Annotated in this window: 109 protein-coding genes, 2 tRNA genes and 2 pseudogenes (2 of these 113 cut by a window edge); 52 read left to right on the top strand and 61 right to left on the bottom strand. The window is 73.8% G+C overall.

From position 1 onward, the window contains the following. Positions 1-613, bottom strand: the 5' portion of a protein-coding gene (gene ligD, locus ACF1ED_RS01095) for a non-homologous end-joining DNA ligase (protein ID WP_391756263.1). It extends 440 nt beyond the left edge of the window; the window shows 613 of its 1,053 coding nt (coding positions 1-613); the start codon lies at positions 611-613; its stop codon lies beyond the left edge, outside the window. Positions 614-665: 52 nt separating this feature from the next. Here ligD and ACF1ED_RS01090 point away from each other — a divergent pair, with 52 nt between their 5' ends. The 3 genes from ACF1ED_RS01090 to ACF1ED_RS01080 all read left to right on the top strand — a co-directional run bounded on the left by ACF1ED_RS01090 (position 666) and on the right by ACF1ED_RS01080 (position 4,614). Continuing rightward, on the top strand, positions 666-1,724 hold the full coding sequence (locus ACF1ED_RS01090) for an ATP-dependent DNA ligase (protein WP_391756262.1): 1,059 nt from the start codon (positions 666-668) through the stop codon (positions 1,722-1,724). A 369-nt stretch (positions 1,725-2,093) separates the two neighbouring features. Continuing rightward, a complete protein-coding gene (locus ACF1ED_RS01085) occupies positions 2,094-2,342 on the top strand; it encodes a hypothetical protein (protein ID WP_386483009.1) in 249 nt (82 codons plus the stop codon). Positions 2,343-2,520: 178 nt separating this feature from the next. After that, on the top strand, positions 2,521-4,614 hold the full coding sequence (locus tag ACF1ED_RS01080; RefSeq protein WP_391756261.1) for an MDR family MFS transporter: 2,094 nt from the start codon (positions 2,521-2,523) through the stop codon (positions 4,612-4,614). 73 nt (positions 4,615-4,687) lie between these two features. Here the strand turns inward: ACF1ED_RS01080 and ACF1ED_RS01075 are convergent, their stop codons facing one another. After that, positions 4,688-5,128: a YchJ family protein gene (locus ACF1ED_RS01075; RefSeq protein ID WP_391756260.1), complete on the bottom strand. Its 441-nt coding sequence runs from the start codon at positions 5,126-5,128 to the stop codon at positions 4,688-4,690. 105 nt (positions 5,129-5,233) lie between these two features. Here ACF1ED_RS01075 and ACF1ED_RS01070 point away from each other — a divergent pair, with 105 nt between their 5' ends. Next, complete coding sequence (locus ACF1ED_RS01070) at positions 5,234-6,577, top strand: 6-phospho-beta-glucosidase (protein WP_391756259.1); 1,344 nt, start codon at positions 5,234-5,236, stop codon at positions 6,575-6,577. Positions 6,578-6,632: 55 nt separating this feature from the next. Here ACF1ED_RS01070 and ACF1ED_RS01065 read toward each other — a convergent pair whose 3' ends face one another. From ACF1ED_RS01065 to ACF1ED_RS01055, 3 genes are all read right to left on the bottom strand, one after another. Next, positions 6,633-7,451 (bottom strand): SAM-dependent methyltransferase, encoded by an 819-nt coding sequence (locus ACF1ED_RS01065; RefSeq protein WP_391756258.1) that lies wholly within the window; start codon positions 7,449-7,451, stop codon positions 6,633-6,635. 74 nt (positions 7,452-7,525) lie between these two features. Beyond that, positions 7,526-7,762, bottom strand: a complete 237-nt coding sequence (locus tag ACF1ED_RS01060; RefSeq protein ID WP_030495614.1) for a DUF397 domain-containing protein — start codon at positions 7,760-7,762, stop codon at positions 7,526-7,528. Then, positions 7,763-8,638 (bottom strand): helix-turn-helix domain-containing protein, encoded by an 876-nt coding sequence (locus tag ACF1ED_RS01055; RefSeq protein WP_391756257.1) that lies wholly within the window; start codon positions 8,636-8,638, stop codon positions 7,763-7,765. It lies immediately after the preceding gene. Between the two features lie 248 nt (positions 8,639-8,886). Between ACF1ED_RS01055 and ACF1ED_RS01050 the strand changes: the two genes are divergently transcribed. The 8 genes from ACF1ED_RS01050 to ACF1ED_RS01015 all read left to right on the top strand — a co-directional run bounded on the left by ACF1ED_RS01050 (position 8,887) and on the right by ACF1ED_RS01015 (position 13,397). Beyond that, the gene (locus ACF1ED_RS01050) at positions 8,887-9,402 is read left to right on the top strand and encodes an ATP-binding protein (RefSeq protein ID WP_391756256.1); all 516 of its coding nucleotides are present in this window, start codon (positions 8,887-8,889) and stop codon (positions 9,400-9,402) included. Then, positions 9,396-9,836 carry a hypothetical protein gene (locus ACF1ED_RS01045; protein ID WP_391756255.1) on the top strand — a complete coding sequence of 147 codons (441 nt, stop codon included), beginning with the start codon at positions 9,396-9,398 and terminating at the stop codon, positions 9,834-9,836. Before ACF1ED_RS01050 ends, ACF1ED_RS01045 begins: the two co-directional genes overlap by 7 nt. Positions 9,837-9,870: 34 nt before the next feature. Next, positions 9,871-10,581: a class I SAM-dependent methyltransferase gene (locus tag ACF1ED_RS01040; protein WP_391756254.1), complete on the top strand. Its 711-nt coding sequence runs from the start codon at positions 9,871-9,873 to the stop codon at positions 10,579-10,581. Between the two features lie 383 nt (positions 10,582-10,964). Beyond that, a complete protein-coding gene (locus ACF1ED_RS01035; protein ID WP_391756253.1) occupies positions 10,965-11,174 on the top strand; it encodes a hypothetical protein in 210 nt (69 codons plus the stop codon). Next, positions 11,158-11,679: a DUF6879 family protein gene (locus ACF1ED_RS01030; RefSeq protein ID WP_391756252.1), complete on the top strand. Its 522-nt coding sequence runs from the start codon at positions 11,158-11,160 to the stop codon at positions 11,677-11,679. Before ACF1ED_RS01035 ends, ACF1ED_RS01030 begins: the two co-directional genes overlap by 17 nt. Further along, entirely contained in the window at positions 11,676-12,509 is an 834-nt protein-coding gene (locus ACF1ED_RS01025; protein ID WP_391756251.1) for a helix-turn-helix domain-containing protein, read from the top strand. The genes ACF1ED_RS01030 and ACF1ED_RS01025 overlap by 4 nt, the downstream gene beginning before the upstream one ends. 278 nt (positions 12,510-12,787) lie before the next feature. Continuing rightward, positions 12,788-12,991, top strand: coding sequence for a hypothetical protein (locus tag ACF1ED_RS01020; protein WP_391756250.1), 204 nt, complete (start codon positions 12,788-12,790; stop codon positions 12,989-12,991). Between the two features lie 196 nt (positions 12,992-13,187). Next, positions 13,188-13,397, top strand: a complete 210-nt coding sequence (locus tag ACF1ED_RS01015) for a DUF397 domain-containing protein (protein WP_391756249.1) — start codon at positions 13,188-13,190, stop codon at positions 13,395-13,397. Positions 13,398-13,650: 253 nt separating this feature from the next. On the opposite strand, the gene ACF1ED_RS01010 is transcribed toward ACF1ED_RS01015, so the two are convergent. From ACF1ED_RS01010 to ACF1ED_RS00980, 7 genes are all read right to left on the bottom strand, one after another. Next, entirely contained in the window at positions 13,651-15,054 is a 1,404-nt protein-coding gene (locus ACF1ED_RS01010) for a DUF3987 domain-containing protein (protein WP_391756248.1), read from the bottom strand. Positions 15,055-15,457: 403 nt separating this feature from the next. Further along, positions 15,458-16,219 carry a hypothetical protein gene (locus tag ACF1ED_RS01005; protein WP_391756247.1) on the bottom strand — a complete coding sequence of 254 codons (762 nt, stop codon included), beginning with the start codon at positions 16,217-16,219 and terminating at the stop codon, positions 15,458-15,460. 433 nt (positions 16,220-16,652) lie between these two features. Next, the gene (locus tag ACF1ED_RS01000) at positions 16,653-17,000 is read right to left on the bottom strand and encodes a hypothetical protein (RefSeq protein ID WP_391756246.1); all 348 of its coding nucleotides are present in this window, start codon (positions 16,998-17,000) and stop codon (positions 16,653-16,655) included. Between the two features lie 104 nt (positions 17,001-17,104). Further along, positions 17,105-18,019, bottom strand: a complete 915-nt coding sequence (locus tag ACF1ED_RS00995) for a hypothetical protein (protein WP_391756245.1) — start codon at positions 18,017-18,019, stop codon at positions 17,105-17,107. A gap of 14 nt (positions 18,020-18,033) precedes the next feature. Then, on the bottom strand, positions 18,034-18,387 hold the full coding sequence (locus tag ACF1ED_RS00990; protein ID WP_391756244.1) for a hypothetical protein: 354 nt from the start codon (positions 18,385-18,387) through the stop codon (positions 18,034-18,036). Positions 18,388-18,733: 346 nt separating this feature from the next. Next, positions 18,734-19,351, bottom strand: coding sequence for a hypothetical protein (locus tag ACF1ED_RS00985; protein ID WP_391756243.1), 618 nt, complete (start codon positions 19,349-19,351; stop codon positions 18,734-18,736). A 61-nt stretch (positions 19,352-19,412) separates the two neighbouring features. Beyond that, positions 19,413-19,580 carry a helix-turn-helix domain-containing protein gene (locus tag ACF1ED_RS00980; RefSeq protein ID WP_391756242.1) on the bottom strand — a complete coding sequence of 56 codons (168 nt, stop codon included), beginning with the start codon at positions 19,578-19,580 and terminating at the stop codon, positions 19,413-19,415. 131 nt (positions 19,581-19,711) lie between these two features. Here ACF1ED_RS00980 and ACF1ED_RS00975 point away from each other — a divergent pair, with 131 nt between their 5' ends. Together ACF1ED_RS00975 and ACF1ED_RS00970 are read left to right on the top strand one after the other, a co-directional pair. Continuing rightward, entirely contained in the window at positions 19,712-20,266 is a 555-nt protein-coding gene (locus tag ACF1ED_RS00975; protein WP_391756241.1) for a hypothetical protein, read from the top strand. A 45-nt stretch (positions 20,267-20,311) separates the two neighbouring features. Then, positions 20,312-21,547 (top strand): tyrosine-type recombinase/integrase, encoded by a 1,236-nt coding sequence (locus tag ACF1ED_RS00970; RefSeq protein ID WP_391756240.1) that lies wholly within the window; start codon positions 20,312-20,314, stop codon positions 21,545-21,547. Positions 21,548-21,635: 88 nt separating this feature from the next. Here the strand turns inward: ACF1ED_RS00970 and ACF1ED_RS00965 are convergent. The 4 genes from ACF1ED_RS00965 to ACF1ED_RS00950 all read right to left on the bottom strand — a co-directional run bounded on the left by ACF1ED_RS00965 (position 21,636) and on the right by ACF1ED_RS00950 (position 24,460). Then, positions 21,636-21,723, bottom strand: a tRNA-Leu gene (locus ACF1ED_RS00965). Positions 21,724-22,005: 282 nt separating this feature from the next. Next, positions 22,006-22,638: a class F sortase gene (locus ACF1ED_RS00960; protein ID WP_391756239.1), complete on the bottom strand. Its 633-nt coding sequence runs from the start codon at positions 22,636-22,638 to the stop codon at positions 22,006-22,008. 82 nt (positions 22,639-22,720) lie between these two features. Further along, entirely contained in the window at positions 22,721-23,287 is a 567-nt protein-coding gene (locus ACF1ED_RS00955) for a hypothetical protein (RefSeq protein WP_391756238.1), read from the bottom strand. A gap of 228 nt (positions 23,288-23,515) precedes the next feature. Further along, positions 23,516-24,460, bottom strand: coding sequence for a beta-ketoacyl-ACP synthase III (locus ACF1ED_RS00950; protein ID WP_351845301.1), 945 nt, complete (start codon positions 24,458-24,460; stop codon positions 23,516-23,518). A gap of 219 nt (positions 24,461-24,679) precedes the next feature. Between ACF1ED_RS00950 and fdhD the strand changes: the two genes are divergently transcribed. Continuing rightward, complete coding sequence (gene fdhD, locus ACF1ED_RS00945) at positions 24,680-25,516, top strand: formate dehydrogenase accessory sulfurtransferase FdhD (RefSeq protein ID WP_391756237.1); 837 nt, start codon at positions 24,680-24,682, stop codon at positions 25,514-25,516. Between the two features lie 360 nt (positions 25,517-25,876). Next, the gene (locus ACF1ED_RS00940; RefSeq protein ID WP_391756236.1) at positions 25,877-27,448 is read left to right on the top strand and encodes a PP2C family protein-serine/threonine phosphatase; all 1,572 of its coding nucleotides are present in this window, start codon (positions 25,877-25,879) and stop codon (positions 27,446-27,448) included. A 435-nt stretch (positions 27,449-27,883) separates the two neighbouring features. On the opposite strand, the gene ACF1ED_RS00935 is transcribed toward ACF1ED_RS00940, so the two are convergent. Both ACF1ED_RS00935 and ACF1ED_RS00930 read right to left on the bottom strand, forming a co-directional pair. Continuing rightward, entirely contained in the window at positions 27,884-28,297 is a 414-nt protein-coding gene (locus ACF1ED_RS00935; protein ID WP_391756235.1) for a (2Fe-2S) ferredoxin domain-containing protein, read from the bottom strand. 25 nt (positions 28,298-28,322) lie between these two features. Beyond that, positions 28,323-29,348, bottom strand: a complete 1,026-nt coding sequence (locus ACF1ED_RS00930; RefSeq protein ID WP_391756234.1) for a bile acid:sodium symporter family protein — start codon at positions 29,346-29,348, stop codon at positions 28,323-28,325. A gap of 172 nt (positions 29,349-29,520) precedes the next feature. On the opposite strand from ACF1ED_RS00930, the gene ACF1ED_RS00925 reads away from it, so the two are divergent. The 4 genes from ACF1ED_RS00925 (at position 29,521) to ACF1ED_RS00910 (ending at position 33,949) form a co-directional block, all read left to right on the top strand. Beyond that, a complete protein-coding gene (locus tag ACF1ED_RS00925) occupies positions 29,521-30,399 on the top strand; it encodes a LysR family transcriptional regulator (RefSeq protein ID WP_391756233.1) in 879 nt (292 codons plus the stop codon). A gap of 263 nt (positions 30,400-30,662) precedes the next feature. Further along, positions 30,663-32,504 (top strand): AMP-dependent synthetase/ligase, encoded by a 1,842-nt coding sequence (locus ACF1ED_RS00920; protein WP_391756232.1) that lies wholly within the window; start codon positions 30,663-30,665, stop codon positions 32,502-32,504. Positions 32,505-32,666: 162 nt separating this feature from the next. Beyond that, the gene (locus ACF1ED_RS00915) at positions 32,667-33,461 is read left to right on the top strand and encodes an aldo/keto reductase (protein WP_391756789.1); all 795 of its coding nucleotides are present in this window, start codon (positions 32,667-32,669) and stop codon (positions 33,459-33,461) included. A gap of 8 nt (positions 33,462-33,469) precedes the next feature. After that, positions 33,470-33,949 carry an RICIN domain-containing protein gene (locus ACF1ED_RS00910; protein WP_391756231.1) on the top strand — a complete coding sequence of 160 codons (480 nt, stop codon included), beginning with the start codon at positions 33,470-33,472 and terminating at the stop codon, positions 33,947-33,949. Positions 33,950-33,968: 19 nt separating this feature from the next. Here ACF1ED_RS00910 and ACF1ED_RS00905 read toward each other — a convergent pair whose 3' ends face one another. Further along, positions 33,969-34,910 carry a class I SAM-dependent methyltransferase gene (locus ACF1ED_RS00905; protein ID WP_391756230.1) on the bottom strand — a complete coding sequence of 314 codons (942 nt, stop codon included), beginning with the start codon at positions 34,908-34,910 and terminating at the stop codon, positions 33,969-33,971. 91 nt (positions 34,911-35,001) lie between these two features. Further along, entirely contained in the window at positions 35,002-35,934 is a 933-nt protein-coding gene (locus ACF1ED_RS00900; protein ID WP_391756229.1) for an AraC family transcriptional regulator, read from the bottom strand. A 120-nt stretch (positions 35,935-36,054) separates the two neighbouring features. Here ACF1ED_RS00900 and ACF1ED_RS00895 point away from each other — a divergent pair, with 120 nt between their 5' ends. Both ACF1ED_RS00895 and ACF1ED_RS00890 read left to right on the top strand, forming a co-directional pair. Beyond that, positions 36,055-36,861 carry an NmrA family NAD(P)-binding protein gene (locus ACF1ED_RS00895; RefSeq protein ID WP_391756228.1) on the top strand — a complete coding sequence of 269 codons (807 nt, stop codon included), beginning with the start codon at positions 36,055-36,057 and terminating at the stop codon, positions 36,859-36,861. Positions 36,862-37,217: 356 nt separating this feature from the next. Continuing rightward, a complete protein-coding gene (locus ACF1ED_RS00890; RefSeq protein WP_391756227.1) occupies positions 37,218-38,843 on the top strand; it encodes an ABC-F family ATP-binding cassette domain-containing protein in 1,626 nt (541 codons plus the stop codon). A gap of 199 nt (positions 38,844-39,042) precedes the next feature. On the opposite strand, the gene ACF1ED_RS00885 is transcribed toward ACF1ED_RS00890, so the two are convergent. Together ACF1ED_RS00885 and ACF1ED_RS00880 are read right to left on the bottom strand one after the other, a co-directional pair. Next, positions 39,043-39,783, bottom strand: a complete 741-nt coding sequence (locus ACF1ED_RS00885) for a class I SAM-dependent methyltransferase (protein WP_391756788.1) — start codon at positions 39,781-39,783, stop codon at positions 39,043-39,045. A gap of 50 nt (positions 39,784-39,833) precedes the next feature. Continuing rightward, a complete protein-coding gene (locus ACF1ED_RS00880; RefSeq protein WP_391756226.1) occupies positions 39,834-40,139 on the bottom strand; it encodes a 4a-hydroxytetrahydrobiopterin dehydratase in 306 nt (101 codons plus the stop codon). Positions 40,140-40,246: 107 nt separating this feature from the next. On the opposite strand from ACF1ED_RS00880, the gene ACF1ED_RS00875 reads away from it, so the two are divergent. Next, positions 40,247-41,053 carry a helix-turn-helix domain-containing protein gene (locus tag ACF1ED_RS00875; protein ID WP_391756225.1) on the top strand — a complete coding sequence of 269 codons (807 nt, stop codon included), beginning with the start codon at positions 40,247-40,249 and terminating at the stop codon, positions 41,051-41,053. Positions 41,054-41,060: 7 nt separating this feature from the next. Here ACF1ED_RS00875 and ACF1ED_RS00870 read toward each other — a convergent pair whose 3' ends face one another. The 6 genes from ACF1ED_RS00870 to ACF1ED_RS00845 all read right to left on the bottom strand — a co-directional run bounded on the left by ACF1ED_RS00870 (position 41,061) and on the right by ACF1ED_RS00845 (position 47,058). Further along, entirely contained in the window at positions 41,061-41,477 is a 417-nt protein-coding gene (locus ACF1ED_RS00870; protein ID WP_391756224.1) for a hypothetical protein, read from the bottom strand. A 217-nt stretch (positions 41,478-41,694) separates the two neighbouring features. After that, positions 41,695-43,590, bottom strand: a complete 1,896-nt coding sequence (locus ACF1ED_RS00865; RefSeq protein ID WP_391756223.1) for an alpha/beta hydrolase — start codon at positions 43,588-43,590, stop codon at positions 41,695-41,697. A gap of 117 nt (positions 43,591-43,707) precedes the next feature. Next, a complete protein-coding gene (locus ACF1ED_RS00860; RefSeq protein ID WP_391756222.1) occupies positions 43,708-43,872 on the bottom strand; it encodes a hypothetical protein in 165 nt (54 codons plus the stop codon). A 55-nt stretch (positions 43,873-43,927) separates the two neighbouring features. Continuing rightward, positions 43,928-44,302 (bottom strand): hypothetical protein, encoded by a 375-nt coding sequence (locus tag ACF1ED_RS00855; protein WP_391756221.1) that lies wholly within the window; start codon positions 44,300-44,302, stop codon positions 43,928-43,930. A 92-nt stretch (positions 44,303-44,394) separates the two neighbouring features. Then, a complete protein-coding gene (locus ACF1ED_RS00850) occupies positions 44,395-46,545 on the bottom strand; it encodes a phage holin family protein (protein WP_391756220.1) in 2,151 nt (716 codons plus the stop codon). 108 nt (positions 46,546-46,653) lie between these two features. Next, positions 46,654-47,058, bottom strand: a complete 405-nt coding sequence (locus ACF1ED_RS00845; RefSeq protein WP_391756219.1) for a hypothetical protein — start codon at positions 47,056-47,058, stop codon at positions 46,654-46,656. 90 nt (positions 47,059-47,148) lie between these two features. Between ACF1ED_RS00845 and ACF1ED_RS00840 the strand changes: the two genes are divergently transcribed. Both ACF1ED_RS00840 and ACF1ED_RS00835 read left to right on the top strand, forming a co-directional pair. Further along, positions 47,149-47,928 carry an MBL fold metallo-hydrolase gene (locus ACF1ED_RS00840; protein ID WP_391756218.1) on the top strand — a complete coding sequence of 260 codons (780 nt, stop codon included), beginning with the start codon at positions 47,149-47,151 and terminating at the stop codon, positions 47,926-47,928. Continuing rightward, positions 47,925-48,575, top strand: coding sequence for a DedA family protein (locus ACF1ED_RS00835; protein ID WP_391756217.1), 651 nt, complete (start codon positions 47,925-47,927; stop codon positions 48,573-48,575). Before ACF1ED_RS00840 ends, ACF1ED_RS00835 begins: the two co-directional genes overlap by 4 nt. On the opposite strand, the gene ACF1ED_RS00830 is transcribed toward ACF1ED_RS00835, so the two are convergent. Beyond that, a complete protein-coding gene (locus ACF1ED_RS00830) occupies positions 48,555-49,595 on the bottom strand; it encodes an MBL fold metallo-hydrolase (protein ID WP_391756216.1) in 1,041 nt (346 codons plus the stop codon). The two genes, ACF1ED_RS00835 and ACF1ED_RS00830, sit on opposite strands and share 21 nt — an antisense overlap. Further along, positions 49,592-50,857, bottom strand: a complete 1,266-nt coding sequence (locus tag ACF1ED_RS00825; RefSeq protein ID WP_391756215.1) for an aminotransferase class I/II-fold pyridoxal phosphate-dependent enzyme — start codon at positions 50,855-50,857, stop codon at positions 49,592-49,594. Before ACF1ED_RS00825 ends, ACF1ED_RS00830 begins: the two co-directional genes overlap by 4 nt. A 714-nt stretch (positions 50,858-51,571) precedes the next feature. Between ACF1ED_RS00825 and ACF1ED_RS00820 the strand changes: the two genes are divergently transcribed. Beyond that, a complete protein-coding gene (locus ACF1ED_RS00820) occupies positions 51,572-52,405 on the top strand; it encodes a methyltransferase domain-containing protein (protein WP_391756214.1) in 834 nt (277 codons plus the stop codon). Positions 52,406-52,418: 13 nt separating this feature from the next. Here the strand turns inward: ACF1ED_RS00820 and ACF1ED_RS00815 are convergent, their stop codons facing one another. Beyond that, positions 52,419-54,380, bottom strand: a complete 1,962-nt coding sequence (locus tag ACF1ED_RS00815) for a DUF5107 domain-containing protein (protein WP_391756213.1) — start codon at positions 54,378-54,380, stop codon at positions 52,419-52,421. A 157-nt stretch (positions 54,381-54,537) separates the two neighbouring features. On the opposite strand from ACF1ED_RS00815, the gene ACF1ED_RS00810 reads away from it, so the two are divergent. Next, on the top strand, positions 54,538-54,873 hold the full coding sequence (locus ACF1ED_RS00810) for a DUF6204 family protein (protein ID WP_391756212.1): 336 nt from the start codon (positions 54,538-54,540) through the stop codon (positions 54,871-54,873). Here ACF1ED_RS00810 and ACF1ED_RS00805 read toward each other — a convergent pair. The 3 genes from ACF1ED_RS00805 to ACF1ED_RS00795 all read right to left on the bottom strand — a co-directional run bounded on the left by ACF1ED_RS00805 (position 54,854) and on the right by ACF1ED_RS00795 (position 56,251). Then, positions 54,854-55,399, bottom strand: coding sequence for a GNAT family N-acetyltransferase (locus tag ACF1ED_RS00805; protein ID WP_391756211.1), 546 nt, complete (start codon positions 55,397-55,399; stop codon positions 54,854-54,856). The two genes, ACF1ED_RS00810 and ACF1ED_RS00805, sit on opposite strands and share 20 nt — an antisense overlap. 241 nt (positions 55,400-55,640) lie before the next feature. Then, entirely contained in the window at positions 55,641-56,003 is a 363-nt protein-coding gene (locus ACF1ED_RS00800; protein WP_391756210.1) for a hypothetical protein, read from the bottom strand. After that, a complete protein-coding gene (locus tag ACF1ED_RS00795) occupies positions 56,000-56,251 on the bottom strand; it encodes a LapA family protein (RefSeq protein WP_391756209.1) in 252 nt (83 codons plus the stop codon). Before ACF1ED_RS00795 ends, ACF1ED_RS00800 begins: the two co-directional genes overlap by 4 nt. 168 nt (positions 56,252-56,419) lie before the next feature. Here ACF1ED_RS00795 and ACF1ED_RS00790 point away from each other — a divergent pair, with 168 nt between their 5' ends. The 3 genes from ACF1ED_RS00790 (at position 56,420) to ACF1ED_RS00780 (ending at position 59,158) form a co-directional block, all read left to right on the top strand. Then, positions 56,420-57,178: a GntR family transcriptional regulator gene (locus ACF1ED_RS00790; RefSeq protein WP_391756208.1), complete on the top strand. Its 759-nt coding sequence runs from the start codon at positions 56,420-56,422 to the stop codon at positions 57,176-57,178. A gap of 176 nt (positions 57,179-57,354) precedes the next feature. Beyond that, positions 57,355-58,452, top strand: a complete 1,098-nt coding sequence (locus tag ACF1ED_RS00785) for an adenosine deaminase (protein WP_391756207.1) — start codon at positions 57,355-57,357, stop codon at positions 58,450-58,452. Positions 58,453-58,504: 52 nt separating this feature from the next. Beyond that, complete coding sequence (locus ACF1ED_RS00780) at positions 58,505-59,158, top strand: GntR family transcriptional regulator (protein WP_391756206.1); 654 nt, start codon at positions 58,505-58,507, stop codon at positions 59,156-59,158. Between the two features lie 193 nt (positions 59,159-59,351). Here the strand turns inward: ACF1ED_RS00780 and ACF1ED_RS00775 are convergent, their stop codons facing one another. The 5 genes from ACF1ED_RS00775 to ACF1ED_RS00755 form a co-directional block, all read right to left on the bottom strand. Further along, the gene (locus ACF1ED_RS00775) at positions 59,352-60,290 is read right to left on the bottom strand and encodes an LD-carboxypeptidase (protein WP_391756205.1); all 939 of its coding nucleotides are present in this window, start codon (positions 60,288-60,290) and stop codon (positions 59,352-59,354) included. After that, a complete protein-coding gene (locus ACF1ED_RS00770) occupies positions 60,287-62,284 on the bottom strand; it encodes a S9 family peptidase (protein ID WP_391756204.1) in 1,998 nt (665 codons plus the stop codon). The genes ACF1ED_RS00775 and ACF1ED_RS00770 overlap by 4 nt, the downstream gene beginning before the upstream one ends. A 28-nt stretch (positions 62,285-62,312) precedes the next feature. Next, positions 62,313-63,683: a M20/M25/M40 family metallo-hydrolase gene (locus ACF1ED_RS00765; protein WP_391756203.1), complete on the bottom strand. Its 1,371-nt coding sequence runs from the start codon at positions 63,681-63,683 to the stop codon at positions 62,313-62,315. Beyond that, positions 63,676-64,509: a M55 family metallopeptidase gene (locus tag ACF1ED_RS00760; RefSeq protein ID WP_200427276.1), complete on the bottom strand. Its 834-nt coding sequence runs from the start codon at positions 64,507-64,509 to the stop codon at positions 63,676-63,678. The genes ACF1ED_RS00765 and ACF1ED_RS00760 overlap by 8 nt, the downstream gene beginning before the upstream one ends. 99 nt (positions 64,510-64,608) lie before the next feature. After that, the gene (locus ACF1ED_RS00755) at positions 64,609-66,324 is read right to left on the bottom strand and encodes a hypothetical protein (protein WP_391756202.1); all 1,716 of its coding nucleotides are present in this window, start codon (positions 66,322-66,324) and stop codon (positions 64,609-64,611) included. A 173-nt stretch (positions 66,325-66,497) separates the two neighbouring features. Between ACF1ED_RS00755 and ACF1ED_RS00750 the strand changes: the two genes are divergently transcribed. Then, the gene (locus tag ACF1ED_RS00750; RefSeq protein ID WP_391756201.1) at positions 66,498-67,685 is read left to right on the top strand and encodes a hypothetical protein; all 1,188 of its coding nucleotides are present in this window, start codon (positions 66,498-66,500) and stop codon (positions 67,683-67,685) included. Positions 67,686-67,697: 12 nt separating this feature from the next. On the opposite strand, the gene ACF1ED_RS00745 is transcribed toward ACF1ED_RS00750, so the two are convergent. Both ACF1ED_RS00745 and ACF1ED_RS00740 read right to left on the bottom strand, forming a co-directional pair. After that, positions 67,698-70,166 carry an MFS transporter gene (locus ACF1ED_RS00745; protein WP_391756200.1) on the bottom strand — a complete coding sequence of 823 codons (2,469 nt, stop codon included), beginning with the start codon at positions 70,164-70,166 and terminating at the stop codon, positions 67,698-67,700. Between the two features lie 270 nt (positions 70,167-70,436). Further along, positions 70,437-70,880 (bottom strand): SRPBCC family protein, encoded by a 444-nt coding sequence (locus tag ACF1ED_RS00740; RefSeq protein ID WP_391756199.1) that lies wholly within the window; start codon positions 70,878-70,880, stop codon positions 70,437-70,439. A 170-nt stretch (positions 70,881-71,050) separates the two neighbouring features. Between ACF1ED_RS00740 and ACF1ED_RS00735 the strand changes: the two genes are divergently transcribed. Then, positions 71,051-72,106, top strand: coding sequence for an Rv2578c family radical SAM protein (locus ACF1ED_RS00735; protein ID WP_391756198.1), 1,056 nt, complete (start codon positions 71,051-71,053; stop codon positions 72,104-72,106). A gap of 112 nt (positions 72,107-72,218) precedes the next feature. Further along, complete coding sequence (locus tag ACF1ED_RS00730) at positions 72,219-73,889, top strand: alpha/beta hydrolase (protein ID WP_391756197.1); 1,671 nt, start codon at positions 72,219-72,221, stop codon at positions 73,887-73,889. A 75-nt stretch (positions 73,890-73,964) separates the two neighbouring features. Here the strand turns inward: ACF1ED_RS00730 and ACF1ED_RS00725 are convergent, their stop codons facing one another. Beyond that, positions 73,965-74,582, bottom strand: a complete 618-nt coding sequence (locus ACF1ED_RS00725; protein WP_391756196.1) for a HEAT repeat domain-containing protein — start codon at positions 74,580-74,582, stop codon at positions 73,965-73,967. 360 nt (positions 74,583-74,942) lie between these two features. Here ACF1ED_RS00725 and ACF1ED_RS00720 point away from each other — a divergent pair, with 360 nt between their 5' ends. The 9 genes from ACF1ED_RS00720 (at position 74,943) to pssA (ending at position 85,899) form a co-directional block, all read left to right on the top strand. Continuing rightward, positions 74,943-76,724 (top strand): 3-hydroxyacyl-CoA dehydrogenase family protein, encoded by a 1,782-nt coding sequence (locus ACF1ED_RS00720; protein ID WP_391756195.1) that lies wholly within the window; start codon positions 74,943-74,945, stop codon positions 76,722-76,724. A gap of 82 nt (positions 76,725-76,806) precedes the next feature. Beyond that, complete coding sequence (locus ACF1ED_RS00715) at positions 76,807-77,673, top strand: TetR family transcriptional regulator (protein ID WP_391756194.1); 867 nt, start codon at positions 76,807-76,809, stop codon at positions 77,671-77,673. A 419-nt stretch (positions 77,674-78,092) separates the two neighbouring features. Then, complete coding sequence (gene ccrA / locus ACF1ED_RS00710; protein WP_043224039.1) at positions 78,093-79,430, top strand: crotonyl-CoA carboxylase/reductase; 1,338 nt, start codon at positions 78,093-78,095, stop codon at positions 79,428-79,430. Positions 79,431-79,445: 15 nt separating this feature from the next. Next, a complete protein-coding gene (locus ACF1ED_RS00705; protein WP_391756193.1) occupies positions 79,446-81,506 on the top strand; it encodes a protein meaA in 2,061 nt (686 codons plus the stop codon). Further along, the gene (locus ACF1ED_RS00700) at positions 81,503-82,468 is read left to right on the top strand and encodes an HpcH/HpaI aldolase/citrate lyase family protein (RefSeq protein ID WP_391756192.1); all 966 of its coding nucleotides are present in this window, start codon (positions 81,503-81,505) and stop codon (positions 82,466-82,468) included. The genes ACF1ED_RS00705 and ACF1ED_RS00700 overlap by 4 nt, the downstream gene beginning before the upstream one ends. A 4-nt stretch (positions 82,469-82,472) precedes the next feature. Then, positions 82,473-82,997, top strand: a complete 525-nt coding sequence (locus tag ACF1ED_RS00695) for a MaoC family dehydratase (protein WP_319013327.1) — start codon at positions 82,473-82,475, stop codon at positions 82,995-82,997. A 2-nt stretch (positions 82,998-82,999) separates the two neighbouring features. After that, a complete protein-coding gene (locus ACF1ED_RS00690) occupies positions 83,000-84,205 on the top strand; it encodes an acyl-CoA dehydrogenase family protein (RefSeq protein ID WP_391756191.1) in 1,206 nt (401 codons plus the stop codon). A gap of 169 nt (positions 84,206-84,374) precedes the next feature. After that, positions 84,375-85,031: a phosphatidylserine decarboxylase gene (locus ACF1ED_RS00685; RefSeq protein WP_043224033.1), complete on the top strand. Its 657-nt coding sequence runs from the start codon at positions 84,375-84,377 to the stop codon at positions 85,029-85,031. Further along, entirely contained in the window at positions 85,024-85,899 is an 876-nt protein-coding gene (gene pssA / locus ACF1ED_RS00680; RefSeq protein WP_391756787.1) for a CDP-diacylglycerol--serine O-phosphatidyltransferase, read from the top strand. The genes ACF1ED_RS00685 and pssA overlap by 8 nt, the downstream gene beginning before the upstream one ends. Before the next feature lie 72 nt (positions 85,900-85,971). Here pssA and ACF1ED_RS00675 read toward each other — a convergent pair whose 3' ends face one another. From ACF1ED_RS00675 to ACF1ED_RS00645, 7 genes and pseudogenes are all read right to left on the bottom strand, one after another. Beyond that, positions 85,972-86,445, bottom strand: coding sequence for a GNAT family N-acetyltransferase (locus tag ACF1ED_RS00675; RefSeq protein ID WP_391756786.1), 474 nt, complete (start codon positions 86,443-86,445; stop codon positions 85,972-85,974). A 93-nt stretch (positions 86,446-86,538) separates the two neighbouring features. Then, positions 86,539-86,946 (bottom strand): annotated as a pseudogene (locus ACF1ED_RS00670) (GNAT family N-acetyltransferase); the annotation flags it as partial. A gap of 118 nt (positions 86,947-87,064) precedes the next feature. Next, positions 87,065-88,330, bottom strand: coding sequence for an ABC transporter substrate-binding protein (locus tag ACF1ED_RS00665; RefSeq protein ID WP_391756190.1), 1,266 nt, complete (start codon positions 88,328-88,330; stop codon positions 87,065-87,067). Further along, entirely contained in the window at positions 88,327-89,403 is a 1,077-nt protein-coding gene (locus ACF1ED_RS00660) for a branched-chain amino acid ABC transporter permease (protein ID WP_391756189.1), read from the bottom strand. The genes ACF1ED_RS00665 and ACF1ED_RS00660 overlap by 4 nt, the downstream gene beginning before the upstream one ends. After that, the gene (locus ACF1ED_RS00655) at positions 89,396-90,286 is read right to left on the bottom strand and encodes a branched-chain amino acid ABC transporter permease (protein ID WP_391756188.1); all 891 of its coding nucleotides are present in this window, start codon (positions 90,284-90,286) and stop codon (positions 89,396-89,398) included. The genes ACF1ED_RS00660 and ACF1ED_RS00655 overlap by 8 nt, the downstream gene beginning before the upstream one ends. Continuing rightward, the gene (locus ACF1ED_RS00650) at positions 90,283-91,128 is read right to left on the bottom strand and encodes an ABC transporter ATP-binding protein (protein WP_391756187.1); all 846 of its coding nucleotides are present in this window, start codon (positions 91,126-91,128) and stop codon (positions 90,283-90,285) included. The genes ACF1ED_RS00655 and ACF1ED_RS00650 overlap by 4 nt, the downstream gene beginning before the upstream one ends. Beyond that, positions 91,125-91,985 carry an ABC transporter ATP-binding protein gene (locus ACF1ED_RS00645; RefSeq protein ID WP_391756186.1) on the bottom strand — a complete coding sequence of 287 codons (861 nt, stop codon included), beginning with the start codon at positions 91,983-91,985 and terminating at the stop codon, positions 91,125-91,127. The genes ACF1ED_RS00650 and ACF1ED_RS00645 overlap by 4 nt, the downstream gene beginning before the upstream one ends. 196 nt (positions 91,986-92,181) lie before the next feature. On the opposite strand from ACF1ED_RS00645, the gene ACF1ED_RS00640 reads away from it, so the two are divergent. From ACF1ED_RS00640 to ACF1ED_RS00625, 4 genes are all read left to right on the top strand, one after another. Then, a complete protein-coding gene (locus ACF1ED_RS00640) occupies positions 92,182-93,381 on the top strand; it encodes a PucR family transcriptional regulator (protein ID WP_391756185.1) in 1,200 nt (399 codons plus the stop codon). A gap of 66 nt (positions 93,382-93,447) precedes the next feature. Continuing rightward, entirely contained in the window at positions 93,448-93,849 is a 402-nt protein-coding gene (locus tag ACF1ED_RS00635) for a hypothetical protein (RefSeq protein ID WP_391756184.1), read from the top strand. A gap of 241 nt (positions 93,850-94,090) precedes the next feature. Continuing rightward, positions 94,091-94,276: a hypothetical protein gene (locus tag ACF1ED_RS00630; RefSeq protein WP_391756183.1), complete on the top strand. Its 186-nt coding sequence runs from the start codon at positions 94,091-94,093 to the stop codon at positions 94,274-94,276. Beyond that, positions 94,273-94,473, top strand: coding sequence for a hypothetical protein (locus ACF1ED_RS00625; RefSeq protein ID WP_391756182.1), 201 nt, complete (start codon positions 94,273-94,275; stop codon positions 94,471-94,473). Before ACF1ED_RS00630 ends, ACF1ED_RS00625 begins: the two co-directional genes overlap by 4 nt. A 36-nt stretch (positions 94,474-94,509) precedes the next feature. Here the strand turns inward: ACF1ED_RS00625 and ACF1ED_RS00620 are convergent, their stop codons facing one another. After that, positions 94,510-95,661 (bottom strand): glycerate kinase, encoded by a 1,152-nt coding sequence (locus tag ACF1ED_RS00620; protein ID WP_391756181.1) that lies wholly within the window; start codon positions 95,659-95,661, stop codon positions 94,510-94,512. Positions 95,662-95,773: 112 nt separating this feature from the next. On the opposite strand from ACF1ED_RS00620, the gene ACF1ED_RS00615 reads away from it, so the two are divergent. Both ACF1ED_RS00615 and ACF1ED_RS00610 read left to right on the top strand, forming a co-directional pair. After that, complete coding sequence (locus tag ACF1ED_RS00615) at positions 95,774-97,489, top strand: BCCT family transporter (RefSeq protein WP_391756180.1); 1,716 nt, start codon at positions 95,774-95,776, stop codon at positions 97,487-97,489. Between the two features lie 102 nt (positions 97,490-97,591). Further along, entirely contained in the window at positions 97,592-98,083 is a 492-nt protein-coding gene (locus tag ACF1ED_RS00610) for an NUDIX domain-containing protein (protein WP_391756179.1), read from the top strand. A 14-nt stretch (positions 98,084-98,097) separates the two neighbouring features. Here the strand turns inward: ACF1ED_RS00610 and ACF1ED_RS00605 are convergent, their stop codons facing one another. Further along, entirely contained in the window at positions 98,098-98,301 is a 204-nt protein-coding gene (locus tag ACF1ED_RS00605; protein ID WP_360313700.1) for a type II toxin-antitoxin system VapB family antitoxin, read from the bottom strand. 65 nt (positions 98,302-98,366) lie between these two features. Here ACF1ED_RS00605 and ACF1ED_RS00600 point away from each other — a divergent pair, with 65 nt between their 5' ends. Then, entirely contained in the window at positions 98,367-99,083 is a 717-nt protein-coding gene (locus ACF1ED_RS00600) for an NAD-dependent deacetylase (RefSeq protein WP_391756178.1), read from the top strand. Here the strand turns inward: ACF1ED_RS00600 and ACF1ED_RS00595 are convergent. The 6 genes from ACF1ED_RS00595 to ACF1ED_RS00570 all read right to left on the bottom strand — a co-directional run bounded on the left by ACF1ED_RS00595 (position 99,080) and on the right by ACF1ED_RS00570 (position 105,067). Continuing rightward, positions 99,080-99,601 carry a methylated-DNA--[protein]-cysteine S-methyltransferase gene (locus ACF1ED_RS00595; RefSeq protein WP_391756177.1) on the bottom strand — a complete coding sequence of 174 codons (522 nt, stop codon included), beginning with the start codon at positions 99,599-99,601 and terminating at the stop codon, positions 99,080-99,082. The genes ACF1ED_RS00600 and ACF1ED_RS00595 overlap by 4 nt on opposite strands. Before the next feature lie 12 nt (positions 99,602-99,613). Further along, positions 99,614-101,083, bottom strand: coding sequence for an AlkA N-terminal domain-containing protein (locus ACF1ED_RS00590; RefSeq protein WP_391756176.1), 1,470 nt, complete (start codon positions 101,081-101,083; stop codon positions 99,614-99,616). Between the two features lie 68 nt (positions 101,084-101,151). After that, the gene (locus ACF1ED_RS00585; RefSeq protein WP_391756175.1) at positions 101,152-101,928 is read right to left on the bottom strand and encodes a metallophosphoesterase; all 777 of its coding nucleotides are present in this window, start codon (positions 101,926-101,928) and stop codon (positions 101,152-101,154) included. Positions 101,929-102,033: 105 nt separating this feature from the next. Then, a complete protein-coding gene (locus tag ACF1ED_RS00580; protein ID WP_391756174.1) occupies positions 102,034-102,654 on the bottom strand; it encodes an L-threonylcarbamoyladenylate synthase in 621 nt (206 codons plus the stop codon). 9 nt (positions 102,655-102,663) lie between these two features. Further along, positions 102,664-104,097, bottom strand: a complete 1,434-nt coding sequence (locus ACF1ED_RS00575; RefSeq protein WP_391756173.1) for a phytoene desaturase family protein — start codon at positions 104,095-104,097, stop codon at positions 102,664-102,666. Positions 104,098-104,218: 121 nt separating this feature from the next. Next, entirely contained in the window at positions 104,219-105,067 is an 849-nt protein-coding gene (locus ACF1ED_RS00570; protein WP_391756172.1) for an inositol monophosphatase family protein, read from the bottom strand. 146 nt (positions 105,068-105,213) lie between these two features. Between ACF1ED_RS00570 and ACF1ED_RS00565 the strand changes: the two genes are divergently transcribed. Together ACF1ED_RS00565 and ACF1ED_RS00560 are read left to right on the top strand one after the other, a co-directional pair. Further along, on the top strand, positions 105,214-106,269 hold the full coding sequence (locus ACF1ED_RS00565) for a biotin/lipoate A/B protein ligase family protein (RefSeq protein WP_391756171.1): 1,056 nt from the start codon (positions 105,214-105,216) through the stop codon (positions 106,267-106,269). 157 nt (positions 106,270-106,426) lie between these two features. After that, positions 106,427-107,233: a S1 family serine peptidase gene (locus ACF1ED_RS00560; RefSeq protein ID WP_391756170.1), complete on the top strand. Its 807-nt coding sequence runs from the start codon at positions 106,427-106,429 to the stop codon at positions 107,231-107,233. Between the two features lie 88 nt (positions 107,234-107,321). Here the strand turns inward: ACF1ED_RS00560 and ACF1ED_RS00555 are convergent. The 3 genes from ACF1ED_RS00555 to ACF1ED_RS00545 form a co-directional block, all read right to left on the bottom strand. Continuing rightward, positions 107,322-107,406 (bottom strand) — tRNA-Leu (locus tag ACF1ED_RS00555). A gap of 41 nt (positions 107,407-107,447) precedes the next feature. After that, positions 107,448-107,681 carry a hypothetical protein gene (locus ACF1ED_RS00550; RefSeq protein ID WP_391756169.1) on the bottom strand — a complete coding sequence of 78 codons (234 nt, stop codon included), beginning with the start codon at positions 107,679-107,681 and terminating at the stop codon, positions 107,448-107,450. Positions 107,682-107,869: 188 nt separating this feature from the next. Further along, a complete protein-coding gene (locus tag ACF1ED_RS00545) occupies positions 107,870-109,198 on the bottom strand; it encodes a UDP-glucose dehydrogenase family protein (RefSeq protein WP_391756168.1) in 1,329 nt (442 codons plus the stop codon). Between the two features lie 262 nt (positions 109,199-109,460). Here ACF1ED_RS00545 and ACF1ED_RS00540 point away from each other — a divergent pair. After that, positions 109,461-109,880, top strand: a pseudogene (locus ACF1ED_RS00540) (Rieske 2Fe-2S domain-containing protein); the annotation flags it as partial. On the opposite strand, the gene ACF1ED_RS00535 reads toward ACF1ED_RS00540, so the two are convergent. Further along, positions 109,852-110,727: the end of a tetratricopeptide repeat protein gene (locus ACF1ED_RS00535; protein ID WP_391756167.1), read on the bottom strand. Its footprint extends 2,361 nt past the window's final position; 876 of the gene's 3,237 nt are visible here — the last part of the coding sequence; its start codon lies off the right edge, out of view; its stop codon occupies positions 109,852-109,854. The pseudogene ACF1ED_RS00540 and the gene ACF1ED_RS00535 sit on opposite strands and share 29 nt — an antisense overlap.

The raw sequence follows: 110,727 nt of genomic DNA, 5'->3' as shown, positions 1-110,727 counted from the left end.
CCAGCTCCCGCCCGCAGGCGATGGCGGCCCGCCGGACCTCGACGAAGGTCCAGTCGGGGCGGATCGGGACGAAGACGTGCAGGCCCCGCCCGCCGGAGGTCTTGGGCCAGCCGCGCAGCCCGTGCTCGCCGAGGACGGCCCGCAGCTCGTGGGCGGCCCGGACGGCGTCCGCGTAGCCGGTGCCGGGCTGCGGGTCGAGGTCGAGGCGGAGCTCGTCGGGACGGTCGGTGTCCGCGCGCCGCACCGGCCAGGGGTGGAAGGTGACGGCGCCGAGGTTGGCGGCCCAGAGCACGGCGGCCGGCTCGGTGGGGCACAGCTCGTCGGCCGGGCGCCCGCCGGGGAAGGTGACGCGCGCGGTGGGGATCCAGTCCGGCAGGTGCTTCGGGGCCCGCTTCTGGAAGAAGGACTCCCCCGTCACCCCGTCGGGGTACCGCTCCAGGGTCGTGGGCCGGTCCCGCAGGGCGCGGGTGATGCCCTCGCCCACGGCGAGGTAGTAGCTCACCACGTCGAGCTTGGTGTAGCCGGGCTCCGGGAAGTAGACCTTGTCCGGGCTGGAGACGCGGACGGTGCGGCCGCCCGCGTCGAGTTCCACCGCTGCCGTCCTGCCTGCCATGAGCGCCACCCTAGGGCTCGCCCGCGGATGCCGCATACCGGACAATCGACCCATGGATCTGCCGGTGATGCCGCCCGTGAAGCCGATGCTGGCCAGGGCCGTGAAGAAGATCCCGCCCGGGATGCAGTACGAGGCCAAGTGGGACGGCTTCCGGGCGGTCGTCCACCGCGACGGCCCCGAGCTGGTCATCGGCAGCCGCACCGGCAAGCCCCTCACCCGCTACTTCCCCGAACTCGTCGCGGCGCTCGGAGAGCGGCTGCCCCACCGGTGCGTGGTCGACGGCGAGATCGTCGTCGAGCACGGCGGGCGGCTCGACTTCGACCGGCTCGCCGAGCGGATCCATCCGGCCGGCTCCCGGGTCCGGATGCTCGCGGAGACCACCCCGGCCCGCTTCGTCGCCTTCGACCTGCTCGCCCTCGGCGACGACTCCCTCCTCGACGTCCCGCTGTCCGAGCGGCGCGCGGCCCTGGAGCAGGCGCTGGCCGGCGCCGGCGCCCCGCTGCACCTCGCCTCCGCGACCCGGGACCCGGAGCTGGCCGCGCGCTGGTTCGAGCGGTACGAGGGGGCCGGGCTCGACGGGGTGGTCGCCAAACCGCTCGACCTGCCCTACCGGCCGGACGCCCGGCTGATGTACAAGATCAAGCACGAGCGCACCGCCGACGTCGTCGTGGCCGGATACCGCCTCCACAAGAGCGGCCCCGTCGTCGGCTCGCTCCTCCTCGGCCTGTACGACGACCGGGGCGCCCTCCAGCACGTCGGCGTCTGCGCCGCCTTCACCGCCGGACGCCGGGCCGAGCTGGTCGGGGAGCTGGAGCCGCTGCGGACGGACCCGGCCGACGGACACCCGTGGGCGGCCTGGGCCGAGGAGGCCGCCCACGCGGAGGCCCGGCTGCCGGGCGCGCCCAACCGCTGGTCGGGCGGGAAGGACCGGTCGTGGGTGGCACTGCGGCCGGAGCGGGTGTGCGAGGTCGGCTACGACCACATGGAGGGCGACCGCTTCCGGCACACCGCGCGGTTCAAGCGCTGGCGCCCGGACCGCACCCCGGAGTCGTGCGGTTACGCCCAGCTCGACGAGCCCGTCTCGTACGACCTGGCGGACGTGCTGGGCTGACCGGACGGGCCGACGATCTTCCCGGTCCCGGCGCCTTGGCGCCACGTGATTTCCTTCACACCGGGAGTGCCGTCCAGGGGCTTGCGCGGCGCCCGCCCGGCCCCGCCGCCGCCCGTCCGCGGCGGCGGCGCGCGGGCACCGGGCGCGCCCCCGGACCGCCGCCACGCCCCGTACCTGCGAGAACGCCGGTGCGCGCGATCACCGGGGCGGGGCGGCCCGGGAGAGGTGCGCCCGCGCGTCCGGGGCCGGCCGGGCGCCCCCGTGACGCACCGGCGCCGGAACCGTGCCGGAACCGCTCCCGCCATCCGGTACGTATGGAGGTGAGAGCCCTTCCCGTCCGCCCCCACGAACCGCTAGGACTGACCCGTGATCGCCTCGCCCTCTCCCCTCGTGCCCGTCCCGATCCCCGACCGCGTGGCCGCCCTCATCGGCTCCTGTCTGCCCGCGCACGTCCTCCAGGCGGAGATCGAGGCGGACTGCGCGGCGCGCGAGGTCTACCGCTTCCGCGGGCCGCTCTGCGCGGAGGACCGGGCCGACCGCGAGCACGCGCTGTCCGCGCTCGCCCGGGCCAACAAGATCCTGGCCAGGCACCACCCGACCCTGCCGGTGCGCCCCTGAGGCCCTCGCCGGCAGGGCGCCGGGACCGGCCGGCGGCGGGCCTCCGGGGCCGTCGTCGACGGCACCCCGGGACCCGACCGGCACGCCCCCGGGACCGCCGCCGGCACACCCCCGGGGCCCTCGCCCGTTCGGCCGCATCCCACGGGCAGCGGGGGCGGCGCGGTGTGACGCTGCGAGGGTGACCACGACCACCGACGCAAGCCCGGCGGCCCCGGCCGCGCCCGCTCCGCTCGACGGCCGCCGCCGCAACATCGTCTTCGGCACGATCATGCTCGGTGTGCTCCTGGCCGCGCTCGACCAGACGATCGTGGGCACCGCCCTGCCCACGATCGTCTCGGACCTCGGCGGCGCCGCCCACATGTCGTGGGTCGTCACCTCCTACCTGCTCGCGGAGACCGTGGCGACGGTCCTGGTCGGCAAGTTCGGCGACCTCTTCGGCCGCAAGCTGATCTTCCAGATCTCCGCGATCGTCTTCATCACCGGCTCCTTCCTCTGCGGCCTCGCCACCAACATGACGCTGCTGATCGTCTGGCGCGGCCTCCAGGGCGTCGGCGCCGGCGGGCTCATGGTCACCTCGATGGCGCTGATCGCCGACGTGATCCCGCTGCGCGAACGCGGCAAGTACCAGGGCGCGATCGGCGCCGTGTTCGGCGTCTCGACGGTCATCGGGCCGCTGCTCGGCGGCCTGTTCACCGACCACGCCAGCTGGCGCTGGGCGTTCTACGTCAACGTGCCGATCGCGATCCTCGTGGTCATCGCCGCCGCCCGGACGATCCCCTCGGTCCGCTCGGCCAGCCGGCCCGTCATCGACTACCTGGGCATCGCGCTGGTCGCGATCGGCTCCAGCGCCCTGATCCTGGCCACCAGCTGGGGCGGCAACGAGTACGCGTGGGGCTCCGGCGTCATCATCGGGCTCTTCGCCGGCGGCCTCGTCGCCCTCGGCCTCTTCTGCTGGGTGGAGGCCCGGGCGGCCGAACCCATGCTGCCCATGCGGCTGTTCCGCAATCCGGTCTTCACGGTCTGCTCGGTGCTGAGCTTCGTCGTCGGCTTCGCGATGCTCGGCGCGATGACCTTCCTGCCGACGTACCTCCAGTACGTGGACGGCGACTCGGCCACGGTCTCCGGCATCCGGACGCTGCCGATGGTCGTCGGCCTCCTCATCGCCTCGATCTACAGCGGCAACGTGGTCAGCAAGACCGGGCACTACCGGATCTTCCCCATCATCGGCTGCGCCGTCATGGGCCTCGGCCTCTATCTGCTCTCGCTGATGGACGAGAACACCGGCACCTGGCTGGAGTCGCTGTACATGTTCGTGCTCGGCGTCGGCATCGGCCTGTGCATGCAGGTCCTGACGATCGCCGTGCAGAACACCGTCGACTACGCCGACCTCGGCACCGCCACCTCCGGCGTCACCTTCTTCCGTACGCTGGGCAGCTCCTTCGGCACCGCCGTCTTCGGCACCATCTACGCCAACTCCCTGAAGCCCAACCTCACCACCGGGGTCGCCGAGGCGTCCGTCCTCGGCGGGCCGGTCGGCATCCCCCCGGAGACGGTCGCGAAGGCCGCGCAGAGCCCGGCCGGCCTCCACGCCCTGCCCGGCGGCGTCGCCGACCCGATCGTGCGGGCCTACGCCGAGACCCTGCACACCGTCTTCCTGTGGACCGTGCCGGTCGCCGTCGTCGGCTTCGTCGTCGCCCTGTTCCTCAAGCAGGTGAAGCTGCGCGACTCGGTCCGGGAGGCCGCCCCCGACATGGGCGAGGGCTTCGCCTCCCCCACCGGCAGCGGCGACTCGGCGAAGCTCCTCGAACTCGCCGTGGGACGTCTGCTGCGCCGGATGGACATGGACACCGCCCGCCGGATCGTCGCCGACTCCGACACCCGCCTCGACACGGCCGGCGCCTGGGCGGTCATGCAGGTGGAGCTGCACACCCGGACGGTCGGGCACGCGAGCCTCGGACTGATCGCGGCGAGCCGGCGGCTGCCGCCCGAGGTGATCTTCCCGACCTTCGACCGGATGGTCGACGAGGGCTTCCTCACCCGGGACGGCAACCTGCTCTCCCACACGCCGGCCGGCGCCCGCGAGGCGGAGGTCATCACCCGCGCCTGGGGCGACTGGCTCGCCGACCGCCTGGAGCGGGAGCGCGGCCGGCCCAGCGGCCCCGAGCTCCGCGCCGCCGCCGACGCCATCGCGAAGAAGGCCGTGGCGGAGGACCTCTCCGCGGGCCTGCCGACGGGCGGCGCGAAGAAGAGCCCGGTGCCGGCCGGCCGCTGAACGGGGCGGCGCCGGGGCCGGGACGGGCGCCGGGAGTCAGGCGCCGGGTCGGCGCCCGGTCGGGCGCCGGGGGTCAGGCGTCGGGGAAGTCACCGTCGACGTAGACCCAGGCGCCGTCGTGGCGGGTGAAGCGGCTGTGCTCGTGGAGCGAGCCGGGTTCGCCGGCGTGGACGTAGCGGGCGGTGAAGGTGACGGTGCCCTGCTGGTGGAAGGCGGTGCCGTCGGTGGCGGCCTCGATCTCCAGCCCCGTCCACCGCGTGCCCGGGTCCAGGTCGAGGGTGCCGGGACGGGTCCCGGGGGCCCAGGTGCGCAGCAGGTAGGACGTGTCCCCGACGACGAAGGCGGCGTAGCGGGAGCGCATCAGGAGCGCGGCGGTGGGAGCGGCGGCCGTACCGGCGTGGAAGCGCCCGCAGCAGACGCCGTACGCGGCGTCGAGCCCGCAGGGGCAGGGCGTGTCGGCGGTGACGGCCGGGGCGGGCACGGGCTTGCGGGGGCGGGGCTTGCGTCGGGACATGCGGCCATTCTCTCCCGGCGCCGCCCGCCCGGGATGCGGACGGCGGCGTGGACACCGGGGCCGGTCCGGGCCGTCCGGCGGGGGCGGCCGAGTAGCGTACGGGACATGCGACTGACGATTCTCGGAGGCGGCGGATTCCGGGTGCCGCTGGTGTACGGCGCGCTGCTCGGCGACCACGCCGAGGGGCGGATCACCCACGTCACCCTGCACGACCTGGACTCCGGCCGGCTGACGGCCGTCGCCCGGGTCCTCGCCGAACAGGCCGAGGGGGTGCCCGACGCGCCCGCCGTGACGGCCACCACCGACCTCGACGAGGCCCTGCGCGGGGCGGACTTCGTCTTCTCCGCGATCCGGGTCGGCGGCCTGGAGGGCCGGGCCGCCGACGAGCGGGTGGCGCTGGCCGAGGGGGTGCTCGGCCAGGAGACGGTGGGCGCGGGCGGGATCGCGTACGGCCTGCGGACCGTGCCGGTCGCCGTCGCCCTCGCCCGCCGGATCGCCGCGCTCGCCCCCGACGCCTGGGTCATCAACTTCACCAACCCGGCCGGGTTGGTGACGGAGGCGATGTCCCGGATCCTCGGCGACCGGGTCGTCGGCATCTGCGACTCCCCGGTGGGCCTCGGCCGCCGGGTCGCCCGGGTCCTCGGCGCGGACCCGGGCCGGGTGTGGATCGACTACGCGGGCCTCAACCACCTGGGCTGGCTGCGCGGGCTGCGGGTGGACGGCCGGGACGAGCTGCCGCGGCTCCTGGCGGACGAGTCCCTGCTGGGCTCCTTCGAGGAGGGCAGGCTCTTCGGCACCGAGTGGCTGCGGTCGCTGGGCGCGGTCCCCAACGAGTACCTGCACTATTACTACTTCAACCGGGAGGCGGTCGCCTCCTACCGGGGCGCCGCGAAGACCCGGGGCGCGTACCTCCTGGACCAGCAGGCCGGCTTCTACGCGGAGGCGGCGAAGCCGGGGACCCGCGCCCTGGACGCCTGGCACCGCACGCTCGCCGACCGCGAGGCGACGTACATGGCGCACAACCGGGAGGCGGCCGGGGCCGGGGAGCGGTCGGTGGAGGACCTGGAGCCCGGCGGCTACGAGAGGGTGGCGCTCGCGCTGATGCGGGCGATCGCGCGCGGCGAGCGGGCCACGCTCATCCTGAACGTCCGCAACGGCACCACGCTGCCGGGCCTCGACGCGGACGCGGTGGTCGAGGTGCCGTGCCTGGTGGACGCGGGCGGCGCCCGTCCGGTGGCGGTGGACCCGCTGCCGTACCACGCCATGGGGCTGGTGTCGGCGGTGAAGGCGGTGGAGCGGGAGGTGCTGGCGGCGGCGGAGAGCGGTGCGCGGGCGACGGCGGTGAAGGCCTTCGCGCTGCACCCGCTGGTGGACTCGGTGGGCGTGGCCCGCCGGCTGCTCGACGGCTACGCGGCCGCGCACCCGGGGCTCGCGTACCTGCGGGCGTGAAACGTCGACGGGGGGAGGGCCCGCCGGCCCTCCCCCCGTCGACGGGTGCGTGCGGTCAGGGCTTGCGGGCCACGGCGGCCCAGCCCGGGATGGGGCCGTCGCCCTGGACCGGCACCGGCTCGCCCAGTTCGGGGTGCCACTCGGCGGTGAGCGTCACCCCGGGCTCGACGAGCTCCAGACCGTCGAAGAAGGCGGCGAGCTCGTCGCGGGTGCGGGGCCGCAGGGTCAGGCCGCGGGCCTTGTACATGCCGACGGCCTTCGCCGCGCCCTCGGGGTCGAAGTCCCCGGTGACGTGCGAGAGGACCAGGTAGCTGCCGGGCGCGAGCTGGTCGACGAGCCGGGAGACGATGGACTGCGCGCCGTCCTCGTCCCCCAGGAAGTGGAGCAGGGCCAGCATCGACAGCGCGATGGGCTGGTCGAAGTCAAGGACCTTTCCGGCCCTTTCGAGGATGGTCTCCGGGTCGCGGGCGTCCGCCTGGATGTACTCGGTGGCCCCCTCGGGGGTCGAGCGCAGCAGGGCGGCCGCGTGCGCGAGCACGATCGGGTCGTTGTCGCAGTAGACGATCCGGGAGTCCGGCGCCGCCGCCTGCGCGATCTGGTGCAGGTTGGGCTCGGTCGGGATCCCGGTGCCGACGTCCAGGTACTGGCGGACGCCCTGGGCGCTGAGCCAGCGGATGGCGCGGTGCATGAAGGCGCGGTTGACCCGGGCCATGTCCCGGCCGCGGGCGTCGACGGTGAGGAGCTGGCGGGCCATCTCCTCGTCGACGGGGTAGTTGTCCTTGCCGCCCAGGAACCAGTCGTACATCCGCGCCGGGTGCGGCTTGCTGGTGTCGATCCGCGTCTCGCTCCGCGGGGAAGCGGGTTCCTGGGTCATCGGCTCTCCTGGTAGGGACGAACGGGTGGCACTGCTACAAGAGTTACGTGACGGTAGTGGTGCGGCGGAAGGGGTCAGGTGAGGAGAAAGTCAGCCTGACCGGATTTGGCCCCCGCGATGAACGCGGCGATCTCCCCGTGGGTGTAGATGAGGGCGGGTCCTTCAGGGTCTGCGGACTGTCGCACGGCGACCCTGCCGTCGGCCAGCTTCATGGCCTCCACGCAGTTGCCCCCGTTCCCGCCGCTCCAGGGCTTGTGCCATCCCTCGGCACCGAGCTCCGCGGCGGGCATGCCGTTGTATATGCGATCCATTCACAGCTCCTTGCGGAGGTCCCGGAGGATCTCCTTCGTGCGTTGTGCAGTCGCGGCCTGCGCCGCCATACGGTCCATGACCTCCAGGTGGGACGCCACCTCGGGGCGCGCGTCGAGGTAGACGGCGCCGGTCAGGTACTCGCTGTAGACCATGTCCGGGAGTTCGGGCACGGCGAAGCGGAAGAGGACGAACGGACCGTACGTGCCGGGGTGGTGGCCGGACGCGAACTCCGCGATCTGCAGGGTGACGTTCGGCAGCTCGGACGCTTCGAGCAGCCGGTCGAGCTGGTCGCGCATCACCTCGGGCCCGTCGCCGACCGGCCGGCGGAAGACCGTCTCGTCCATGATCACCCAGAACTTCGGGGCGTCCTCCCTGGTCAGCAGGGACTGGCGCTCCATCCGCAGGGCTACATGCCGATCGATGTCCTCTTCCCTGGCGGCTTCGTCGCCACCGCCGACCGCTCCGCTGCGCAGAATGGCGCGGGCGTACTCCTCGGTCTGGAGCAGACCGGGGACGAACTGGGGTTCGTAGGCCCGGATGAGGCTCGCGGCCCCCTCCAGGCTGACGTACATGGAGAACCAGCCGGGCAGCACGTCGTGGAACCGCTGCCACCAGCCGGGCAGGTTGGCCTCCTCGGCGAGGGCGACGAAGGCCTCCGCCTCGGGGTCGGTGATGCCGTACGCGCGCAGCAGCAGCTGGACGTACGGGATCTTCAGCGCGACCTCGGCGGTCTCCATGCGGCGGATGGTGGCCGGCGCGACGTGGAGGACCTTGGCGGCCTCCTCGCGCTTGAGACCCGCGCGCTCGCGCAGATCCTGCAGACGCCGGCCCAGGACGACCTGTCCCACCGTCGGGGCGGACCGCGGCTCGCTCACTCTCAGACCTCCCCGACGCGCTGTTTCGATGAGTGTGCCACGAAGCCCGGCCAGAGAGAACACGGCACTCTGCAATTTTCAGAGTGCCACTTGCCAAGTGTCCGAGTCAGGAGGACAGTGTTCCGGTGAACCAGTACAGACTGCCGCCGGTGCGCCCCCGCGCCCCGGCGACAGTGACGTACGGCAGTCCTGCCCACTGTTGTGAGGAACCGGTCGTGGCTTCTGGTAACGCGCAGCCCTCAGGTCTCATGAGCTCCCGAGTCATGGCCCAGCGCCCCCAGCCACACCACGACCCCCTGCACCGGGACGCCCACCGCGATCCGTACCGGGACCCCCACCACCGCGAGCCCCACCACCGCGAGGCCCTCCACCGCTTCGCCTTCGAGCTGCCCGCCCGCACCGAGTCCGTGGGCCGCGCCCGCCGCCTCACCGAGGAGCGGCTGATCCTCTGGGGCCGCGGACCGGAGATACGCGACACGGCCGCCCTGGTCGTCTCGGAACTGGTCACCAACGCGGTGCTGCACACCGCGAGCAGCCGGATCGTCTGCGAACTCCGCCAGGGCGCCGACGCCCTCCGCATCGCCGTGCGGGACGAGGGCGGCCCCGCCGGCCCCCGGATACGCGACTGCGGCGCGGACGAACGCGGCCGCGGCCTCCTCATCGTCGACGCGCTGTGCGAGGCCTGGGGCGCCGAGCGCACCGGCCACGGCACGGCGCAGATCGTCTGGGCGGAACTCCCGCACCACCTGGGGGAGCCATGCTGAAGTCGATGGCGACCCTGCTCGCCCCCCGCGCCCGCCGCTCCCCCTCGGGCGACCCCGGCCGCGGCGCCGCCCTCACCGCCACCCGCCTCGCGGTCCCCGTCGGCCTGAACACCGGGCTCGGCTGCGACGCCGTCGGCGTCCCCGCCCGCTTCGGCTTCAAGATCCTCTCCCGGCTCCCCGCCAAGGGCTGCGTGTACGCCGACACCGACTGGTGGTGGTGGCTCGTCCCGGCCGGCTCCGACCTCGACCTCGTCTGGCCGCTGCCCGCCTGCTACGCCCCCGGCGCGGAGATCCCCGACCGCTCCCCCCGGCTGGTCCACCACCCGGACGGCACCTCGCCCTACACCCCGCCGATCCCCCTCTACCTGCTGACCTGCCAGCTCACCGGCATCGCCCCGGCGTGGCCGGCGCCGCAGGTGCGCAGCGCCCTGTGACGGTCCGGGCCCCCGGCTGCGTAGAGTCGGCCCCATGTTCACCCCGCAGGGCCCGACCCTCCGCGAACTGACCGTCCAGGCGCTCTCCTCCGTCGAGCACGGTTACGACCTGCTCGCCCCGAAGTTCGACGCGACGCCCTTCCGCACCTCCGACCGGATCCTCGCCTCGGTGGCCCGCGCCCTGGAGGAGCTGGGCCCCTTCGACGCGGGCCTGGACGTCTGCTGCGGCACCGGCGCGGGCCTGGACGTGCTCCGCGCGGTCTGCGCGGGCCGGGTCACGGGCGTCGACTTCAGCACGAACATGCTGGCCGGGGCCCGTCGCCGCCATCCCGCCGCGACCCTGGTCCGCGCCGACGCCCTCGCCCTCCCCTTCACCGCCTCCTTCGACCTGGCGGTCAGCTTCGGCGCCTTCGGCCACTTCCTCCCCGACGCCCAGCGCACCCTCTTCGCCCAGGTCCACGCCGCCCTCCGCCCCGGCGGCCTCCTCGCCTTCCCGCTCCCGGCCCCGCCCCCGGTCGGCTCCCGCGCCTACTGGACCCTCTGGGCCTTCGACGCGGCCATGCGCGTCCGCAACGCCGTCCGGCGCCCCCCGTTCGTCATGTACTACCGCACCTTCCGCCTCCCCGACGTCCGCACCCGCCTGGAGGAGACCGGCTACGAGGTCACCCACCGCCCCCTCCCCGAGTTCGGCACCCGCGAGGACGGCAGCCCGCACTGCCGGCTGGTGGTGGCGCGGAAGGGGTGACGGCGGGATCCCGGGTGCGGGGTCCGGGAGAGCCGCGGCATGCGGAAAGCGCCGGTCGACGAGAGATCGACCGGCGCTTCCGTGTGGTGTCCGAGGGGGGACTTGAACTCTCCTCTCGGGCACCAGCCCACTGGTCTTGTGACCTGCGAGGATACCAGGGACACGCCGCACGTTTGACAGGCTCGGTTGGTCATGCGTTCCCCCTGTTTCCGGCTGTTTCGGACCGCTGTTGGTCATGCGTTGGTCACGTTGCCAACCCTCAGCATCAAAGATCGTTTATGCCGGATCGGGAATAGTCCGGAGTCGGCATAGACGAGGAGCGATGCCCTGCATAGCGTCGTCAGGCAGCGGCCCGACCGGGGCCGACGACGGGAGGGGAACCAGTGGCACGCAGCGACCTGACGCGTCTTACCGGCAAGCTCAACGGCCCGAACTGTGATGACGACGACTGCCCGAACGTGTACCGCACGGAGAGCGGCGCCATCGTCGTCCAGGGCAACGTGTCGAGCGCCTTCCAGCCGCCGGAGGGCGAGGCCCTGGTGGAGATCCCGGAAGCGGTGCTGAGGGAGGCTGTCCGTGCTCTTGGATGGTGACGAGTGGCGGCGGACGTTCGACGCCTACGAGCGCGCTGCGTGGCGGTTCGAAGCGCAGCCCACGTACACCATGCCCAAGGAAGCCGAGAACGTCGCCCGCTTCCTCCGGGGCGAGCACAAGCCGGAGGGGCACAACGAGCGGTGGCATGAGCGCGTCCGTGGCTTCGTGGCGACGGGGCGGACCATCGGGCGCGTGCGGATCGTGCGCCAGCCGCTGACCGACTACCAGCGGTACCAGTTCGCCTGGGGCATCCCCGGCAACATCCGGGCCGGGGAGGACATCCGCGTCCTGGACGTTACGCACGACGACTACGGGCTACCCCTGTCGGGAACCGACTGGTGGATGTTCGATGCCGCACGCGTTGTGCACCTGAACTTCCGGCCGGACGGTACGCAGATCAACCGAGAACTGGTGACGGGTGACGTCGCTCCCTACCTGGAGTGGCAGCGCATCGCCCTGGCCCACGCCGTGCCGTTCTCCGAGTACGTGAAAGACAACGTGTGACGTTTGAGCCTGAGCAGCTTGGCCAGTCCAGGACCGACCTTGCGGAGAAACTGCGCGACCTCCGCAAGGCGGCCGGCCTGACCGGGGAACGGCTCGGCCGACGCTGCAATATGTCGCAGAGCCAGATTAGTAAGTTCGAGACGGGCCGGAAGACGCCGACCCTGATGGATGTCGAGCGCATCTTGCGGGCGCTCGACGCACCATCCGATGTGATCACGGAAATAACCTCCCTCGCACGGATCGCCAATACGGAATGGCAGGACAAGCGGTCCTCTTGGCGCCGGGGCGTGGAGAAACGACAGGCGGAGCTGGCAGCCCTGGAGTCAGAGGCAACAGAACTCCGGTACTTCCTCCCTTCGATGATTACCGGTCTCCTGGCAACACCCGAGTACATTCGAGCCAGTCTGAGCCACACTCCCGGAGACTCATCGAAGACGGTGACCCGCAAGCTGGAACGGCAAGCGGTCCTCTTCAACACGGCGAAGCACTTCACCTTCCTGCTCACGGAGCAGGCGGCGCGCTGGTCCATCGTCCCCGGCCCCGCCCTGGCCGTGCAGATCGATCGCCTGGTCTCGCTGTCCCACCTGCCCAATGTGCGGATCGGGGTCGTCCCCCTGGGCACGCTTATGAGCCGTGGCCCCATGAACACATTCACGGTTTATGACAATCGCCTGGCCACGGTGGAGAACTTCACAGGCCGCATGGTCTTCCGTGACGCACGGGATATCTCCGAATACCTCGCCGTGTTCTCTCAGTTCGAACGGCACGCCTGTTTTGGCGATGACGCTAGAAGCCTGCTCCGCCAATGGGCTGAAAGCTGCCGAGGATGATCTTTATTCCGGGACGCGAATGATCGGCCTACCCAACCGTCTACTCGTGAAGGATGACGTACCGAACGACAGGTAACGTCATCGAGAGGCGTGGGCATGGCCGCAAACATCACGGACGAATACGGCACGCACGCCCCGGCGGGGCACAAGTGCCACCGGTGTGGACAGCCGATTCGGCGGGACGAGCGTGTACGGCGCGGATTCATCACCGGTACCGACTCCGGCGTTCTGGCCAACGTCGTCTATCGGCACTCGGGCACCACGTGTCCGCAGCTGTCGTGATCACCAAGAAGGATGTCGGGAAGCTCGTCCAGGACGCACACGGACGCACAGGCATCCTCCGCGACGTGATCCCCGACTACGAGGACCCGGCCGCTATGCCTTTCGAGCGCCGCCCCCAGCGCATGGCGTTCCTCATCCCTGAGAACGGCGGTAGGGAGTGGCTGGTGGCCCCAAGCGTGGTCACTCGCGTGGAAGCGTGATCACCACGCATCACTGCGCCCGGTGCGGATGCAAGGTTCGCGGCGTGAACGGCCGGTACTTCTGCACCAGGTGCGAGTACGCCAACCCATCGAGCGAGGGAACGTCCCCGCTCCTCAAAGCCCCGCCCCTTCCGTGACTGACGCCGACCGGCACGGCGGGGGCGGTCACCACCACAACAGCGAACGGAGATCACCCGTGGCCAAGACGCCCGCATACGAGTTCCGTACGTCCAGCACGTGCCAGTACAACAACAACGACCCCCGGTGCGTGGCGGTCGCGACCAACGTTCCCGGCAAGGTGGCGGTCCGCAGCACCGCGACCGGACGGACGGTCGAGTTCACGGCCGAGGAGTGGACCGACTTCCTCGGCGGTGCCAAGCTGGGAGAGTTCGACGTGACCGCGTAGGGAGTCGTCATGGAGCAGTGTCCCCGGTGCGGCGGCAGCGTGGAGAACGACCCGGAGCACCTTGGGGTCATGCGCTGCATGGTGTGCTGGGAAGTGCTGGCACTGCCCCCGGAAAGGCTCTGCCCCGGCTACCGGCCGACGCTCAACTCTGGGCTGCGGGTACTGGAAGAGTTCCGGGACCTACGACGGTGAACCAACAAACGAACGCCCCTGCCGTTCTCGGCAGGGGCGTTCTTTGGTTTGTTCGATCGGTTCAGAGTAGGGCGCGGAACGGGTTGTCAGTCGTGGCGGGAACGGGAGTGGGCGACTGCCTCACGGGGGCCGAAGTGGGGGCCGGGCGGTAGGCGTCGAGCCGAACGACCGTGGCGCGGTTCTCCTCACGCTCCGCGCTGGCCGGCTGCGGCTGTGCGTAATGGGAAGCGTCCCGGTTCTGGTCACGCTCCGCGCTGGCCGGCTGGTGTTCAGGGTGACGAGAACTGTCACCGCGGAGTGTGAAAACGGTCTTCGGGCGCCCGGTCTTCCCTGCCCGTTCGACGGTGACGACGATTCCGGGCAGTGCCTTGACCTCTTCGGCGGTGGCCCCGACGTATGGGAGCACCTGGGACGACGTGGCTCGACCGCCGTTCATTTCAATGCGCGCCCGGACCTTGTCCGCGAGGCTGAGCGGCTGTCGCTTCACCTTCGGAGCGTCGGCCCCCTTGCTGATTCGGACGGCGTCCTGGACGGAGCGGCGTACGAGGGTGAGCGCGGCCCACAGCATTTCCTCTGTGATGGTCTCTGAGCACTCGGCGGCTGCGAGGCAGGCGGCGACCCTGAGCGTCTGTTCTGCGGTGCGTTCGATGAACACGGCCTGAGCTTCGGGCAGGGTCTCGCCCAGGATGCGGGCGTAGCGGCGAACGATCCGCCACAGCGGCCGGGCGTTCTCGGAGAGGGTGATCACACGGGGGCGGGCGGTGGCCCATCCGTAGGCGTCGGAGAGTTCGGAGCCGTCCACCTTCGGCAGGCTCACGCGGTCGTCGTCCAGCATCGGGACCGACCCGAGGAGGAACGGCAGGATGCGGTTGTACGAGCCTCCCGCCGCTTCGGACTCGCCCACGTACTTGGCCCAGTCGGACGGCGTGATGTGAGAGTGCAGCACCATGGCCGGGTCGCGGACTTCCTGGGCCTCTTCCTTGGTGGTGTTGCGCAGGGTCGTTCCGTCCCATGCTGCCCGGAGTTTGGTCGTGAACGACGGGTCCCGCTTGACCCGCTTCAAGACCTCCGTCCATTCCTCCTCGACCACCAGGGCCCGCACATCCCGCCCGTGCTCGGTCTCCGCCGTCGCTTCCTGCTGCTCCCACAGGTGATTGACCAGACTCGCCCCGGACGTGATGCCGGATGTGGTGTGGGTAGCGAGGAACCGTCCCAGGGACTTGTCGAGCACGTGATGGGCGGCTCGGAGCGCGGTTCCCTTTCCTCTGCCCGTTCCCGCCACCAGGGCCGACCACAGCAGCACGGGGCGGGCACTGCCACGGGATGACACCTTGACCGTGCCGCCGATCGCGGCCGACCACATCGACAGAACGGCGACGTAGATACCGAGCGGGTCGGTTTCCGCGAACGGGGCGATCGTGCGGACGGCTCGACCGATCGGGCCGTAGAAAACGGGGGCGCTCATGCTGCCTTTTCTTCCTTTGAGTTGGTCTGCCTGTGATGGGGACGGACGGGCCGCCATCGGCCGCCGTCCTTGATCACGGCGTGAGGGTGATTGCTGGTCTTCGAGCACAGCGGTAGGGCGTCGCCCCCGTCGGCCGGAATGACCACGGCCTTGCATCGGGATTCTTTCGCCTGCCCGACCTGAGCCGACCGCTTCACAGAGGCCAGGGCGAACAGGTCATCGCTGACGATTCCCATACGCCGCCGGCCGTTGGGAGTGGTCCACAGGACCCAGGAACCGGGGCCGTAGTCGCGGCGGGTGGGCTTGCTTCCGGCTCCGTAGCCCTTGGCGTTCTTCCACAGGCTCAGGTCATGGGGCCGGGGGTGACGGCCGCACTCGGCGGCCGTCACCGTGGGCGCGGCACTCAGGCCGCTGCCGCTTTTCCCTCCACCGCCTCACGGTGGGCCAGCTCGTAGGCGTGGCGGACGTTCATCGGGACACGCCCCTGGGCAGGGAGCTTCGGCCACCCGTTCTCACGGGCCCATGTCCGGATCAGCCGGTTGCGCTCACGCTCGCTCATCCCCGCCCGGTCCAGCTTGGCAGGCTCGGGCAGCGGGTCACCGCCGACCAACTCGGCGGACTGAATGGCCGACTTGAACCGTCCCGGTTCCCGCACGTCCATACACGGGATGCCACGCTCGGCCGCGTCCCGCAGTTTCGTCCCGTTGCGGTCGCCACCCTCACCCAGGATCAGCAGGACCGTGCTGTCATCGGCACGGCCGACCACGTCATAGCCCAGGTTCCGCACCGCTTCCCGTGCGGTGTCCCAGTCGTAACCGGGCACCTCACCCGCGATCATCACGGTTCGCACGGGTTCAGGCTCGTTCACTTCCTCGCTCGCGTCCGTCGCTTCGGTCTCCGCCACAACGGGCGACGGTTTGGCCACGGGCTCCGGGGCAGGCTCAGCGACCGGCACACTCTCAGGCTCCGACTGCGGCTCACCTTGGGCCGGGGCGCCCAGCGCATCGCACAGGTAACGGCCGAAGGTGACGTTGTGTTCCAGGCACAGATCCCAGGAATGCCGTCCCAGCGTCAGAGTATCCGTCGCCTCTACCTCGGAACCGTCACGCGCTATGTGGGCGTCACACAGAACCTTTTCCACGGGCAGGAGAACGGTCTTACGCATAGCGTTGCATTCCTTTGTTAGGGCGGAAGTTTCAGGCGGTGGCCGGAGCATCGCTCTGACGGCCTCCCCGCTTAAGAACTATTCTTCCGCACCCCTATCACGGAACGGTAACTAACGCATTTCTGAACCATTACTCAATATGGGGGTAATGGTATTTAGATAAGGAATAGGACCCACCGGGGGTGCCTTCCTTTCGTTGTTTGTTTGTCAATCAATTTTGCGGCACTCGAAACACGACTCCAGGTCGTGCCTCTGCCCATCTCCCCACAGTTCTCCCATTCCGTCCGTGGCGAACCAGGCGACATGGAGACACCAGACCAACCAGCACTCTGAACAGGGGTTATGGCACTCCACGCCAGCTCGGTGTTCCTGTTGCCGCTCGGCCTCGCGTGACGTGCTGACGTTCTGCTGAGCCCGGCGACGGGCGAGCTTCCTATTCATCTCCCATCACCCATCCGAGCGCCCGCATTCCTTCCGGAGTGAGCCCCAGGGCCTTGGTCAGATGCCGGTATTCCATGAGCTGTGTACTCGTTGCGGTCCCGGCAAGGATTTCAGACCAGTGCACGACCAGTGTTGCCACGATTCCAGCCGTGGCGTCGTCCCACTGGGAGGCTTGCGGGGTCTCCCACAATTCAATCCAATAGGCCCGCTCGTGTTCTGACCATTCCCGGCCGTTCGGGACTTCCGGGACGGGTAGGCCGTGGTCGAGTGGCAGTACGGTGAGCTTCTGCGCCTCGCGGTATCGGGAGTGCGGGGAGATTGGATTTCGGGGCTTGGGCATGAGTCCTCCGCTTTCGGTTACAGGGGGTCGATGGCCGGCACTGCGGTGCGTGAACGGAACAGGGCCCCTGCCTGTTCTGGCAGGGGCCCCGCTAGTTGCGTCGGTCAGGCCGCGGTGACCCATTCGACGGCGGCCTTGACGATGCCCTTGGTCGGCTTGGACTCGTCAAAGGTGTTGTCCGTCTTCTTGGTGTCCAGCTCCGGGTACCGCACGATCTTGCCGCCGTACAGGTGGAGGGTGTCGATGTAGTCGGCGCGGTACTTCTCCGACTGGCCCTCGCGGAAGCCGGTGAACTGACTCGCGTAGGTGGCGAACTCCTTGTGTCCGGCCACGATGTCCACGCCCGTGGGCATGGCCGTGGTGGTCAGGATCGTGAACCCGGCGAGCTTGGCCACGACGCCGTTGGCGGTGACGCCGCCCTCGCCGTACGCGGCGGCGTTGGCTACGGCTGGGTGCTCGATGAGATACCGCTTCACGCGAGGCGAGACGACCACGTAGCGACCGGCCGGGATGTCGTTGTCGTCCAGGGCCAGCATCATGTCCAGGATGGCGCTATAGAACGCCTGCGGGGCGGTCTCCGGCGTCGCCTTGACCGTGGGCAGGGCCGTGGCGCTGTTCGCGATCACGCCGCCCATGAAGGAATCGGCCTCACGGGCAAGGGAACGGATCATCTGCTGATTGATGGGCGAGCCGAGGTCCCCGTCAGCGAGCTGGACGCGCTCCGCGTCCTCGATGAGGACCTGGAGGTACTTGGCCTCAGTGATCGGGAGCTTCTGGTCAACAGTCTCGGGCCGCTGGGCGGTCATGCCGTCCGGCAGCTTGTAGTCACCGACCGTGGGACGCAGAAGCGAGTTGATGTGAACAACGTCGCCCTGCTTCCGAATGTCGCCCTCGTACTTGTTGTTCGAGACGATCGGGGAAGCCCAGACCAGCAGTGGATCGAAGGCGACGAGAAGTTCGGCATCCCAGATCTCCGGGACGAAGGTGTGGGTGGCAGCGTTCTGGTAGGCAAAGGTCATACGGATACTCCTGGTTAGCGCTTGCGGACGTCGAGGGACACACGGCGGGCGGGGACGGGGGCGCTGTCACGGTGGAAGCCTGCGCCGACGAGGTGGGGGTACTCCGGCTGCCGGACCGCTGCGAACGGGGCCAGGGCCTTGCCGATGGCCTCCGCCGAAGGGTTGCCGTCCGCGCCGACGAGCTTGGAAGCGTCCAGGTAGTCCGTGAATCCGTCGCTCAGCTTGATACCGGCCTGGGCAGCCTGGGCCCTGAGTTCGGCATGGGCTAGCTTCGCCGCGTACTCGCGCCGCACCTCAGCCCGAACGGAGTCGGAACCGTCGGCCGGCACCGGGGCCGGAGAATGGGAACCGGTCTGGGGGTCGCTCACAGGCGACACCTCCTCAAACTAACTATCAAATACAGGAAGTGGTGAAGGGGCCGCTCTAAAGGCGGCCTCTCAAACCCTCACAAGAGGACAACGTAAGAGAGACATTGCCCCCCTTACCCCCCACTGTGAACGATGCAAGCAGAGAGCAAGGGGAGGAGTGTTTCTCTACGCTGCCCCTCACAGGGAGGTATCCGCAGAGCCTCATGACGACTTAGGAACTGCCCGGCCCGTAGGCCGTGCCAGAGGCACACCGCCGAGTGTGCATGGCCCCAGAGGATCACTCCTCCACTAGCTCTGAATTAATGCGACACAGGCGAGAGGGCTGCTTGAAGGCGGACCCTTTCGATCACATCCGAGCCACGTTGACCCTCGCCCAGATCTGCCGATAGCCCGTAAGGTCTTGCTCCTTCAAACCGTTGAAGCCGTAGACCAGGTTCCTGTTCATCCCTACATGGACACCGGCGTACCTGCGCCGCCGCGTATGGGCCCTGGCCGCCTTCTTGTGGAGCCCGCAGTATTTGCTTGGCCTGCCAGGCTTGCGGGCGGCTCCAGGGGCGTACAGCGGCTCAGCGCATCCGCCCCATTGGCACCCCTCTGGAGGGGAGTTGCGACGTTCCACCGTGAAGCCTGAGCCGTAGGCGGTTCCGTCCATCGTGCCGTCAAGAATCTCCGAAATGGCATCCGGCCGTTCCAATCCGGGCCGCTCCTGCATCAGACCTTGAATCGCTCGCCCCTCCGCTGCTGGGTCGAAGTCGGGCAGTGATGCGCAGAGTGATGTCACTACCAAAGGAACCATTCCGGTATGTGCAGCCGATATGCACTCGAACTCTGATTCCTTTCGATGCGGCCAGGGATTGGGCCAGTCGTCCCACGCTTCATCTCCTGCCGCTTCCAGGAGTGCATCCGCGTTCTGCTCCAGCTTGGCCCGGCGCCTGTCGTCGGTCGGCGGGATGGTCTCGTACACGTAGGCCCCCAAAAAACAAGAAAGCCCCCGGTTCCCTCGGGGGCGTCGTTGGTCATGCTGTTCAGTTCTGCCGGTCTAGCCATTTCTCCAGGTCACCCGGGCGGCACCGGAGGGACTGGCCCACCTTGCGGAATGGGATCTCCTCGCGCTTCCAGTTCGAGTAGACCCACTTCTTCGGGACGGCCATGTACTCCGCCACGTCGTCCACGGTCATCAGCTTGGGCTGCATCGCCCTCCTCTGGTCCTGGCCGGTGGGCGGCTACTCCGCCCGGTTCCCGCCCGGCTCATCTCCAGTTGTACACGCGAACACCCACACTGACAAACCTAGGTATGACAAGCATGGGTGGTACCGTGGGCGTCATGAGCGAAGAACACATCGAGATCACCCAGGACGTAGGGCCGTGGCGCATCCTCATGCGCTGGGCTGCCGACGCCGACCCAGCCAGCGGGCCCACCCTTGTCCTCGTCACCCCGCACCCCGACGCCGACCCCGCTGCCACGCAGGGTGGCGTGGCCTCCACGGTGCTGCGGCAGATCGATTTCAAGAAGGCGGGCGACCAATTCCGCTCCGTGAGGCCGGCCAGCACGGAGCGCGACGTTGCCCAGGATGCCGAAGGGGAAGTTCTGCGGTGGCTGCTGGACTCTGAGGGCATCTCGGACGCGTACCTGGCCTTCCTCGCCGAGTCCTACGTTCGCGCCGTCGCACAGGCCGTGCCCAACGTCACGGCACATCTGGCCGAACTAACCAACAAGCGGCCGGAGACGATCCGGGGCCATCTCAAGGAAGCCCGGAAGCGGGACCTGCTGACCACCGTGCCAGGAAAGGCCGGGGGGCAACTCACCGCCAAGGGGAGGGAGGTCGCGACCGGCGAACACCTCGACAAGGTGACCGACTACCTGATGGGCAACAACTGAAAGGCGACCGTGGCAAAGCGCGGTAATGGGCTCGGGGGGACTCCAGTGGAGATCCCGCGCAAGGGCCGACCGAACACCTGGGGTGTCCGTACGCCCCTCCACTTCAACAAGGCGACTGGCACGAAGGAGCGCTACTGGATAGGCCGCGACTACAAGACCAAGACCGAGGCGGAGAAGGCGCTTCGGCAGTGGCACAACGACCACGAGGCCGGGAAGATCGCGACCCGCTCGGACATGAAGCTGGGTGACTGGCTGGACAAGTGGCTGGCGAACCACAGGAAGGAGGGGACGACCGTGGCCGGATACGAGACGAAGATCCGTTTGCACATCAAGCCGCACATCGGCGGCGTGAAGCTATGCGAGGTCACGGACGACACGCTTGATGATCTGTATCGGCTGCTGGAGACGGCCCCGTGTCCCACGAACAAGGGCAAGCCGCTGGGGGCCAAGTCGGTCCGGCACGTTCACAACATCCTGTCCGGCGCTCTCGGCGCGGCAGTGCCCAAGCTGATACCCGCCAACCCGGCCGCGACCGCGCACCCTCCCACCGCTCGCCAGATCCGCGCCCAGGAGCAGAAGTACCCGACCCTGGACGACGGGCAGACAGCACGGTTCCTGGGGACTGTGTGGGAGCCGTGCGGCAACCGGGCTTGTGACGGTGGCCTGACCCATCACTGCCTTCGGGACGCGCCGCTGTGGACCGTTTACGCCGCCACCGGCGTCCGGCGCAGTGAGGCCCTGGGTATGAAGTGGTCCCTTATCCGCTGGGACGAGGGGGCCATCGAACTGGGCTGGGTCGTGGTTGAGGAGGGCAACGCCTACCGGCTGCGGAAGCTGACCAAGGACGGCGACGACAACGCAGTCATCTACGTGGATCAGTCCGTGATGAACGTCCTCAAGTGGCAGAAGCAGCGCCAGGACGCGGAGCGGGAACGACTCGGCTCCGCGTGGGTGGATCATGACCTGGTGTTCGCCCGGGACGGCTTCAAGCTGTATCGGGGTGAGGCCGGGGGCCCGCAGGACCCCGAGAAGGTCTCGGCTCGGTGGCGCACGCTGCGGAACCGGCTGCACCTTCCCGAGGACTTCCGGATCCACGACTGGCGGCACAGCAAGGTCACGAACGATCTGGAGGCCGGGGAGAACCCTGTAGAGGTCTCCGCGAACGTCCGGCACCACTCGCCGGGCTACACCATGGCCCGGTACGGGCACTCACGTAAGGACGGAGCGCGCCGACTGGCCGCCTCCGGCGCGGGCCGACTCGGCCTGTCGTCCCTGGTCTGACCTGGGGATTCGCTGGGCCGTTGGTCACGTGGTTGGTCACGCCACTGCCCAGAAATGCAAAAAACCCCAGATGAACTGGGGTCTCTGCTGGTGTCCGAGGGGGGACTTGAACCCCCACGCCCGATAAAGGGCACTAGCACCTCAAGCTAGCGCGTCTGCCATTCCGCCACCCGGACAGGGTGTGTGTTCGCGGGTGTTCCCCGCAGCGACATGGATAACTCTACCAGGGGTTCGCGGGGGCTTTCACCGGCGTTTTCCGTGGTCAGTCACGGGGTGGCGGGAGGGGGCGGTCCCGTGCGCCGGTGGACCCCGGGTCGTGACCGGACGCACGGGGACCGCCCGTCCCCGGGGATGCCGCCGTGGCGGCCGGAAGCCCGGCGCCCCCCGACGCCTGCTCCGGGTACCACGATGGCCCCGGGGAGTTGGTCCAGGCCAGCCGGTGTCCGGAATCCGTCAGGTCAGCGGACGGCGGTGAGGCGGGCGGAGACGACGACGTTGCCGGTGTAGCCGGTGGCGCGGGTGTAGGGGCCGCCGCAGGTGATCACCCGGAGTTCGGGGGCGCGCGTGGAGGCGTAGACGCGGTCGGCGGGGAAGTCGTCCTTGGGGACGACTTCGACGGCGTGGACGGTGAAGACGGCGGTGCGGCCGTCGGCGCGGCGGACCTCGACGGTGCGGCCGCGGGTCAGGGCGCCGAGGGCGTGGAAGACGGCGGGCCCGGCGGGGGTGTCGACGTGGCCGGCGAGGACGGCGGTGCCGGGTTCGCCGGGGGTGACCGAGCCCGCGTACCAGCCGGCCCGGCCGGGGTGCTCCGGCGGCGGGGCCTCCAGCCAGCCGTCCGCGTCCAGGCCGACCCGGGTGAGGGGGGCGTCCACGCCGAGGGCCGGGATGGCGACGGAGAGCGGGGCCGAGGCCGGGAGCGGCGCGCGCGCCGGGGGCGGGGGCACGGCCGGGGCCGGGGCGTCCGCCGCGAGGGGCTGGGGCGGGCCGGCGGCGGTGAGCTCCTGCGCACCGCCCCGGACGAGGTGGACGCCGACGAGGAGGAGGATCGCGACGACGCCCCAGGCGCCGCGCCGGCCGTGCGCGCTCTCCACCGCCTCGGGCCTCCTCCGCTCGGATGGGTCGCTGGTCGCCCCTCCGTCCCGGACCTCGTCACACCGGGACGGAGGGGCCGTCTCAGGGGCGGCCACCGGCCCGGCCGTGGCGGCGGGTGAGGGCGACGGCGGCACCGGCCGCGCCGGCGATGAGGACGGCGCCGGCGGCCAGTTCGGCCGCGCCGAGCGCGTCGGAGCCGGTGGAGCCGCCGAAGCCCGCCTTGACGCCCTTGTGCGGGGGCCGCGGGGGGTGCGGGGTGACCGGGGCCGGCGGCGGGGCGGTGCCGTGGCCGACGGTCAGGGTGGTGGTGCCGCGTTCGCCCTTGCAGTCGAAGGCGATCTCGTACTCGGTGCCGGCCTTCGCGTCGATGTCGACGGTCGCGCTGCCGGGGCGGCCCTCGGTGAGGGTCACGGTGTCGAAGATCCCCGAGGTGACGGTCACGGACGGCACCTCGCAGCCCTCGGAGGTCAGGGTGACGGTGCCGCCGGGGGCGACGGTCCGGGGCGTGACGGAGAAGCCGAAGGAGGTGATGTCCCGGCCGGTTCCGGTGCCGGTGCCGGTGCCGTCGTCGGCGGAGGCCGCGGGGGCGGACAGGACCACGGCCGCGGTGGTGAGCAGGGCGGCGGAAGCGGTACGTATCGCGCGCATGCGGTCCTCCGGTTCGCGGCGAGGGCGGGGACGCCCCCACCGCGATCGAAGCTAGGTGCGCCCGGGAGGCGCCGCCACCGGGCCGCCCCTCCCGCTCCGCCGAACGGGGCGGAGGGCCCGGACGGGGCGGAGGGCCCGGACGTCCGGGGGACGCGGGCGGTCGGGGGACCCGGGCGGTCGAGGGACCCGCACGGTCGGAGGACGCGGGCGGTCAGGGGATGCGGGCGGTCAGGGGATGCGGACGACCTGGCCGGCGTAGGAGAGGTTGCCGCCGAAGCCGAAGAGGAGGACGGGGGCGCCGGAGGGGAGCTCGCCGCGCTCGACGAGCTTGGCGAGGGCGAGCGGCACGGAGGCGGCGGAGGTGTTGCCGGAGTCGACGACGTCCCGGGCGACGACGGCGTTGACGGCGCCGATCTTCGCGGCGAGGGGCTCGATGATCCGCAGGTTGGCCTGGTGGAGGACGACGCCGGCGAGGTCCTCGGGGGCGATGCCGGAGCGGGCGCACGCCTCGCGGGCGAGGGCGGGGAGCTTGGTGGTGGCCCAGCGGTAGACGCTCTGGCCCTCCTGGGCGAAGCGGGGCGGGGTGCCCTCGATGCGGACGGCGTGGCCCATCTCGGGGACCGAGCCCCACAGGACGGGGCCGATGGCGCCGGTGTCGGTCTCCGTAGCCTCGACGATCACGGCGCCGGCGCCGTCGCCGGTGAGCACGCAGGTGGTGCGGTCGGACCAGTCGGTGATCTCGGTCATCTTGTCGGCGCCGATGACCAGGGCGCGACGGGCGGCGCCCGCGCGGACCGCGTGGTCGGCGGTGGCGAGCGCGTGGGTGAAGCCGGCGCAGACCACGTTGAGGTCGAGGGTGGCGGGCGAGCCCATGCCGAGGCGGGCGGCGACCCGGGCGGCGGTGTTGGGCGAGCGGTCGATCGCGGTGGAGGTGGCGACGATGACGTAGTCGATGTCGCCGGGGGCGAGCCCGGCGGCGGCGAGCGCCTTGCCGGCCGCGTGCGCGGCGAGCTCGTCGACCGGCTCCTCGGGCCCGGCGACGTGCCGCGTGCGGATGCCGACCCGGCTGAGGATCCACTCGTCGCTCGTGTCGACCAGCTCGGCCAGGTCGTGGTTGGTCAGTACCTTGGCGGGCTGGTAGTGCCCGAGCGCGGCGATGCGAGTGCCCGTCATCCCGGGACCCCCTCGATGGTTCGTTCAGCGGCAGGAACCACCCAGTCTTGCCAGCGACTGATGGGTAACCGGTGACGTAAACCACCAAGATTCCCCCGAGTCGCTTGGCCGACCGTGACAAGGGCTCAGGCGGCGCACCGGTTCGGGCGCGGAATCCGGGGGTGGCGGAGAATGGCGGGGTCAGGGGCAGGAACACCGGAAGAATCGAAGGCGGCGGGGATGGGACGGGTCACCGAGCGACGGCGGGTCACGCGGATCCGGGGCGGGGCGGTGAGCGCGCGTCCGGACACGCTGGTGGCGGAGGAGCCGCTGGAGATCCGGCTGAACGGCCGGCCGATCGCGATCACGATGCGCACGCCGGGCGACGACTTCGCGCTGGCGGCGGGCTTCCTGGTCAGCGAGGGGGTGCTCGCCTCGGCCGCGGACGTGCGGTCCATCGTCTACTGCGCGGGGGCGAAGGAGGACGGCACGAACACGTACAACGTGGTGGACGTGAAGCTCGCGCCCGAGGTCGTCGTCCCGGACATCACGCTGGAGCGGAACGTCTACACGACCTCGTCGTGCGGGCTGTGCGGCAAGGCGAGCCTCGACGCGGTGCGGACCACGGCCCGCTTCCCGATCGCCGACGCTCCCCCGGTACGGATCTCCCCGGCGCTCCTCTCCGAGCTGCCGGACCGGCTGCGGGCGGCGCAGAAGGTCTTCGACACGACGGGCGGGCTGCACGCGGCGGCGCTCTTCGCGGAGGACGGCGAGCTGCTCGACGTACGCGAGGACGTGGGCCGGCACAACGCGGTGGACAAGCTGGTGGGGCGGGCGCTGCGCGAGGACCTGCTGCCGCTGGACCGGGCGGTGCTGCTGGTCTCGGGGCGGGCCTCCTTCGAACTGGCGCAGAAGGCCGTGATGGCGGGGATCCCGGTGCTCGCCGCGGTGTCCGCGCCGTCCTCGCTCGCGGTCGACCTGGCGGCGGAGACGGGCCTGACGCTCGTCGGCTTCCTGCGCGGGCCGGACATGAACGTGTACGCGGGCGAGCACCGGATCGTGCTGGAGGGCTGGTGACCTGAGTCGGAGTTTTCTCGTCGGATCCCACGCCTTCGACGGGCCTTCGCTTCTCCGGCGGTCCCGACGCCACTTGCGGCAGGCCCACCGCGTCGAAGTCGGCGGCCCGGAGGGAACTGCCGAAAGATCTCCGACTCGGGACACCAGGCGGCTCGGCAACTCGTAGGCCGCGACGGGCCCGACGGCACTGAGCCGGAGCCGCCCCGGGAAAGTCCTGTCGATGGCTCCGGCCGTTCCGGCCGTCTCTGCGTCAGCCGCTTTCCCGTCAGCCGTCCCCGCGCCCCTCACCTGCGTTGCCGCCAGGTGGCGACGGGCGTGGTGCCCCGGGGTTGGTGTGGGGCGATCGGTACTGTCGATCACATGCTGTCACTACACGGCCTGAAGAGAGTGAGGCTCCTGCTCGCCGCCCTGATCGGCGCGGCGACGCTGCTCGCGGCCGGCGTCGCGGTGATGGGTTTCGTTCTGAACGCGCGGCACGAGCGGGCCGCGCAGCGGATCGAGAGCCTCTGGCATCCGGCCGTCGCCGAAGTCGGCTTCGTGCGGGCGGCGGTGGGGGACTTGCGGGCGGCGTCGCTGGCCGGTGCGGCGGGGGAGGACCTGCGCGGGAAGAGCCGGCTGGCGCTCGAGGAACACCTGGAGGAGCTGAGGCAGATGACCGCCGGTACGGACGACGAGGTGGACGCGGGCATCGTGGTGCTCGACCGCAGCGTGGCCCTGTGGCTGGAGAACGGCCGTCCCGGCACGCACGTGGACCGGATACAGGTGTACGGGCTGCCGGCGTCCGCCGTCGGGGCGGACCCCGCGGAGGGCACCTACGCGGCGGTGGACGCGCACACGAAGGAACTCGCGGTGCTGCTGGAGCGGCGCGGTGCGCGGGAGGCGCAGCTGGCCATGTGGCACATGCACAGCGTGATGTTCTACATCCTGAGCCTCGCCGTGTCCGTGCTCGTCGCGGCAGTGGTGGGGGCCGTGGTGCTGCAGCGTCGCTACCTCGCCCCGGCAGGGGTGCTTGCCCAGCGTCTGCGGCGCGCGGCCAGTGGTGACGCGAAGGGTGCGGGGCCGCCGTCGGGGAGTTCCCGCAGCTGGATCGGACTGCTGTCCCGGGAGGCCGAAGGGGTGCGCGAGCGCCTGGTGGTGTCCCAGCACGAGTCTCGCCGCAACCGGGAGGCTCTCGTTCAGGTCGGACCGGCGGTGCAGGGCCTGCACGAGATCCTGGTCTCCCGCGAGGAGCCGGGGCCCGGGGTCGTGGTGGCCGGCGACGTGCGTGCGGCCGAGGGCCTGATCGCGGGTGACTACCTCGGCGCCGTGCGGCTTTCCGATGGATCCACCGCCGTCTTCCTCGGCGATGTCTGCGGGCACGGTGTCGCTGCCGGGCTGCTGGCCGTGCAGCTGAAGAGCGTGGTGACGGTGGGTTTGCGTCTGGACACGGACCTGGACTCGTTGGTGCGCGCGGTGCACCATGCGCTGGCCGGCGAGGAGTGCTTCACCACGCTGGCCGTTGCCGTGCTGTCCTCGGAGCGCTCGCTCCTCACCTGGGTGAACGCCGGTCATGAGGAACCGTTCCTGCGGCGGGCGGACGGGACGCTCGAACGGTTGGAGGCCACCGGCCCCCTCGTCCATCCGTTCCTGGAGGCGCCGCCCGGCAACTGGCGGACGCGCACCGTCCGGTTCGATCCCGGTGATCTGCTGGTGCTGTCCACCGACGGTCTCACCGAGGGCCGCCGCGACGACGGGGAGGAGTTCGGCGAGCAGCGGATCTCCCGTGTTCTGACAACTCTGGACGATCCGGTTCCCCCGGTGGCGGTCACGGCCCTCTACTCGGCCGCCGAACGCTTCGGCGTCGACCGGGGAAGAGACGACATGAGCCTCCTCGCGGCTGCCACCCTGCGGGACGCGCCTGAAAGCAGCGTGTCCGAATCCCACGGCCGATGACACCGTTCCGGCCTCAGCCCTCCGGCCCCCTTGCCGAGAGCCGCGGGCGGCCCGCCCGCCGACCGGACAGCGAACCGCAAACGGCTCGGCAGCCGTGAGGGGCGTCCTCCAACTTTCGAGCGCGAAGCGTACAGACAGCGGAACACCGTCGAACGGTGCATCGACAAGATCAGGCAATGGCGTGGCCTGGCCATCCGCTACGACAAGACTGCCACCGTCCACCTCGCCGCCCTCCACCTCGCGGGCATCTTCATCCGGTCCGCAAGGTGATCCGGAAGAAACGCCCCGGTGTGCCGAGTCGGAGATCGTTCGGCAGTTCCCTCCGGGCCGCCGGCTTCGACGCGGTGGGCCTGCCGCAGGTGGCCTCGGGGTCGCCGGAGAAGCGAAGGCCCGTCGAAGGCGTGGCATCCGACGAGGAGTCTCTGACCCAGGTCACTAGTTCTTCGGCGGGTCGATCATCTGGAGGGCCAGGGTCGCCGGGGGCGGGGCGAGGCCGGGGCCGCCGGCCTCGGTCCAGGCGAGGATGTCGTCGAGGCAGTCGTCGTCGAGGGTGAAGCCGATCCAGGCGGCCCGGCCGCCGCGTCTGCGGCCCTCGGTGGAGGGCTGGACGACCACGACGTTCGCCTGGGCGCAGGGGCCGAGGCAGTCGCTGGTGCGGACGGCGAGCCGCCCGCCGGAGGCCGCCGCGGCGGCCCGGAGCCGGTCGAGCTGGGCGGCGTGGTCGGTGCCGGGGTTCTTGCGGGGGTCTCCGCAACAGCACCCCCGGCAGACGACGAGGGAGCAGGGGCGGGCCCCGTACCGTATCGGGGCGCGGTTCGCGCGGGTGCGGCCGGGATCGAGGGAGGGCATGGGAGCACCGTAGCGGCCCCGGTGGTCACCTCGGGGCGGCGGCCGGGGCGGCGGGGGCGGGCTCCCGGGGAGCGGCGGCCTCCCGGTCGCGGGCGCGGCGCTTGGCGAGGACGGCGCAGACCATGAGCTGCATCTGGTGGAAGAGCATCAGGGGGAGCACCGCGAGCGAGGCGTGGGCGCCGAAGAGGACGCTCGCCATGGGCAGGCCGGCGGCCAGGCTCTTCTTGGAGCCGGCGAACTGGATGGCGATCCGGTCGGCCCGGCCGAAGCCGAGCCGGGCCGCCCCGTACCAGGTCAGGGCCAGCATCACGGCGAGCAGCACGGCCTCGGCGGCGAGCAACAGGGCGAGCCGGCCGGGGGTCACCAGGTGCCAGATGCCGGCGACCATGCCCTGGCTGAAGGCGGTGTAGACGACGAGGAGGATCGAGCCCCGGTCCACGTACCCGAGCACCTTCCTGTGGCGGACCAGGAAGCCGGCGACCCAGCGGCGCAGGGCCTGGCCGAGGAGGAAGGGCGCCAGGAGCTGGAGGACGATCCGCAGGACGCCGTCGGCGGAGGGGCCGCCGGTGGTGCCGCCGAGCAGGGCGGCCGCGAGCAGCGGGGTCAGCACGATCCCGGCGAGCGAGGAGAAGGAGCCGGCGCAGATCGCGGCCGGGACGTTGCCCCGGGCGATCGAGGTGAAGGCGATCGAGGACTGGATGGTCGAGGGGACCAGGCAGAGGAAGAGGAAGCCGCCGTACAGCTGCGGGGTGAGGACCCCCGGCACGAGGCCGCGGGCGGCGAGCCCGAGCAGCGGGAAGACGAGGAAGGTCGCGCCGAGAACGGTGAGGTGGAGCCGCCAGTGCCGCAGGCCGTCGAGCGCCTCGCGGGTGGAGAGCCGGGCGCCGTAGAGGAAGAAGAGCAGGGCGACGACGCCCGTGGCGGCGGACTCGGCGGCGGTGGCGGCCGTGCCCGACGCGGGCAGCAGGGCGGCCAGGCCGACGGTGCCGAGCAGGGCGAGGACGTAGCCGTCGACCGGCAGCCAGGAGGGCAGGAGGGGGCGTCGGTTCATGGCTCCACTCGGGGGCGGGTCGGGGGCGGGGCCGCTCCGGAGTCCGCCGGCGGGCGGGCCCCGGGCCGCCGGCGGGCGGCGGTGCTCGCTCCCCATACTGGTCCACGGCACGGTCATCGGGAATCCCGCACAGCGCACTGACTGTCATCACGTTCCGCGATAACGTCGGGGCGTGTACGAGCCCGCGCAGCTGCGCACCTTCCTCGCCGTCGCCCAGACGCTGTCCTTCACCCGGGCGGCCCGGCGGCTCGGGGTGCGCCAGTCGACCGTCAGCCAGCACGTGCGGCGCCTGGAGGAGGCGACCGGGCGGCCGCTCTTCGTCCGGGACACCCACAGCGTGGAGCTGACCGGGGACGGGGAGGCGATGCTGGGCTTCGCCCGCACGATCCTCCGGGCGCACGAGCGGGCGGCGGCCTTCTTCACCGGGACGCGGCTGCGCGGCCGGCTGCGGTTCGGCGCCTCGGAGGACTTCGTGGCGACCCGGCTGCCGGAGATCCTGGAGTCCTTCCGGCGCGCGCACCCCGAGGTCGACCTGGAGCTGACCGTCGAGCTGTCGGGGACGCTCCAGGCGCGGCTCGCCGCCGGCCGGCTCGACCTGATCCTCGCCAAGCGGGGCACCGGGGCGGACGGGGACGCCGGGGACGGGGTGCCGGTGTGGAGCGACGCGCTGGTGTGGATCGGGGCGCCGGGGCTGCGGCTCGACCCGGAGCGGCCGGTGCCGCTGATCCTCTACCCGCCGCCGGGCATCACCCGGGCGCGGGCGCTCGCGGCCCTGGAGGCGGAGGGCCGGGCGTGGCGGATCGCGTGTACGAGTTCCAGCCTGAGCGCCAACGTGGCGGCGGCCCGCGCGGGGCTCGGCGTGATGGCCCACACGCGCGGCCTGGTGCCGCCCGGGCTCGTGCCCGTACCGCCCCGGTCGGGGCTGCCGGAGCTGGGCGCGGTCGACTTCGTCCTGCGCAAGGGGCGGCGCGGCGGGGCGACGCAGGAGGCGGCGGACGCGCTGGCCGGGGCGATCCTGGAGGGCGGCGACGGGCTGCGGCGCCAGGACTGACGGATACCGGCCGGGCGCGGGGGCGTGCGCGGGCCGTACAGATTCCGTGGAGACTTGGGGAGGCACGGACCTACCGGACGGTACGCAACGGCCCCCTGTCGGCCGTCCTTTCCCTTCTCACCTGCCCTGACCTGTGCGAACGGCGAATGTCGCGGCTTGGTGAAGGTCCTGCCGCAGCCGCTCCCGGTGGGGTACGGTCACGGCGCCGCAGCCCACTCAGCGGCCCCTTTCAGCCACCGAGCCGTCGAGGGAGGAGCTGGTCCGTGCGCGAGTTCACCGTGCCGCCCGTCGAGGCGGCCCCGCTCAGCGGCGGGCTGGCCGACGCCGTCTTCGCCCGTGCCGCCGAGGCGCCCGACGCGATCGCCTTCGGGCGCCGGACGGCGGACGGGTCCTGGGAGGACGTGAGCCGCGCCCGCTTCCGCGACGAGGTGCTGGCGCTGGCGAAGGGGCTCGTCGCGCACGGGGTGCGGTTCGGCGACCGGGTCGCGATCATGTCCCGCACCCGCTACGAGTGGACGCTCTTCGACTTCGCGCTGTGGACGCTCGGCGCCCAGCCCGTGCCGGTCTACCCGACCTCCTCCGCCGACCAGGTCCACTGGATGCTGTACGACGCCGAGGTCACCGCCTGCGTGGTGGAGCACGAGGACCACGCCATGACCATCGGGTCGGTGGTGGACCGGCTGCCGAGGCTCCAGCGGCTGTGGCAGCTCGACCCCGGCGAGGACGCCGGGCCGGGCGCGGTCGCCGAGCTGACCGCCGCCGGGGAGGGCATCGACGAGGACGTGGTGCAGCGGCACCGGCGGGCGGTGACCCCCGAGTCGGTGGCCACGGTCATCTACACCTCGGGCACCACCGGCCGCCCCAAGGGCTGCGTGATCACCCACGCCCACTTCATGTTCGAGACCGACGCCCTGCTCACCGGCTGGGAGCCGGTCTTCCGCTCCCGGCCCGGCGACCAGGCGTCCACCCTGCTCTTCCTGCCCCTCGCCCACGTCTTCGGACGGATGGTGGAGGTCGCGGCCGTGCGGGGCGGGGTGAAGCTCGGGCACCAGCCGTCGATGACCGCGTCGGCGCTGCTGCCCGACCTGGTGTCGTTCCGGCCGAGCTTCGTCCTCGCCGTGCCGTACGTCTTCGAGAAGATCTTCCACGCGGCGCGCCGCAGGGCCGAGGGCGACGGCCGGGCCGCCGTCTTCGACAAGGCGGTGGACGTGGCCGTGAAGTACGCCGAGGCACTGGAGCAGAAGGCCTTCGGCCAGGGCCCCGGCCCGTCGGCGGCGCTGCGGGTGCAGCACCAGTTCTTCGACAAGACCGTCTACGGCCGGGTCCGCGAGGTGCTGGGCGGGCGGATCAGGTACGCGATGTCGGGCGGCTCGGCGATGGACCGCAGGACCGGGCTGTTCTTCGCGGGCGCCGGCGTCACCGTCTTCGAGGGGTACGGCCTGACGGAGTCGACGGCCGCCGCCACCGCGAACCCGCCCGGCCGGGTGCGGTACGGCACGGTGGGCCGGCCGGTGCCGGGCACCACCGTGCACATCGCGGAGGACGGCGAGGTGTGGCTCCACGGCGGGCAGGTCTTCTCCGGCTACCTGGGCGACCCGGCGGCCACGGCGGCGGTGCTCAACGACGGCTGGCTCGCCACCGGCGACCTGGGCGCGCTCGACGCCGAGGGCTATCTGACGATCACCGGGCGGAAGAAGGAGATCCTGGTGACCTCCGGCGGCAAGAGCGTGGCGCCGACCGGTCTGGAGGAGCGGGTGCGGGCGCACCCGCTGATCGCCCAGTGCCTCGTCGTCGGCAACGACCGGCCGTACGTCGCGGCCCTGGTCACCCTGGACCAGGAGGCGGTGGACCACTGGCTCGCCATCCAGGGCCGGCCGCCGCTCTTCCCCGCGGAGCTGGTCCGCGACCCGGACCTGGAGACGGAGATCCGGCGCGGAGTGGTGGCCGCGAACACCCTGGTGTCGCAGGCCGAGTCGATCCGCACCTTCCGGATCCTCGCCCACCCCTTCAGCGAGGAGCACGGGCTGCTCACCCCCTCGCTGAAACTCAAGCGGAAGGCGATCGAGCGGGCGTACGCGGCGGAGGTCGAGGCGCTGTACGGCTGACGGGGCGCCCGGGCGGCGGAATGTTGCGGGGCCGGTGATCGTTGGAGTCGAGGGGGCGGGCGCCCGCGCGCCCGTCCGCGTACGACACGACGACGTAAGGATCCATCCCACGTGAGCACGGACAGCAAGGTCCCCACGGTCATCCTGAACAACGGCGTGGCGATGCCGCAGCTCGGCTTCGGCGTCTGGCAGGTGCCGGACGACGAGGCGGCGAGGACCGTGGCCACCGCCCTGGAGGCCGGCTACCGCTCCATCGACACGGCGGCGATCTACGAGAACGAGCGGGGCACCGGCCAGGCCGTGGCCGCCTCCGGGATCCCCCGCGAGGAGCTCTTCGTCACCACCAAGCTGTGGAACGGCGACCAGGGGTACGACTCCACCCTGCGCGCCTTCGACGCCTCCCTGGAGCGCCTCGGCCTCGACCACGTCGACCTGTACCTGATCCACTGGCCGGTGCCGGCCAAGGACGCGTACGTCGACACCTACCGGGCCTTCGAGAAGATCCTCGCCGACGGCCGCGCCCGGGCGATCGGCGTCTCGAACTTCCTCCCGGAGCACCTGGAGCGGCTGACGGCCGAGACCGGTGTCGTCCCGGCCGTGAACCAGATCGAGCTGCACCCGCAGCTGGCGCAGGCGGAGTCCCGCGCGGCGCACGCCCGGCTGGGCATCGCGACCGAGGCGTGGTCGCCGCTCGGCCAGGGCCGGGGGCTGCTCGACGTCCCGGCGCTGATCGCCATCGCCCGCAAGCACGACCGCACCCCCGCGCAGGTGGTGCTCCGCTGGCACCTCCAGCTGGGGAACGTGGTCATCCCGAAGTCGGTGACCCCGTCCCGCATCCGCGAGAACATCGACGTCTTCGGCTTCGAGCTGGACGCCGAGGACATGGCGGCGATCGCCGCGCTCGACGAGGGCACGCGCCTCGGCCCGGACCCGGCCGAATTCAGCGCCGGCGCCTGAGGCCCCCGGTGAAGGGGAGGGAGGACGGGGGCACCGCCCCCGTCCCGGACGGGCTGTACCGGGTGCGGAACGTGGGCAGCGGACTCCTCCTGGAGGTGTACGCGGGCTCGCGGCGCGGCGGCGCCAAGGTGCAGCAGGGGGCCGCATCGGACGCCCCGGGGCAGCGGTGGCGGGTGTCGGCGGTGCCGAACGGCGGGGGGCTCTACCACCTGGTCAACGCGGCCAGCGGGAAGCGGCTGGACGTCGTGAACGCCTCCACGGAGCCGGGCGCGCTCGTCCAGCAGTGGCGGGCGAACAACTTCGGCGCCCAGGAGTGGATCATCGAGCAGGACGTCCAGACGCCCGGGACGGTCACGCTGGTGAGCTTCGTCAGCGGGCTGCTCCTGGAGGTGGCGGACGGCTCGGCGGCCGAGGGCGCCGACATCCGGCAGGGGGAGGACACCGACTCGCCGTTCCAGTGGTGGCGGCTGGAGCCGGTGTCCTCCTGAGCGCGGCGGCCCGCGCGGTTCAGCCCTTGCGGGCGGTGTGGACCGTGTGGGCCGTCAGGTGGAAGAGGTCCGTGCGGTGGTGCAGGGACCGCGCGTCGGCCGGGTCGAGGAGCCGGTCGAGGGTCGTGCGGTCCTCGGCGCCCAGGTGCTCGCCGAAGCCCTCGCGGAGCCGCTCGAAGTGGCGGACGGCGAGCTCGCGGACGGCCTGCGGGACGGGCGCGGGCACGTCCACGAGGAAGGTGCGGGTGCCGGCCGGGGTGAGCCCGGCGGCGGTGAACAGGGCGCGCCAGTCGTCCGGTTCGTTCACGGCGCCGGGCAGCTCGGAGCGCATCCGGGCGAACCGGTCGGCGTGCTCGGCGTCGAGGCGTGCCTCCAGTCCGGGGCGGCCGATGCCGATGTCCCGGGGAAGGTGGCGGGGCGGCAGGCCGCCCTCGACGAGGGCGATCAGGCCGCCGGGGCGGAGCAGCTTCGCGAAGTCGGCGAGCGCGGCGCCCTGGTCGCCGATGTGGTGCAGCGAGTTGCCGGCCCACAGCAGGTCCGCCTCGCCCAGGCCGGCGGTCTCCTCGGGGAGTTCTGCGCGCAGGGTGCTGATCCTGGCGCCGAGCCCCTGGGCCTCGGCGCGGGCGCGGGCGCGCTCCAGGAGCTCGGGGGTGCCGTCGACGGCGACGGCCTCGGCGTACGGGAACGCCTCCGCGAGCATCGCGGTGATGACGCCGGGGCCGCTGCCGACGTCGAGCAGGCGGCGCACGCCGGCGGCCGGGACGAGGGTGCCGAGCCAGGCGGCGGCCTCGCGGTAGGCGGCGCCGGCGATCTCGGCCTGGCTCTCCAGGAGCGGGGCGAGCCGGCTCCAGTCGGTCTCGGTGCCGTCGGCGTGGGTGTGGGCGTGGTGGGCGTGGCCCGGGCCGTGCTCGTGGCCGTGGCCGTGGTCGTGCGGGGCGTGGGACGCGCGGTGCTGGGTCATGGCACCAGCGTGCGCCGGACCGCGCCGGAAACGCGAGAAAAGTTGCCGGTACGGCAAACGTGTCGCCGGTGCCGGAGGCCCTCCCGGCCCGTCAGCCGCCGGTCCGGTGCTCCTGCGGGCTGACGCCCCTGACCCGCTTGAAGGCGGCGCTCAGGGCGAAGGCGCCGCTGTAGCCGACCCGGCGGGCGACGGACTCCAGGGTGGCGTCGCCGTCGCGCAGCAGGTCGGCGGCGACGGCCAGGCGCCAGCCGGTCAGGTACGCCATCGGGGGCTCCCCCACCAGCTCGGCGAAGCGCCGGGCCAGCGCGGCCCGGGACGCCCCCGCCCCGGCGGCGAGGGAGGCGACGGTCCAGGGGTGGCCCGGGTGCTCGTGGAGCAGGCGCAGGGCGCGGCCGACGACCGGGTCGCCCATCGCCCGGTACCAGGCGGGCGCCTCGGCTCCGGGCCGGGCGAACCAGGCGCGGACGGCGGCGATGAGCAGCAGGTCGAGGACCCGGTCGAGGACGGCGCTCTGGCCCGGTTCGTCGCGCGCGATCTCCTCGTCCAGGAGGGGCATCAGCGGGCAGCTCCAGAGGTCGGCGGGGAGGTGGGCCAGGGGCGGCAGGGCGTCGAGGAGGCGCCGCCCGACCTCGCCGTCCATCTGGTAGGTGCCGACGAGCACGGTGGTGCCGCCGTCGGGGGCGTTGCCCCAGGTCCGCACGCCCAGGCTCATGGCCTCGGCGAGCGGTTCCCCGGCGAGGGTGGCGCAGTGCCCGCCGGGGCCGACGCGGGCCAGCGGCGGGCGGCCGGGGAGGTCGGCGACGGTGTACGGCTCCGGTCCGCGCAGGACGGCGATGTCGCCGGGCCGCAGCGGCACGGGCTCGCCGGAGGCCGGGGAGATCCACGCCTCGCCCTCGGTCACGCACATCACGCAGAGCGGGGCGCCGTCCTCGATCCGCACGGACCACGGCGGGTCCATCACCATCCGCAGCAGGAAGGCGCCCCTGGCACGGGGCCCGTCGAGGAGTCCGGCGAGTGCGTCCATGCCCGCAGCGTAGACGCACGCGTATGCCGGCGAGCCCTTGGAGCATGGGCGGCGGGGGCGCGGGGCGGGAGTCTGGAGTCAGCCACGAAGGACGTGCGAACGAGCGGTGAGGAGCACATCATGACGATCCGTACGGTGCTGGTGACGGGTGCGACGGGCAAGACCGGGCGACGGGTGGCGGAGCGGCTCGCGGCGCGCGGGCCGGCCGTCCGGGAGGGCTCGCGCTCCGGCGCGGTGCCCTTCGACTGGGAGGCGCCGGAGGGCTGGGCGGCGGCGCTGCGGGGCGCGGACGCGGCGTACGTGAACTACTACCCGGACCTGGGGGCGCCGGGCGCGGCGGAGGCGATGAGCGCCTTCGGCGCGGTGGCGGCGGCGGAGGGCGTGCGGCGGCTGACGCTGCTGTCGGGGCGGGGCGAGCCGGCGGCCGTCGCGGCGGAGGAGGCGCTGCGGGAGGCGGCGGCGGGGGTCGAGCTGACGGTGGTCCGCGGGGCGTTCTTCGCGCAGAACTTCACGGAGGGGCTGCTCGCGGAGGGGGTCGCGGCGGGCGAGCTGGTCTTCCCGGCCGGGGACACCCCGGAGCCCTTCGTCGACGTGGCGGACCTCGCGGACGTGGTGGTGGAGACGCTGCTGTCGGACGCCCACGCGGGGCTCGTCCACGAGCTGACCGGGCCCCGGGCGCTGACCTTCGACGAGGTGGCGGCGGAGCTGTCGCGCGCCTCGGGGCGCCCGGTGGCGTACACGCCGGTGAGCCAGGAGGCGTACGCGGAACTGCTGGCCGGCTTCGGGCTCCCCCGCCCGGAGGCGGAGTGGTTCGCGGACCTCTTCGCGACGCTGCTCGACGGGCACAACGCCGAGCCGACGGACGGGGTGAAGCGGGTCCTGGGGCGCGAGCCGCGCTCCTTCGCGCGGTTCGCGGCGGAGGGCTGAGGCCCCCGGGGCGGGCTGGGCGGGCGGGGACGGGCCGCGGGGGCCGGTCGGGAGGTCCGGCCGCCGCCCCGCGCCGGCCAGGGCGGCGCGGGGCCAGGGCGGCGCAGGGCCAGGGCAGCACAGGGCCCGGGCAGCACAGAGCCCGGGCAGCACAGAGCCCGGGCAGCACAGGGCCCGGGCAGCACAGGGCCCGGGCCGAAAGTCCCGGGGCTTCGCGCGGGGCGGCTGTTACCTTGGACGCATGGGTGCGTTCTCCTACTACTTCCTCTGATTCCTGGTGCCGGTCCGGCCGCGGACGCGGCCACGGGCCGGTTTCGTGTGCCCTCCTTCCACGAACCCAGCAGAGGAATCCACCCATGCGCGAGCGCGCCCAGCTCTCCCTCCGTCACGTCGGCGTCTCCTTCGGGGACCGCCGCGTCCTCGACCAGGTCTCCTTCACCGTCCGCCCCGGCGAGAAGGCCGTCGTCGTCGGCGAGAACGGCTCCGGCAAGTCCACCCTGCTCCGGCTGCTCGACGGCGGCCTGACCCCCGACGAGGGCGAGGTCCTCGTCCGCTTCCCCGGCTCCGTCGCCCGGCTCGCCCAGACCCTGCCGGAGACCTACCCGGTCGGCCCCGACGACACCGTGCAGGACGCCGTCGACCTCGCCCTCGCCGAACTGCGCGGCCTGGAGGCGGAGTTGCGGGCGGCCGAGGCGGGCCTCGGCACGGCGGGGCCGGAGGAGCTGGCCGCGTACGGCGCGCTCCTCGACCGCTTCGAGGAGCGCGGCGGCTACACCGCCGACGCCGAGGCCGCCGCCTCCCTGCGCGACCTCGGCCTCGGGCACCTCACCGGCGACCGGCCGCTCGCCACCCTCTCCGGCGGAGAGCAGGCACGGCTCGCGCTCGCCTGCGTGCTCTCCTCCGGCGCCGAGCTCCTGCTGCTCGACGAGCCGACGAACCACCTCGACCGCGACGCCGTCGACCGGCTGCGCGACCGGCTCGCCGCGCACCGGGGCACGGCCCTGGTCGTCACCCACGACCGGGCCTTCCTGGAGGGCTTCGCGACGACGGTCCTGGAGGTCGACCGGGACCGGCGGACCGTGCTGCGGTACGGGGACGGCTGGGCCGGCTACCGGAGCGCGAAGGCCGCCGAGCGCCGCCGCCGGGTCCAGGAGCACCTGGAGTGGCGGGAGGAGGTGGCCCGCACGGAGGAGCTGGTCGCGGCGGCGGGGCGACGGCTCGCCGTGACCGGCGGGGATCCCCGCCAGGGCTTCGGCAAGCACCGCCGCTCCAGCGAGAACAAGCTGTCGGGACAGGTGCGGACGGCCCGCCGCCGGCTCGACGAGCTGCTGCGGGAGCCGGTGGCCGCGCCGCCCGAACCGCTGCGGTTCGGCGGGCGGTTCGCCGGCGACGGGCCCCTCGCGGAGGTGCTGGTGGAGCTGGAGGGGGTCCGCTGCGGTGACCGGCTCGCCGTGGACGGACTGCGGATCGGGACCGGCGAGCGGGTGCTGGTCTCCGGGCCCAACGGGGCCGGGAAGACGACCCTGTTGCGGCTCCTGGCCGGGGAACTCGCCCCGGAGGAGGGGGTGGTGCGCCGCACGGGCCGGGTCGGCTACCTCGCGCAGGAGCTGCCGCACTCCCCCAGCAGCCGGACCGCCCTCGCGGTCTGGGCGGACGGCCGGCCCGGGCCGGCCGAGGACCACGCCGGGGAGCTGCTGGCGCTGGGCCTGCTGCGCGAGGAGGACCTGACGGTCCCCGTGGCGGCGCTCTCCGCCGGCCAGCGCCGCCGCCTCGAACTGGCCCTGCTGGTCGCCCGCCCCGCCGACCTGCTGGTCCTGGACGAGCCCACGAACCACCTGGCGCCCGCGCTGGTGGAGGAGCTGGAGGAGGCGGTCGCCGCGTTCCCCGGGACGGTGGTCGCGGTCTCGCACGACCGGGAGTTCCGCGAGCGCTTCGCCGGCCGCCCGCTCGAACTGGCCGGGGGCCGGGTGGCGGCGGGCTAGGGCCCGTCTGACCATGGGCGTCGGATCGGGCCGGGGCGTTCGGTGCGTTCGATCGGCGTGCGGCCGGGGCGTCCTCGAACGGGGTCTCCCCCGCTCGGGCGAAGCCGAGAGCTCGGGGAAGGCGCTACTCGGGCGTTTCGGCCGTGCGGCGAGCGTGCGTGCCGGGCGAGCCGGACCGGCGGGAATGGTCAGACAGAACCTAGGAGGCCGGGGGCTTCGCGTACGCCGCGAGGCGGTACTCCGGGGCCGGGCGGGGGCGGTCCTGGTCCGGGAGGGCCGCCAGGGCGGTGGCGAGGGCCTCGGTGGCGGCCGGGTCGCCGCGGAACCAGGAGGCGTAGCGGCCGGCGCGGAGCCTGCGGGCGGTGGCTGCCGGGGTCGCGCCCTGGCCGTGGCCGGTGAAGGTGGCGGTGCCGGCCGGGGCCAGGCCGTGGGCGGCGGCGAGGGCGTCGACGCGGCCGGCCAGGTCGTGGGCGGCGCCGGCCGCGCGGTGCGGCCGCAGCAGGGCGTCGATGTCGCTGCCGACGTCGTGGGCGGCGTCCTTGTCGACGGTGACGGCGAGGACGCCGCCGGGGCCCAGCACCCGCGCGGCCTCGGCGACGATCTCCCCGGTGAACGGCACCAGGTGGAGCAGCCACACCGCGCAGACCGCGTCGAGGCTCCCGTCGGGGAAGGGCAGCCGGCGGGCGTCGGCGCGGACCGCCCGGCCGGGGAGCCGCCCGGCGGCGGTCCGGAGCATGGCGTGGGCGGCGTCGGCGCCGAGGACCCGCAGCCCGGGCCGGTCCAGCCGCTCGGTGACGAGGCCGGTGCCGCAGGCGAGGTCGAGCAGGGTGCGGGCCCCGGGCGGCACGAGCCGCAGCACGGCCCCGGCCGCCGCCTCGGCCCGGGGCACGCCGCCGCGGGTCTCGTCGTAGTGGGCCGCCTCGGTCTCGTAGTCGAGCAGGGTGTCCGCCATGCCCGGGATCGTACGGGGCGGCCCGGGGTGACGACGGGTCAGCGGGCGCCGTGGCCGGGGGCGACGGACTCGACGCGTTCGGCGAGGTCGAAGTCCTTCCCGGTGAGGGCGCCGCCCGCGGAGTGGGTGTGGACGGCGAGGGCGACCGAGTCGTAGCCGAGGGTCAGGTCGGAGTGGTGGTTCAGCTCCTGCTGGATCTGGGCGACGTGGACGACGAGCGCGGTGGCGGCGAAGTGGTCGGGGAGCCGGTAGGAGCGGACCAGCCGGGCGTCCTCGACGGACCAGCCGGGGAGCTCCCGCAGTCGGTCCTCGATCTCCTTCTGCGACAGCGGCTGTGCGGGCACGGGGGTGCTCCCTCCGGTCGGTGGTGCGCGGGGTGGGGGGTACGCGGTACGGACGTCGCTCCCCGGGGGAACGTACCCGGGTCACCCCTCTGGGATACCGTCTGCGCATGACAACGGTGGTGAGCGACACGGGCGTCGGGCCTCTGCTGCGCGGCTGGCGCGAGCGGCGACGGCTCAGCCAGCTGGAGCTGGCGCTGCGCGCGGACTCCTCCGCGCGGCACATCTCCTTCGTCGAGACGGGCCGCTCGCGTCCGAGCGAGGAGATGGTCCTCAGGCTCGCCGAGCACCTGGACGTGCCGGTGCGGGACCGCAACGTGCTGCTCCTGGCGGCGGGTTACGCGCCCCGCTACGCGGAGTCGACGCTCGACGCGCCGGAGCTGGAGACGCTCAGGGACGGCATCGCGCGGCTGCTCCAGGGGTACGAGCCGTATCCGGCGCTCGTGGTGGACGGCTCGTACACGGTGGTGGCGGCCAACCGGGCGATCGCGCTGATGCTCGACGGGCTGCCGGAGCACTTGCTGACGCCTCCGATGAACGTCATGCGGATCACCCTGCACCCGGAGGGCCTGGCGCCCCGGATCCGCAACCTGCGGGAGTGGCGGGGGCACCTGCTGGCCCAGATGGAGCGTCAGATCGCCTTCGCCCGCTCGGACGCGCTGCGCGCGGTGTACGAGGAGGTGGCGGCGTATCCGCTGCCGGAGCCGTCCGGTGAGCGGGACGCCGAGGACCCGGAGCCGTATCCGTACTTCGCGCTGCCGCTGCGGATCGAGCACGACGGACGGGTGCTGTCCTTCGTGTCGTCGATTTCGACCTTCAACACGCCGATGGACGTGACCGTCGCCGAGCTGGCCATCGAGACGCTGCTCCCGGCCGACCCGGCGACGGTGGAGTACCTGCGCTCCCTGGGCGACTGACGCCTCCTCAGCGGCCGGCGGCGCGCAGCGCCGACCACTGGAGGAAGGCGAAGCCGGCGACGGTGCCGGCCTGCATCGGGGTCCAGACGAGTCCGGCGGTGGTCGGGTCCAGCCAGGCGGTGAGGGCGACCAGGCTGAGGACGGCCCACAGCAGGTTGGCGTCCACGACGAGCTTCACGGCGAGCGCCGGGGGCTGCGGGCGGCTCGCCAGCAGGGCGACTCCGGCGGCGAAGGCCGTGAGGAAGAGGCCGAGTCCGAGGAGCAGGGCGGAGTCCACGCCGAGGAGTTCGCCGAGCGGACCGGAGGCGAGGAGGTAGGCGAGTCCGTTGGCCCCGGTGACGGCGGCGTCGAGGGCGAGGAACCGGCGGACCATGGACTGCGGCTGGGTGGTGCGGGCGAGACCGGCGAGCAGGGCCTGGGACATGACGGATCACCCTCCAGAAGGGGTCGTGTCTACGGTGGGGACCCGGCGCCCGGGCGGAGTGCGCCGCCCGGGTTCCGGTGTTCTGAGCTTGCCTCCCGGGGCCGGTGCGGGTCGATTACCCGGGAGGTCATGCCGGAGTCCGGGCGGGGGGCCCGCGCGGGGCGGCGGGGCGGGGGCTCCGGCGCCCGTGGAGGCGCGGGAGGGGGGCGACGGGCCGTCAGTAGGCGGCGCGGCGGTGGCCGATGTAGGCGCGCAGCCGGGTGGTGTCGGCTTCGGTCCAGCCCTCGGGCGGGACGACGGCGGCCCAGCCGTCGACGGCCCCGGCGCCGTAGCGGTGCCCGTGCGGGGCGTCGACGCCGTACGAGACGGCCATGTCGACCGAGGTCTGCCAGAAGGTGACGAAGGGGAACCAGCGGATCTCGGGCGTGATGTCCGGGCCGAGGGGGCGGGAGAGCCAGGCCGGCCGGTCGAGGAGGAGGTCGGGCGACCACCAGACGACGGGGTCGGAGGCGTTCTGGAGGTAGACCACGCGGGGGTGCCGCCAGGCGGCGGTGGGGCGGGCGAGGTCGGCGGCCGGGAACTGGCCGAAGCGGACGTGGGCGCCGTCGTCGTAGGCGGGGCGCCAGACGGGGCTGCCCGGGTCGCGGTCGCGGCGGAGCTCGCGGGAGATCGGCGAGAAGTCGGGCGGGCCCATGAGGAGGGCGCCGTCGGTGCCGGCGAGGAGGGCGTCGACGGTGCCGAAGGAGGCTTCGACGGCGTAGGCGCCGAGGCTCTCGCCGGTGACGACGAGCCGGGGCCTGCGGTCTTCGGGCAGCGCGTCGAGGCGGGCCCGGACGGCGTCGAGGAGGGCGCGGGTGGCCTGTCCGGCCTTCTCCTTGTCGACGAGGAAGGAGACCCAGCTCGGCAGGTACGAGTACTGGACGGCGACGATCGCGGTGTCGCCCCGGTACATGTGCTCCAGGGCCTCGGCGACGTTCGGGTCGACCCAGCCGGTGCCGGTGGTGCCGGCGACGGCGAGGACGGCCCGGTCGAAGGCTCCGGTGCGGTCGAGTTCGCGCACGGCGAGGGCGGCCTGGGCGGCGAAGGGACGGTCGTCGGCGAAGGCGACGGGCGGGGTGGAGGGCACGTAGACCCGGACGGGGTCGCGGGAGGGGCGGCCGCTCCAGGCGGTGAGCGCGGCCCGGGTGGGGGTGGAGCCGGTGAAGTTGCGGCCCTCGTAGCCGAGGGAGTCCCAGCCGAGGAGGGAGCCGGGGCCGCCGGAGACGAAGCGGGAGACGGGGCGCTCGATGCCCGCCTTGGTGCCGCCGTTGGTGGCGGCGGCGATGCGGTCGGCGACGTCGACGATCCCCCGGTCGTAGACGAGGTCGCGGACGCCGACGAGGACGGCGAGGGCGGTGAGCAGCGCGCCGGTGGCGTAGGCGACGGGCCGGGGCAGCAGCCGGCCGAGCAGCCGGATCAGGGTGACGGCGCCGAGGCGCACGAGCCGGGCCAGGAGCAGGGCGAGGGCGAGGAGCGCGAGGGCGATCAGTGCGATCATCGGGGTGTGCCAGGTCAGCGAGGGCGGCAGGTCCTGGAGGACCCTCAGCCGGCGCTGCATCCGGGCGGACTCGGAGATGAGCCAGACGCTCGCGAACGGGGCGAGCAGCCAGTACGCCTGCCAGCAGCGGGTGCGGAACCCCTCCCCCGGGTGCCGGGGGACGACGGTCCGGAAGAGCCAGGCGAGGGTGGAGCCGAGGGCGTAGCCGATGGCGGCGGTGATGCCGCCGACGATGCCCTGTAGGTACCAGGGGCGGGGCACCAGCGAGGGGCTGAGGCTCGACCAGAAGAAGACGGTGGCCAGGCAGAGCGCGGTGAGGTCGGGCCACCGCCGGACCCGGTACGCGGGGTCCGGGCGGTCCCGGTAGGGGCGCCGCGCGAAGGAGAGGCACCGGCCGGCGGCACGGCGGGCGAGGACGACGAGGACGGCGGGGACGCGAGGCCCTGGGCCCGGGCCGAGGTCCGCGCCGGGATCCTCGCCGGGGCCCGGGCCGGGGCCCGGGCCGGGGTCCGCGCCGGGGTCCGCGCCGGGGTCCGGGGACCGAGCGGGCTGGGGGGTCCGGTCGGCCGAGGTCATCCGGACAGCGTGGTACGGACAAGCGGGCGGCCGCAAACGGGATTCCCCGGCGACCGGACGGATCCGGCCGCCCGGCGGGAGCGGGGCGGCCGGATCCGGTGGCCGGCGGACCGTCCGTCAGCGGGCCCGGGGCTCGCGGCGCGGGCCGGGGCCGACGGGGGCGGGCGCCGGCGCCGCGGCCGGTTCGGGGGCCGGAGCGGACGGGTGCTCGGCGGCGCGGCGGGACCGGGCGGCCTCGGCGCGCAGCAGGGCCTGGAGGACGGCGTACGGGTCGGTGGGCATGGCGGTGCTCCTCGCGGGGTGCGGGGCGGGTGGGGGCTGCTGGAGGCGGGGCCCGTCAGCAGCGCATCACCACCCGCCGGGGCGAGGACGGGCGCGGCACGGGTACGGGGGCGGGGGCGGCGGCCCCGGGGGCGCGGCGGGACCGGTGGGGGCGCGGGGACGCCGGGACGGGCCGGACGCGGGTCCGGCGGCGCCGGGCGCGGCCGGGGAGGCCCGCCTCGGCGGGGCCCGGTTCGTGGGTCTCGCCGGCCGGGTCCGGGGCGGCGGGCGCGGCGGCCGGCCGGGGTTCGGCACCGGCGGGGCCGCCCGCCCCGCCGAGGGCGGCGAGGACCATCAGTGCGCCGCAGAGCAGGGCGAGGAGCCGCCGGAGGCGCGCCGTGCGGCCCGCCGGGGTGGCGGGCGCGCGGGACGGCCGGGGTGCGGGGCTCACGGTGATCCGTACTGCCCCGCCGGGCCGTCCGGCGCTCCGTCCGGGCGGGAGAACCGCCCTCCTGGACTACGCCTCCGGGGGCCGGTTCACCGTCACGGGGGTCCGGGCGCCGCGGGCCGGGCCGCTTCGGGAGCCGTCTCCGGGGCCGTCTCCGGGGCCGTCTCCGGGGCCGTCTCCGGGGCGAGCGGCACCTGCGGGCCGTCGCCCTCGCGCAGCCAGCGCCGCAGCACCCGGTGCACGTGCTCGGCGCCCACCAGCTCCTCCCCCTCCGCGACCGGCGGCGACAGCTCCGGCGGGGAGAGCAGGAAGGGGCGGGACTGCTCGCCGCCGAGGCCGCCGTGCGAGCCGATCTGCTCCTCGAAGGCGTGCACGGTGCCGGTCGCCGGGTCGTACATCGAGTTGACCATCACGTCGGCGACGTGCGGGAAGCCGTCGGTGCGCCGGACCGCGTCCGCCGCGCCCCGGCCGAAGACGGCCAGCGGCCCGTCGTCGGCCAGCTCCGCCACCGGCACCTCCACGCCGTCCCGGCCCATCACCACCGAGCCGTGCTCGGCGCTCGCCACCAGCAGGAAGCCGATCCCCGGATGCTGGGCGAGGGTCCGCAGCAGCGCCGGGTGGCGCCGGTCGATCTCCTCCCTCGTCATCCGGTGCGGCACGTCCGGGAAGGAGATCAGGCCGAGGTTGCCCGAGGCGAGGACGACCGGCTCGGAGGGCCGGGCGGGCAGCTCGCGCCGCGTCTCCTCACCGGTCTCCACCGGCCGGTGCAGGGCGCTGCGCAGCGCGTCCCTGGCCGCGTCCCTGGCCTCCGCGCCGCTGCGGGTCCGGCCGACCCGCCGGGACACCGGCAGCCCGCAGCCCGCCCGCACCAGGTCCTTCAGCGTCAGCCCGTACGCGCCGGCGAAGGTCTCCCCCGGGCTCTGCCCGTGGTCGGAGAGGAGCACGATCCGGTACGGCCTCGGGGCGTGCTCGGCGACCCGGGCGACCAGCCCGAGCGAGCGGTCCAGCCGGCGCAGCACCTGGTCGGTGTCCCGGCCGCGGGGGCCCGAGTGGTGCGCCACCTCGTCGTAGGCCACCAGGTCGGCGTAGACGGCGGTACGGCCCGCCAGCATGTCGCCCATCACCGCCGCGACCACCACGTCCCGCTCGACCACCGTCGCGAAGGCCCGCACGAAGGGGTACGTGCCGCCGCGCCGGATCCGGGGCGTCTCGCGGCGCAGCCGGGCCCGGGTGGACTGCGCCAGCTCGCGCACGACCTCGTTGACGAGCGAGCCGGCGGTGCGCACCGCGTTGGCCGGGTCGGCGAAGTACGCGACGTAGCCGGCGCGCGAGCGGTTGCGGCGGCCCCGGCGCGCCGCCACGGTCAGCACCAGCGCCACCTGGTCGGCGCCGCCGCTGAAGAGGTTGCCCCGGGAGGCGCCGTCCAGGCTGAGCAGCCCGCCGTCGCCGGTGCGGCGCACCGCCCGGCGCTGGAGCTCCACCGCGCTCGCCGGCCGGTTGGAGACCATGAGCCGGCCGGTGTCCTTCTCGTACCAGCGGAAGGCGGGCACGTCCTCGTTGGTGCCGTGCAGGATGCCGAGCTGGCTGGCTCCGGTCTGGCTCGACCAGTCCGTCCGCCACGGGGTGAGCCGGTGCCCGGCGTCCAGCCAGCCCGCCACCGTCGGCATCAGTCCGTCGGCCACGGCCCGGCGCAGCGCCTCGTGGCCGACGCCGTCGAGCTGGACGAAGACGGTGCCGGGGGCGGGCGCCGGGACGGAGCGGGGGTCGCGGGGGCTGGTGCGGCCCGTCTGCCGGTACAGCCGGCGGCGGTAGGCCTCGTCGTCGCGCACGGCGAGCGCGGTGGAGGTGGCGGACGCGACCGCGGACATCACGGCCGCGACGACGACGGCGGTCTCGGGGTCGGCGGCGCCCCGCCCGTCCGGGATCAGCCAGAGCGCGAGGAGCAGCAGCGAGCCGTTGAGGAAGAACACCAGCAGGCCGAGGACGAGCGCCGGGACCAGCAGGAAGGCGCGGACGACGAGCGGCCAGACGAGGGCGGTCAGCAGGCCGAAGGCGCCGGCGGCCCAGGCGGCGGTCAGGGCGGTGCGGGTGAAGCTGTCGCCGCCGGGGGACTGCAGCTGGAAGTCCGGCAGCAGTCCCGCGAGCACGAGCAGGGTGAGCGTCGAGACGCCCCACACGCTGAGCACCCGCACCGCCGTCCGTCCCGCGCCCCGCCACCGCCGGTCGCGCCCTCGCCCGTCGCCCACGCCGCCCGCACCTTCCGCCCAAACGTCCCCCCACCCTGACATACCTCCCCACCCGGGGCGTCCCCCAGTGGTGCGGCCGGGCGCGGATCGCGGAGCGGGGGCGGGGGGTCAGGTGCCGTCGTAGCCGGCGGTGGGCATGGAGAGGCGGCGGTGGACGGCGGCCCTGGCGGCGGAGTCGTAGCGCGGCGGCGCCGCGTCGGCCGTCTCGACGCGCACGCCGCGCCGCGCGCACTCCGCCCGGAAGCCCGGCACCGAGGTGAGCGCCCGGGCCAGGACGTGCTCGTTCGCCGCGACGAAGACGTCGACCGCGCCGGACTCGACGTCGGCCCAGAGCTCGTCGTGGTCGGGCCGGACGCCGTAGAAGAGGAGCTGGCGGGCGAGGACGTACCCGCGTTCGACCGCCCAGCGGGCGCACACCGCGTGCTGGCCGCGCGTGTCGACGAGGAAGGGGTCGGAATCGAGTTCTTCGAGCGGGGTGAGGCTGGCGATCGCCGCGACCCGGACGTCGTTCATGGGCCGACCCTACTGCCCCGCGGAGCCGCACGGGAGGGCCGCCGGGCCTCTACCCTCGTGAGGGAGCGCGGATCGCGAGGGAAGGGCGGCATGCCGGTGGAGGTCACCTGGTGGGGGCACGCGACCTGCACGGTCGAGGACTCCGGGGTCCGGTTCCTCACCGATCCGCTGTTCGCCCGGCGCCTCGCGCACCTGCGCCGCCGCCGCGGCGCCCCGCCGCCGCCCGAGGCCGCGGTCGCGGAGGCGGTCCTCGTCTCGCACCTGCACTCCGACCACCTGCACCTGCCGTCGCTGGCCCGGCTCGCGCCGGGGACCCGGCTCCTGGTGCCGTCCGGCGCGCCCGACGCGGTGCCGGGGCTGCGCCGGCTGGCCGCGGCGGGGCTGCGGCTGACGGAGGTGTCGCCCGGCGACGAGGTGGTGGTGGAGGGCGTGACGGTGCGGGCCGTACCGGCCCTGCACGACGGCCGGCGGCTGCCGTTCGGCCCGCACCGCTCCCCCGCGCTCGGCTATGTGGTCGAGGGCGAGGCGCGGACCTACTTCGCCGGGGACACCGGGCTCTTCGACGGCATGGCGGAGGCGGTCGGGCCGGTGGACGTGGCGCTGCTGCCGGTGGGCGGCTGGGGCCCGTTCCTGGGACAGGGGCACCTGGACGCGGGGCGCGCGGCGGAGGCGCTGGCGGAGCTGTCGCCCGCGGCGGCGGTGCCGGTGCACTACGGGACGTACTGGCCGATCGGCATGGACGGGGTCCGGCCGCACGAGTTCCACGCGCCGGGCGACGAGTTCGCGCGGCAGGCGGCGCGGCTGGCGCCGAAGGTGGCGGTGCACCGGCCGGCGCACGGCGAGCGGGTGCGGCCCGAGGTCGCCCGGTGAGCGGTGGGCTGCTGGCCGCGGTGCGGGACCTGCCGCCGGAGTCGACGCAGCAGGCGGTGGGGTACCCCTCGCTGTTCCTGCTGGTGTCGCTGGGCGCGCTGGTGCCGGTGGTGCCGACGGGGGCGATCGTCAGCTCGGCGGCGGTGGTGGCCTTTCACCAGTCGTCGCCGTTCTCGCTGCTCTACGTCTTCCTGGTCGCCTCGGCCGCCGCCTTCCTCGGCGATCTGGCGCTCTACTGGCTGGGGCAGCGCGGGGTCCGGTCGCGGAACGGCTCGCGCTGGCTGGCGGCGCTGCGCTCGCGGGTGACGCCGGACCGGCTGGCGCACGCGCAGGAGCGGCTCGACAGCCACCAGGTGTCGGTGCTGGTGCTGTCCCGGCTGGTGCCGGCCGGGCGGATCCCGGTGATGCTGGCGTGTCTGCTGGCCCGGATGCCGCTGCGCCGGTTCGCGCGGGGCGACGCGGCGGCGTGCCTGGCCTGGGCGGCGACGTACCAGCTGATCGGGATCCTGGGCGGTTCGCTCTTCCCGGAGCCCTGGCAGGGCGTGGTGGCGGCGGTGGGCCTGACGCTGCTGGTCAGCGCGGTTCCGGTGCTGTGGCGGCGGATCCGGGGCGGCGGGCGCGACGCGCTACGGCACGAGGACGCGTGACCCGCCGACCGGGAGGTCCCACAGGTCCTCGCGGGGAAGTCCGGCGCGGGCCCAGGCGGCCCGGACCCGGGTGAGGGGTTCGAGGACGGGTTCGGAGGAGAGGACGAAGGTGGCCCAGTGCATGGGGGCCATCCGGCGGGCGCCCAGGTCCTGGTGGGCCTGGACGGCCTCCTCGGGGTCGGTGTGGACGTCGCTGAGCCACCAGCGCGGGTCGTAGGCGCCGATGGGCAGGAGCGCCAGGTCGATGCCGGGGTGGCGGCGGCCGATCTCGGCGAACCAGTGGCCGTATCCGGTGTCCCCCGCGAAGTAGACGCGGTGGCCGGCGGTGTCGGTGAGCACCCAGCCGCCCCACAGGGAGCGGCAGGTGTCCAGCAGGGTCCGCTTGGACCAGTGGTGGGCGGGGACGAAGTCGAAGCGGACGCCGCCGAGTTCGGCCGCCTCCCACCAGTCGAGCTCGGTGACCCGGGTGAAGCCGCGCCGGACGAACCAGCGGCCGAGGCCGGCCGGGACGAGGACCGGCGTGGCGCGCGGGAGGCGGCGGAGGGTGGGGGCGTCGAGGTGGTCGAAGTGGTTGTGGCTGATGACGACGGCGTCGACCGGCGGCACGTCCTCCCAGCGGACGCCGACCGGGGTGAGCCGGGCGGGGGTGCCGAAGATGCGCCGGGACCAGACCGGGTCGGTGAGGACGGTGAGGCCGCCGACGCGGACGATCCAGCTGGCGTGCCCGGCCCAGGTGACGGCGACGGTGCCGGGGCCGGCGGGCGGCAGCGGGCCGGGCTCGAACGGCAGCAGCGGCACGTCCCGCAGGCCCTCGGGCCGGGGGCGTACGGCTCCTTCGCGGGCGAACCGGGCGAGGGCGCGGACGCCGGGCAGGGGCGCGGTGAGCCGGTCGGCGAAGGTGCGGGGCCAGTCCGCGCGCAGCCGGCCGAGGGGCTGGAGCACGGAGGTGGGGAGCGCGGCGGGCGAGGCCCGGTGCGGGGCCCCGGCGGCCGGGGCGGGGCGGGCCGTCCGTTCGGTCATCTGCGGGCTCCGTTCTGCGCGGTGGGGTCGGCGAGTTCGTCGAGGGCGGCGGTCAGCCCGCCCAGGGCCCGTACCGCCTGCGGCAGTTCCTCGGGGACGCGGGCGGCGAGCGTCTCGGCACGTTCGGACGGGCCGGCGCCGAGCAGCGGGCCGGTGTCGAGGCGGAACCGGAGGGCGCCGAGTTCGTCGCCGAAGCGGTGGCCGCCGGGGACGGGCCGGCCGAGGCGGGCGGTGAGGTGCTGCTCCAGTTCCAGGGAGTCGGTGACGCCGTGGGCGGTGAGTCCGGCGCGGAGCGGCCCGAGGTCGGCGTAGAGGTGGCGGCCGGCCCTCGGGGGCCGGGCGAGGGCGCCCGCGGCGAGGACGGCGCGGTACGCGGCGGCGGCGAGCCGGCCGTGGACGGCGGCGGCGCGCAGGGCAGGGACGAGGACGTCCTCGGGTTCGTCGAGGGCGTGGGCGACGGCGGCGGCGACGGGGGCGGGGAGCACGGCGCCGAGGGCGGTGAGGACGTCGAGGGCGCGGGCCCGGGGGTCGCCGTAGCGGTCGGCGCGGGCGGCGCCGGTGGGCGGGAAGCGGGCGATGGCGCAGGGCCAGGAGGCGGGGACGAGCCCGCCGCCGGCGAGGTCGGCGAGGACGGTGACGTCGTCGGGGCACATCTCGGCGGGGCTGACCAGGACGGTGTCCCGGGGATGGTGGAGGGTGTCGCGCCAGGTCTCGTCGCTGATCACGTGGAGGCCCTCGGCGACGGCGGCCTCGCAGCTCTCGCGGACGAGTTCGGGCGGGGCGACGGTGGCGGTGGGGTCGTCGGCGACGGAGAGGAGCAGGACGCGGGGGTCGCCGCCCTCGGCGCGGACCCGGCGGACGGTCTCCAGGAGGGCGTACGGGTCGGGGACGCCACCGGCCTCGGGGGTGGTGGGCACGTGGTAGGCGGGCCGGCCGAGGAGCCGGATCTGCGGGGTCCACCAGGCGGGGCAGGGGCGGGGCAGCAGCACGTCGCCGCCGTGGGCGGCGAGGAGGGCGAGGAGCAGGGCGGGGGCGCCGGGGGCCACGAGGGCGTCCTCGGCGTGGCCGCGCAGGCCGCGGCGCCACCAGTACCCGGCGGCCGCCTCGCGGGTGACGGGTCCGCCGCCGGGCGGTTCGGGATCGGTCCGGCCGGCGGCGGCCGCGAGGAGCGCGGCGAGCCCCGGGGGAACGGGGCGGCCGCTCCCGGGCGCCGGGGGGGCGTAGCGCACCGGGCCGCGGCCTTCCGGAGCCGTCTCCCGCATGTCCCGTACCTCCTGAGCGCGCGGGGCACCGGGCACGGCGTCCCCGTGCCCTTTATAGGCGCTCCTGCCCGCTGTCGCGCTTTTAAATGACGGTGACCGGGTGACGGACGACGGCGTCGAGGAGGTGGCCCCGGGCGGGGCGGACGGCCCGGCCGGGGCGGACGTTCCCGGCGGCGCCGGTGGTACGGGAGAGGGGGCGGCGGACCCGGTCGTGGTCGGTGCCGCCGGAGGCGTACGGGGTGTCCGGGCCGCGCGGCGGCGGGCCGACGGCGCCGGGGGGTCCGGGCGGTGCCGGAGACGGCCCGGCCCTGCCGGGCGGTGCGGGGGCCGCGGGCGCCGCCGGCGCGTCCGACGAGGGCCGTCCGGGTGACGGAGGGCGGGTCGCGGAGGTCCCCGTGGCTGCCGCAGGCGCGGCGGCGGGACGGGAAGAAGCGCGGCGGCCCGGTTCCCCCATGGTCCGGGCCGCCCCGCTGGTACGCGCCCCCGTTGCGCGTCCCCCCGCACGGAAAGATATAGAAGTCCTTTCTAGAAACCAACTTCAATCCGGAACCTTTCCGGATCACCTCGCCGCTCCCCCCTCGAACTCCTCTCCGCCGACCGCCCGTTCACGCGCCCCCTCACGCCCCCTTCGTCCACATGACGAGACGTCGGTCTCACGATCCGGCGAATGGCCCTACCGTGGAACCACGCACCCACACCGAGGGAGTCGGTTCCATGACGCACGCCTCCGAGCAGTCCAAGGCCCACGAGACCGCCGTCTACACCCACGGCCACCACGAGTCGGTCCTCCGCTCGCACAGCTGGCGCACCGCCGCCAACTCGGCGGCCTACCTGCTGGACGAACTGCGCCCCGGACTCGACGTGCTGGACGTCGGCTGCGGACCCGGCACCATCACCGCCGACCTGGCCGCCCTGGTCGCCCCGGGCCGGGTCACCGGCGTCGACACCGCCGAGGACGTCCTGGACAAGGCGCGCGCGGCCGCCGCCGAACGGGGCCTGGAAGGCGTGGAGTTCCAGGTGGCGGACGTCCACGCCCTGGACTTCCCCGACGACTCCTTCGACGTCGTCCACGCCCACCAGGTGCTCCAGCACGTGGGCGACCCGGTCCAGGCGCTGCGGGAGATGCGCCGCGTCTGCCGGCCGGGCGGGATCGTAGCGGCCCGCGACAGCGACTACGGCGCCTTCACCTGGTACCCCGCGAGCCCGGAGCTGGACGGCTGGCTGGACCTCTACCGCCGGGTGGCACGGGCCAACGGCGGCGAACCGGACGCCGGGCGGCGGCTGTTCGCCTGGGCCCGGCAGGCCGGCTTCACCGACGTGACGACCACGGCGACCGCCTGGTGCTTCGCCACCCCCGACGAGCGGGCCTGGTGGAGCGGCCTGTGGGCGGACCGCACGACGGCCTCCTCCTACGCGGACCTGGCCGTCCTGGGCGGCCACGCCACCCGCGCCGAACTGGAGGGGATCAGCGCGGCCTGGCGCGAGTGGGGCACCCGCGAGGACGCCTGGTTCATGGTCCCGCACGGCGAGATCCTGTGCCGGGCGTGACCCCGGCCCGCCCTCAGGGCCGCATCCGGAACTCGTAGGCGGCCGGCAGGGGTTCGTCGGTGAGCCGCGCCCAGAGCTCGCCGAGGGTCTCGGCGCCCTCGCGGAGGTCCGGGACCTCGAAGCCCGCGTCGAAGACGGCGCGGGCCTCGGCCGGCCGCCCTTCGGCGAGGAGGATCCGCGCCTCCAGGAGACGGAAGGCGCCCCGGCCGCGCTCCTCCTCCGGCAGCGCCCGCCACAGCGCGCGGGCCCGTTCGGTCCGGCCGGCCGCGAGCTGGGCGTCGACGGCCTCGCGGGTCAGCGCGGCGGCCGTCGTCGCGGCGGCCGGCCCGTCGACCGTCCCGTCCAGTTCCGCGCACGCCTCGGCGAAGCGGTGGGCGGCCCGCTCGGGATGCCCGTCCTCGCGGTCGGCGACGGCCAGGCAGTACAGCAGCGGCCAGCGCACCGCCGCCCCGGCCAGCCCCCGCTCCCAGCTCCGTACCGCCTGGGCCCGGTCGCCGGCGTGCCACTGGGCCAGACCGAGGTGGTACTCGGTGGACGGATCGGCGGGGGCGGTCTCCAGCATGTCCCGCCAGGCCGGGGCGGTCTGCGGCGGGAACGGCACGTCGCCCTTGGCGGGCGGCGGCAGGACGCCGGTGCGCAGCAGGTCCCGCCAGGGCCGCTGCCCGGCACCGAGGGTCGTCTCCGGGAAGGGGGTGCCGGGGAGGTCGAGCCCGGCCCGCAGCACCTCCAGCGCGCCCCAGCCGGAGCCCGCCGACAGGACCGCGTCCGGCTCCGGGTCGGTGTCGGCGGCCCCCGCGCGCCAGGCGGTGTGCGCGGCGTCGACGGCGGCGCGCGGCAGAACCAGGTCGAGGCTCCGCTCGGCCTCCGCGCGGGCCGCGGCCCAGTCGGCGCCGAGCGCGGCGCCTGGATCGGCGGCCAGCGGCCCGTACGCCTCCAGCCAGCTCAGCTCCGACTCGGGGGCGAGCTCCAGGTGTTCGAGCTGGGTGCGGGCCAGTCCGGCCTGGATCTCGGCGTAGCCCTCGGTGCCCGGCGCGGTGAGCCACTCCTGCCAGCGGCGGCCGCCGGGCCCGGCGCCCCAGACGAAGAGCTTGCGGCCGCGCAGCGGGTCGGTCGAGGTCTGGACGAGACCGGTGCCGTCCTCGTCGAGGGCGGCGATCCAGCGGCGCCGGCCGTCCGGGAGGTCGTAGAACCAGTCGGCCGCGTGGGTGCTCTGCCCGGGCCGGGAGCGGTCCGTGCCGTCCTCCCCCACCGGCACGGGGACCTTGCGCAGGCCGCGCTCGTAGCCGTGGTGCCAGGCGGTGTCGGCGGGGGCGAGCACCCGGCGGCGTTCGGGAACGGCGGTGTTGGACCACCAGTAGACGGGGGCGGGCCGCTCGTGCGGATTGCGGATCCGGACGCCGACGAGGAGGAAGTCGGAGCCCTCCGGCAGCCACAGGTCGACCTGGAAGGGCAGGTCGCGCAGCCGCTCCCACTCCCAGAGCCGGATCATCGGCGTGCCGTCGGGGGCGGGGACGGTCGCCGCGTGCAGCGGGGCGCAGGAGAGGGTGCTGTGGCCGGTGGCGCCGGTGTTCCACTCGATGCCGCCGGAGAACCAGGCGCCGTTGAGGGCGAAGGCGGCGGGCTGGAACACCGGGTTGCGGTAGACGAGTTCACGGCCGGTGGGCTTGTGGCGCAGGGAGTGGATCCGGCCGCCGAGCCCGGGCAGGACGGTGACCCGCAGCCGGTCGTTCTCCAGGACGAGGACGTCGAGGGCGGCCTCCGGGCGCTCCCGGCCGTAGCCGTCGCGGACCGGGGCGGGCAGCAGGCTGCGCAGCGGCGCCCGGCCGATGCCCCGCGCCATCTCGCGCGGCAGCGCGGCCAGCTCCTCGGGGCCGAGGGCGTGCGCCGGTCCGGGGGCGCGCAGGGCGGGCAGCGGGTTGTCCGGGCCGAGCGGGGCCGCCGGGAGGGTGAGCACGGCACGTCGTACGGTCGTCATCCGCCCATGGAACACGCCGGGGCCCGCCCTGAACAGACCGCGTGACCTGGGCTTCGTGCGGCGTTTTATTGCCGCGCGCGGCGGCCGGTCCCCGGCCTAGGGTGGAGGGTCGTCCGCCGCCGGGGCGGGCACCGGGAGCACCACGGGAGTACGAGAGATGGGCACGCCACACACCTACCGGGTCATCGTGCGGGGCACCTTCGACGGGCTGTCGGCCGAGAGCCGGGAGCGGCTGCTCGCCGAGGTGGAGGAGCACGGCCTGGCGGGGATGCGCTTCACCGAGGAGGGTTCGCTCACCTACGACCGGGCGCTGAAGCACTTCTCGTACCGGCTGGTCGTCGCGTCGGACGCCGAGGACGGCGACGAGATGGCCGGGGCGCTCGCCGAGGAGCGGGTGGAGGCGGCGCTGGCCGCCCTCGGGCACGGCTACAAGGGGCTGAAGTCCACGGTGACCGACCTCGACACGATGAAGATCAACCGCAAGGGTCGGTGATCGCCCAGCGCTCGTGGTCCCGCCAGGCCCCGTCGACGAACAGCATGGCGGGCGAGAAGCCCTCCAGGCGGAAGCCGGCCCGGCGGACCAGGGCGCGCGAAGGGCCGTTGCCGGGCTGGATGTTGGCCTCCAGCCGGTGCAGTCCCATCGGGCCGAAGGCGTGCGCCAGGAGGAGGCCGAGCGCCTCCCCCATCAGGCCGCGCCCGGCGGCGTGCGCGAAGGCGCCGTAGCCGAGGGCTGCGCTGCGGAAGGCGCCGTGGACGATGTTGTTGACGGTGAGGAACCCGGCGATCCGGCCCGCCTCCGCCCGCTCGCAGACGAGGAAGCCGGCCCGGGCCGGCTCCTCGATCAGCGCGCCCGCGTAGGCGGCGTAGTGCTCGGCCGTGCGGGGCGGGAACAGCCACGGCCTGTGCAGCGCGACGCTCTCCTCGGCCCGGGCGGTGAACTCCCCCGCGTCGTCGAGGGTGAAGGGGCGCAGACCCACGCGGGGCCCGGCCACGAGGAAGCGGTCGAGATCGTCGGGCATGCGCCCCAGGCTAGCGCCGACGGGGCGCGGGGGCGGGGCGGCACGGGGCACGGCTCCGGGAGCGGGGCGGCACAGGGCACGGCTCCGGGAGCGGGGCGGCACGGGCGGCGGCGGGGTGCGCGCCGGGCGGTACGGCTCCGGGGGCGGGGCGGCACGGCGTACGGCTCCGGGGGCGGTGCGCTGCGGGGTACGGCTCCGGGGCGCGCGCCCCGGGGTACGGCTCCGGGGGCGGTGGTCCCGTTCAGCGGCGGGCGGCCGTCACCCGGACCGGGCAGGGTTCGCCCTTGCGCAGGACGCCGATCACGACCGTGGTGCGGCGGTCGAGGCCGGTGCCGGCGGACGGGTACTGGGTGCAGACCCGCCACCGCGGGGGCCACAGGACCCGCCGGTCCCGGCCGCTCGCGTCGTGGACGTCCAGCCGGGTGCGGTGGTCCAGACGGGTGAAGACCCGCCACAGCCCGCCGCCCCGGAAGTCCGGCATCGGCGGCCACGCGCCGCCCGCCGCCCGCCGGGCCCGGCGGGTGTCCGCGTCCCCGGCCGCGCCGGCCGCCGCCGCGGCGAGGGCCAGCGCCGCGCCCGCCCCGATCAGGGCGCCGCGCTTCACCGGCTCCTCCTCGGGCCCCTCCGGGCCGCGTACCAGCCGCAGAGCGCGCCCAGCACCGCGGTGGCGAGGAGGGCGAGGTAGAGCGGCATCGTCACCTCGGGGATCAGCAGCCGGATCCTGACCTCGCGGGTGTTCTCGAAGATGAAGACGAGCAGGAGGACCGCGACGACGACCATCCCGATCCGTCCGGGGGTGACGGCTCCGAACCTGTCGCCCCGTTTCGTGCCCGCCGTGTCCTTGGGACTCATGCCCGCCCTCTCCTCCGTCGTCCGTCACGGGCGTACCCGTGGGACCAGAATGGGGGGACCGGCACGCCGACGGGACGGTGGACGACTCCGTCCGGGTGACTTGTCAGACAACATGGGGCGGCTACGGTGGTGGCCGGACGACCGGACCAGACGGGAAGAGGAGAGGCCTTGGCGGTCAGCGGGCACCGGCGGCGGCCGGTCGTGGCGCTCTACGAGCGGATCGCGGACGCCGTCCACGACGGCACCTATCCGCCCGGCTCGACCCTCCCCTCCGAGCCGAAGCTCGCCGCCGAGCTGGGCGTGAGCCGGCCCGCCCTGCGCGAGGCGCTGCTGCTCCTCCAGGAGGACGGGCTGCTGACCGTGCGGCGGGGGGTGGGCCGGACCGTGAACGCCCGCCCGCCGCGCCGCGGCTTCGAGCACGTCCAGCCGCTGGAGGAGCTGATCGGCGGCGGCACGGGCCCCCGCGTGCGGGCCCTGCTGCGCACCCTGGAGGAGCCCACCGACTTCACCACCCAGCACCTGCTGGCCCCGGCCCGCGCCGAGCTGCGGTTCTGGGAGTCGGTGCTGGCCGGTGAGGCCGGACCCGCGGCCCTCTGTCACGAGTGGGCGGCGGCGGACGAGGTCCTGGACCGCGTCCACCCCGCCTTCGCCGCCGCACTGCGGGAGTGCGCGCCGGGGACGGCGGGCCCCGCCGCGTCGATGCTCTCGGTCCTGCTCGGAGCCTCGCGGGAGGTCGCCCTGCACGCCCACAGCGGGATCACCGCCACCCTCCTCGGGCGGCGCCGCGGCGAACAGCTGGGCAGGCCCGCGGACACCCCGGCGGTCCTGGTCACCCAGGTCGTCCGGGTCGGGGACACCCCCGTCCTGGCCGCCAAGCACATGCTCCCGACCGGCGCGCCCGCCCTGCCGGTCCTCCAGTCCCGCTGACGGTCCCGCCGAGCCCGCGCCCCCGGCGCCCCGCGCCCCGGGCCGGCGGGCGGGCGGGGCCGGCGGGCGGGCGGGGCCGGCTCCGGACCTCCGCCCTCGGAGCCGTACCGCGCCTCCTGGCTTCCCTCCGGCGTCCGCGCGTCCGCCGGGCGGGTCATGACGTACACTTCCCGGCCATGCACTTGTCTGACAACCCTGCCGCGCCCTCCGCGTCCTCTCGCGCCGCCGTCTCCGACTGGATCCGCCGCGCCCCGAAGGCCGTCCTCCACGACCACCTCGACGGCGGGCTGCGCCCGGCCACCATCGTCGAGCTGGCCCGGGAGTGCGGCTACACCGCGCTGCCCACCGAGGACCCGGCCGAGCTCGCGGTCTGGTTCCGGGACGCCGCCGACTCCGGCTCGCTGGAGCGCTACCTGGAGACCTTCGCCCACACCTGCGCGGTGATGCAGACCCGCGAGGCGCTGGTCCGGATCGCCGCCGAGTGCGCCGAGGACCTGGCGGCGGACGGGGTCGTCTACGCCGAGGTGCGGTACGCCCCCGAGCAGCACCTGGAGGGCGGGCTGAGCCTCGACGAGGTCGTCGAGGCGGTCAACGACGGCTTCCGCGAGGGCGAGCGCCGGGCCGGCGGCCGGATCACCGTCCGCGCGCTGCTCACCGGCATGCGGCACACCGACCGCTCGCTGGAGATCGCGGAGCTGACCGTGGCGCACCGGGACAACGGCGTCGCCGGCTTCGACATCGCCGGCGGCGAGATCGGCAACCCGCCCGCCCGCCACCTGCCCGCCTTCCAGCACCTGAAGCGGGAGAACTGCCACTTCACCATCCACGCGGGCGAGGCCGTCGGCGCCGAGTCGATCCACGAGGCGGTGCAGGTCTGCGGCACCGAGCGGATCGGGCACGGCGTGCGGATCACCGACGACATCGCCGAGGACGGCACGCTGGGCCGGCTGGCCTCCTACGTCCGCGACAACCGGATCGCCTTGGAGGTCTGCCCGACCTCCAACCTCCAGACCGGCGCGGCCAAGGACTACGGCTCGCACCCGATCGACGAGCTGCGCCGCCTCGGCTTCCGCGTCACCCTCAACACCGACAACCGCCTGGTCTCCGGCACCACCATGAGCGAGGAGTTCCAGCACATGGCGGACGCCTTCGGGTACGGCCCCGAGGTCTTCGAGGAGTTCACGGTCGCCGCCCTGGAGGCCGCCTTCCTGCCGCTGCCGGAGCGCCTGCGGCTGATCGAGGACGTCGTGCGTCCGGGGTACGCGGCGCTGTGACCGGCCGGGGAGGGCGGCGGGAGCCGTCCTCCCCGGTGGGAGAATGGCGGCCATGACAGCTGCTGAGGAGTTCAGGCCCGAGTCGGAGCGGATCACGCGCACCCTGCGCGACCAGATCATCGACGGGACCCGGGCCCCCGGCAGCCGGCTGGTGGAGCGGGAGATCGCGGCCGAGCTCGACGTGAGCCGGCTGCCGGTCCGCGACGCGCTGCGGGACCTGGTCAACGAGGGGCTCGTGACGCCCCGGCCTCGCACCTGGGCGGTGGTCAGGGAGTTCACCCCGTCGGACATCACCGACCTCATCGAGGTCCGGTCCGCCCTGGAGGTCCTGGCCTTCCGCCTCGCGGCCCAGCGCCGCACCCGCGCGGGCCTCACCAAGCTGCGCGCCGACCTCGACGCCGAGCAGGCCGCGGCGGGGCGCGGCGACGGCGCGGAGGCGCGCCGGGCGGCGGCCGACTTCCACGAGACGGTCACCGAGCTCGCCGACAACGCCCTGCTGACCGAGCTGGAGGGCACGCTGCGGAGCCGGATGCGCTGGCTGCTCGGCCAGCACGACGACTTCACGGTCGTGGCCGAGGAGCACGAGGAGCTGTTCCGGCGGATCGAGGCGCGGGACGTGGAGGGCGTCGAGGAGCTGGCGCTGCGCCACCTGGAGACGAGCCAGAGCAAGGCGACCGAGCACCGGCGGAGGCTGTCGGCGGAGTAGCCCCCCGGCCACCGCACCGACCGGCCCCGGCCGGTCGGTCGGCCCCGGCCGACCCCTCGCCTCCAACCGGCCCCTCGACCCTGACCGGTCCGTCCGCTCTGGCCGGTCCAGCCGCTCTGGCCGGTCCGTCGAGCCCGGCCGGTCGGTCGGCCCCCGGCCTCATCGGGCCCTCGGCGGAGGCGGGTTCGGTGGGTCAGAGCAGGGCGGGCACGTCGAGGGTGAGGGTGCCGGCGTCGGCGTCGAGCACCGCCGGCAGGCCGAGCGGCACGGTCAGGGCGGTGGGTCCGTGGCCGAAGCCCAGCTCCTCCACGACCGGGACGCCGAGTCCGCCGAGCCGGTCGGCGAGGACCGCCCGCACCTCCTCGTACGGCCCGCACTCCGCCCAGGAGCCGAGGGCGATCCCGGCGACGCCGTCGAGCAGGCCGGAGCGGAGCAGCTGGGTGAGGATCCGGTCGATGCGGTACGGCTCCTCCCCCACGTCCTCCAGGAGGAGCAGCCCGCCGGAGGCGGAGGGGCGGGCGTGCGGGGTGCCGAGCTCGGCGGCGAGGAGGCTGACGCAGCCGCCGAGGGTGATGCCGGCGGCGCGGCCGGGCACGAGCGGCCGGGCGGTGTCGAGGCCGAGGACGCGGACGGTCTCGGGCTCGAAGAGGGTGGCCCGCAGCGACTCCTGGGTGGCGGGGTCGCCGGCGAAGACGGAGACGGCGGTCATGGGGCCGTGGAGGGTGGCGAAGCCGGCGCGGACGGCGAGGGCCTCGTGGAGGGCGGTGACGTCGCTGTAGCCGACGAACGCCTTGGGCCCGGCGGCCCGGATCGCGGTCCAGTCGAGGAGGTCGGCCATGCGCTGGGCGCCGTAGCCGCCCCGGGCGCAGAGCACCCCGGCGACGGAGGGGTCGCACCAGGCCTCGGTGAGGTCGCGGGCGCGGTCCCGGTCGGTGCCGGCGAGGTGGCCGATCTCCGGGTGGACGTCGAGGACGTGCGGGGCGACGACCGGTTCCAGTCCCCAGCCGCGGAGCACGGCGAGTCCGGCGTCGAGCGCGGGCCCGGGCACCGGGCCGCAGGGGGCGACGACGGCGACCCGGTCGCCCGGCCGCAGCCGGGCGGGCCGGGCGAGTTCCGGTACGGAGGCGGTCACGCGCGCAGCTCCAGCTCCGGCACGTCGGGCCGGTCGAATCCGAAGACCCGGGCGTAGAGGGCGAGTTCGGCCTCCAGGGCGCGGATCATGGTGTCGGCGTGCCGGAAGCCGTGGCCCTCGCCGGGGAAGGCGAGGTAGGCGTGGGGGACGCCCCGGCCGGCGACGCGGGTGAGGAGGCGCTCGGCCTGGGCGGGCGGGCAGATGACGTCGTCGAGGCCCTGGAGGAGGAGGAAGGGGGCGGTGATCCGGTCGACGTGCGCGATCGGGGAGCGCTCAGCGTACAGCTCGGGCACCTCGTCGAGGGGGCCGACGAGCCCGTCGAGGTAGCGGGACTCGAAGTCGTGGGTCTCGTCGACGAAGCCCGTGAGGTCGAGGACGGGGTAGATGATCGTGCCGCAGGCGTAGACGTCGGTGCGGACGAGGGAGGCGGCGCTGGTCCAGCCGCCGGCGCTGCCGCCGCGGATCGCGAGGCGGGCGGGGTCGGCGGTGCCCTCGGCGGCGAGGGCGGTGGCGACGGCGGCGCAGTCCTCGACGTCGACGACGCCCCACTGGCCGCGGAGCCGCTCGCGGTAGGCGCGGCCGTAGCCGGTGGAGCCGCCGTAGTTGACCTCGGCGACGCCGATGCCGCGCGAGGTGAAGTAGGCGGTCTCCAGGTCGAGGACGAGCGGGGAGTGGCCGGTGGGGCCGCCGTGGGCGCGGATGACGTAGGGCGGGAGCGCTCCGGTGGGTCCGGTGAAGCCGGGGTTGCGGGGCGGGTACACGTGGGCGTGGATCTCCCGGCCGCCGGGTCCGGTGAAGGTGCGGGTGACGGGTTCGGGGTAGTGGGCGGGGTCGACGGGGTCGGTGTGCGGGGAGCCGACGACGCGGGTGCGTCCGGTGCGGGTGTCGAGCTCGACGATCTCGTGGTGGCGGTGGGGCCCGGCGGCGACGCCGAGGACGCGGGTGCCGTGGACGGCGAGGGTGGAGCTCCAGGTGGTCCAGGGGCCGGGGGCGTCGACGAGGGCGCCGGTGTCGGGGTCGAGGATCCCGAGGACGGCGTCGCCGCGGCCGTGCAGGACGGCGATCGGGCCGGTCTCCAGGGCCTGGAACCAGGTGAGTCCGGTCTGCCAGAGGGGCCCGGCGAACTCCTCCTCGCGGGGGCAGAGCGCCCGGGCCGGGCCGAGGGTGCCGTCGGCGGCGACCTCGGCCCGGTAGAGGTTCCACCAGCCGGTGCGGTCGCTGGCGAGCAGGAGCCGGCCGGCCGCGTCCCAGTCGGCCTGCGGCACCGACTCCTCCGGGCCGCCGGCGACCGTCCTGGCGTCCTTGAGGGTGCCTTCGGCGGTGATGTCGGCGAGGACGGCCTCGGTGCCGTCCCAGGGCATCCGGGGGTGGTCCCAGCCGAGCCAGACGGCGCGTCGTCCGTCCGGCGAGATCCGGGGGCCGGTGACGAAGCGGTGCCGTCCGTCGGAGAGTTCGCGCACGGCGGACCGGTCCTCGGCGGCGGAGCCGTCGAGCGGGACGGCGGCGAGGACCCGGCGGACGTCGGTGGGCGCGGGTCCGGTGAACTCCTCCAGGACGCACCAGACCTCGCCCCGGCCGGGCAGGAGCACCGGGTCGGCCCAGCGCAGCCCGCCGCCCACCCCGGAGACGGGGGTGAGCGGCCGGGGGGCCGTGCCGGGCGCGGCGTCGGGCTCGTGGACGTAGAGCCGCTGGTCGGGGAAGTGACAGAAGACCAGCAGGGGTCCGCCCTCGGGCCGTTCGACGGCGGCCCAGGGGCGGCCGCCGTACTCGATGACCCGGTTCCGCACGTTCCACGGCGGGGGCAGCGGGGTCTCCTCCGTGCCGTCGGCGCGCCGCCGGACCAGGGTCCGCCGGCCGCCTTCGGTGGGGCGGGGCGCGGTCCACCACACCTCGTCGCCGACGGTGGCCAGGTAGGCGGGCCGTCCGTCGTTGGCCGCCGCGAGCGCGGCTCCGACGGGTGACGTCCAGCTGCCGTGGGCTGCCTCGTTCTGCATCGTCGCTCCCCCGGGTTCCGGTTCGGTCCTACGCGGTCTTCAGGTAGTGGTCGAGCACCCGCACGCCGAAGTGCAGGGCCTCGGCCGGGACGCGTTCGTCGACGCCGTGGAACATCGCCCCGTAGTCCATGCCCGGGGGCAGCTTCACCGGCGAGAAGCCGTAGCCGGTGATGCCGAGCCGGGAGAACTGCTTGGCGTCGGTGCCGCCGGACATGGTGAAGGGCAGGGCGTGCGCGCCGGGGTCGAAGCGCTCGACGGCGGCGCGCAGCTTCGCGAAGGTCGGGGCGTCGACGGGTGCTTCGAGCGGCACCTCGCGGTGGTGGAACTCCCAGTCGACGTCCGGTCCGGTGAGCTGGTCCATGGTGGCGGCGAACTCGTCCTCGGTGCCGGGCAGCATCCGTCCGTCGACGTAGGCCACGGCCTGGCCGGGGATGACGTTGCACTTGTATCCGGCCTGGAGCATCGTCGGGTTGGCGCTGTTGCGGACGGTGGCCTCGACGAGGGCGGCGGCCGGTCCGAGCTTGTCGAGCAGGAGCGGCACGTCGAGGTCGGGGGCGTGGGTGTCCACCTCGATGCCGTGGAGCGCGGCCAGTTCGGTGAGGGCGGCGCGGACGGTGGCGGTGAGCCGGACGGGCCAGGTGTGGGCGCCGATGCGGGCGACGGCGGCGGCGAGGCGGGTGACCGCGTTGGCCTCGTTGACCTTGGAGCCGTGGCCGGCCCGGCCGTGCGCGGTGAGCTTGAGCCAGGCGGTGCCCCGCTCGCCGGCCCCGATGGGGTACAGCGTCAGGCCGGGGTGGGGGTGGAAGCTGAAGGCCCCGGACTCGCTGATGCCCTCGGTGCAGCCCTCGAAGAGGCCGGCGTGCCGGTCGGCGAGGAAGCCGGAGCCGTCGTCCGCGCTGTCCTCCTCGTCGGCCGTGTAGGCGAGGACGATGTCGCGGCGCGGCCGGACGCCCTGGCGGGCCCAGGAGCGGGCGACGGCGAGGACCATCGCGTCCATGTTCTTCATGTCGACGGCGCCGCGGCCCCAGACGATCCCGTCGCGGACCTCGCCGGAGAAGGGGTGGACGGTCCACTCGGCCGGGTCGGCGGGGACGACGTCCAGGTGGCCGTGGACGAGCAGCGCCGGGGCGGTGGGGTCGGTGCCGGCGATGCGGGCGACCACGTTGGTCCGGCCGGGGGTGCGTTCCAGCAGGGTCGGTTCGAGGCCCGCGTCGGCGAGCCGCTCGGCGACGTACTCGGCGGCGGGCCGCTCGCGGCAGTCGCCGCCGCCGCGGTTGCCGGTGTCGATGCGGATCAGGTCGGAGGTGAAGGCGACGACCTCGTCGAGCGCCTTCGCGTCCGGCCCCGCGGGGGACGTGTCCGCGGGGGACGTGGCCGCGGGGGACGTGCTGCTAGCCATACTGCTCCTCCACTGCGGCCGACACGATCGTCGTGACCGCTTTGAACGTGCGGATCGCCTCGTACATCGTCGCGCTGGTGTACGCGACGCGCCGCTCGCCGCTCCGCGCCACGCCGGGAACCACCGTGGCGGCGGCGCCCAGGTGCTCGGCGTCGAACTCGACCTGGACGGTGTGGGGTCCGGCGTGGACCGGTTCGTGGCGGACGGCGAGGGCGACGGCCTCGCGGGCGGCGGCCCGGATGTCGGCCGCGGTGCGGGCCGGGGTCCGGCACACGGCCGCGTACCGCGAGACGTGGTCCTTGACGGCGACCTTGAGCGCCTCGGGGGCGTAGTCGAGGGCGTCCTCGCAGGTCAGGTCGTCGCCGGTGACGAGGACGACGGGCACGCCGTACTCGGCGACCACGTGCGCGTTGAGCACCCCCTCGCTCGCGCGCAGGCCGTTCAGCCAGACGCCGGTGATCGAGTTGGCGAGGTAGGTGTGGGCGAGGACGCCCTCGGCGCCGGCGCCGGTGTGGTAGCCGACGAAGGCGATCCCGTCGACGTCGCCGTGCTGGACGCCCTCGACCATCGACAGCGACTTGTGCCGGCCGGTGAGCATCTGGACCCGGTCGTCGAGCCGTTCCAGGAGCAGGTTCCGCATGGTCCAGTGCGCCTCGTTCACCAGCACCTCGTCGGCGCCGCCGTCGAGGAAGCCGAGCGCCGCCGCGTTCACGTCCGAGGTGAACATCGGACGGCAGCGCTCCCACTGGGGCGTGCCGGGGAGCACGTCGGCGGGCCAGGTGACGCCGGTGGCCCCCTCCATGTCGGCGCTGATGAGGATCTTCATGACTGGCACCGTACGCGCCGTCCGGCGGCCGTACCACCCCTGTGGATAACTGTCGTTGGAGTGGACCGGTGGCGCCCCGGGAGGGGCGCCGCCGGTGGCCTAGAGGCGTTCCGCGAAGGTCCGCGGATCCGTCTCCGACATGCGGCGCAGCGCCTCGGCGGCGCGTTCCGCGGGCGGCCTCCCGTCGTCGGGCAGGTACCACGAGTAGGCGTGGCGCCGTTCGCCGGAGCCGTCCGGGGGCGGCCCCGTCATGGTGACGACGGTGGTGTCGGGATCGCGGAAGAAGGTGCTGGTCCATTCGTGCCGGAGGCCCCAGCGGGTGAGGAGTCCCGGCCGGTCGCGGAGTCCGGCGGTGATCAGCCGGGCGGTGTGCCGGGCCGGCCAGGTCCAGTCGTGGTCGTGCTCCGCCCGGGCGACCTCGGCGTCGTAGGCGTCGGCGTCGAAGCGGTACGCGGGGAGCTCCGGCAGCCGGCCGGGCCGCCGCCAGTCGCTCCACACCACGTGCGGGCCCTCACGGCGGACGGTGGCGTACAGGGCCCCGCAGCACGCCTCGGCGCAGGAGGTGACGCCGAGTCGCACGGCCCGGGGTTCGGCGCCGGCCCGCAGGGAGCCCGAGTCGAGGAGGTCTTCGGGGGTGCCGCCCCGCCCCTGCGGAAAGGCCCCGGGCAGGATCGGGCGCCCGTCGACCAGGAGCCGGGTCTCCACGGGGTCCGGCTCGGCGGGGTCGGCGACGGCGACCTCGATCCGCAGCCCGGGCGCGGGGGCCCGGCCCGCCGTCTCGCGGAGGTGCCGGGCGGTGCGCCGGATCCAGTCGGCGCGCCGTCCCTCCGTCCCGGGTTCGCGGACGGCGTCCAGGAGCTGTCCGAGGACCTTCTCGCGCCGTCCCGGCGGCCAGTCGAGCAGGTGGGAGGGGCCGCTGTGGAGTTCCTGGGCGAGGGTGAGCAGCCGGGCCTGGTGGCCGGGTTCCGGGGGCAGCAGGTGGGCCCGTCCGGCCACCGCCTCGTAGAGGGCGGTGCCGTCGGCGTGGTCGAGGATCTCGATGGCGTGGTCGCCCTGGGCGACCGTCCGGGCGAGGAGCAGCAGGGCCTGGGCGAGGAGCGCCGTGTCCTCGGGTGCCCGGTCGAGGAGGTCCACGAGGCCGGTGGCCTCGGCGGTGCGCCGGGCGTGGTCGGGCGCCATGCGCCGGTCGCGCGGGGCGAGCCCCCGGAGCCGTTCCCGTACGAGGGCGCGGTCCCCCGCGGCGACGGCCTCGACGAGCCCGCGCGCTTCGTCGCTCGCGGTGAAGTGGGTCAGCCACAGGAGTGCCGCGGCCGGGCGGTCCAGGCGGTCGAGGACCTCGATGGCGTACCGGAAGACGCCGTCGAGGTGCCCGAGGGCGCGCAGGTACGGGAGGTCCTCGGGCTCGCCCAGCCGGACGAGCAGGCCGAGTCCCGCGACCACGCCGTGGACGGTCGTCCCGGTGCGGACCAGTCTCCGGGCCAGGGCGCGGGCGGCGGGCGGGTCGCCGTGGTCGAGGGCGGCGGCGGTGGGGAAGACGAGCTGTTCGCGGACGCGGGTGGCGACGAGCGCGCGTTCGGTCTCGGCGGCGGCACGGTCCGTGCCGGGCTCGGCCAGCCGGGACAGCAGGAGCCGGGTGACGGTCTGGCGGGCCTCCTCGTACGGCGGGCGGGGTCCCGCGCCGTGCGGTGGCCGTGCCGTGTCGGGGAGGGGGTGGCCGCCGCGCGGCGGCGGGGTGCCGGGAGCGGCGGCGCCGACGCCCAGGGCGTACGCGTGGAGGGAGGGCGCGGGCGCGGGCCGCGCGTGCGGGGCGGTCACCGGGCGGGGCGGGTCTCGATTCCGTGGATCATGGAGGCATCCTGCCCGGCGGTCCTCCCGGACGCCATCCCTTTCCCGGACGGTCCGACTTCGCAATCGGGCCAAACATCGACAAGCGGTATGTATAGGCTGTCGGCCGCAGTTGTCCCGCCCGACCGACCGGAGTGTTCTCGGTGACCATCGCCCTCGATCCGTCCGACACCACCCCCGACGCCACCCCCGCCTCCACCCCTTCCCCCTCTCCCTCCCCCGCCGAGCCGGAGGAGGGCTTCTGGGTCCCCGGGGCTCCGGCGGCCGGGGCCGCGGCCCCGGAGGAGTCCGATGAGCCCGGGGCCCCGGAGGAGCTGACCGCCGACCCCGCCGACCACGACCCGGTGGTCGTCCGGGACGCCCAGGACTTCGGGGTCTACGCCCGGACCGGCGGCTGGACCTTCGCGCTGAAGGTGGCGCGCAGCGTGCGGCCCGGCGGGCAGCCGGCCGAGGGCGCGGCGGCGCGGAAGGTGTCGGCGCGGGCGTTCGCGGCGCTGGCGGGGTGCTCGGCGGAGCGCGTGATGCGCCACTACAAGGCGTGGGACATGGCGGCGGACGACGGCCTGGTGCCGCAGTTCGAGGTGCTGGAGCCGGGCGTGGACATCGAGCTGCCGGACGCGGACGCCTGGCTGTCGTACTACGCCTCGCGCAACAGCGCGTCCTCGGTGCGCGGTCAGGCGATCAGCGCGGCGGCGGAGGCGGAGGGCATCCGGCCGACGAAGGCGCTGGAGGTGGCGGAGAACCCGACGGCGCTGCGGGCCGCGATCCTCGCCGATCCGGGGACGGCCGAGGCGGCGCGCGGGGCGCTGCTCGACCGGATGAAGGAGGACCCGGCGCTCCAGACGGAGATGGCCCGGGCCTTCGCCCGCACCGACGACCTGAAGAAGGCGGTGGCGAGCGAGGCGAAGGTCGCGGACCGGGTCGGCTACGTCCGCCAGATCGTGGAGAGCGGCCAGGTCAGGACGCCCGCCGGGCAGACGGTGGAGGCGCCGGCCGCGGTGCGCGCGGAGGCCGAGCGGCACCTGTCGCTGATCGACGAGCTGGACGACTCGGAGGAGGCCGGCGAGTGGGCCGGCGAGGCGTACGAGTCGGTGCGGGGCCTGGTCGCCAAGGCCGTCGAGGAGGACCCGGCGCTGCGGGTCCAGGAGCGCAGGACCCGCTTCTACAGCTCCCTCCAGAAGGCCACGAAGGTCTTCGAGGAGCTGACCCTCGACGAGGTGTTGGAGGAGGAGATCTACGAGGAGGACATGCTCCAGCGCCTCGAAGCCCTCCAGGAGGCGATCGGCAGCTGCATCAGCGCCCTGCGCAAGGCGGCGCCGACCGCCTCCTGAACCGGGCCGCCGTCAGTCCGCGTGGCCGAGCTGGAGGTCGCGTTCGGTGCGGCCGCCGCCGGCCACCTGGAGGACGGTGGCGACGGGCGGGTACCCGGCGGCGATGACCGTGTACTCGCCGGAGGAGAGGTCGACGAAGCGGAAGGTGCCGTCGGGGCCGGTGGTGAGGGTGTCGACGACGTTCCCGGCCGCGTCGAGCAGGGTCACGCGGGCGTCCTCCACCGGACGGCCGCCGCCCGCCCTGACCGTGCCCCGGAGGACCGCGCCGCCCGCCAGCTCGATGTCCTGGCGGGTCTCGCGGGAGGACTGGACGCTGACCGGGACGGCGGCGGGCCGGAAGGCGGGGGCGCTGGCGGCGAGGGTGTACTCGCCCGCGACCAGCTCGGTGATCACGTAGCCGCCCTCGCGTCCGCTGCGGGTGGAGGCGACGACCTCGCCGCGGACGTCGGTGAGGGTGACGGCGGCGTCCCGGACGGGGGTGCCGTCGGCGGTGACGACGCTGCCCGCGAGGCGGCCCGCGCCGCCGAGGACGACGTCGAGCTCGACGGGCCGGTCGCCGACGGTGACGGAGACGGCCTGCGGCTGGTGCCCGCCGGCGGCGGCGATGAGCACGTACGCGCCGCCGCCGGGCACGCTGAGCGCGTACCGGCCGTCCTCGCCGCTGGCGCCGCGGCCGATCTGGCGCCCTCCGACGTCGATGAGGGTGAGCGCGGCGCGCGGCACGCGGCTGCCGTCGTGGTGCTGGACGGTGCCGCAGACGGGCAGGCCGCCGTGGTGCGGGGCGGCGGGCGCGGGGGCGGGGGTCGCGTGGCGGGCGTGCGGCACGGCCTGGGCGGTGGTGTCGTAGGCGGTGTCGTACGGGATGTCGGTGGCCTCGGGGGCGGGGGTGTGGTGGGACACCAGCGGTTGCTCCTTGAGGAAGAAGGCGAGGACGAGGCCGAGCACGAGGACCGGCACGAGGTAGAGGAAGATGCGCGGCATGGCGTCCGCGTAGGCCTGGACGTAGAGGTCGCGCAGGGCGGGCGGCAGGGCGTGCACCGACTGCGGGGTGATGGCCTCGGCGGGCGGCGGGGCCGCTCCCTGGGCGCCCGCTCCCTGGAGGGCGGGGAGCCGGTCGGCGAGGGCGTCGTCGAGGCGGGCGGCGAAGAGGGTGCCGAAGATCGCGGCGCCGACGCTGCCGCCGATCTGGCGGAAGTAGTTGTGGGCGCTGGTGGCGGTGCCGAGGTCGGCGGGGCGGACGGAGTTCTGCACGGCGAGGATCAGCACGGGCATGATCAGGCCGATGCCGGTGCCGAGGACGGCCTGCCAGAGGCTGTGGGTGAGGCGGGGCGTGCCGATGTCCATGCGGGAGAGCAGCGCCATGCCGAGGACGGCGAGGGCGGCGCCGATCACCGGGTAGGCCTTGTAGCGGCCGGTGCGGCTGATGAGCTGGCCGGAGACGACGGAGGCGATGACGATGCCGCCCATGAGCGGGAGCATCAGGAGCCCGGACTCGGTGGCGCTGGCGCCCTCGACCATCTGGAGGAAGCTCGGCAGGTAGCTGGCGGCGCCGAAGAGGGCGATGCCGACGACGGCGCCGACGAGCGCGGTGACGGTGAAGACGGAGTCGCGGAACAGCCGCAGGGGGATGAGGGGTTCGGGCGCGAAGTGCTCGACCACCAGGAAGAGCAGGGTGGTTCCGGCGGCGCCGCAGCCGAGGCCGATGATGACCCGGTCGTCCCAGTCGTACTCCGTCCCGCCCCAACTGGTCAGCAGGACCAGGCAGGTGGAGGCGGCGGCGAGGAGCAGGGTGCCGAGGACGTCGAAGCGGGCGCGGACCTTCGGCTTGGGCAGCTTGAGGACGACGGCGACGACGGCGAGGGTGACGAGCCCGAAGGGGACGTTGAAGTAGAAGCACCAGCGCCAGGAGACGTGGTCGGTGAAGAAGCCGCCGAGGAGCGGTCCGGCGACGGAGGCGAGACCGAAGGCGGCGCCGATCAGGCCCATGTAGCGGCCGCGTTCGCGGGGCGGGACGATGTCGGCGATGATCGCCTGGACGCCGATCATCAGGCCGCCGGCGCCGACGCCCTGGAGGGCGCGGAAGGCGATGAGCTGGTCCATCGTCCGTGACCAGCCGGCGAGTCCGGAACCGATGACGAAGACCACGATGGCGAAGAGGAAGACGCTCTTGCGGCCGAGGAGGTCGCCGAGCTTGCCGTAGACGGGCAGGCCGATGGTGGAGGTCAGCAGGTAGGCGGTGATCGCCCAGGACATCCGGTCCAGGCCCTGGAGTTCGCCGACGATCTTCGGCAGGGCGGTGGCGACGATCATCTGCTCCAGCGCGGCGAGGAGCAGCGCGAGCATCAGGCCGAGGAAGACGAGCCGGACCCGACGGGGGTCGAGCGGGGTCTCGGCCGGGGGCGGCGGGGGTCCGGCGGGCGGGACGTCACCGGGGAGCGCCGCGGCTCCCCCGGCCTCTTTCACCAGCGTGATCGCACCCACGTACGGCTCCCCTCGTCACGGCGTCGCCCCGGCTCGTGAGCGGCCTGGGGGACGGGCCATTCTTCGCATCGGGCGCGAAGCGGGAGCAAGTCGGGCGGGGCGGGCGGGAGGTGGCCGACGGGTGGCCGGGTGGGGGCGAACGACGGGGCGCGAGGGGGTACTTGCGGCGCTCATCAGCGCGTTTGCGGAACTCCCCGCGCCCCCTCGGCACTTCGGGCGCCGGTACGGGGGCGGCGGGGAATCCACTCGAATCGGTGAACGCCCGGGGCGTTACTTCTCGGTCTCGGCCGCGAGGTTGGCGAGCACGGCGTCGTAGATCCGGGCGAGGCCCTTGGGGGCGAAGGTCCGCTCGAAGAAGCCGCCGATGCCGCCGGCGCCGTTCCAGACGGTGGTGACGACGGCGCGCGACCTGCCGTCGCCGGCCGGGGTCACGGTCCAGGTGGTGACCATGGAGGAGTTGCGGTCCTTCTCGACGAGCTGCCCGTCGGTGGGCTCGGTGACCTCCAGCAGGCAGTCGCGGACGCGCTTGCTGGTGGCCTGGAGCTTCCAGTGGACGAGGGTGCCCTCGCCGTCGCCGCCCTCGCGGACCTCGTACTCGCTGAAGTGCTCGGGGAGCAGCTTCGCGCGCGCGCCGCTGTAGTCGGCCAGCGTGTCGAACACCGTCTCCGCGTCCGCCGCGATGATCCGTTCCGTCGTGGCCTCGACCTGCGCCATCGCATTTCCTCCAGCTCATGGTTCTTCGGGGTGTCTCGGGGCTGCGGACCAAGCGAACCACGAGCCCCACGGGGCGCGAAATCCGGGTTGCGACGATCAAGAGAACAGTTGTTCTATTCTGGGGTCCACGGGAATCGAACGTACGAACGAAGCCGATCGAGGAGGCGCCCATGCGCTGGGACCATCTGGGCGAGACCCCCTCCGCGCCCGCCGACATCGCCCTCTTCGGCACGGACGCGGTCACCACCCGCACCTTCGACACGCCCGAGTTCCGCGGCATCACCTTCCACGAGGTCCGCGCCCGCTCCATCCTCAACCGGGTCCCCGGCGCCTCCCGGATGCCCTTCGAGTGGACGGTCAACCCCTACCGCGGCTGCACGCACGCGTGCGTCTACTGTTTCGCCCGCAGGAGCCACGCCTACCTCGACCTCGACACCGGCCTCGGCTTCGACTCCCAGATCGTGGTCAAGGTCAACGCCCCCGAGCTGCTCGCCCGCCAGCTCGCCTCGCCCCGCTGGCAGGGCGCCCACATCGCCATGGGCACCAACGTCGACTGCTACCAGCGGGCCGAGGGCCGGTACCGCCTCATGCCCGGCATCCTCACCGCGCTGCGCGACCGGGCGAACCCCTTCTCCCTCCTCACCAAGGGCACCCTGATCCTGCGCGACCTGGAGCTGCTGACCCAGGCGGCCGAGGTCACCGAGGTCGGCGTCTCCGTCTCGGTCGGCTTCACCGACGAGGAGCTGTGGCGCACCGTCGAGCCCGGCACGCCCTCCCCGCACCGCCGCCTGGACGTGGTCCGCACCCTGGGCGAGCACGGCATCGGCTGCGGGGTCCTCATGGCACCGGTCGTGCCCTTCCTCGGCGACTCCCCCGAGCAGCTGCGCGCCACCGTCCGGGCCGTCGCCGAGGCCGGCGCCGTCTCCGTCACCCCGCTCGTCCTCCACCTGCGGCCCGGCGCCCGCGAGTGGTTCACGAGCTGGCTCGCCCGCCACCACCCCCACCTCGTCGGCCGCTACGAGCGGATGTACGCCGGCGGGGCCTACGCGCCCACCTGGTACCAGCGGCGGATCACCCGTCAGGTCCACGAACTGGCCGCCGAGTTCGGCATCGGACCGGCCCGCCGGGACGCCCCGCGCCAGAACCCGCGCCGCGCGGCCGGTCCCGCCCCCGGCCCGGCCCCGGCCCCGCGGCCGGGCGACGCGGAGCAGCTCACCCTCCTCTGAGCCCGCCGACACGCCGGGAAGTCACCTGACACGCCGTCATCACCCCCTCCGTTCGGGTCGATTACCGGCGGAACGGGTCGTGTCCCGCGCCCCGCGGGGCACTCCACGCTCCATGACCACCCGCGCAGGAATGCTGATCGCCGCTGGGGCGCTGGTCGCCGGGACGGTCACCGTCCTGCCCGCGTCCGCCGCGGGCACCGGTGAACCGGTCCCCCGCCCCCTCCCCCCGCTCGCCTGGACCGACTGCGGCACCAAGGCGTACCCGAAGCTCCAGTGCGCCACCCTCGGGGTGCCGCTCGACCACGACGACCCGGCCGGCCGGAGCATCACGCTCGCGCTGACCCGGATCCCGCACACCGCGAAGACCTTCCAGGGCCCGCTCCTGGTCAACCCCGGCGGCCCGGGCGGCAGCGGCCGCGGCATGGCCGGCTACGTCGCCGCCTCGCTGCCGGCGAAGGTCGCCGCCGAGTACGACGTCATCGGCTTCGACCCGCGCGGCGTCGGCAGGAGCGAGCCCGCGCTCGACTGCCGGCCCGGCCACTTCGACCCCGTGCGCCCCGACTCGGTGCCGCGCGGCGCCGACGGCGAGCGGACCGCCGTGGAACGCGCCCAGGCCTTCGCCGCCGCCTGCGGCAAGAAGCACGCGGACGTCCTCCCGTACATCGACACCGTCTCCGCCGCCCGCGACCTCGACCTGATCCGCAAGGCGCTCGGTGCCGACCGGATCAACTACCTCGGCTACTCGTACGGCACCTACCTGGGCGCCGTCTACGCCCGCCTGTACCCGGAGCGGGTGCGACGGATGGCGCTGGACTCCGTGGTGAACCCGAACGGCGTCTGGTACGAGGACAACATCGCGCAGGACTACGCCTTCGACACCCGGCACAAGGACCTGATGGCCTGGGTGGCGAAGCACGACTCCGTCTACCGGCTGGGCACCGACCCGTCGGCGGTCGAGGCGGCCTGGTACCGGATGCGCGAGGAACTGCGCGACTCCCCCGCGGGCGGCAAGGTCGGCCCGGGCGAGCTGGAGGACACCTTCCTGCCCGGCGGCTACTACGACGGGTACTGGCCCAAGCTCGCGAGCGCCTTCTCCGCGTACGTGAACGAGGGCGACCCGGCCCCGCTCACGGCCGCCTACGAACGCTTCGGCGAGGCCGACTCCGCCGCCGACAACGGCTACTCCGTCTACACCGCCGTCCAGTGCCGGGACGCCGCCTGGCCCCGGGACTGGAACGTGTGGCGGAAGGACAGCTGGAGCGTCCACGCCAAGGCGCCCTTCTCCACCTGGAACAACGCCTGGTACAACGCGCCCTGCGCCTTCTGGCCGGTGGAGCCGCTCACCCCGCCGGACGTCTCCAACGACCAGCTGCCGCCGGTCCTGGTCCTCCAGGCCACGGACGACGCCGCCACCCCGTACGAGGGCGGGCTCGCCCTGCACCGGATGCTCCACGGCTCCAGCCTGGTCGTCGAGCAGGGCGGCGGGAACCACGGCGTGACCCTCGCCGGGAACGACTGCCTCGACGAGCACCTGAGCGCCTACCTCGCCACCGGCACCGTGCCGCGCGCCGAGGGCGCCTCGGAGGTCGACGCGGTCTGCGCCGCCCTCCCCGGCCCCGAGCCGGAGCCGGCGGCCGCTCCGGAGAAGACCGGGGACGAGGCGAAGAAGAAGGCCGGGAGCGGGGCCGGGGAGAAGGCCGGCCCGCAGGCCGGAGGAAAGGCGTCCGCCCGCGTCCAGCGCGCCGCCACCACCCTCCACGGGCTGCTCGGCCACGTGCGCTGACCCGGGCCCCTCACCGACGACGCCCGCGCCCTTCCGGGGCGCGGGCGTCGTCGCGCCGCGCGGCCCCCGAGCGGGTCAGGCCCCCGGGCCGCCGAGGAGGGCCAGGGAGCGCTCGGCGGCGCGGCCGAGGCGGGGGTGCGGGAGGGCGGCCTCCAGGACGTCCCGGGCCAGCGGGTCGCCCAGGGTGCCGAGGCCCTCGACGCAGGCGAGGCCGACGCGCCAGTGGGGGTCGCCGGCCGCCAGCCGCCGCTCCAGGACGGTGACGAGGGCCGGGACGGACTCGGGGGCGCGCAGGTCGGCGAGGAGCCGGACCGGCAGGAGGGCGTAGGCGGCCCGGAGTTCGTTGGTGGCGAGGGCGGCGGCGGCCCGGGCGGTGCGCGGGTCGCCGAGCCGGACGAGGGCGTGGGCGGCGGTGACGCACCGCTCGGGGTCCCGGTGGTTGAGGAGGAGGACGAGGGCCTCGAAGGCCCGCGGGTCGCCGGTCACGCCGAGGCGGTAGGCCGCGATCTCGCGCGCCCAGAGCGGCTGCGCGGGGGCGGTGAGCAGCCGGTGGAGTTCCTCGGGGTCGGTGGTGCGGGCGAGTTCTCCGAATGCGGCGGTAACGGCTTCCTCTTCGTTCTCGATCTCGTCGCGCAATCGATCGATCATCGAGCAGAATTCGGGATCCTCGGAGTTGTCCTCGACGATTTCCATGAATCCGAGGCTATCCGCGATCCACATCACATTTTCCCGAGTTCCCAGGACTGGCGCGCTCGTTACCGGCCGGTTAATCTCAAGTGAGCGGGGAACCCCCGCACTTCTCGCCGCGGCCTGGTGACGCAGCCGCGGTGAGCGCTGGTCGGTTCGGCAGTTCTCGACGTGGCTCAGGGACAGGGCCCTCGTCTCCTTTCTTTTCTCCTCTTCGGGCCCTCGCCGCCTCGTGCACCGGGGCCGCATCCCCGCGCACCGCGGCGCCGCCTCCGTGCGGCCGGCCGCGTTCCCGGTATTCCCGCGCCCTTTCCCTCCGCGCGCGCACCGCCTTCAGTCGTCACTCTTCCTCTCAGGAGTCCCCTGATGGACACCCCTCTCTCCACCATCGCCGTCGTCGGCCTCGGCACCATGGGCACCGGCATCGCCGACGTCCTCGTCCGGGCCGGCCGTGAGGTCGTCGGCATCGACGTCAGCGAGTCCGCCGGCGCCCGCGCCGTCGCCGCCCTGGAGGCGTCCACCGCCCGCGCGGTGGCCCGCGGGCGCATCACCGAGGACGAGCGGCAGGACGCGCTGGCGCGCTTCCGCGTCTACTCGGACCTCCAGGCCGCCGCCGCGGCCGACCTCGTCATCGAGGTCGTCCCGGAGGAGTACGAGACCAAGCAGGAGGTCTTCCGGACGCTGGACGGCATCGTCCGCCCGGACGCCGTCCTCGCCACCGGCACCAACGCCCTGTCGGTGACCCGGCTGGCCGCCGACTCGGCGCACCCGGAGCGCGTCCTCGGCCTGCACTTCTTCGCGCCGGTCCAGGCCATGAAGCTGGTCGAGGTGGTCTCCTCGGTGCTGACCGACCCGCGGGCGGTGGACGCCGTCACCCGGCTGGCCCAGGACCTCGGCAAGGAGCCGGTGGCGGTCGGCGACCGGGCCGGCTTCGTCGCGGACGGGCTGCTCTTCGGCTACCTCAACCAGGCCGCCGCCATGTACGAGGCCCGCTACGCCTCCCGCGAGGACATCGACGCGGCCATGAAGCTGGGCTGCGGCCTGCCGATGGGCCCGCTGGAACTGCTCGACCTGGTGGGCATCGACACGGCCCGCACCGTCCTCGACGCGATGTACCAGGCGTCCCACGACCGGCTGCACGCCCCCGCGCCGATCCTGAAGCAGCTCTCCGAGGCCGGTCTCACCGGCCGCAAGGCGGGCCGCGGCTTCTACACCTACGCGGCGCCGGGCGCGGCCGAGAAGGTCGACGACGCGCTGACCCCGGCGGCCTCGGGCGCCGCCGGCGCGGGCCGCGAGGTCCGCTCGGTGGGCGTGGCGGGTTCGGGCACGATGGCCTCCGGCATCGCCGAGGTCTTCGCCAAGGCCGGCTACGACGTGGTCCTCGCGGCCCGCTCGCAGGAGAAGGCGGACGCGGCCAAGGCGTACATCGCCAAGTCGCTGGAGCGCTCGGTGAGCAAGGGCCGGATGACCGGCGAGGCCCGCGACGAGACGCTGGCCCGGATCGTCCCGGCCGGTTCGCTGGACTCCTTCGCCGGGGTCGACCTGGCGGTCGAGGCGGTCGCCGAGGACCTGGGGATCAAGCAGGAGCTGTTCGCCCGCCTGGACAAGATCTGCAAGCCGGGCGCGGTGCTCGCCACCACGACCTCCTCGCTGCCGGTCGTGGCCTGCGCCAGGGCGACCACCCGCCCGCAGGACGTCATCGGCATGCACTTCTTCAACCCGGCGCCGGCGATGAAGCTGGTCGAGATCGTCCGTACGGTCCTGACCGCCGACGACGTGCACGCCACGGTCCGCGAGGTCACCGCGAAGATCCGAAAGCACGGCGTGGACTGCGGCGACCGGGCCGGTTTCATCGTGAACGCGCTGCTGTTCCCGTACCTGAACAACGCGGTCAAGATGGTCCAGGAGCACTACGCGACGCTGGACGACATCGACACGGCGATGAAGCTGGGCGGCGGCTACCCGATGGGGCCGTTCGAGCTGCTCGACGTGGTCGGCCTGGACGTCTCGCTGGCGATCGAGAAGGTGCTGCACCGCGAGTTCCGCGACCCGGGCCTGGCCCCGGCGCCGCTCCTGGAGCACCTGGTGGCGGCCGGCTGCCTGGGCCGCAAGACGGGGCGCGGCTTCCGCGAATATGCCCGCCGCTGAGCCCGGCGATCCCGGACAGGGGTGGGGCGGGCTGCTGGAGCCCTTCGGCGGCCCGCCCCCGCAGGCGCGTCTTCCTGCACGGATGCAGTACGTTCGGGTCATGCCCAAGGCCGTGAAGACACCCCGTGCCACCTCTTCGTCCGACGCTCAGGAGAGCGCGGCGGGGACCCGTGCCGCCGCGCAGCGGCTGAAGATGCGCCGGGAGCTGGCGGCCGCCGCGATGGAGCTCTTCGCGACGAAGGGGTACGAGGCCACCACGGTCGACGAGATCGCGGCGGCGGCCGGGGTGGCCCGGCGGACCTTCTTCCGCCACTTCCGGTCCAAGGAGGAGGCGATCTTCCCGGACCACGACGACACGCTGGTGCGCGCGGAGGCGGTGCTGAACGCGGCCCCGCCGCACGAGCACCCGCTCGACACCGTGTGCCGGGGCATCAAGGAGGTCATGAAGATGTACGCGGGCTCCCCCGCGATCTCCGTGGCCCGCTACCGGCTGACGCGTGAGGTGCCCACCCTGCGGGAGCGGGAGATCGCCTCGGTGGCCCGCTACGAGCGGCTCTTCACCCGCTACCTGCTGGGCCACTTCGACGAGCGGGACCACCACGACGGCAACGACGACCCGCTGCTCGCCGAGGTGGCGGCCTCCGCGGTGGTCACGGCCCACAACCACGTGCTGCGGCGCTGGCTGCGGGCGGGCGGGCAGGGCGACGTGGAGAGCCAGCTCGACCACGCCTTCGCGATCGTGCGGGAGACCTTCGGCTCGGGCATAGGCGCGGGCCGCCCGGCCCCTTCCTCCCCGCAGACCCAGCAGACCCAGCAGTCCCAGCCGCCGCGGGAGACGCCGGCCGCGCGGGTCTCCGCCTCGGGTGACGTGGTCGTCGCGGTGGCCCGTACGGACGCTCCGCTGGACGAGGTCATGCGGACCATCCAGCAGGCACTCACGAAGGGCTGAGACACCCCTCTCCCGCACCTTCGAAGGTCCGACACGAGGGCCGCCCCCGGTTTCCCGGGGGCGGCCCTCGTCGCGTTCTCCCAGCTCAGAGGCGCATTCGATCGATCATCGCTCATCGGTGAGCACCTTTTCGCATCTGAGGGAAATTGTTGGCACGCAGTGCCTTGTCACGTGACACGGCGTGCCATACGTTGATGTTGTCCGGGCGGCCGGAGCGCGGAGAAGACCCGTACTCCGGCTGTCCCAGCGGCCCCACGGCCGTACGCCCGGACGCCTGCGTCACAGGCACCCTCGCGCCCCACACCGGCGCGGCCACCGCACCACCCGAGCCGAACCGACGGCACACCTCCACAGCAGCAGCACTCCCCGACGTACCCCTCAGGCGTCCGCTCCCGGACGCTCTCCGCCGGAGGCACACCGTGAAGGAAATCCTGGACGCGATCCAGTCGCAGGACGCCACGTCCGCCGACTTCGCGAACATCAAGCTCCCCGAGTCGTACAAGGCCGTGACCGTCCACAAGGACGAGGCCGAGATGTTCGCCGGCGTCGCCAGCCGCGACAAGGACCCCCGCAAGTCGCTCCACCTCGACCAGGTCCCGCTCCCCGAGCTGGGCCCCGGCGAGGCGCTCGTGGCCGTGATGGCCAGCTCCGTGAACTACAACTCGGTCTGGACCTCGATCTTCGAGCCCGTCTCGACCTTCGGCTTCCTGGAGCGCTACGGCCGCCTCTCCGAGCTGACCAAGCGCCACGACCTGCCGTACCACGTGATCGGCTCCGACCTCGCGGGCGTCGTGCTGCGCACCGGTCCCGGCGTCAACGCCTGGACGCCGGGCGACGAGGTCGTCGCGCACTGCCTGTCCGTCGAGCTGGAGTCCTCCGACGGCCACAACGACACCATGCTCGACCCCGAGCAGCGGATCTGGGGCTTCGAGACCAACTTCGGCGGCCTGGCCGAGATCGCGCTCGTCAAGTCGAACCAGCTGATGCCCAAGCCGAAGCACCTCAGCTGGGAGGAGGCCGCCGCTCCCGGCCTGGTCAACTCCACCGCCTACCGGCAGCTGGTCTCCCGCAACGGCGCCGGCATGAAGCAGGGCGACAACGTCCTCATCTGGGGCGCCTCCGGCGGCCTCGGCTCCTACGCCACCCAGTTCGCGCTGGCCGGCGGCGCCAACCCGATCTGTGTCGTCTCCTCCCCCGAGAAGGCCGACATCTGCCGGGCCATGGGCGCCGAGGCGGTCATCGACCGCAACGCCGAGGGCTACAAGTTCTGGAAGGACGAGCGGACCCAGGACCCGCGCGAGTGGAAGCGCTTCGGCTCCAAGATCCGCGAGTTCACCGGCGGCGAGGACATCGACATCGTCTTCGAGCACCCGGGCCGCGAGACCTTCGGCGCCTCCGTCTACGTCACCCGCAAGGGCGGCACGATCACCACCTGCGCCTCCACCTCGGGCTACATGCACGAGTACGACAACCGCTACCTGTGGATGTCGCTGAAGCGGATCATCGGCTCGCACTTCGCGAACTACCGCGAGGCGTGGGAGGCCAACCGCCTGATCGCCAAGGGCAAGATCCACCCCACGCTCTCCAAGACGTACACCCTGGAGGAGACCGGCCAGGCGGCGTACGACGTCCACCGCAACCTCCACCAGGGCAAGGTCGGCGTCCTCGCCCTCGCCCCCCAGGAGGGCCTCGGCGTCCGCGACGAGGAACTGCGCGCCCAGCACATCGACGCCATCAACCGCTTCCGCAACATCTGAGCCCGGGGACCGCACATGACTGAGCGCCAGAAGGACCGGCCGTGGCTCATGCGGACCTACGCCGGTCACTCGACCGCCGAGGCGTCCAACGAGCTGTACCGGCGCAACCTCGCCAAGGGGCAGACCGGTCTGTCGGTCGCCTTCGACCTGCCGACCCAGACGGGCTACGACCCCGACCACGTCCTCGCCCGCGGCGAGGTCGGCCGGGTCGGGGTCCCCGTCTCGCACCTCGGCGACATGCGACGGCTGTTCCAGGACATCCCCCTGGAGCAGATGAACACCTCGATGACCATCAACGCCACGGCGATGTGGCTCCTGGCGCTCTACCAGGTGGCGGCCGAGGAGCAGGGTGCGGACATCACCAAGCTCCAGGGCACCACGCAGAACGACATCGTGAAGGAGTACCTGTCGCGCGGGACGCACGTCTTCCCGCCCGGCCCCTCGCTCCGCCTCACGACGGACATGATCGCGTACACGGTCAACAACATCCCGAAGTGGAACCCGATCAACATCTGCAGCTACCACCTGCAGGAGGCGGGGGCCACTCCGGTCCAGGAGATCTCGTACGCGATGTCCACCGCGATCGCGGTCCTCGACTCCGTCCGCGACTCGGGCCAGGTGCCCGAGGAGCGGTTCGGCGAGGTCGTCGCCCGCATCTCCTTCTTCGTGAACGCGGGCGTCCGCTTCATCGAGGAGATGTGCAAGATGCGCGCCTTCGGCCGCATCTGGGACACGGTCACCCGCGAGCGGTACGGGATCGAGGACGCCAAGCAGCGGCGCTTCCGCTACGGCGTCCAGGTCAACTCGCTCGGCCTCACCGAGGCCCAGCCGGAGAACAACGTCCAGCGGATCGTCCTGGAGATGCTGGCCGTCACCCTCTCCAAGGACGCCCGCGCCCGCGCCGTCCAGCTCCCCGCCTGGAACGAGGCCCTGGGCCTGCCCCGGCCGTGGGACCAGCAGTGGTCGCTCCGCATCCAGCAGGTCCTCGCCCACGAGTCCGACCTGCTGGAGTACGAGGACATCTTCGCCGGCTCCCACGTCGTCGAGGCCAAGGTCGACGCCCTCGTCACCGAGTGCCTGGCCGAGATCGACCGGATCCAGGAGATGGGCGGCGCGATGGCCGCCGTCGAGTCCGGCTACCTCAAGGCCCAGCTGGTCTCCTCGCACGCCGAGCGGCGCGCCCGGATCGAGTCCGGCGAGGACAAGATCATCGGCGTCAACGTCTTCCAGTCGACCGAGCCGAACCCGCTCACCGCGGACCTCGACACGGCGATCCAGACCGTCGACCCGGCCGTCGAGGCCCGCGTGGTCGGCGCCGTCTCCCGCTGGCGCGCCGAGCGCCAGGAGTCCACGGACCGCCAGGGCAACGGCGACCCCTTCGTCTTCCCGACGACCCAGCAGGCGCTGGAGCTCCTGAAGGAGGCCGCCCGCGGCACCGAGAACCTGATGGAGGCCACCCTGGAGTGCGCCCGCGCGGGCGTCACCACCGGCGAGTGGGCCGGGGCGCTGCGCGAGGTCTTCGGCGAGTACCGCGCCCCCACCGGCGTCTCCTCCGCCCCGGTCGCCGTGCCGGCCGAGACCGGCTCCCCGATGGCCGAGGTCCGCCGCAAGGTCGACCGCACCGCCCAGGACCTGGGCATCGGCAAGCTGCGCTTCCTGGTCGGCAAGCCCGGCCTCGACGGCCACTCCAACGGCGCCGAGCAGATCGCCGTCCGGGCCCGCGACGCCGGCTTCGAGGTGGTCTACCAGGGCATCCGGCTCACCCCGGAGCAGATCGTGGACGCCGCCCTGGAGGAGGACGTGCACGCCGTCGGCCTGTCGATCCTCTCCGGCTCGCACGCCCAGCTGGTCCCCGACGTCCTCGACCGCCTCAAGGACGCCGGCGCCACCGACATCCCGGTCATCGTGGGCGGCATCATCCCGAACGCCGACGGCGAGGAACTGCGCCGCGCGGGTGTGGCCGCCGTCTTCACCCCGAAGGACTTCGGTATCACCGAGATCATCGGCCGTATCGTCGACGAGATCCGGAAAGCTCACAAGCTCAGCCCCCTTGAATGTACGGAGGTCCCCGCATGACCAGCCCCGTGAACCGGTTGCGTCCCCGCCGCTCCTGCCTCGCGGTGCCCGGCTCCAACCCGCGCTTCCTGGAGAAGGCCCAGGGCCTCGCGGCCGACCAGGTCTTCCTCGACCTGGAGGACGCCTGCGCGCCGCTGGCCAAGCCCGAGGCCCGCCACACCATCGTGAAGTTCCTCAACGAGGGCGACTGGACCGGCAAGACCCGCGTGGTCCGCGTCAACGACTGGACGACCCACTGGACGTACCGCGACGTCGTCACCGTCGTCGAGGGCGCCGGCCAGAACCTCGACTGCATCATGCTGCCCAAGGTCCAGGACGCCCAGCAGATCGTGGCGCTCGACCTGCTGCTGACCCAGATCGAGAAGACCATGGGCTTCGAGGTCGGCAAGATCGGCATCGAGGCGCAGATCGAGAACGCCCAGGGCCTGAACAACGTCAACGCCATCGCGCAGGCCTCGCAGCGCGTCGAGACGATCATCTTCGGCCCGGCCGACTTCATGGCCTCCATCAACATGAAGTCCCTGGTCGTCGGCGAGCAGCCGCCCGGCTACCCGGCCGACGCGTACCACCACATCCTGATGAGCATCCTGATGGCGGCCCGCGCCAACAACCTCCAGGCGATCGACGGCCCCTACCTGCAGATCCGCAACCAGGAGGGCTACAAGGCCGTCGCGCAGCGCGCCGCCGCCCTCGGCTTCGACGGCAAGTGGGTGCTCCACCCCGACCAGGTCGCCGCCGCGAACGAGATCTTCTCGCCCTCGCAGGAGGACTACGACCACGCCGAGCTGATCCTCGACGCGTACGACTACTACACCTCCGAGGCCGGCGGGAAGAAGGGCTCCGCGATGCTCGGCGACGAGATGATCGACGAGGCCTCCCGCAAGATGGCCCTGGTCATCTCCGGCAAGGGCCGCGCCGCCGGCATGCGGCGCACCAGCAAGTTCGAGATCCCGGAGGCGTAGGACCATGCAGTTCGGCCGCACCTATGAAGAGTTCGAGGTCGGTGCCGTCTACAAGCACTGGCCGGGAAAGACGGTCACCGAGTACGACGACCACCTCTTCTGCCTGCTCACCATGAACCACCACCCGCTGCACATGGACGTGAACTACGCGGAGAACACGACCGACTTCAAGCGGAACGTGGTGGTCGGCAACTACATCTACTCGCTGCTGCTCGGCATGTCCGTGCCGGACGTCTCCGGCAAGGCCATCGCCAACCTGGAGATCGAGTCGCTGCGGCACGTGGCGCCGACCTTCCACGGCGACACGATCTACGGCGAGACCACGGTCCTCGACAAGACCCCGTCGAAGTCCAAGACCGACCGCGGCATCGTGTACGTCGAGACCAAGGGCTACAAGCAGGACGGCACCCTGGTCTGCGTCTTCCGCCGCAAGGTGATGGTCCCCACCGCCGAGTACATCGACGCGCGCGGCGGCGAGCAGCCGGGCCGCCCCGAGCTCATCGAGCCTTCCAAGAAGCCGGAGAAGTAGTCATGGCGCGACTCGCCCAGACCCACGGTCTGACCGACGTCCAGCAGGAGATCCTCGCCACCGTGCGGGACTTCGTCGACAAGGAGATCATCCCGGTCGCGACCGAGCTGGAGCACCGCGACGAGTACCCGCAGGCGATCGTGGACGGGCTCAAGGAGCTCGGCGTCTTCGGTCTGATGATCCCCGAGGAGTACGGGGGCCTGGGCGAGTCGCTGCTCACCTACGCGCTGTGCGTGGAGGAGATCGCGCGCGGCTGGATGTCGGTCTCCGGCATCATCAACACCCACTTCATCGTCGCGTACATGCTGAAGCAGCACGGCACCCAGGAGCAGAAGGAGTACTTCCTTCCGCGGATGGCGGCCGGCGAGACGCGCGGCGCGTTCTCGATGTCGGAGCCGGCCCTCGGCTCGGACGTGTCGGCCATCACGTCGAAGGCGGTGAAGGACGGCGACGAGTACGTCCTGAACGGCCAGAAGATGTGGCTGACCAACGGCGGCACGTCCTCGCTGGTCGCCGTCCTCGTCCGGAGTGACGAAGGCCACCCGGAGGGCACCGCCCCCCACAAGTCGATGACGACCTTCCTCGTCGAGAAGGAGCCCGGCTTCGGCGAGGTCCGTCCGGGCCTCACCATCCCCGGCAAGATCGACAAGATGGGCTACAAGGGGGTCGACACCACCGAGCTCATCATGGACGGCCTGCGCGTTCCGGCCGATCGGGTGCTCGGCGGGGTCACCGGCCGAGGGTTTTACCAAATGATGGACGGCGTCGAGGTCGGCCGCGTGAACGTGGCGGCCCGTGGTTGCGGCGTCGCTCAGCGTGCTTTCGAACTCGGCGTCCAGTATGCCCAGCAGCGTCACACTTTCGGAAAGCCGATCGCCCAGCACCAGGCCATCCAGTTCAAGCTGGCCGAAATGGCTACCAAGGTCGAGGCCGCCCATGCGATGATGGTGAACGCAGCACGCAAAAAGGACTCCGGGGAACGAAACGACCTCGAAGCAGGGATGGCGAAGTACCTCGCCTCCGAGTACTGCAAGGAGGTCGTGGAGGATGCCTTCCGCATTCACGGCGGCTACGGGTTCTCGAAGGAGTACGAGATCGAGCGGCTCTACCGCGAGGCGCCGATGCTGCTCATCGGTGAAGGTACCGCCGAGATCCAGAAAATGATCATTGGCCGCCGCCTCCTGGAGGAGTACCGCTTCCAGGGCTGATTGTCGGTTTTGAGTCGATTGGGCCGCGAAGAAGATCACACCCCGTGTTCGTCTTCCGGCCTTCGACTCGGTTCCTGGCTTGCCCAGTTGCGCCCCGCAACCGATAGCATCGCCGGAAAGCCGCCGTCCCCCGTTGCCAGCGCGGCATCATCCGCTACGAAGGTCATCCATGCCCCACAGCCCAAACTCTGCACACCGCGACAGCCTCAAGGGCGCACGCATCGCACGCGGAGCATCGCCGTGGCTTCTGCCGACCGTCGCCACGGCGGCGCTCAGCCTCGCGCGCTCGGGCCGCTCGAAGCGCGCCCGGGCCATCGCCGTGCCGACCACCGCGCTCGCGGCCGGCATGCTGTGGTTCTTCCGCGATCCCGAGCGAGAGATCGCTCAGGGCCGGGTCATCTCCCCCGCCGACGGCGTGGTGCAGAGCATCATGCCGTGGAAGGACGGGCGCACCCGGGTCGCCATCTTCATGAGCCCGCTGAACGTGCACGTCAACCGTGCGCCGCTGGCCGGCACGGTGACCTCGGTCGAGCACGTCCCGGGGGGCTTCGTCCCGGCCTTCAACAAGGAGTCCGAGAACAACGAGCGCGTCGTCTGGCACTTCGACACCGAGCTCGGTGACATCGAGATGATCCAGATCGCGGGTGCCGTGGCGCGGCGGATCGTGCCGTACATCCCGCAGGGGACGAAGGTCGAGCAGGGTGACCGGATCGGCCTGATCCGCTTCGGCTCGCGGGTCGACATCTACCTCCCGGAGGGTGTCGAGGTCGCCGTCGAGGTCGGACAGGTCACGACCGCGGGGGTGACTCGCATTGACCGTGATTGATCCCGACACACGCGCCGCCGACTGGGCCGCCGACGCCGAGGCGGAGGCGGCCCGAGAGGCGGAGGAGATGCCGCTGTCGCTGAGGCTGTCCATAGCGGACGCCCTCACGCTCGGCAACGCCACGTGTGGATTCATGGCGGTGTACTTCACCACCACGGGCATCCTCATCCCGCACCTCACCGGCAGCACGGAGTCGGGGATGGCGCGCAACAGCGCCGCCACCGCCGTGATACTGATGCTGTGCGCGGCGATCTTCGACCTCTTCGACGGCATCGTGGCGCGCAAGCTCCGCAGCTCGCCGATGGGCGCCGAGCTCGACAACCTGTCGGACCTGATCAGCTTCGGTCTGGCCCCGGCGTACTTCGTGCTCGTCTACGGCATGGTCGCGGACGACGCGCAGCAGAAGGTCTCGGCGGTCGCCGCGATCGTGGTGCTGCTCGCGGTGGTGCTGCGCCTGGCGCGGTTCTCCTGCGTGACGATGAAGGACGGCATGTTCCAGGGCATGCCGAGCCCCTTCGGCGCGCTGACGGTGGTCTCGATCATCCTGCTCGAGCTGCCGTTCATCCCGACGCTGCTGGCGATCATCGGCACGGCGTGGCTGATGGTGAGCCGGGTCGAGTACCCGAAGCCGCGCGGTGTCCTCGCGGCGGCGATGCTCAGCTGGATCGTCGGCGCGATGGCCATGCTGGCCGCCTGGGCGTTCGACGCCCCCGGCGGACAGTTCCTGCTCCAGACCGGGTGCGCCCTCCAGGTCGTGCTGGGCGCCGTGATCCCCCTCTTCGCGACGGCCCGCCGGGTGAACACCTTCCGCGGCAACCGGCGGGAGAGCCGGGAGGCGCGGCAGGCGGAGGCGGCGCAGCTGCGCTGACCCCCGGCCGCACACAAGCCGGTGAAGGGCCCGGAAGCACCTCGCTTCCGGGCCCTTCGTCATGCGCCGGACCTACGCCAGGCGCTTGTAGTACAGCGTGGTGGCCCGGAGGGTGCCCGCCGGGTCGGCGGCGTAGCCGGGGATCGTGCCGGCCCGCAGCCAGCCCGCGCCCCGGTAGAGGCGTTCGGCGGGGCTGTCGGTCTGGGTGTCCAGGACGAGCAGGGTGAGGCCGGTGGCGGCCGCGTGGGCCTCCGCTGCGGCCAGCAGGCGGCGGCCGAGCGCCCGGCCCCGGGCCGAGCGGTGGACGAGGAGCCGGGCCACCTCGCCGCGGTGCCGGCCGTTGGCGGTGGCGGTACGGAGGAGGGTGACGGCCCCGGTGACGGCGCCGTCCGGCCCGAAGGCCGCCCAGACGTCCCGGGTGCCCGCGGTCCCCTCCCACCAGGCGGCGGCCTCGGCGGGGTCCAGGGGCGCCAGGAAGCCGACGGAGGCGCCGTCGTCGACGGCGTCCACGAGGAGCGCGGCGAGGCCGTCGGCGTGCTTCCGCACGTCGTCGGGGGCGAGGAGCTCGACGCGGTCGCCGGGGGCGAACCGCTTCTCCAGGAAGAGCAGGCGCGGACGGTCCTCCCACGGCTCGGCGGGCTCGAAGCCGAGCTCGCGGTAGAGGGCCAGGGGCCCCTCGCGCCACTCCCAGACCGTGAGCCGCACGGCCGGGGCGCCCGCCGCGGCGGCCCGGCGCAGCGCCTCCCCCATCAGCGCCCGGGCGAACCCCCGCCCCCGGGCCTCCGGCTCCACCCACACCCGCTTGACCTCGGGCACGGCCCCGGCCCTCAGGACGAGACAGCCCACGGCCTCCCCGGTCTCCGGCGTGGTGGCGAGGAGCACGGTGTCGGCGGCGAAGGCGCCGACCGGGTCCTCGGCCTCGGCGCGGCGCGCGGCCGGCAGGTCGGCCGGGCCGGTCACGGCGGCGCCCTTCTCGGCCTCGGTCGCGAGGTGGTAGGCGGTGAGCAGGGCGGGCAGGCGGGGGTGGGCGGCGTTCTCCTCGATCATCACGTTCATGGCCCGAGGATCACACCGTCAGGTTTCGGCCAGATGACGGCCGGTGCCCCCGGGAGGAGGACGGGTTCCGTTCTCCTCCCGGGGGACGCGGCCCGGGCCGCGGGGCGGGTCAGAAGGTGTAGGCCTTCGCCGCCTCGGAGACGAAGGGCTGCCGGACCGTGCGCATGCCGCCGGCGGCCTTCTTGTCGGGCTGGATGATGACGGACTGGCGGGACGAGGGCGACTTCGGGTCGGTGAAGTCGTGGGTCATGCCGAAGCCGGGGTCGTGGGCGTTGAGGATGAGGAGCGCCTTGCTGACGCCCTCACGGGTGAGGTCGCCCTTCTCGCAGGCCTTCTTCAGGATCTCGCCGAAGGCGGTCGCGGCCGTCCAGCCGGCGACGACGCCGTTGTCGAGGCCGTCCTCGGGGTAGGCGGCCGCGTAGTCGGCGGCGAGCTTCTTCGCGACGGGGGTGTCGGCGCCGATGGGAAGGCTCGGGGAGGCGAACCAGTACATCTTCTCCAGGGCCGGGCCCGCCTGCGTGCCGAGGAGCTGGGGGGCGAAGGCGGAGTTGTTGCCGACGACCGGGACGCGCAGGCCGGTCGCGGCGGCCACGCCGACCAGGGAGGCGGCCTGGCGCGGGCCGGCGCTGACGAGGACCGCCTTCACGCCGGCCTGCTTGAGCGCGGCGACCTGCGCGGACATGTCGTTGTCGGTCGGCTTGATCTTCTGCTCGACGACGGTCAGCCCGGTCTGTTCGGCGGCGTACTTCGAGCCCTTGAGGGCGTTCTCGCCGTAGTCGCCCTCGAAGTAGACGTGGCCGAGCTTGTCGCCCTTCTTGAGGCCCTTCTCCGTGACGAGGAAGTCGACCGCGTTGATCGTCTCGACGTCGTAGGTGGCGCCGAGGACGCGGATGTACGGGGAGCCGAGGAGGGAGGCCGACCATGCCTGGGGCATGACCAGGCCCTTGTCCTGGCCGTCGACGCGCTGCTTGACGGCGGCGACGAACGGGGAGCCGATGAACTGGGGGTAGCCGACGACCTTCGGCTCCAGCTCCGTGTAGGCGGCGAGCGCCTTCTGCGGGTCGTAGCCGTGGTCGCGGACGGTCAGCTCCAGCTTGCGGTCGCAGATGCCGCCGGCGGCGTTGGTCTGCTTCACCCACAGCTGCTGGGCCTGGGTGACGCTCTTGCCGAGGGTGGCGTAGACGCCGGTCATGTCGGTGAGCGCGCCGAGCGTGATGGTGGTGTCGGTGACGCCCTCGCCCATCTTCACCCCGCCCGCGCCGGTCTCCTCGGCGCCGCCGGTCTTCGCCTTGGAGCTGCATCCGGCGGCGGTGAGCGCGACCAGCACGGCGAGCGCCGTGGCGAGGCCCCGCACGGCCTGTCGTCTGTGGTTCATCGAGTCTCCCCTGAGGGTCGGTGGATCGGGGTTCGCGCGACGAGCCTCGCGAGGCCGCCGGGCAGGAAGAGGACGGTGCCGACGACGGCGGCGCCGTAGAGGTAGCGGGCGGCCTCGCCGGGGGCGATGCCGCCGGTGCCGGGGGCGGAGACCAGCGGCAGGGCCTCGGCGTACCGGTTGAGGAGCTGCGGGAGCAGGGCGACGAAGACCCCGCCCGCGACGGCCCCGGCGACGGAGCCGAGCCCGCCGATGACGATCATCGCCAGGTACTCCAGGGAGAGCGCCATGCCGAAGTACTCGGGCACGGTCCGCTGGAAGACCAGGGCGAGCAGGACGCCGGCGAGGCCCGCGTACATGGAGGAGAGGACGAAGACGGCGGCGCGGTGCCGGGCGACCGGGATGCCCATGACGCCGGCGGCGATCCGGTGGTCGCGGATGGCGTTCATGGCGCGCCCGGGACGGCCCCGGAGCACCCCGCGGGCGAACAGCACCCCGGCGAGGAGCAGGGCCAGGCCCAGGTACCAGAGCTTCTCGACGGCGCCGAAAGGCACCTGGGCGACGAGGAGTTCGGTGTCGTCGAAGGTGAGGCCGAAGAGGTTCAGCGGCGGCACGGCCCGGCCGTTGTAGCCGCCGGTGAGGTCGTGGGCGTTGAAGAGGACGTGCTGGCCGATGAAGATCAGCGCGAGGGTGGCGATGCCGAGGTACGCGCCGTGCAGCCGGCCCGCGATGGGGCTGAACACCCCGCCGGCGAGCCCGGCGAGGCCGACGGCGAGGACGGCGGCGAGCCAGCCCGGCAGGCCGAGGCCGCTGAGTCCGTCGGTGCCGTCGCCGGCCAGGGCGCAGTAGCCGTAGGCGCCGACGGCGAGGAAGAAGGCGTGGCCCATGGAGAGCTGGCCGGTGGCGCCGGTGAGCAGGTTGATGCCGATGGCGCCGATGGCGGCGGCCATCGCGAAGAGCCCGGCCTGGAGCCAGAACCGCTCCAGGTAGAAGGGGAGGACGAGCAGGAGGACGCCGCCGAGGGCGGCGGCGGCGAGGCCGTACGCCTTCGCGGGGATCCTGAGGCGCTCAGACACGGGCGAGCTCCTTGGTGCCGAAGAGGCCGGCCGGGCGGATCAGCAGCACCGCGACCATCACCAGGTAGGGGGCGAGGTCGCCGATCCCGCGGCCGAGGAAGGCGAGGTCGGACTGGTAGCCGGTGGCGAGGGACTCGGTGACGCCGACGATCAGTCCGCCGGCGAGCGCGCCGGTGGTGGAGTCGAGGCCGCCGAGGATCGCGGCGGGGAAGGCCTTGAGGGCGGCGAGCGAGGTGCCGCGCTCCAGACCCGGGGTGGGGAAGACGGTGAGGAAGAGGGCGGCGACCGCGGCCAGGGCCCCGGCGACCGCCCAGGCGCCGAGCGAGACCCGGCCGAGCCGGACGCCCATCAGGGCGGCGGTCTCCTGGTTCTCGGCGGCGGCCCGCATGGCGACGCCCCAGGAGGTGTGCCGGAAGGCGAGCAGGAAGGCGGTGATGAGGAGGCCGGCGGCGAGCAGCGCGGCGATCCGGGTCTCCGCGATCGTCACCGGGCCGAGGGTGACGACCGCGTCGCCCCACGGGTCGCCGAGGGCGAGGATGTCGGTGCCGATCCGGCGGGTCAGCTCGGTGGCGAGGAGGATGTCGACGCCGATGGTGACGATGGCGAGGACGCTGTGGTCGCCTCCCCGGTGGCGGCGCATGACGAAGAACTCGACGGCGGCGCCGACGACGGCCGCGCCCGCGATCCCGGCGGCCAGCGCGGGCCAGAAGCCGAGCGGTTCGTGGAGGACGGCGACGAGGTAGCCGCCGGCCAGGAGCAGCGAGGCGTGGGCGAAGTTGACGACCTCCGTGGCGCGGAAGATGACGACGAAGCCGAGGGCGATCAGGGCGTAGACGGAGCCCAGGGAGAGCCCGTTGATGAGGAACTCCGCGAAGGTGCTCACGCGGCGGTCTCCTCTCCGAGGTAGGCGCGGACGACCGCCGGGTCGTTCTGTACGTCGGCGGGGCTGCCGTCGGCGATCCGGCGGCCGAATTCGAGGACGGTGACGGAGTCGGCGAGCCGCATCACCAGGCCCATGTCGTGCTCGACGAGGAGCACGGAGATGCCGAGGCCGTCGCGGACGCCGGCGATGACGGCGGCGGTGCGGCGCCGTTCGTCGGCGGTCATGCCGGCGACCGGCTCGTCGAGGAGCAGCAGGGTGGGCTCCATGCAGAGGGCGCGGGCCAGTTCGGCGAGCTTCTGCTGTCCGTACGGGAGCGAGCCCGCGGGTTTCGCGAGCTGGTCGCCGAGGCCGACGAAGTCGGCGATCTCCCGGACGCGGGCCCGGTGGCGGGCCTCCTCGCGGGCCGCGGACGGCAGCCGGAGGCCGGCGGCGAGGAAGCCGGTGCGGGTGAGCCGGTGGCGGCCGAGCATCAGGCTGTCCTCGACGGTGGCGCGCGGCGGCAGCGCCAGGTTCTGGAAGATCCGGCCCACTCCGAGGTCGGCGATCCGGTGCGGGGGCAGCGCGGTCAGCTCGTGCCCGCCGAGCCGCACGGAGCCGGAGGTGGCCCGGTACACCCCGGACAGCACGTTGAAGCAGGTGGACTTGCCGGCGCCGTTGGGCCCGATGAGGGCGTGCACGGTGCCGGGGCGGACGGTGAAGTCGACGCCGTCGAGGGCGGTGAGTCCGGCGAAGCGGACGGTGAGGCCGGTGACGGTGAGGGCGGGGACGTCCTCGCGGGCCGGTGCGGCGCCGGGGCCGGGGGTGCGGGGGGCGGGCACGGCCGGCCCGTCCGGGGTGGTCATCGGGGGGTCTCCTTGCGGCGCGGGCCTCGGGCGGGAACCCGGGCCGCTTCGTCCCAGCGGGACAGGACGGGGTGGGCGGCGCGGGCGCGGGCGGCGTCCTCGGCCGCGTCGGCGTCGACCACGCCGAGGTAGCGGCGGCGGACCTCGTCGGAGGCGGCGAGTTCGTCGGCCGGGCCGGAGAGGGTGACCTCGCCGACCTCCAGGACGTACGCGTGGGAGGCGAGCTTCAGCGCCAGCGCGGCGTTCTGCTCGACCAGCAGCACCGCCGTGCCCTGGGCGTTGATCTCCCGGACCGCGTCGGCGATGCGGGCGGCCATCAGCGGGGCGAGGCCGAGCGAGGGCTCGTCGAGGAGCAGCAGCTCCGGGGCGGCCATCAGGGCGCGGCCGACGGCGAGCATCTGCTGCTCGCCGCCGGAGAGGAGCCCGGCGGGCTGCCGGGACCGCTCGGCGAGGACGGGGAACAGCTCGTGGACCCGGCGCAGCGCGGTGGCCTTCGCGGTGCGGTCGCCGCGCCGGGCGAGCCCGCCGGCCCGCAGGTTGTCCTCGACGGACATGCGGGCGAAGACCTGCCGGCCCTCGGGGACCTGGCAGACGCCGGCGGCCACGACCCGGTCGGGCGGCAGTCCGTCGAGCGGCCGGCCGGCCGCGGCGACCGTGCCGGAGACCACGGCCCCGCCGTGGAAGCGCAGCGTGCGCGAGACCGCCCGCAGCAGTGTGGACTTGCCGGCGCCGTTGCCGCCGAGGACGGTGACGACGGCCCCCGCGGGCACGGTCAGGGACACGCGCCGCAGCGCGTGCACCGGTCCGTATCCCGCCGTCAGATCCGTCACCGTCAGGGCGGGTGCGGTACCTCCCATGACTCCCCTTTTCCCGGCCGCCGTTGTTACTCGGCCGTTCGGTGGCGCTCACCCCAGCACCGCGCCGGACCGCCCGTCCACGCCCGGCGGCACAAACGCTGCCGGTGACCAGCGGGGCCGCCGGAGGGCTGTGCACGCGCACAACGCTGCGCGTCAGGGCGTTGCCGTGGAGCGCGGAGCGGTGGATGCTCCCGGCATGGGACGGCGCAGACGGCGGACCGGTGACGACTGGAAGGTGCTCGCCCGTGCGTGCACGACGCTTCTGGAGCGGGTGCCGGAGCTGGTGGACGAGCATCTGACGGAACTCCACGCGTACGAGCCCGCCTACGGGCGGATCGTGCCCTACGACCAGCACTGGCAGGAGGCGCACGAGGCGATCCGGATCGGCATCGAGATGATCTCCGCACCGCGGCACTCGCCCCGGCGGGACCTGGAGCACGCGGAGCTGATGGGCCGGCGGCGGGCCGAGCAGGGCATGCCGCTGGAGCTGGTCGTGCACGCGTACCGGCACGCGGGGCACCTGGTGTGGGACGCGCTGATCGAGGGGGCGGGCCCGGACGCGGCGCAGCTCGCGGCGCTGATGCAGTCGGCGACGACGGTGTGGTCGGCGGTGGACGCGCAGGCGGACCGGGCCTCGGAGGCGTACCGGGCGACGGAGGCGGAGCTGCGGCGGCGGACGGACGAGCAGCTCCAGGCGCTGCTGGACGCGCTGTTGCAGGGCCAGCGGGGGCCGGAGCTGGTGGCGCGGGCGGCGGCGGGCCTGGACCTGCCGGAGCAGGGGCGGTACGCGGTGGTGGTGCTGCGGCCCGACCGGCGCGAGGAGCGCGAGCCCTTCCACCGGCAGGTGCGCGGCGAGGGGCTGCGGTTCCTGTGGCGGATGCGGGCGGACTGCGAGATCGGGGTGGTGGCGCTGGGCGGGGGGACGGACCTGGACGCGCTGGCGGAGCTGCTGGACGGGCGGTGCCCCGGTCCGGGCGGGATCAGCCCGGTGGTGACGGGCCTGACCGAGCTGGGCCGTGCCCGCCGGCTCGCCGAACTCGCCCTGCGCACCTGCCCGCCCGGCACCCGTCAGGTGGTCCGCCTGGACCGCCGGATGGCCGGCGCGCTGATCGTCGGCCAGCCGGACCTGGCGGAGCTCCTGGTGACGGACGTCCTCGGCGGCCTCCTGGAACTGGATCCGGCCGACCGGGCGGTCCTCCTGGAGACCCTGGACGCCTGGCTGGACTGCGAGGGTTCGGCGGGCCGCGCGGCCGGCCGGCTCTACTGCCACCGCAACACGGTCTTCAACCGTCTGCGCCGCCTGGAGCAGTTGACCTCCCGCTCCCTGTCCCGCCCCCGGGACCTCACGGAGATGACACTGGCGCTGGACGCGTTCCGGCTGACCGCGTCAGGCTGAGGCATGACGTCCGAGAGATCACCGTCCGTGTCCTCGCCCGAGCCGCCCGGGTCCGGGAGGACGCCCGTGCCCGCCTGGGTGGTGGTGATCCCGTCGGTGGTGCTCGCCGTGGTCGTGCTGGCGGTCCTGGGAACGCTGTACGCCGTCGCCACCGGCGGTCCGCGCTACCTGGAGACCGCCGACGTCGTCGGCGTCTGGACCGAGAAGGGCGGCGACGGACGTCTGACGCTGCGCCAGGACAATACGGCGGAGCTGACCGGCACCGTGCTGAACGGCGGACCCGACGAGCCGCCGCTCCGCGGCACCTGGAGGGTGGGCATCCCCGACGAGCCCCGCACGGTCGAGTTGGACCTCCCGTTCTCCGTGGGGATGGACGTCGACGAGTCGGGCGGACGGGCGACCCTCTCCGGCGCCGTCGCCGCCTACGGAACCACCACGTACACCGAGTACCTACGCGAGCCCGGCTGACCTGGCAGGATCCCCTCGCGGCCATGGCGACGAACACGCGCACGACACGGCGGCGGGTGCCCCTCGGGAGGGCGCTGATCGCCGTGGGGCTGCTGGCTCCGGTGGCGCAGGCGCTGGGAGCCCTGGTGGCGGAGTCGACGCGGCGGGTGGTGCTGCTGACCGTGTTCGGGGCGCCTTGGCCGTCCCGGCTCGCCAGGGCGGTGCTGTGCGCGGTGGGCGTCCGGCGGGCAGGCGGAGGTGGGTGCGCGAGGAGCCGGCGGCCGTGTGCGCGGCGGCGGCGGTCCTGCTGGTGTTCCTGCGGGTGGTTCCCGGCGGCTTCCTCTCCCCCGGCCGGGAGGAGTCGGAGCGCCGGGCCGCGTCGGGAGGGGTCGAGCGGTACGGGACGGTGGACACGGGGCCGCCCTCATCGACCCGCTGTGGCGGGTGACGGTCGGCTCCGGCTCGGGTCTCACCGCCCGGAGCCGTCCGGTGGCCGCGTACGGCGAGCGCGCGGGCTTCGTCGCGGTCGCCTGGGACGGTCCGGACGCCCTCCTGGTCAGCGGCAGCGACGGTACGACGCGCATCACGCCGGCCCCCTCGACCGGCGCTCCGGATCGGATGGTCGACGCGGGCCGACGGCCGTGAGGGCCGGGCGTCGCAGGACGCCCGGCCGGGGGAGGGCTACGCCAGGAAGTCCCGGGCGATGTGGGAGGCGACTTCCTCCAGGAGGGGGCCGGCGTTCGGGATGGACTTGGCAGGGTCCGGCTCCAGGGCGGAGAGGGGGTAGGCGCGGCGGATGCCGGCGGCGCCGAGGGTCTCCGGGGGGAGGGCGAGGCGGCCGCATACCGCGACGACCTCCTTGCCGGCCGCCCTCGCCGCGGCGGCGACGCCCGCGGGGGCCTTGCCGTGCAGGGTCTGCTCGTCGAGGGAACCCTCGCCGGTGATGACGAGGGTGGCGCGCTCCAGGGCGGGGGCGAAGCCGAGGACCTCCAGCATCAGCTCGATGCCGGGGCGGAAGCCCGCGCCGAGGAGGAGGGCGCCGTAGCCGATGCCGCCCGCGCCGCCCGCGCCCGGCGCGGCGGCCAGCTCGGTGGCCTTCGGGCCGATCGCCTTCTCCAGGACCAGCGCGTAGTGGGCGAGGGCCGCGTCGAGGGTCTCGACGTCCTCGGGCGTGGCGCCCTTCTGCGGGCCGTAGACGGCCGGCGCGCCCTTGGGGCCGGTCAGCGGGTTGTCGACGTCGCTGGCGAGGATGAACTCGACGCCGGCGAAGCGCGGGTCGAGGCCGGAGAGGTCGGCGGAGTCCAGCGCCGCGAGGGCCGCGCCGCCGGGGCCGACCGGCTCGCCGGCCGCGTCGAGGAAGCGGGCGCCGAGCGCGGCGAGCATGCCGGCGCCGCCGTCGGTGGTGGCGCTGCCGCCGACGCCGAAGACGATCGTGGTGGCACCCGCGTCGAGCGCGGCGCGCAGCAGCTCGCCCGAGCCGTACGTGGTGGCGGTCAGCGGGGCGAACGTGCCGGCGGGGAGGAGCTGGAGGCCAGATGCCTCCGCCATCTCGACGACCGCGGTGGTGCCGCGCAGCGCGAACGCGGCGGTGACCGTCTCGCCGACCGGTCCCGTGACCCGCGCCTCGTGCCGGTCGAAGCCGGCCGCGACGGCCGCCGCGACCGTGCCGTCGCCGCCGTCGGCGACGGGCAGGGCCTCGACCGAGAGGTCGGGGACGACCTTCCGGAGCCCCGCCGTGACCCGCTCCGCGACCTGTACGGCCGTGAGCGAGCCCTTGAACTTGTCGGCCGCCACCAGCACGTGAGCGACCTGAGTTGCTGCTCCGTCCGTCACCTTGCATCCCTTGCTTTCGAACAGGCAGTCGCGCCAGGGCCGACCCTATCCGTACGGCCAGACGGCGTGCCACCCCCGGATAACGGTAAATGTCAGACCATAGTGGGCTCGCATGAGCACGGATATGAACGAGCGGACGTCTCCGGATCACGTACCGGAACGACCCGCCCCCGATGCGAAGGTCATCGGGATCGGCGTGGCCGCCGTCGTCGCGGTCGTCGCCTGGGCGGCGCTCGGCGAGGAGTCCTTCGACAGCGCCTCGTCCTCGGCCCTCTCCTGGGTCCTGGAGAACTTCGCGTGGCTGTTCGTGATCGCGGCCGACACGTTCCTGGTGCTGTGCGTGGTGATCGCGCTGAGCCGCTTCGGCCGGATCCGGCTGGGGGCGGACGACTCGGAGCCGGAGTTCACCAACCTGGCGTGGATCGCGATGATGTTCAGCGCCGGCATGGGCATCGGTCTGATGTTCTACGGCGTCGGGGAGCCGCTCCAGCACTTCCTGGACCCGCCGCCGGGCAGCGGCCCGGCGGGCACGGGCGCGGCGGCCCGGACCGCGATGGAGTACTCCTTCTTCCACTGGACGCTGACCCCGTGGGCGATCTACGGCATCGCCGGGCTGGCGCTGGCCTACGCGGGCTTCCGCAAGGGCCGCGGCAACCGGCTGAGCAGCGCCTTCGTGCCACTGCTCGGGGAGCGCCGGGCCAGGTCCTGGCAGGGCAGGGCGATCGACCTGCTGGCGGTCTTCGCCACCGTCTTCGGCACGGCGACCAGCCTGGGCCTGGGCGCGCTCCAGGTGGCCGAGGGGCTGAACCTCACCATGGGCGTCGAGGACTCGACGGCCACCGAGCTGATCATCATCGCCTCGCTGTCGGCGGCCTTCGTCCTGTCGGCCTTCTCCGGCCTGCACAAGGGCGTGAAGTGGCTGTCGACGCTGAACATCGTGCTCGCCGCCGGCCTGGCCCTCTTCGTCTTCCTGCTCGGCCCGACCGTCTACGTCCTGGACACGATCCCCGCCTCGGTCGGCGGCTACCTCCACCAGCTGCTGCCGATGGCGAGCCGCACCGGCGCCTTCACCGACCGCGACTGGCTGGGCGCCTGGACGATCTTCTACTGGGCGTGGTGGCTTTCCTGGGCGCCCTTCGTCGGCACCTTCATCGCCCGGATCTCGCGCGGCCGGACGATCCGCGAGTTCCTGGTGGGCGTGCTGCTCGTGCCCTCCGGGGCGACCGTCGTCTGGTTCTGCGTGATGGGCGGCACGGCGATCCGGCTGGAGTCCACGGGCGGGGCCGATCTGGCGACGGCGGTGGAGGACGGGGCGGAGGCCTCGCTCTTCGCGATGCTGGAGGCGCTGCCGCTCGGCACGCTCACCTCGGTGGTGGCGATGCTGCTGGTGATGACGTACTTCGTCACCAGCGCCGACTCGGCCTCCCTCGTCATGGGCTCGCTGACCAGCCGGGGCTCCCTGAACCCGCCGACCTGGCTGGTGGTGACCTGGGGCGTGCTGATGGCGGCCGTCGCGGCGGTGCTGCTGGTCGCGGGCGGCCTGGACTCGCTCCAGACGGCGACGATCCTGGTGGCCCTGCCGTTCGTGGTCGTCATGCTGGTGCTGTGCTGGGCGCTGGTGAAGGAGCTGCGGGAGGACCCGGGCGCGGGCCCGGCCCGGCACCACGCCCTGCACGGGATGCGGGACGCCGTGCGGGCCCTGGTCGGCGAGGCGATGACCGAGCAGGGCGGCGGCTCACGCCACCACCGGCTGCGCCGCGCGGCCCGCTCCCGCGCGGACGGGGAGGGCGGTCCGGCCGACCCGCCGCGGGACGGCGGGAGCGCCTGACCCGCCGCGCGGCGGCGGGTGGACCCCGCCCGGCTCCGGACGGCGGGTCCGGGATCGCCGGAGCGGCCCGGGGCGGCCGGGGCGAGTCGATACGCTGACGCGGTGACCCTCACCGATTACGCCACGTACATCGCCGGCCTGCCCCGCGTCCTGGCCGGTGCCGCCGCGCTCTTCCGGGACGCCCGGGGCCGGATCCTGATCGTGGAACCGAACTACCGGGAGGACTGGACGCTGCCCGGCGGGACCGTCGAGTCCGACACCGGCGAGACTCCCCGGCAGGCGGCCCGCCGGGAGACCGCCGAGGAGATCGGCCTGGACCTGCCGCTCGGCCCGCTGCTCGTGGTGGACTGGGCGCAGAGCACGACCCGGCCGCCGATCGTGGCGTACCTCTACGACGGCGGGGTGCTGCCCGAGGAGCGGTTCGCGCAGATCCGGCTCCAGGAGGAGGAGCTGGTCTCCTGGAAGCTGATCGAGCCCTCGGAGATCACGGCACACCTCTCGGACGGCCTGGGCCTGCGGGTGCGGGCCGCGCTGGACGTGCTGGCCGGCGGGACCGGCCCGGCGGAGCTGGAGAACGGCCTGCCCGCCGCCTGACCGCCCGGCCGGGGTCAGCCCTGCGGGGGCTCCGGCGGCAGCATGTCGCCGGTGCGGTTCGCCTCGTCGCGGGTGGCCGTCCGGGCCTCCGTGCGGTGGCCGCGCGCGATGTAGTCGCGGACGACGGCCTCCACGGCGTCCTGCGGGCTGCCGACGCCCGCCAGGACCATGACTTCCACGACGAGTTCGGCGTCGAGCGCGATGTTCACCTTGGCCATGTGCGGGAACCTAGCACCGGGAAACCCGCTCGCGGGAGCCGTTCCGGGATGCCTACGCTCCCGCCATGACGACGGTCGCGTTCCTCACCGGTGCCGGTATCTCCACGGATTCGGGCATCCCGGACTACCGGGGGCCGAACGGGCTGTGGCGCCGGGACCCCGATGCCGAACGGCTGGTCACCTACGGGCCGTACATGGCGGACCCGGAGGTCCGCCGCCGCTCGTGGCTGATGCGGCGCGACGCCCCGGTGCTGACGGCCGAGCCGAACGCGGCGCACCGCGCGATCGCCGCGTACGAGCGGAGCGGGAAGGCGCTGCGGGTGATCACGCAGAACGTGGACGGGCTGCACCAGGCCGCGGGCCTCCCGGAGCGGAAGGTGCTCGAACTGCACGGCACCGCCCGGTCGGTGGTGTGCACGGCGTGCCGCGCCCGTACGCCGATGGCGGAGGCGCTGGAGCGGCTGGAGGCCGGCGATCCGGACCCGGCGTGCCGGGACTGCGGCGGGATCCTGAAGCCGGCGACCGTGATGTTCGGGCAGCGGCTCGACCCGGTGGTGCTCGGGAACGCGATGTCGGTGGCCAAGGCGGCCGGGGTGTTCGTCGCGGTCGGTACGAGCCTCCAGGTGCAGCCCGCGGCCTCGCTGGCCGGGATCGCGGCCGAGCACGGGGCCCGGCTGGTCATCGTGAACGCCGAGCAGACCCCGTACGACCCGCTGGCCGCCGAGATCCTGCGCGAGCCGATCGGCACGGCCCTGCCGGCCCTGCTGGAGCGGCTCGGTTAGAACAGGGCGTCGGGGAGGCCGGAGCCGCCCGACTCGAAGGCGAGCAGGCGCTGCTTGCGGTCCAGGCCGCCGCCGTAGCCGGTGAGGCCGCCGCCGGAGCCGATGACGCGGTGGCAGGGGACGATGACGCTCACCGGGTTCTTGCCGTTGGCGAGGCCGACCGCGCGGGAGGCGCCCGGGCTGCCGAGGACCTCGGCGAGTTCGCCGTACGTGCGGGTCTCCCCGTACGGGATGAGCCGGAGCTGTTCCCAGACGCGCAGCTGGAACGGCGTGCCCTCCAGGCGGAGCGGCAGGTCGAACTCGGTGAGCTCGCCCGCGAAATAGGCGTCGAGCTGGCGGACCGCCTCGCCGAAGGGGCGGGGGTCGCGGTCGCCGAAGGTCTCCTCCGGCGGGCGGTGGCGCTGGCCGGTCATGTGGACGCGGCTGAGGACGCCGTCGACGGCCACCAGGGTCAGCGGCTCGTAGGGGCTGTCCACGACCGTGTGCACGACCGTGCGGGGCGTGGTGGTGCGGGGCATGACGGATCTTCCTTACGCGGGGAGGTGGTTGATCGGGTGGCTGTCGGTCGCCCACAGGTACTGGACGGCGTAGGCCCGCCAGGGCGCCCAGGGGGCGGAGCGGGCGGTGAGCGCGGCGGGGGCGCCGGGCAGGCCCAGTCCCTCGGCGGCCCGGCGGACGCCGAGGTCGCCGGGGAGGAAGGCGTCGGGGTCGCCGAGCGCCCGCATGGCGATGACCTCGGTGGTCCAGGGGCCGAAGCCGGGCAGCGCGAGGAGCCGGGCGCGGGTCTCCGCGCGGTCCGTGTCGGGGCCGAGGGCGAGGGTGCCGTCGGCGAGGGCGCGGACGAGGGTGAGCAGGGTGGTGCGGCGGCTGCGGGGCAGGGCCAGGGTCTCGGGGTCGAGCCCGGCCAGCGCCTCCGGGGTGGGGAAGAGGTGGGTCAGGCCGCCCTCGGGGTCCTCGACGGGCTCGCCGTGGGCGGTGACGAGGCGGGCCGCGTGGGTGCGGGCGGCGGCCGTGGAGACCTGCTGGCCGAGGACGGCCCGGACGGCGAACTCGGCCGGGTCGACGGTGCCGGGGACGCGCCGGCCCGGCGCCTCGTCGACCAGCGGGGCGAGCAGCGGGTCGTCCCGCAGCCGGCCGTCGACGGCGACGGGGTCGGCGTCGAGGTCGAGGAGGCGGCGGCAGCGGCTGATGGCGTGGGTGAGGTCGCGCGGGTCGGTGAGGGAGAGCCTGCAGGCGATGTGGTCGGGGCGCGGCGCGAGGGCGACGATCCCGTGGCCGTACGGGAGGGCGAGGGTGCGGCGGTAGGCGCCGTCGCGCCACTCCTCGACGCCGGGGACGGCGGTGGCGGCGAGGTGGCCGAAGAGGTTGGACGGTTCGAGCGGGGCGCGGAAGGGCAGCCGCAGCGAGATCACTCCGGGGGTGTGGGGGGCGGCGGGCCGGGCGGCGCGGGCGCGCAGTTCGCCGGGGGTGAGGGCGAAGACCTGGCGGACGGTGTCGTTGAAGGAGCGGATCGAGGAGAAGCCGGCGGCGAAGGCGATCTCGCCGAAGGGCAGCGCGGTGGTCTCGACGAGGACGCGGGCGGTCTGGGCGCGCTGGGCGCGGGCCAGCGCGAGCGGGCCCGCGCCCAGCTCGGCGAGGAGCTGGCGCTCGATCTGCCGGGTGGACCAGCCGAGGCGGCGGGCGAGCCCGGGGACGCCCTCCCGGTCGACGACCCCGTCCTGGATCAGCCGCACCGCTCGGGCGACGGCGTCGGCCCGGACGTTCCACTCCGGGGAGCCGGGGCTGGTGTCGGGGCGGCACCGCTTGCAGGCCCGGAAGCCGGCCCGCTGGCAGGCGGCGGCGCTGGGGTGGAACTCCATGTTCTCGGGCTTCGGCGGGACGGCCGGGCAGCTGGGCCGGCAGTAGATCCGAGTGGTGCGGACGGCGGTGAAGAAGACGCCGTCGAAGCGGGCGTCCTTGGACTGGACGGCCCGCACACAGCGCTCGGTCTCGGTGTGCATGGATCCAGGATCGGGGATGCGCGGGCGCCGGGCTGGCAGGAAAACGACATGGACGTCCGGCCGCCGGTTCAGTCCACCGGGACCGTCCGGTAGTGGGTGGTGAGCCGGCCGTCGTCGCCGAGGATGTGGAAGGCGATCCCGGGCGGGGCGTCCAGGTGCACGTGCGGGCCGTCGGGGCCGGGGTGCTCCCAGGGCAGTCGCAGGGTGGAGACCACGCCGGGGGCGACGAGCAGCGGGCGTCCGGCGAAGGTGGTGGCGGCGGCGGTGTGGGCGTGGCCGGCGAGGAAGGCGGTGAGGTGGGGGTGGCGGGCGGCGAGCGCGGCGAGCCGCTCCTCGCCGGACTGCCGGATCCCGTCCACGTACGGGGTGTGCAGCGGCACCGGCGGGTGGTGGAAGGCGACGAGGACGGGCGTGTCGTGCGGAGTGCCGGTGAGGACCCGGTCCAGCCGCTCCAGGGTGCCGTCCGCCAGCCGGCCGTCGTCCTCGCCCGGGATCGAGGAGTCGCAGACGGCGAGGACGAAGCCGTCGCCGCGCAGCACCTGGTCGACGGGGGCGGTGGGCGCCGGGTCGCCGTCCTCGTGGAGCAGCGGCCCGAGCCCGGCGCGGAAGGCGGCGCGGTCGTCGTGGTTGCCGGGGCAGACGACCAGCGGGTGGCGGCCGGTGAGGAGCTCCCGGGCGCGGTCGTACTCGGCGGGGGCGCCGTGGTCGGCGACGTCCCCGGAGACGAGGACGGCCGCCAGGTCGTACGGCAGTTCCTCCAGGTGGCGCAGGACGGCGCGGGTGCGGGCGGTGGCCCGCTCCCCCGCGTCGATGTGGATGTCGCTGACGTGGGCGATGACGATCACGCGGGGGCCTCCGGCGGTCGGGGTGAACGGCGGTCCACCCGGCCGACCGTACGGCGGCCCGGGGCGGGGGCGTAAGGGCCACCGCCGGTGAGGTGGCCCCTTCCGTCACTCGAAGCGCGCGGGGTCCCCCGCGCCGACGCGGACGATCTCGGGGTCGCCGCTGGAGAAGTCGACGACGGTGGTGGGGACGGTGCCGCAGTCGCCGGAGTCGAGGACCGCGTCGACCTGGTGGTCGAGCCGCTCCTTGATCTCCCAGCCCTGGGTCAGCGGCTCCTCCTCGTCGGGCAGCAGGAGGGTGCTGGAGAGCAGGGGTTCGCCGAGCGAGGCGAGCAGCGCCTGGGTGACGACGTGGTCGGGGATGCGGACGCCGACGGTCTTCTTCTTGGGGTGGAGCAGCTGCCGGGGCACCTCCTTGGTGCCGGGCAGGATGAAGGTGTAGGCGCCGGGGACGGCGGACTTGACGGCGCGGAAGACCCGGTTGTCGATGTGCACGAGCTGGCCGAGCTGGGCGAAGTCCGCGCACATGAGGGTGAAGTGGTGCCGGTCGTCGAGGCGGCGGATCTCCCGGATGCGGCTGAGGCCGTCGTGGTTGCCGATCCGGCTGCCCAGCGCGTAGCAGGAGTCGGTGGGGTAGGCGATGAGGCCGCCCTTGCGGATCGAGTCGGCCACGCCGTCGATGATGCGCGGCTGGGGGTTCTCGGGGTGCACGTCGATGTACTTGGCCATGGGGCGAGTCTAGGTTCCCCGGCCCTCCTGGCTCCTGAGGTGGCGCCAGACGGCCTTGGCCGCGTTGTGCCCCGACATGCCGTGGACGCCGGGGCCGGGCGGGGTGGCGGAGGAGCAGAGGAAGACCGCCGGGTGGGGGGTGCGGTAGGGCCACGGGGAGAGCGTGGGGCGGAGCACCAGCTGGAGGCCGTCGGCGGCGCCGCAGGCGATGTCGCCGCCGATGTAGTTGGCGTTGCGCGCGGCGAGTTCGGGCGGGCCGGCGGTGGCGCGGGCCAGGATCCGGTCGCGGAAGCCGGGGGCGAAGCGCTCGATCTGCCGCTCGACGGCGTCGGTGAGGTCGCCGCGCCAGCCGTTGGGCACGTGGCCGTACGCCCAGAAGACGTGCTTGCCCCCGGGGGCGCGGGAGGGGTCGACGAGGCTGGGCTGGGCGGTGATGAGGAACGGCGTGTCGGGGGCGGTGCCGGAGAAGGCCTGGCGCAGGGCGGTGTCGATCTCGCGGGTGGTGGGGCCGACCTGGACGGTGCCGGCCCGGCGGGCGGCCTCGGCGGTCCACGGCACGGGGCCGTCGAGGGCGTAGTCGAGCTTGAAGGCGGAGGCGCCGTACCGGTAGTGGGCGTAGTGGTGGGCGCCGAAGCCGGTGATGCGGGCGAGGGCGGTCGGCGAGGTGTCGAAGAGGTAGGCGCGGGCGGGCGGCAGGTCGTCGAGGCGCTTGACCTCGTAGCCGGTGTGGACGGTGCCGCCGAGTTCGGTGAGGTACGCGGTGAGGGCGTCCGGGATGGCCTGGGAGCCGCCCCGGGGCACGGGCCAGCCGCCGGCGTGCGCGGCGAGCGCGAAGACGAGGCCGACGGCGGAGGTGGCGAAGCCGTCGAGGGGGGCGATGACGTGCGCGACCATGCCGGCGAAGAGGGCGCGGGCCTTCTCGTCGCGGAAGCGGCGCAGCAGCCAGGTGGAGGGCTGGAGGCCGAGCAGGCCGAAGCGGGCGAGGCCGACCGGGTCGCGGGGCAGCGCGGTGAGCGGCAGCTGCATGAAGTCCCGGGCCAGGGCGTCCCACTTGCCGAGGAAGGGGGTGACGAGCCGGCGGTAGGCGCCGGCGTCGCGCGGGCCGAGGGAGGCGGCGGTCTCGGCGACGGAGCGGGAGAGGACGGCGGCGGTGCCGTCGGCCCAGGGGTGGGCCATGGGCAGCTCGGGGTGGAGCCATTCCAGGCCGTACCGGTCGAGGGGCATGGTCCGGAAGACGGGCGAGCCGGCGCCCAGCGGGTGGACGGCGGAGCAGGGGTCGTGGCGGAAGCCGGGGAGGGTCAGCTCCTCGGTGCGGGCTCCGCCGCCGACGGTCTCCTTCGCCTCGAAGACGGCCACGGAGCGGCCGCGGCGGGCCAGCTCCACGGCGGCGGTGAGTCCGTTGGGCCCCGCCCCCACGACCACGGCATCGAGCAGCGACGTCACCTCGGGCTCCTCACGTCGGCCGGCGGTTCGCCGGGCCCAGGATAGGCCCGGGCCCACCCGCGCGGGCGGGGCCCCTCCGGAGGGGCCTGTTCCGCCCCGGGCGGCGGGTGGTGAGCACGCGTCAGTCCCCGGCCGGGCCGGAGGCGAGGAGGGCGCGGATCCGCTCGGCGGTGGCCGCGTCCCGGGCCGCGGTGAACGGCAGCGCGTTGTCCCCGGCGATCCGGAAGGGCTCGCCCGCGACGGTGGTGTGCGCGCCGCCCGCCTCCGTGACCAGCAGCAGTCCGGCCGCGTGGTCCCACGCGTAGTCCCAGTTGAAGGCGGTCGCGTCGAGCGCGCCCCGGGCGACGGCGAGGTACTCCAGTCCGGCCGAGCCGCACGGACGGGGCCGGACGCCCTCGGTGACCAGGGCGAGCAGGGCCCGCTTCTGGTCGGGCGTGGTGTAGTCGGGGTGCGAGGTCGCGACCTCCAGGACCGCGCCGAAAGCGGGCGGGCCGGGCCGGAGCGGCTGCCCGTTCAGGGTGGCGCCGCGGCCCCGGACGGCGACGGCCAGCTCGCCGAGGGCCGGCGCGTAGGTCCAGGAGGCGAGCAGCTCGCCGTGGCGGGCGAGGGCGACCAGGGTGCAGAAGGCCGGGTCGCCCTGGACGAACTGGCGGGTGCCGTCGACCGGGTCGACGATCCAGACGGGCGCGTCGCCGCGCAGCGCGCCGTACAGCTCCGGGTCGGCGTGGACTGCCTCCTCGCCGACCACGACGGAGCCGGGCAGCAGGGCGGTCAGGGACGCGGTCAGGTGCTCCTCGGCGGCCCGGTCGGCGACCGTCACCAGGTCGTACGGCCCCTTCTTCTCGACGATCTCGTGCGCGGCGAGCTGCCGGAAGCGCGGCATGACCTCCGCCGCGGCCGCCTTGCGGACCGCCTCCTCCACCTCGGTCGTGCCGCCGTCGAGGACGTGCTCAAGGAAGGAATCGATCATGCGACCAGCTAAGCACGCGGGTCCGACAGCCGGTACGGGGCCTCCTTCGGACCCGCACCGGCCGGAAGGGGACGCCCGGGAGTACGCTTTGGACCGTTTCACCCCTTAACCGGGATGTCGAGGCTCCTGAGAGGCAGGTCGGTCCGGTGCACGGCGAGTACAAGGTCCCCGGCGGGAAGCTGGTCGTCGTCGACCTCGACGTGGTGGACGGGGCGCTGGCCCGGGTCCGGGTGGCCGGCGACTTCTTCCTCGAACCCGACGAGGCGATCCTCGCCGTCGACCGGGCCCTGGAAGGCGCCCCCGCCGACACCGACGCCGCCGGGCTCGCGGCCCGCGTCGACGCGGCCCTGCCGCCGGGCACCGTGATGTACGGCCTCACCAGCGAGGGCGTCGGGATCGCGGTCCGCCGGGCGCTCGCCCACGCCACCGACTGGACCGACTACGACTGGCAGCTGGTCCACGAGCCGCCGCAGTCCCCCGCCCTGCACATGGCGCTCGACGAGGTGATCACCACCGAGGTCGCGGCCGGCCGCCGCCCGCCGACCCTGCGGGTCTGGGAGTGGGGCGCGCCCGCCGTCGTCATCGGCAGCTTCCAGTCGCTGCGCAACGAGGTGGACCCGGAGGCCGCCGAGCGGCACGGGATCCGGGTGGTGCGCCGGATCAGCGGCGGCGGCGCCATGTTCATCGAACCCGGCAACACCATCACGTACTCCCTGTCGGTCCCCGACCGGCTGGTGCAGGGCCTGACCTTCGCCGACAGCTACGCCTATCTCGACGACTGGGTGCTCGGCGCGCTCGGCGACATGGGCGTCAAGGCCTGGTACCAGCCGCTCAACGACATCGCCACCGAGGCCGGGAAGATCGCGGGCGCGGCGCAGAAGCGGATGGTGACCGGCGAGGGCGCGGTGCTGCACCACGTGACGATGGCCTACGACATCGACGCCGACAAGATGACCGAGGTGCTGCGGATCGGGCGCGAGAAGCTCTCCGACAAGGGCACGAAGAGCGCGAAGAAGCGGGTCGACCCGCTGCGCCGGCAGACCGGTCTGCCGCGCGAGGAGGTCATCGAGCGGATGATCGGCTCCTTCCGGCAGCGGTACGGCCTGGCGGAGGGCCGGGTGACGGAGGAGGAGCTGGCCGCCGCCGAGGAGCTGGTGCGGACGAAGTTCGCCACCGAGGAGTGGACCGCGCGGGTGCCGTAGGACCGGGCCGCGCGGGGGAAGCGCCGGCGCGGGAGCCGTGCGGGAGGCGCTCGGCCCGTACGCCCCCCGGGCATCGGCCCCGCACGGTCGGGTGACCTGCCCAGGACCGGCTCGTTGACGTCGTGGACATGCTGCGTCGACGGCCACGGAGGGCACATTGGGACGGGCGAGAGCACTGACGGCGGCGCTGCTGGGGATGGTCCTGGCGACGGCGCCGGTCGCACCGCGCGAGGCGGCGGCGATCGTCGGCGGCCGGGAGGCGGCCCCGGGGGCGCATCCGTACGCGGCGGCGCTGGTGGACGTCGAGCGCCACCGGCAGTTCTGCGGCGGCGCCCTGATCGGTCCCCGGCACGTCCTGACGGCCGCCCACTGCCTGACCGGCTCGTACGCCGCCACCGGCCGGGTCGCGGTGCTCCTCGGCGAGCACGACCTGCGCACGGCGACGGAGTCCCGCCACGCGCGCGTGGCCCGTCCCGCCCGCTTCACGCTCCACCCCGGCTACGACCGCCGCACCCAGCACGACGACCTCGCCGTGATCACCCTGGCCGCCCCGGTCCGCCCGGACGCCGGGGTCCGTCCGGTCCCGCTTCCCGCTCCTGCCGAATCGTTCACCCACACCCGTCTGGAGGCCGTCGGCTGGGGCGCGACCGCCTTCGGCGGGGCCCCCTCCCCCGTGCTGCGCACCGTCACCCTGGACACCCTCGGCAACGCCGGCTGCGCGCTGCGCGGCGTCGACGGCCTCACCCCGGCCCAGCTCTGCACCTGGACCCCCGGCCGCGACACCTGCGTCCACGACTCCGGCGGCCCCCTGGTCCACCGCGCCCCCGGAGCCCGGCCGGTCCTGGCCGCCCTCGTCTCCTACGGCCGCGGCTGCGCCACCGAGACCCCGGCGGTGAACACCAGGATCACCGCCCACCTGGCCTGGATCCGTCAGGTCACGGGGGTGGGCCCGCCGGTCCCGTGACCGGCTCCGGCGCGGCCGGGAAGGAGCGCGAACGGGAACGAGCCGTGCGGGCCGGTTCTCACCGGCCCGCACGGCTCGTCGTCGATCGTGTCCGAGGGGGGACTTGAACCCCCACGCCCGATAAAGGGCACTAGCACCTCAAGCTAGCGCGTCTGCCATTCCGCCACCCGGACAAGGTGTTGGCCGACCGCTCGTTCCCTCGCGGCGACGAACATCAATCTACCAGGTGTTCGAGGTGCTTCTCACCCGCGTTTCCGGTGGTCAGGGCCGGATGCGGGGTCAGGAGGACCACGCCCACGCAGTCGCCCGTGCGCACCGCGCCCAGGGCCGGGCCCACCGTCGGGAAGGGCGCGTGCGCCGAACCGGCGGCCTCGGGCAGGAGGCGGAGCGCCGCCTCGGTGAAGGTCCCCTCGGGCCCCGGACAGGCGCACCTCGGCTCACCGCGCATGACGCCGCCCGCCCTCCCGCCGCGCCTGCGGGGCGGTGAGTTCGGGCACGTCCGCGGGGACGGCGGTGCCGAGGATCTCCTGCTGGAGGCTCTGCGCGCGGGCGGCGGCCTCCTAGCCCGGCCGCCCGATCATCGCCGTGCGCAGCCGCTGGTAGACCGCGGGCGCGTCGGAGCGCCGGTCGGACGGGCTAGGAGGTGGGTTCGGGCTCGGAGACCTGCGGAGCGGGGTGGCGGTTGCCGACGCTCCGGTAGACGCCGGGCCAGCGGGCGAGGAGCCGGGTGGGCAGGTGGTTGCGGGCGTCCACGAGGAGGCGCGGGGCCTTCATGCGGGTGGCGAGGTCGTCCCAGTCCGCTTCGGCGAGCTGCGGCCACGGGGTGAGGACGACGACGGCGTGCGCCCCGGTGACGGCAGGGACCAGTGCGGTGCAGGGCAGGGCGCGGGGGGCCAGGGAGCGGAGTTCCTCCGGCGTCATGGCGGGGTCCCAGACGCGGACGTCCGCTTCGTGTTCGTGCAGGAGCGGGATGAGCGCACGGCTGGGGGCGGCGCGCAGGTCGTCGCTCCAGGGCTCGTGCCGCAGGCCGAGGACGGCGACGCTCAGGCCGGACAGGCGTCCGCCGGCCCCCGTGCGGACCAGCTCCATGATGGTGCCGGTCTGACGGACGTCGATCTCGATGGCGGCGTCGAGGAGGGGCGTGTCGATCGCCCTGGCGCGTGCCCAGACGGCCAGGGCGAGGGTGTCCTTGGCCAGGTCGGAGTCGCCGAAGCCGGGTCCGGGGCCGGGCAGGGCACGGCCGATGCGCGGGTCGAGGCCGACGCCGGTGATGACGGCGTCCACGTCGAGGTCCGGGTCCCCGCAGAGCCGCGCGAGCTCGTTGGCGTAACTGATCCTCATCGCGAGGAAGGCGTTGCTCGCGTACTTCACCATCTCCGCGCTGGACGGGCTGGTCGTCACCCACGAGGAGCTGCTCCAGGCGTACAGCGTGCGCAGCCGCTCCAGCGCGTGCGGCGAGCGGGAGCCGACGACGGTGCGCGTGGGGGCGCGCCAGTCGTCCAGGGCCGTGCCCTGGACGAGGAAGTCGGGGTTGCAGACGAACCGGTCCCGCAGGTCCGGCCGTGCGGCGAGCAGCGCGTCGGTGGTGCCGGGCGGGACGGTGGACTTGAGCACGATCAGGGGGTTCCCGTCCAGTCCCGCCGCCTCCTCGAACACCTGGTACACCTGCGTCAGGTCGGGGCCGCCGTCCCGGGAGGGGGGCGTGCCGACGCAGATGAGGACCGCGTCGACGGGGTCGGCGGCCACCGCCTCCTCCAGGCAGTCCGTGAACTGGAGCCGTCCGGCACGGAAGACCGCGGCCATCTGTTCGGCCAGGCCGGTCTCGACGACGGTCGGCTCGCCCGCGCGCAGGAGCATCAGCCTGGTGGCGTCCTTCTCGACTCCGACGACCCGGTGTCCGTGCTGGGCCAGCGCCACCGCACCGGTCAGTCCGACATGTCCCTGTCCCACGACCGCTACCCGCATGACGCTCCCTCGATGGCTCCCCCGCCCCCAGCGGAACACGGAAAGTGACCGAGTGACCACTTTTGGCCATCTCCCTCCCGGGCCGCCCGGAAGCGATCGAGTCCCATCCCGGCGAACCCTCCCGAACCGGAACCGGAACCGGAACCGGAACCGAAACCGAAACCGGCGGTCGGCGGACCGGTGAATCGCACATCCGGGCAGATCCTGTTGGGCTTGTGCCCGTACGAGTGGAGAGCGGGAGCCCCGAGGAAGAGAGACGCGCATGCCCCAGGAGGCCGACGCCACCCTCGCGGACGGGGAGCACGGGCCGCGGGCCGGTGACCGCGGGACGCGCGAGGTCGATCTGCGGCGCGTGGGGATCGATCCGGACTTCTGGTACCCCGTCGCCCGGTCGGCGGGCCTGCGCAGGGGCAAGGTCCGCGCGGTGTCCTTCGCGGGGCGGCGCATCGCGCTCCACCGGGGCGCCGGCGGCACCGCGTACGCCCTGGAGGACCGCCGCGCCCACCGGCAGGTGCCGCTGAGCCTGGGCGTGGTGGAGGGCGAGATCCTCCGCTGCTGCTACCACGCGTGGGCCTACCGCGGGAACGGGCGCATCTCGCAGATCCCCTACCTCCCCAAGGGCGCCGTGGCGGCAGGCGCGCCGTCGGGGGCGCTCAGCGTCGGCGTCCGGACCGCTCGAGGGACGTCAGCCGGTGGCGTGCGGCCCGGGTCAGGGGGTGGTCCTCGCCGAGGGCGCGCAGGCACGCGGAAAGGGTCCTCTTGTACAGGCGTCGGGCCCCGCGCCCCGTTCCGAGCGCCTGGTACACGCCGGCCAGGCTCAGCCGGGTGGCGAGGGTGTCCTCGTGCCCCGCGCCCAGTGCCCTCCGCTGCCGGTGGAGCGTGTTCACGAGCAGGGGCAGGGCCTGGCGGAAGTCCCCGCGGGAGGCGTGGGCCACGGCCAGGTTGTGGCGGGCGACGAGGGTGTGCGCGTGCTCGTCCCCGAGGGCGTGCGCGCACGCGGCGGCGTTCTCCTCGTGGAGCAGCACGGCCCGGTGGAGGTCACCCGCGTCCCGGTACGCCCCGGCGAGGCCGTTGCGGACGGCGAGCGTGTCCGGGTGGCCGGGGCCGTGCACCCGCTCCTGCCCCTGGAGCGCTCGCTCGAAGAGGGGCAGGGCCCGGTCGGGCCGCCCCGCGAGCCGGTAGGTGTGGGCGAGCGTGCCGAGGACGGCGAGCGTGTCCTCGTGGTCCGCGCCGAGAACCCGCCTCCGTGCGTGGAGCGTCCGCTCGTACAGCGGGATCGCCCGGTCGGAGTCGCCTGCCTCACGGTGGGCGTCGGCGAGGTGTCTGCGACTGGTGAGGGTGTCGGGATGGTCCTCGCCCAGCGTGCGTTCCCGCGCTTCAAGGACCTGCCGGAAGAAGGGCAGGGCGCGCTCGGGGGCGCCCGCCATGAGGTGGGACACCGCCAGGTTGTGGCGGAGGGTGAGGTCACGGGGGTCGTCCTCGGCCGGCCGGTGCCCGCTGTCGTGGACGGCCCGCTCGAACAGCGGAAC

Origin of the sequence: Streptomyces sp. NPDC014656 (genome assembly GCF_043084305.1) — a bacterium.
GTDB lineage: Bacteria > Actinomycetota > Actinomycetes > Streptomycetales > Streptomycetaceae > Streptomyces.
Note: the sequence above shows the minus strand (reverse complement) of the source record. Positions and strands in the feature narration are given on the sequence as shown.

Coding starts and splice junctions, on each gene's coding strand:
- ACF1ED_RS00715 (WP_391756194.1), top strand. CDS start 76,807: ATGCAGTACGTTCGGGTCATGCCCAAGGCCGTGAAGACACCCCGTGCC.
- ACF1ED_RS00690 (WP_391756191.1), top strand. CDS start 83,000: ATGGCGCGACTCGCCCAGACCCACGGTCTGACCGACGTCCAGCAGGAG.
- ACF1ED_RS00665 (WP_391756190.1), bottom strand. CDS start 88,330: ATGAACCACAGACGACAGGCCGTGCGGGGCCTCGCCACGGCGCTCGCC.
- ACF1ED_RS01000 (WP_391756246.1), bottom strand. CDS start 17,000: ATGCCCAAGCCCCGAAATCCAATCTCCCCGCACTCCCGATACCGCGAG.
- ACF1ED_RS00765 (WP_391756203.1), bottom strand. CDS start 63,683: ATGGCTAGCAGCACGTCCCCCGCGGCCACGTCCCCCGCGGACACGTCC.
- ACF1ED_RS00600 (WP_391756178.1), top strand. CDS start 98,367: ATGACGACGGTCGCGTTCCTCACCGGTGCCGGTATCTCCACGGATTCG.
- ACF1ED_RS01090 (WP_391756262.1), top strand. CDS start 666: ATGGATCTGCCGGTGATGCCGCCCGTGAAGCCGATGCTGGCCAGGGCC.
- ACF1ED_RS00815 (WP_391756213.1), bottom strand. CDS start 54,380: ATGACGACCGTACGACGTGCCGTGCTCACCCTCCCGGCGGCCCCGCTC.
- ACF1ED_RS00875 (WP_391756225.1), top strand. CDS start 40,247: ATGACAACGGTGGTGAGCGACACGGGCGTCGGGCCTCTGCTGCGCGGC.
- ACF1ED_RS00695 (WP_319013327.1), top strand. CDS start 82,473: ATGCAGTTCGGCCGCACCTATGAAGAGTTCGAGGTCGGTGCCGTCTAC.
- ACF1ED_RS01075 (WP_391756260.1), bottom strand. CDS start 5,128: ATGTCCCGACGCAAGCCCCGCCCCCGCAAGCCCGTGCCCGCCCCGGCC.
- ACF1ED_RS00980 (WP_391756242.1), bottom strand. CDS start 19,580: ATGCAGCCCAAGCTGATGACCGTGGACGACGTGGCGGAGTACATGGCC.
- ACF1ED_RS00905 (WP_391756230.1), bottom strand. CDS start 34,910: ATGACCCAGCACCGCGCGTCCCACGCCCCGCACGACCACGGCCACGGC.
- ACF1ED_RS00685 (WP_043224033.1), top strand. CDS start 84,375: ATGCCCCACAGCCCAAACTCTGCACACCGCGACAGCCTCAAGGGCGCA.
- ACF1ED_RS00860 (WP_391756222.1), bottom strand. CDS start 43,872: ATGCCCACCGACCCGTACGCCGTCCTCCAGGCCCTGCTGCGCGCCGAG.
- ACF1ED_RS00825 (WP_391756215.1), bottom strand. CDS start 50,857: ATGCGGGAGACGGCTCCGGAAGGCCGCGGCCCGGTGCGCTACGCCCCC.
- ACF1ED_RS01070 (WP_391756259.1), top strand. CDS start 5,234: ATGCGACTGACGATTCTCGGAGGCGGCGGATTCCGGGTGCCGCTGGTG.
- ACF1ED_RS01010 (WP_391756248.1), bottom strand. CDS start 15,054: ATGAGCGCCCCCGTTTTCTACGGCCCGATCGGTCGAGCCGTCCGCACG.
- ACF1ED_RS00935 (WP_391756235.1), bottom strand. CDS start 28,297: ATGCCCTCCCTCGATCCCGGCCGCACCCGCGCGAACCGCGCCCCGATA.
- ACF1ED_RS00940 (WP_391756236.1), top strand. CDS start 25,877: ATGCTGTCACTACACGGCCTGAAGAGAGTGAGGCTCCTGCTCGCCGCC.
- ACF1ED_RS00950 (WP_351845301.1), bottom strand. CDS start 24,460: ATGACGGGCACTCGCATCGCCGCGCTCGGGCACTACCAGCCCGCCAAG.
- ACF1ED_RS01050 (WP_391756256.1), top strand. CDS start 8,887: ATGAGCTCCCGAGTCATGGCCCAGCGCCCCCAGCCACACCACGACCCC.
- ACF1ED_RS00700 (WP_391756192.1), top strand. CDS start 81,503: ATGACCAGCCCCGTGAACCGGTTGCGTCCCCGCCGCTCCTGCCTCGCG.
- ACF1ED_RS00545 (WP_391756168.1), bottom strand. CDS start 109,198: ATGCGGGTAGCGGTCGTGGGACAGGGACATGTCGGACTGACCGGTGCG.
- ACF1ED_RS01045 (WP_391756255.1), top strand. CDS start 9,396: ATGCTGAAGTCGATGGCGACCCTGCTCGCCCCCCGCGCCCGCCGCTCC.
- ACF1ED_RS00890 (WP_391756227.1), top strand. CDS start 37,218: ATGCGCGAGCGCGCCCAGCTCTCCCTCCGTCACGTCGGCGTCTCCTTC.
- ACF1ED_RS00645 (WP_391756186.1), bottom strand. CDS start 91,985: ATGGGAGGTACCGCACCCGCCCTGACGGTGACGGATCTGACGGCGGGA.
- ACF1ED_RS00840 (WP_391756218.1), top strand. CDS start 47,149: ATGCCGGTGGAGGTCACCTGGTGGGGGCACGCGACCTGCACGGTCGAG.
- ACF1ED_RS00705 (WP_391756193.1), top strand. CDS start 79,446: ATGACTGAGCGCCAGAAGGACCGGCCGTGGCTCATGCGGACCTACGCC.
- ACF1ED_RS00845 (WP_391756219.1), bottom strand. CDS start 47,058: ATGAACGACGTCCGGGTCGCGGCGATCGCCAGCCTCACCCCGCTCGAA.
- ACF1ED_RS00870 (WP_391756224.1), bottom strand. CDS start 41,477: ATGTCCCAGGCCCTGCTCGCCGGTCTCGCCCGCACCACCCAGCCGCAG.
- ACF1ED_RS00900 (WP_391756229.1), bottom strand. CDS start 35,934: ATGGACGCACTCGCCGGACTCCTCGACGGGCCCCGTGCCAGGGGCGCC.
- ACF1ED_RS00615 (WP_391756180.1), top strand. CDS start 95,774: ATGAGCACGGATATGAACGAGCGGACGTCTCCGGATCACGTACCGGAA.
- ACF1ED_RS00780 (WP_391756206.1), top strand. CDS start 58,505: ATGACAGCTGCTGAGGAGTTCAGGCCCGAGTCGGAGCGGATCACGCGC.
- ACF1ED_RS00820 (WP_391756214.1), top strand. CDS start 51,572: ATGACGCACGCCTCCGAGCAGTCCAAGGCCCACGAGACCGCCGTCTAC.
- fdhD (WP_391756237.1), top strand. CDS start 24,680: ATGGGACGGGTCACCGAGCGACGGCGGGTCACGCGGATCCGGGGCGGG.
- ACF1ED_RS00915 (WP_391756789.1), top strand. CDS start 32,667: ATGCCGCAGCTCGGCTTCGGCGTCTGGCAGGTGCCGGACGACGAGGCG.
- ACF1ED_RS00550 (WP_391756169.1), bottom strand. CDS start 107,681: ATGCGCGGTGAGCCGAGGTGCGCCTGTCCGGGGCCCGAGGGGACCTTC.
- ACF1ED_RS01040 (WP_391756254.1), top strand. CDS start 9,871: ATGTTCACCCCGCAGGGCCCGACCCTCCGCGAACTGACCGTCCAGGCG.
- ACF1ED_RS00740 (WP_391756199.1), bottom strand. CDS start 70,880: ATGGCGCAGGTCGAGGCCACGACGGAACGGATCATCGCGGCGGACGCG.
- ACF1ED_RS00720 (WP_391756195.1), top strand. CDS start 74,943: ATGGACACCCCTCTCTCCACCATCGCCGTCGTCGGCCTCGGCACCATG.
- ACF1ED_RS00995 (WP_391756245.1), bottom strand. CDS start 18,019: ATGACCTTTGCCTACCAGAACGCTGCCACCCACACCTTCGTCCCGGAG.
- ACF1ED_RS00570 (WP_391756172.1), bottom strand. CDS start 105,067: ATGATCGATTCCTTCCTTGAGCACGTCCTCGACGGCGGCACGACCGAG.
- ACF1ED_RS00785 (WP_391756207.1), top strand. CDS start 57,355: ATGCACTTGTCTGACAACCCTGCCGCGCCCTCCGCGTCCTCTCGCGCC.
- ACF1ED_RS00930 (WP_391756234.1), bottom strand. CDS start 29,348: ATGAACCGACGCCCCCTCCTGCCCTCCTGGCTGCCGGTCGACGGCTAC.
- ACF1ED_RS00895 (WP_391756228.1), top strand. CDS start 36,055: ATGACGATCCGTACGGTGCTGGTGACGGGTGCGACGGGCAAGACCGGG.
- ACF1ED_RS00605 (WP_360313700.1), bottom strand. CDS start 98,301: ATGGCCAAGGTGAACATCGCGCTCGACGCCGAACTCGTCGTGGAAGTC.
- ACF1ED_RS00830 (WP_391756216.1), bottom strand. CDS start 49,595: ATGACCGAACGGACGGCCCGCCCCGCCCCGGCCGCCGGGGCCCCGCAC.
- ACF1ED_RS00650 (WP_391756187.1), bottom strand. CDS start 91,128: ATGACCACCCCGGACGGGCCGGCCGTGCCCGCCCCCCGCACCCCCGGC.
- ACF1ED_RS00975 (WP_391756241.1), top strand. CDS start 19,712: ATGAGCGAAGAACACATCGAGATCACCCAGGACGTAGGGCCGTGGCGC.
- ACF1ED_RS00770 (WP_391756204.1), bottom strand. CDS start 62,284: ATGCAGAACGAGGCAGCCCACGGCAGCTGGACGTCACCCGTCGGAGCC.
- ACF1ED_RS00730 (WP_391756197.1), top strand. CDS start 72,219: ATGACCACCCGCGCAGGAATGCTGATCGCCGCTGGGGCGCTGGTCGCC.
- ACF1ED_RS00865 (WP_391756223.1), bottom strand. CDS start 43,590: ATGACCTCGGCCGACCGGACCCCCCAGCCCGCTCGGTCCCCGGACCCC.
- ACF1ED_RS00595 (WP_391756177.1), bottom strand. CDS start 99,601: ATGCCCCGCACCACCACGCCCCGCACGGTCGTGCACACGGTCGTGGAC.
- ACF1ED_RS00590 (WP_391756176.1), bottom strand. CDS start 101,083: ATGCACACCGAGACCGAGCGCTGTGTGCGGGCCGTCCAGTCCAAGGAC.
- ACF1ED_RS00760 (WP_200427276.1), bottom strand. CDS start 64,509: ATGAAGATCCTCATCAGCGCCGACATGGAGGGGGCCACCGGCGTCACC.
- ACF1ED_RS00810 (WP_391756212.1), top strand. CDS start 54,538: ATGGGCACGCCACACACCTACCGGGTCATCGTGCGGGGCACCTTCGAC.
- ACF1ED_RS00640 (WP_391756185.1), top strand. CDS start 92,182: ATGGGACGGCGCAGACGGCGGACCGGTGACGACTGGAAGGTGCTCGCC.
- ACF1ED_RS01060 (WP_030495614.1), bottom strand. CDS start 7,762: ATGGATCGCATATACAACGGCATGCCCGCCGCGGAGCTCGGTGCCGAG.
- ACF1ED_RS00735 (WP_391756198.1), top strand. CDS start 71,051: ATGCGCTGGGACCATCTGGGCGAGACCCCCTCCGCGCCCGCCGACATC.
- ACF1ED_RS00795 (WP_391756209.1), bottom strand. CDS start 56,251: ATGAGTCCCAAGGACACGGCGGGCACGAAACGGGGCGACAGGTTCGGA.
- ACF1ED_RS00725 (WP_391756196.1), bottom strand. CDS start 74,582: ATGGAAATCGTCGAGGACAACTCCGAGGATCCCGAATTCTGCTCGATG.
- ACF1ED_RS00805 (WP_391756211.1), bottom strand. CDS start 55,399: ATGCCCGACGATCTCGACCGCTTCCTCGTGGCCGGGCCCCGCGTGGGT.
- ACF1ED_RS01065 (WP_391756258.1), bottom strand. CDS start 7,451: ATGACCCAGGAACCCGCTTCCCCGCGGAGCGAGACGCGGATCGACACC.
- ACF1ED_RS00955 (WP_391756238.1), bottom strand. CDS start 23,287: ATGCGCGCGATACGTACCGCTTCCGCCGCCCTGCTCACCACCGCGGCC.
- ACF1ED_RS00580 (WP_391756174.1), bottom strand. CDS start 102,654: ATGGCCAAGTACATCGACGTGCACCCCGAGAACCCCCAGCCGCGCATC.
- ACF1ED_RS01005 (WP_391756247.1), bottom strand. CDS start 16,219: ATGCGTAAGACCGTTCTCCTGCCCGTGGAAAAGGTTCTGTGTGACGCC.